Origin of the sequence: Sphingopyxis macrogoltabida (assembly GCF_001307295.1) — a bacterium.
Lineage (GTDB): Bacteria > Pseudomonadota > Alphaproteobacteria > Sphingomonadales > Sphingomonadaceae > Sphingopyxis > Sphingopyxis macrogoltabida_B.
This window is the reverse complement of sequence record NZ_CP012700.1, coordinates 176,951-288,239: the sequence shown is the minus strand read 5'-3', so window position 1 is coordinate 288,239 and position 111,289 is coordinate 176,951. Positions and strand designations below refer to the sequence as shown.

117 protein-coding genes and 1 pseudogene (2 of these 118 cut by a window edge) are annotated in these 111,289 nt (G+C 66.5%); 51 read left to right on the top strand and 67 right to left on the bottom strand.

Annotated elements, in window-relative coordinates; all coding sequences use genetic code 11:
* Positions 1–927 carry the 3' portion of a class II 3-deoxy-7-phosphoheptulonate synthase gene (locus AN936_RS01440; protein ID WP_054586588.1) on the top strand. Its footprint begins 447 nt before the window's first position, so only the last 927 of its 1,374 coding nucleotides appear in the window; its start codon lies off the left edge, out of view; it ends in the stop codon at positions 925–927.
* 111 nt (positions 928–1,038) lie between these two features.
* Here the strand turns inward: AN936_RS01440 and AN936_RS01435 are convergent, their stop codons facing one another.
* Positions 1,039–2,541 (bottom strand): M28 family peptidase, encoded by a 1,503-nt coding sequence (locus AN936_RS01435; RefSeq protein WP_234715706.1) that lies wholly within the window; start codon positions 2,539–2,541, stop codon positions 1,039–1,041.
* A 70-nt stretch (positions 2,542–2,611) separates the two neighbouring features.
* The gene (locus tag AN936_RS01430) at positions 2,612–3,421 is read right to left on the bottom strand and encodes an HpcH/HpaI aldolase/citrate lyase family protein (RefSeq protein ID WP_054586586.1); all 810 of its coding nucleotides are present in this window, start codon (positions 3,419–3,421) and stop codon (positions 2,612–2,614) included.
* Between the two features lie 83 nt (positions 3,422–3,504).
* On the opposite strand from AN936_RS01430, the gene AN936_RS01425 reads away from it, so the two are divergent.
* Both AN936_RS01425 and AN936_RS01420 read left to right on the top strand, forming a co-directional pair.
* Positions 3,505–4,416, top strand: a complete 912-nt coding sequence (locus AN936_RS01425) for an SPFH domain-containing protein (protein WP_054586585.1) — start codon at positions 3,505–3,507, stop codon at positions 4,414–4,416.
* 1 nt (position 4,417) lies between these two features.
* Complete coding sequence (locus AN936_RS01420) at positions 4,418–4,864, top strand: NfeD family protein (RefSeq protein ID WP_054586584.1); 447 nt, start codon at positions 4,418–4,420, stop codon at positions 4,862–4,864.
* A gap of 2 nt (positions 4,865–4,866) precedes the next feature.
* Here the strand turns inward: AN936_RS01420 and AN936_RS01415 are convergent, their stop codons facing one another.
* The 3 genes from AN936_RS01415 to AN936_RS01405 are packed head-to-tail and all read right to left on the bottom strand — an operon-like array spanning position 4,867 to position 6,328.
* Complete coding sequence (locus AN936_RS01415) at positions 4,867–5,211, bottom strand: hypothetical protein (RefSeq protein ID WP_054586583.1); 345 nt, start codon at positions 5,209–5,211, stop codon at positions 4,867–4,869.
* Between the two features lie 6 nt (positions 5,212–5,217).
* Positions 5,218–5,748, bottom strand: a complete 531-nt coding sequence (locus tag AN936_RS01410; protein WP_054586582.1) for a GNAT family N-acetyltransferase — start codon at positions 5,746–5,748, stop codon at positions 5,218–5,220.
* Positions 5,749–5,779: 31 nt separating this feature from the next.
* On the bottom strand, positions 5,780–6,328 hold the full coding sequence (locus tag AN936_RS01405) for a hypothetical protein (RefSeq protein ID WP_234715705.1): 549 nt from the start codon (positions 6,326–6,328) through the stop codon (positions 5,780–5,782).
* A gap of 101 nt (positions 6,329–6,429) precedes the next feature.
* Between AN936_RS01405 and AN936_RS01400 the strand changes: the two genes are divergently transcribed.
* On the top strand, positions 6,430–6,819 hold the full coding sequence (locus AN936_RS01400; protein WP_054586580.1) for a hypothetical protein: 390 nt from the start codon (positions 6,430–6,432) through the stop codon (positions 6,817–6,819).
* Here AN936_RS01400 and AN936_RS01395 read toward each other — a convergent pair whose 3' ends face one another.
* The gene (locus tag AN936_RS01395) at positions 6,820–7,710 is read right to left on the bottom strand and encodes a metal-dependent hydrolase (RefSeq protein WP_054590027.1); all 891 of its coding nucleotides are present in this window, start codon (positions 7,708–7,710) and stop codon (positions 6,820–6,822) included.
* Between the two features lie 57 nt (positions 7,711–7,767).
* On the opposite strand from AN936_RS01395, the gene AN936_RS01390 reads away from it, so the two are divergent.
* The 6 genes from AN936_RS01390 (at position 7,768) to sppA (ending at position 14,606) form a co-directional block, all read left to right on the top strand.
* Entirely contained in the window at positions 7,768–8,376 is a 609-nt protein-coding gene (locus AN936_RS01390) for a TetR/AcrR family transcriptional regulator (RefSeq protein ID WP_054586579.1), read from the top strand.
* Positions 8,377–8,592: 216 nt separating this feature from the next.
* Positions 8,593–9,642 (top strand): GTPase ObgE, encoded by a 1,050-nt coding sequence (gene obgE, locus AN936_RS01385; protein ID WP_054586578.1) that lies wholly within the window; start codon positions 8,593–8,595, stop codon positions 9,640–9,642.
* A gap of 50 nt (positions 9,643–9,692) precedes the next feature.
* Complete coding sequence (locus AN936_RS01380) at positions 9,693–10,490, top strand: MipA/OmpV family protein (RefSeq protein WP_149037569.1); 798 nt, start codon at positions 9,693–9,695, stop codon at positions 10,488–10,490.
* A gap of 43 nt (positions 10,491–10,533) precedes the next feature.
* Complete coding sequence (gene proB, locus AN936_RS01375) at positions 10,534–11,637, top strand: glutamate 5-kinase (RefSeq protein ID WP_054586576.1); 1,104 nt, start codon at positions 10,534–10,536, stop codon at positions 11,635–11,637.
* Between the two features lie 17 nt (positions 11,638–11,654).
* A complete protein-coding gene (locus tag AN936_RS01370) occupies positions 11,655–12,551 on the top strand; it encodes an NAD(P)H-binding protein (protein WP_054590026.1) in 897 nt (298 codons plus the stop codon).
* Between the two features lie 75 nt (positions 12,552–12,626).
* Positions 12,627–14,606, top strand: a complete 1,980-nt coding sequence (sppA, locus tag AN936_RS01365) for a signal peptide peptidase SppA (RefSeq protein ID WP_084758097.1) — start codon at positions 12,627–12,629, stop codon at positions 14,604–14,606.
* Between the two features lie 123 nt (positions 14,607–14,729).
* Here sppA and AN936_RS01360 read toward each other — a convergent pair whose 3' ends face one another.
* The 10 genes and pseudogenes from AN936_RS01360 to mdh all read right to left on the bottom strand — a co-directional run bounded on the left by AN936_RS01360 (position 14,730) and on the right by mdh (position 25,386).
* Positions 14,730–15,635 (bottom strand): alpha/beta fold hydrolase, encoded by a 906-nt coding sequence (locus AN936_RS01360; RefSeq protein WP_054586575.1) that lies wholly within the window; start codon positions 15,633–15,635, stop codon positions 14,730–14,732.
* Positions 15,636–15,722: 87 nt separating this feature from the next.
* The gene (locus AN936_RS01355) at positions 15,723–16,340 is read right to left on the bottom strand and encodes a trimeric intracellular cation channel family protein (protein WP_054586574.1); all 618 of its coding nucleotides are present in this window, start codon (positions 16,338–16,340) and stop codon (positions 15,723–15,725) included.
* The gene (locus AN936_RS01350) at positions 16,337–17,224 is read right to left on the bottom strand and encodes a hypothetical protein (protein WP_054586573.1); all 888 of its coding nucleotides are present in this window, start codon (positions 17,222–17,224) and stop codon (positions 16,337–16,339) included. Before AN936_RS01350 ends, AN936_RS01355 begins: the two co-directional genes overlap by 4 nt.
* 4 nt (positions 17,225–17,228) lie before the next feature.
* The gene (gene lpdA, locus AN936_RS01345; protein ID WP_054586572.1) at positions 17,229–18,626 is read right to left on the bottom strand and encodes a dihydrolipoyl dehydrogenase; all 1,398 of its coding nucleotides are present in this window, start codon (positions 18,624–18,626) and stop codon (positions 17,229–17,231) included.
* A 47-nt stretch (positions 18,627–18,673) separates the two neighbouring features.
* Positions 18,674–18,937 (bottom strand): annotated as a pseudogene (locus AN936_RS01340) (GIY-YIG nuclease family protein).
* Between the two features lie 103 nt (positions 18,938–19,040).
* Complete coding sequence (gene odhB / locus AN936_RS01335) at positions 19,041–20,279, bottom strand: 2-oxoglutarate dehydrogenase complex dihydrolipoyllysine-residue succinyltransferase (protein WP_054586571.1); 1,239 nt, start codon at positions 20,277–20,279, stop codon at positions 19,041–19,043.
* 30 nt (positions 20,280–20,309) lie between these two features.
* Positions 20,310–23,132, bottom strand: coding sequence for a 2-oxoglutarate dehydrogenase E1 component (locus tag AN936_RS01330; RefSeq protein ID WP_054586570.1), 2,823 nt, complete (start codon positions 23,130–23,132; stop codon positions 20,310–20,312).
* Positions 23,133–23,217: 85 nt separating this feature from the next.
* Positions 23,218–24,108: a succinate--CoA ligase subunit alpha gene (gene sucD / locus AN936_RS01325; protein ID WP_054586569.1), complete on the bottom strand. Its 891-nt coding sequence runs from the start codon at positions 24,106–24,108 to the stop codon at positions 23,218–23,220.
* Entirely contained in the window at positions 24,105–24,416 is a 312-nt protein-coding gene (locus AN936_RS01320) for a hypothetical protein (RefSeq protein WP_054586568.1), read from the bottom strand. Before AN936_RS01320 ends, sucD begins: the two co-directional genes overlap by 4 nt.
* A gap of 7 nt (positions 24,417–24,423) precedes the next feature.
* Complete coding sequence (mdh, locus tag AN936_RS01315; RefSeq protein ID WP_054586567.1) at positions 24,424–25,386, bottom strand: malate dehydrogenase; 963 nt, start codon at positions 25,384–25,386, stop codon at positions 24,424–24,426.
* Positions 25,387–25,669: 283 nt separating this feature from the next.
* Between mdh and AN936_RS01310 the strand changes: the two genes are divergently transcribed.
* Together AN936_RS01310 and AN936_RS01305 are read left to right on the top strand one after the other, a co-directional pair.
* A complete protein-coding gene (locus tag AN936_RS01310; RefSeq protein ID WP_054586566.1) occupies positions 25,670–26,221 on the top strand; it encodes a phosphatase PAP2 family protein in 552 nt (183 codons plus the stop codon).
* Positions 26,222–26,292: 71 nt separating this feature from the next.
* Positions 26,293–27,336 (top strand): polysaccharide deacetylase family protein, encoded by a 1,044-nt coding sequence (locus AN936_RS01305; protein ID WP_054586565.1) that lies wholly within the window; start codon positions 26,293–26,295, stop codon positions 27,334–27,336.
* On the opposite strand, the gene zapE is transcribed toward AN936_RS01305, so the two are convergent.
* Genes zapE through AN936_RS01285 form a run of 4 tightly spaced genes read right to left on the bottom strand, consistent with a single transcriptional unit; the run spans position 27,307 to position 30,681 of the window.
* The gene (zapE, locus tag AN936_RS01300; protein WP_054586564.1) at positions 27,307–28,428 is read right to left on the bottom strand and encodes a cell division protein ZapE; all 1,122 of its coding nucleotides are present in this window, start codon (positions 28,426–28,428) and stop codon (positions 27,307–27,309) included. The genes AN936_RS01305 and zapE overlap by 30 nt on opposite strands.
* Positions 28,425–28,922 (bottom strand): PaaI family thioesterase, encoded by a 498-nt coding sequence (locus tag AN936_RS01295; protein WP_054586563.1) that lies wholly within the window; start codon positions 28,920–28,922, stop codon positions 28,425–28,427. Before AN936_RS01295 ends, zapE begins: the two co-directional genes overlap by 4 nt.
* The gene (locus tag AN936_RS01290) at positions 28,919–29,899 is read right to left on the bottom strand and encodes an MBL fold metallo-hydrolase (RefSeq protein WP_054586562.1); all 981 of its coding nucleotides are present in this window, start codon (positions 29,897–29,899) and stop codon (positions 28,919–28,921) included. Before AN936_RS01290 ends, AN936_RS01295 begins: the two co-directional genes overlap by 4 nt.
* A complete protein-coding gene (locus AN936_RS01285; protein WP_054586561.1) occupies positions 29,899–30,681 on the bottom strand; it encodes a succinate dehydrogenase iron-sulfur subunit in 783 nt (260 codons plus the stop codon). Before AN936_RS01285 ends, AN936_RS01290 begins: the two co-directional genes overlap by 1 nt.
* 125 nt (positions 30,682–30,806) lie before the next feature.
* Here AN936_RS01285 and AN936_RS01280 point away from each other — a divergent pair, with 125 nt between their 5' ends.
* The 3 genes from AN936_RS01280 (at position 30,807) to AN936_RS01270 (ending at position 33,857) form a co-directional block, all read left to right on the top strand.
* Positions 30,807–32,339, top strand: coding sequence for a lipopolysaccharide biosynthesis protein (locus tag AN936_RS01280; protein ID WP_054586560.1), 1,533 nt, complete (start codon positions 30,807–30,809; stop codon positions 32,337–32,339).
* Positions 32,340–32,422: 83 nt separating this feature from the next.
* The gene (locus AN936_RS01275) at positions 32,423–33,163 is read left to right on the top strand and encodes a methyltransferase family protein (RefSeq protein WP_054586559.1); all 741 of its coding nucleotides are present in this window, start codon (positions 32,423–32,425) and stop codon (positions 33,161–33,163) included.
* A 4-nt stretch (positions 33,164–33,167) separates the two neighbouring features.
* Positions 33,168–33,857: a hypothetical protein gene (locus AN936_RS01270; RefSeq protein WP_054586558.1), complete on the top strand. Its 690-nt coding sequence runs from the start codon at positions 33,168–33,170 to the stop codon at positions 33,855–33,857.
* 96 nt (positions 33,858–33,953) lie between these two features.
* Here AN936_RS01270 and AN936_RS01265 read toward each other — a convergent pair whose 3' ends face one another.
* Positions 33,954–34,730: a nucleotidyltransferase family protein gene (locus AN936_RS01265; RefSeq protein ID WP_054586557.1), complete on the bottom strand. Its 777-nt coding sequence runs from the start codon at positions 34,728–34,730 to the stop codon at positions 33,954–33,956.
* A complete protein-coding gene (locus AN936_RS01260) occupies positions 34,727–35,671 on the bottom strand; it encodes an alpha/beta hydrolase (protein WP_234715704.1) in 945 nt (314 codons plus the stop codon). Before AN936_RS01260 ends, AN936_RS01265 begins: the two co-directional genes overlap by 4 nt.
* Before the next feature lie 105 nt (positions 35,672–35,776).
* Between AN936_RS01260 and AN936_RS01255 the strand changes: the two genes are divergently transcribed.
* From AN936_RS01255 to AN936_RS01235, 5 genes are read left to right on the top strand one after another with little or no spacing between them, the layout of a single operon-like run.
* Positions 35,777–36,607: a diacylglycerol/lipid kinase family protein gene (locus AN936_RS01255; protein ID WP_054586556.1), complete on the top strand. Its 831-nt coding sequence runs from the start codon at positions 35,777–35,779 to the stop codon at positions 36,605–36,607.
* On the top strand, positions 36,604–37,452 hold the full coding sequence (locus tag AN936_RS01250; RefSeq protein ID WP_054586555.1) for a metallophosphoesterase family protein: 849 nt from the start codon (positions 36,604–36,606) through the stop codon (positions 37,450–37,452). Before AN936_RS01255 ends, AN936_RS01250 begins: the two co-directional genes overlap by 4 nt.
* A gap of 60 nt (positions 37,453–37,512) precedes the next feature.
* Positions 37,513–38,601 (top strand): hypothetical protein, encoded by a 1,089-nt coding sequence (locus tag AN936_RS01245; protein WP_149037568.1) that lies wholly within the window; start codon positions 37,513–37,515, stop codon positions 38,599–38,601.
* The gene (locus tag AN936_RS01240; protein ID WP_054586553.1) at positions 38,598–39,641 is read left to right on the top strand and encodes a phosphotransferase family protein; all 1,044 of its coding nucleotides are present in this window, start codon (positions 38,598–38,600) and stop codon (positions 39,639–39,641) included. The genes AN936_RS01245 and AN936_RS01240 overlap by 4 nt, the downstream gene beginning before the upstream one ends.
* Entirely contained in the window at positions 39,638–40,150 is a 513-nt protein-coding gene (locus AN936_RS01235) for a hypothetical protein (protein WP_201782954.1), read from the top strand. Before AN936_RS01240 ends, AN936_RS01235 begins: the two co-directional genes overlap by 4 nt.
* Positions 40,151–40,429: 279 nt before the next feature.
* Here the strand turns inward: AN936_RS01235 and rpsI are convergent, their stop codons facing one another.
* From rpsI to AN936_RS01215, 4 genes are all read right to left on the bottom strand, one after another.
* On the bottom strand, positions 40,430–40,927 hold the full coding sequence (gene rpsI, locus AN936_RS01230) for a 30S ribosomal protein S9 (RefSeq protein WP_054586552.1): 498 nt from the start codon (positions 40,925–40,927) through the stop codon (positions 40,430–40,432).
* Positions 40,927–41,406: a 50S ribosomal protein L13 gene (gene rplM / locus AN936_RS01225; protein ID WP_054586551.1), complete on the bottom strand. Its 480-nt coding sequence runs from the start codon at positions 41,404–41,406 to the stop codon at positions 40,927–40,929. The genes rpsI and rplM overlap by 1 nt, the downstream gene beginning before the upstream one ends.
* A gap of 172 nt (positions 41,407–41,578) precedes the next feature.
* Positions 41,579–42,382: a hypothetical protein gene (locus AN936_RS01220; protein ID WP_054586550.1), complete on the bottom strand. Its 804-nt coding sequence runs from the start codon at positions 42,380–42,382 to the stop codon at positions 41,579–41,581.
* The gene (locus AN936_RS01215) at positions 42,379–43,431 is read right to left on the bottom strand and encodes a COX15/CtaA family protein (RefSeq protein WP_054586549.1); all 1,053 of its coding nucleotides are present in this window, start codon (positions 43,429–43,431) and stop codon (positions 42,379–42,381) included. The genes AN936_RS01220 and AN936_RS01215 overlap by 4 nt, the downstream gene beginning before the upstream one ends.
* Positions 43,432–43,519: 88 nt before the next feature.
* Between AN936_RS01215 and AN936_RS01210 the strand changes: the two genes are divergently transcribed.
* The 6 genes from AN936_RS01210 (at position 43,520) to galU (ending at position 48,447) form a co-directional block, all read left to right on the top strand.
* Positions 43,520–44,509, top strand: coding sequence for a M48 family metallopeptidase (locus AN936_RS01210; RefSeq protein ID WP_054586548.1), 990 nt, complete (start codon positions 43,520–43,522; stop codon positions 44,507–44,509).
* A 55-nt stretch (positions 44,510–44,564) separates the two neighbouring features.
* The gene (msrA, locus tag AN936_RS01205) at positions 44,565–45,101 is read left to right on the top strand and encodes a peptide-methionine (S)-S-oxide reductase MsrA (protein ID WP_054586547.1); all 537 of its coding nucleotides are present in this window, start codon (positions 44,565–44,567) and stop codon (positions 45,099–45,101) included.
* 131 nt (positions 45,102–45,232) lie between these two features.
* On the top strand, positions 45,233–45,778 hold the full coding sequence (locus AN936_RS01200; protein ID WP_054586546.1) for a YfiR family protein: 546 nt from the start codon (positions 45,233–45,235) through the stop codon (positions 45,776–45,778).
* A complete protein-coding gene (locus AN936_RS01195) occupies positions 45,775–47,004 on the top strand; it encodes a diguanylate cyclase domain-containing protein (RefSeq protein ID WP_054586545.1) in 1,230 nt (409 codons plus the stop codon). Before AN936_RS01200 ends, AN936_RS01195 begins: the two co-directional genes overlap by 4 nt.
* A gap of 23 nt (positions 47,005–47,027) precedes the next feature.
* The gene (locus AN936_RS01190; RefSeq protein WP_054590022.1) at positions 47,028–47,525 is read left to right on the top strand and encodes an OmpA family protein; all 498 of its coding nucleotides are present in this window, start codon (positions 47,028–47,030) and stop codon (positions 47,523–47,525) included.
* 55 nt (positions 47,526–47,580) lie between these two features.
* Positions 47,581–48,447: a UTP--glucose-1-phosphate uridylyltransferase GalU gene (gene galU, locus AN936_RS01185; protein WP_173585636.1), complete on the top strand. Its 867-nt coding sequence runs from the start codon at positions 47,581–47,583 to the stop codon at positions 48,445–48,447.
* Between the two features lie 40 nt (positions 48,448–48,487).
* On the opposite strand, the gene aqpZ is transcribed toward galU, so the two are convergent.
* The gene (gene aqpZ, locus AN936_RS01180) at positions 48,488–49,213 is read right to left on the bottom strand and encodes an aquaporin Z (protein WP_054590020.1); all 726 of its coding nucleotides are present in this window, start codon (positions 49,211–49,213) and stop codon (positions 48,488–48,490) included.
* A gap of 126 nt (positions 49,214–49,339) precedes the next feature.
* A complete protein-coding gene (locus tag AN936_RS01175; protein ID WP_234715703.1) occupies positions 49,340–50,626 on the bottom strand; it encodes a methyl-accepting chemotaxis protein in 1,287 nt (428 codons plus the stop codon).
* Positions 50,627–50,805: 179 nt separating this feature from the next.
* On the opposite strand from AN936_RS01175, the gene AN936_RS01170 reads away from it, so the two are divergent.
* Positions 50,806–51,111 carry a hypothetical protein gene (locus tag AN936_RS01170; RefSeq protein ID WP_084758604.1) on the top strand — a complete coding sequence of 102 codons (306 nt, stop codon included), beginning with the start codon at positions 50,806–50,808 and terminating at the stop codon, positions 51,109–51,111.
* Positions 51,112–51,271: 160 nt separating this feature from the next.
* Here the strand turns inward: AN936_RS01170 and AN936_RS01165 are convergent, their stop codons facing one another.
* On the bottom strand, positions 51,272–51,913 hold the full coding sequence (locus tag AN936_RS01165; RefSeq protein ID WP_054586544.1) for a S24 family peptidase: 642 nt from the start codon (positions 51,911–51,913) through the stop codon (positions 51,272–51,274).
* Positions 51,914–52,067: 154 nt separating this feature from the next.
* On the opposite strand from AN936_RS01165, the gene AN936_RS01160 reads away from it, so the two are divergent.
* Entirely contained in the window at positions 52,068–52,331 is a 264-nt protein-coding gene (locus AN936_RS01160) for a hypothetical protein (protein ID WP_054586543.1), read from the top strand.
* A complete protein-coding gene (locus AN936_RS01155; protein WP_054586542.1) occupies positions 52,328–52,654 on the top strand; it encodes a hypothetical protein in 327 nt (108 codons plus the stop codon). Before AN936_RS01160 ends, AN936_RS01155 begins: the two co-directional genes overlap by 4 nt.
* A gap of 6 nt (positions 52,655–52,660) precedes the next feature.
* Here the strand turns inward: AN936_RS01155 and AN936_RS01150 are convergent, their stop codons facing one another.
* Both AN936_RS01150 and AN936_RS01145 read right to left on the bottom strand, forming a co-directional pair.
* The gene (locus AN936_RS01150) at positions 52,661–53,539 is read right to left on the bottom strand and encodes a hypothetical protein (protein WP_054586541.1); all 879 of its coding nucleotides are present in this window, start codon (positions 53,537–53,539) and stop codon (positions 52,661–52,663) included.
* Positions 53,540–53,583: 44 nt separating this feature from the next.
* Positions 53,584–54,807 (bottom strand): TIGR04063 family PEP-CTERM/XrtA system glycosyltransferase, encoded by a 1,224-nt coding sequence (locus AN936_RS01145; RefSeq protein ID WP_054586540.1) that lies wholly within the window; start codon positions 54,805–54,807, stop codon positions 53,584–53,586.
* A gap of 109 nt (positions 54,808–54,916) precedes the next feature.
* Here AN936_RS01145 and AN936_RS25225 point away from each other — a divergent pair, with 109 nt between their 5' ends.
* The 7 genes from AN936_RS25225 to AN936_RS01115 all read left to right on the top strand — a co-directional run bounded on the left by AN936_RS25225 (position 54,917) and on the right by AN936_RS01115 (position 60,872).
* Positions 54,917–55,078 (top strand): hypothetical protein, encoded by a 162-nt coding sequence (locus AN936_RS25225; RefSeq protein ID WP_167346263.1) that lies wholly within the window; start codon positions 54,917–54,919, stop codon positions 55,076–55,078.
* Positions 55,071–56,453, top strand: a complete 1,383-nt coding sequence (locus AN936_RS01140) for a putative O-glycosylation ligase, exosortase A system-associated (RefSeq protein WP_054586539.1) — start codon at positions 55,071–55,073, stop codon at positions 56,451–56,453. Before AN936_RS25225 ends, AN936_RS01140 begins: the two co-directional genes overlap by 8 nt.
* A 37-nt stretch (positions 56,454–56,490) precedes the next feature.
* Positions 56,491–57,501, top strand: a complete 1,011-nt coding sequence (locus tag AN936_RS01135) for a DNA topoisomerase IB (RefSeq protein WP_054586538.1) — start codon at positions 56,491–56,493, stop codon at positions 57,499–57,501.
* 21 nt (positions 57,502–57,522) lie between these two features.
* Positions 57,523–58,722 (top strand): mechanosensitive ion channel family protein, encoded by a 1,200-nt coding sequence (locus AN936_RS01130; RefSeq protein ID WP_054586537.1) that lies wholly within the window; start codon positions 57,523–57,525, stop codon positions 58,720–58,722.
* Between the two features lie 95 nt (positions 58,723–58,817).
* Positions 58,818–59,276, top strand: coding sequence for a MaoC family dehydratase (locus tag AN936_RS01125; RefSeq protein WP_054586536.1), 459 nt, complete (start codon positions 58,818–58,820; stop codon positions 59,274–59,276).
* A 60-nt stretch (positions 59,277–59,336) separates the two neighbouring features.
* A complete protein-coding gene (locus AN936_RS01120) occupies positions 59,337–60,518 on the top strand; it encodes an acetyl-CoA C-acyltransferase (protein WP_054586535.1) in 1,182 nt (393 codons plus the stop codon).
* A 63-nt stretch (positions 60,519–60,581) separates the two neighbouring features.
* Entirely contained in the window at positions 60,582–60,872 is a 291-nt protein-coding gene (locus AN936_RS01115) for a putative quinol monooxygenase (protein WP_054586534.1), read from the top strand.
* Between the two features lie 194 nt (positions 60,873–61,066).
* On the opposite strand, the gene soxR is transcribed toward AN936_RS01115, so the two are convergent.
* Positions 61,067–61,537 (bottom strand): redox-sensitive transcriptional activator SoxR, encoded by a 471-nt coding sequence (soxR, locus tag AN936_RS01110; RefSeq protein WP_054586533.1) that lies wholly within the window; start codon positions 61,535–61,537, stop codon positions 61,067–61,069.
* Positions 61,538–61,624: 87 nt separating this feature from the next.
* Between soxR and AN936_RS01105 the strand changes: the two genes are divergently transcribed.
* Both AN936_RS01105 and AN936_RS01100 read left to right on the top strand, forming a co-directional pair.
* Positions 61,625–62,020: a VOC family protein gene (locus AN936_RS01105; RefSeq protein WP_054586532.1), complete on the top strand. Its 396-nt coding sequence runs from the start codon at positions 61,625–61,627 to the stop codon at positions 62,018–62,020.
* A 64-nt stretch (positions 62,021–62,084) separates the two neighbouring features.
* Positions 62,085–62,549 (top strand): pyridoxamine 5'-phosphate oxidase family protein, encoded by a 465-nt coding sequence (locus AN936_RS01100; RefSeq protein ID WP_054586531.1) that lies wholly within the window; start codon positions 62,085–62,087, stop codon positions 62,547–62,549.
* A 31-nt stretch (positions 62,550–62,580) separates the two neighbouring features.
* On the opposite strand, the gene AN936_RS01095 is transcribed toward AN936_RS01100, so the two are convergent.
* On the bottom strand, positions 62,581–63,573 hold the full coding sequence (locus tag AN936_RS01095) for a dipeptide epimerase (RefSeq protein ID WP_054586530.1): 993 nt from the start codon (positions 63,571–63,573) through the stop codon (positions 62,581–62,583).
* 24 nt (positions 63,574–63,597) lie between these two features.
* Between AN936_RS01095 and AN936_RS01090 the strand changes: the two genes are divergently transcribed.
* Complete coding sequence (locus tag AN936_RS01090; RefSeq protein ID WP_084758095.1) at positions 63,598–63,993, top strand: YkvA family protein; 396 nt, start codon at positions 63,598–63,600, stop codon at positions 63,991–63,993.
* 185 nt (positions 63,994–64,178) lie between these two features.
* On the opposite strand, the gene AN936_RS01085 is transcribed toward AN936_RS01090, so the two are convergent.
* Positions 64,179–65,396 carry a polyhydroxyalkanoate depolymerase gene (locus tag AN936_RS01085; protein WP_054586529.1) on the bottom strand — a complete coding sequence of 406 codons (1,218 nt, stop codon included), beginning with the start codon at positions 65,394–65,396 and terminating at the stop codon, positions 64,179–64,181.
* A gap of 366 nt (positions 65,397–65,762) precedes the next feature.
* On the opposite strand from AN936_RS01085, the gene AN936_RS01080 reads away from it, so the two are divergent.
* Both AN936_RS01080 and AN936_RS01075 read left to right on the top strand, forming a co-directional pair.
* Positions 65,763–67,574, top strand: a complete 1,812-nt coding sequence (locus AN936_RS01080) for an ABC transporter transmembrane domain-containing protein (protein ID WP_420496826.1) — start codon at positions 65,763–65,765, stop codon at positions 67,572–67,574.
* A 38-nt stretch (positions 67,575–67,612) separates the two neighbouring features.
* Entirely contained in the window at positions 67,613–68,149 is a 537-nt protein-coding gene (locus AN936_RS01075) for a DUF1993 domain-containing protein (protein ID WP_054586527.1), read from the top strand.
* Positions 68,150–68,194: 45 nt separating this feature from the next.
* Here AN936_RS01075 and AN936_RS01070 read toward each other — a convergent pair whose 3' ends face one another.
* The 12 genes from AN936_RS01070 to AN936_RS01020 all read right to left on the bottom strand — a co-directional run bounded on the left by AN936_RS01070 (position 68,195) and on the right by AN936_RS01020 (position 77,932).
* A complete protein-coding gene (locus tag AN936_RS01070; protein WP_054586526.1) occupies positions 68,195–68,632 on the bottom strand; it encodes an ExbD/TolR family protein in 438 nt (145 codons plus the stop codon).
* 264 nt (positions 68,633–68,896) lie between these two features.
* A complete protein-coding gene (locus AN936_RS01065; RefSeq protein ID WP_054586525.1) occupies positions 68,897–70,006 on the bottom strand; it encodes an OmpA family protein in 1,110 nt (369 codons plus the stop codon).
* A 129-nt stretch (positions 70,007–70,135) separates the two neighbouring features.
* The gene (locus AN936_RS01060; protein WP_054586524.1) at positions 70,136–70,579 is read right to left on the bottom strand and encodes a DUF2793 domain-containing protein; all 444 of its coding nucleotides are present in this window, start codon (positions 70,577–70,579) and stop codon (positions 70,136–70,138) included.
* Between the two features lie 12 nt (positions 70,580–70,591).
* Entirely contained in the window at positions 70,592–71,278 is a 687-nt protein-coding gene (locus tag AN936_RS25355; protein ID WP_234715702.1) for a hypothetical protein, read from the bottom strand.
* Complete coding sequence (locus AN936_RS01055; protein WP_234715701.1) at positions 71,227–72,765, bottom strand: phage tail protein; 1,539 nt, start codon at positions 72,763–72,765, stop codon at positions 71,227–71,229. The genes AN936_RS25355 and AN936_RS01055 overlap by 52 nt, the downstream gene beginning before the upstream one ends.
* A gap of 115 nt (positions 72,766–72,880) precedes the next feature.
* On the bottom strand, positions 72,881–73,285 hold the full coding sequence (locus AN936_RS01050) for a hypothetical protein (RefSeq protein ID WP_054586523.1): 405 nt from the start codon (positions 73,283–73,285) through the stop codon (positions 72,881–72,883).
* Positions 73,278–74,102, bottom strand: a complete 825-nt coding sequence (locus AN936_RS01045; protein ID WP_054586522.1) for a DUF2163 domain-containing protein — start codon at positions 74,100–74,102, stop codon at positions 73,278–73,280. The genes AN936_RS01050 and AN936_RS01045 overlap by 8 nt, the downstream gene beginning before the upstream one ends.
* Entirely contained in the window at positions 74,096–76,429 is a 2,334-nt protein-coding gene (locus AN936_RS01040; protein WP_054586521.1) for a DUF2460 domain-containing protein, read from the bottom strand. Before AN936_RS01040 ends, AN936_RS01045 begins: the two co-directional genes overlap by 7 nt.
* Positions 76,429–77,004, bottom strand: a complete 576-nt coding sequence (locus AN936_RS01035; protein ID WP_054586520.1) for a hypothetical protein — start codon at positions 77,002–77,004, stop codon at positions 76,429–76,431. The genes AN936_RS01040 and AN936_RS01035 overlap by 1 nt, the downstream gene beginning before the upstream one ends.
* Positions 76,997–77,200 carry a phage tail assembly chaperone gene (locus tag AN936_RS01030; protein WP_054586519.1) on the bottom strand — a complete coding sequence of 68 codons (204 nt, stop codon included), beginning with the start codon at positions 77,198–77,200 and terminating at the stop codon, positions 76,997–76,999. The genes AN936_RS01035 and AN936_RS01030 overlap by 8 nt, the downstream gene beginning before the upstream one ends.
* Before the next feature lies 1 nt (position 77,201).
* On the bottom strand, positions 77,202–77,516 hold the full coding sequence (locus tag AN936_RS01025; RefSeq protein ID WP_054586518.1) for a gene transfer agent family protein: 315 nt from the start codon (positions 77,514–77,516) through the stop codon (positions 77,202–77,204).
* A gap of 8 nt (positions 77,517–77,524) precedes the next feature.
* Complete coding sequence (locus AN936_RS01020; protein WP_054586517.1) at positions 77,525–77,932, bottom strand: phage major tail protein, TP901-1 family; 408 nt, start codon at positions 77,930–77,932, stop codon at positions 77,525–77,527.
* Between the two features lie 47 nt (positions 77,933–77,979).
* On the opposite strand from AN936_RS01020, the gene AN936_RS01015 reads away from it, so the two are divergent.
* Positions 77,980–78,315 carry a hypothetical protein gene (locus tag AN936_RS01015; RefSeq protein WP_054586516.1) on the top strand — a complete coding sequence of 112 codons (336 nt, stop codon included), beginning with the start codon at positions 77,980–77,982 and terminating at the stop codon, positions 78,313–78,315.
* Between the two features lie 3 nt (positions 78,316–78,318).
* Here AN936_RS01015 and gp17 read toward each other — a convergent pair whose 3' ends face one another.
* From gp17 to AN936_RS00965, 11 genes are all read right to left on the bottom strand, one after another.
* Complete coding sequence (gp17, locus tag AN936_RS01010; RefSeq protein WP_054586515.1) at positions 78,319–78,711, bottom strand: tail completion protein gp17; 393 nt, start codon at positions 78,709–78,711, stop codon at positions 78,319–78,321.
* A complete protein-coding gene (locus AN936_RS01005) occupies positions 78,708–79,253 on the bottom strand; it encodes a head-tail connector protein (protein ID WP_054586514.1) in 546 nt (181 codons plus the stop codon). The genes gp17 and AN936_RS01005 overlap by 4 nt, the downstream gene beginning before the upstream one ends.
* A complete protein-coding gene (locus AN936_RS01000) occupies positions 79,253–79,534 on the bottom strand; it encodes a hypothetical protein (protein ID WP_054586513.1) in 282 nt (93 codons plus the stop codon). Before AN936_RS01000 ends, AN936_RS01005 begins: the two co-directional genes overlap by 1 nt.
* A gap of 16 nt (positions 79,535–79,550) precedes the next feature.
* Positions 79,551–79,715: a hypothetical protein gene (locus AN936_RS24960; RefSeq protein ID WP_158500029.1), complete on the bottom strand. Its 165-nt coding sequence runs from the start codon at positions 79,713–79,715 to the stop codon at positions 79,551–79,553.
* Positions 79,712–81,043 (bottom strand): tail fiber domain-containing protein, encoded by a 1,332-nt coding sequence (locus AN936_RS00995; RefSeq protein WP_149037567.1) that lies wholly within the window; start codon positions 81,041–81,043, stop codon positions 79,712–79,714. Before AN936_RS00995 ends, AN936_RS24960 begins: the two co-directional genes overlap by 4 nt.
* 278 nt (positions 81,044–81,321) lie before the next feature.
* Entirely contained in the window at positions 81,322–82,461 is a 1,140-nt protein-coding gene (locus AN936_RS00990; RefSeq protein WP_084758094.1) for a phage major capsid protein, read from the bottom strand.
* Positions 82,462–82,568: 107 nt separating this feature from the next.
* On the bottom strand, positions 82,569–83,060 hold the full coding sequence (locus AN936_RS00985; RefSeq protein ID WP_054586511.1) for an HK97 family phage prohead protease: 492 nt from the start codon (positions 83,058–83,060) through the stop codon (positions 82,569–82,571).
* A complete protein-coding gene (locus tag AN936_RS00980; protein WP_054586510.1) occupies positions 83,057–83,365 on the bottom strand; it encodes a DUF6127 family protein in 309 nt (102 codons plus the stop codon). The genes AN936_RS00985 and AN936_RS00980 overlap by 4 nt, the downstream gene beginning before the upstream one ends.
* A gap of 98 nt (positions 83,366–83,463) precedes the next feature.
* Positions 83,464–84,570, bottom strand: coding sequence for a phage portal protein (locus AN936_RS00975; RefSeq protein ID WP_054586509.1), 1,107 nt, complete (start codon positions 84,568–84,570; stop codon positions 83,464–83,466).
* Between the two features lie 615 nt (positions 84,571–85,185).
* Positions 85,186–86,520 (bottom strand): DNA-packaging protein, encoded by a 1,335-nt coding sequence (locus tag AN936_RS00970; protein WP_054586508.1) that lies wholly within the window; start codon positions 86,518–86,520, stop codon positions 85,186–85,188.
* Between the two features lie 2 nt (positions 86,521–86,522).
* The gene (locus tag AN936_RS00965; protein ID WP_054586507.1) at positions 86,523–87,032 is read right to left on the bottom strand and encodes a hypothetical protein; all 510 of its coding nucleotides are present in this window, start codon (positions 87,030–87,032) and stop codon (positions 86,523–86,525) included.
* Positions 87,033–87,445: 413 nt separating this feature from the next.
* On the opposite strand from AN936_RS00965, the gene AN936_RS00960 reads away from it, so the two are divergent.
* Entirely contained in the window at positions 87,446–89,587 is a 2,142-nt protein-coding gene (locus tag AN936_RS00960; RefSeq protein ID WP_054586506.1) for an alpha/beta hydrolase family protein, read from the top strand.
* Positions 89,588–89,599: 12 nt separating this feature from the next.
* Here the strand turns inward: AN936_RS00960 and AN936_RS00955 are convergent, their stop codons facing one another.
* Both AN936_RS00955 and pip read right to left on the bottom strand, forming a co-directional pair.
* Entirely contained in the window at positions 89,600–90,787 is a 1,188-nt protein-coding gene (locus AN936_RS00955) for an aminotransferase class I/II-fold pyridoxal phosphate-dependent enzyme (RefSeq protein WP_054586505.1), read from the bottom strand.
* A gap of 23 nt (positions 90,788–90,810) precedes the next feature.
* Positions 90,811–91,902 carry a prolyl aminopeptidase gene (gene pip / locus AN936_RS00950; RefSeq protein WP_054586504.1) on the bottom strand — a complete coding sequence of 364 codons (1,092 nt, stop codon included), beginning with the start codon at positions 91,900–91,902 and terminating at the stop codon, positions 90,811–90,813.
* Between the two features lie 232 nt (positions 91,903–92,134).
* On the opposite strand from pip, the gene AN936_RS00945 reads away from it, so the two are divergent.
* The gene (locus AN936_RS00945; RefSeq protein ID WP_054586503.1) at positions 92,135–92,980 is read left to right on the top strand and encodes a GGDEF domain-containing protein; all 846 of its coding nucleotides are present in this window, start codon (positions 92,135–92,137) and stop codon (positions 92,978–92,980) included.
* Here AN936_RS00945 and AN936_RS00940 read toward each other — a convergent pair.
* Positions 92,967–93,851: a LysR family transcriptional regulator gene (locus AN936_RS00940; protein ID WP_054586502.1), complete on the bottom strand. Its 885-nt coding sequence runs from the start codon at positions 93,849–93,851 to the stop codon at positions 92,967–92,969. The genes AN936_RS00945 and AN936_RS00940 overlap by 14 nt on opposite strands.
* 95 nt (positions 93,852–93,946) lie before the next feature.
* Between AN936_RS00940 and bla the strand changes: the two genes are divergently transcribed.
* Both bla and AN936_RS00930 read left to right on the top strand, forming a co-directional pair.
* Positions 93,947–94,825 (top strand): subclass B3 metallo-beta-lactamase, encoded by an 879-nt coding sequence (bla, locus tag AN936_RS00935; RefSeq protein ID WP_054590015.1) that lies wholly within the window; start codon positions 93,947–93,949, stop codon positions 94,823–94,825.
* Positions 94,826–94,899: 74 nt separating this feature from the next.
* Positions 94,900–96,564 carry a M28 family metallopeptidase gene (locus tag AN936_RS00930; RefSeq protein ID WP_054586501.1) on the top strand — a complete coding sequence of 555 codons (1,665 nt, stop codon included), beginning with the start codon at positions 94,900–94,902 and terminating at the stop codon, positions 96,562–96,564.
* A gap of 198 nt (positions 96,565–96,762) precedes the next feature.
* Here the strand turns inward: AN936_RS00930 and AN936_RS00925 are convergent, their stop codons facing one another.
* From AN936_RS00925 to AN936_RS00895, 7 genes are all read right to left on the bottom strand, one after another.
* Complete coding sequence (locus AN936_RS00925; protein WP_054586500.1) at positions 96,763–97,803, bottom strand: rod shape-determining protein; 1,041 nt, start codon at positions 97,801–97,803, stop codon at positions 96,763–96,765.
* A gap of 190 nt (positions 97,804–97,993) precedes the next feature.
* Complete coding sequence (locus tag AN936_RS00920) at positions 97,994–98,455, bottom strand: hypothetical protein (protein WP_084758601.1); 462 nt, start codon at positions 98,453–98,455, stop codon at positions 97,994–97,996.
* Between the two features lie 72 nt (positions 98,456–98,527).
* Positions 98,528–98,905, bottom strand: a complete 378-nt coding sequence (locus AN936_RS00915) for a reverse transcriptase-like protein (protein WP_054586498.1) — start codon at positions 98,903–98,905, stop codon at positions 98,528–98,530.
* A 17-nt stretch (positions 98,906–98,922) separates the two neighbouring features.
* A complete protein-coding gene (locus AN936_RS00910) occupies positions 98,923–101,025 on the bottom strand; it encodes a TonB-dependent receptor plug domain-containing protein (protein ID WP_234715700.1) in 2,103 nt (700 codons plus the stop codon).
* Positions 101,022–101,762, bottom strand: a complete 741-nt coding sequence (locus AN936_RS00905; protein WP_054586497.1) for a hypothetical protein — start codon at positions 101,760–101,762, stop codon at positions 101,022–101,024. The genes AN936_RS00910 and AN936_RS00905 overlap by 4 nt, the downstream gene beginning before the upstream one ends.
* A gap of 142 nt (positions 101,763–101,904) precedes the next feature.
* Positions 101,905–103,626 carry a M56 family metallopeptidase gene (locus AN936_RS00900; protein WP_054586496.1) on the bottom strand — a complete coding sequence of 574 codons (1,722 nt, stop codon included), beginning with the start codon at positions 103,624–103,626 and terminating at the stop codon, positions 101,905–101,907.
* Positions 103,626–104,003 carry a BlaI/MecI/CopY family transcriptional regulator gene (locus AN936_RS00895; protein ID WP_054586495.1) on the bottom strand — a complete coding sequence of 126 codons (378 nt, stop codon included), beginning with the start codon at positions 104,001–104,003 and terminating at the stop codon, positions 103,626–103,628. Before AN936_RS00895 ends, AN936_RS00900 begins: the two co-directional genes overlap by 1 nt.
* A 361-nt stretch (positions 104,004–104,364) precedes the next feature.
* On the opposite strand from AN936_RS00895, the gene AN936_RS00890 reads away from it, so the two are divergent.
* The 5 genes from AN936_RS00890 to AN936_RS00870 all read left to right on the top strand — a co-directional run.
* Positions 104,365–106,656 carry an EAL domain-containing protein gene (locus tag AN936_RS00890; protein ID WP_234715699.1) on the top strand — a complete coding sequence of 764 codons (2,292 nt, stop codon included), beginning with the start codon at positions 104,365–104,367 and terminating at the stop codon, positions 106,654–106,656.
* 738 nt (positions 106,657–107,394) lie between these two features.
* Positions 107,395–109,347 (top strand): ribonucleoside-diphosphate reductase subunit alpha, encoded by a 1,953-nt coding sequence (locus tag AN936_RS00885; protein ID WP_054586494.1) that lies wholly within the window; start codon positions 107,395–107,397, stop codon positions 109,345–109,347.
* A 62-nt stretch (positions 109,348–109,409) separates the two neighbouring features.
* Positions 109,410–109,847 (top strand): endonuclease domain-containing protein, encoded by a 438-nt coding sequence (locus tag AN936_RS00880; protein ID WP_054586493.1) that lies wholly within the window; start codon positions 109,410–109,412, stop codon positions 109,845–109,847.
* A 64-nt stretch (positions 109,848–109,911) separates the two neighbouring features.
* Positions 109,912–110,973 (top strand): ribonucleotide-diphosphate reductase subunit beta, encoded by a 1,062-nt coding sequence (locus AN936_RS00875; protein ID WP_054586492.1) that lies wholly within the window; start codon positions 109,912–109,914, stop codon positions 110,971–110,973.
* 137 nt (positions 110,974–111,110) lie between these two features.
* Positions 111,111–111,289, top strand: the 5' portion of a protein-coding gene (locus AN936_RS00870) for a hypothetical protein (RefSeq protein WP_054586491.1). The gene runs 52 nt beyond the window's last position; 179 of the gene's 231 nt are visible here — the first part of the coding sequence; its start codon is at positions 111,111–111,113; its stop codon lies beyond the right edge, outside the window.

Genomic DNA, 111,289 nt, shown 5'->3' with positions numbered 1-111,289 from the left:
GATCCGCAGCGCATGGTCAAGGCCTATAATCAGTCGGCGGCGACGTTGAACCTGCTGCGCGCCTTCGCGAACGGCGGCTATGCCAACCTACACCAGGTCAACGCCTGGACGCACGACTTCATGGACCGTAGCCCGTGGGCGAAGAAATATCAGGAAACCGCCGCGCGGATTTCCGAAGCGCTTGCCTTCATGGAAGCCTGCGGCGTGACCCCCGACACGGTCCCGCAGATCAAGGGCACCAGCTTCTACACCAGCCATGAGGCGTTGCTGCTCCCCTATGAGCAGGCGCTGACGCGGCAGGACAGCCTGACCGGCGGCTGGTACGACACCTCGGGCCACATGCTCTGGGTCGGCGACCGCACCCGCTTCGAAGGCTCGGCGCACATCGAATATCTGCGCGGCATCGGCAATCCGGTCGGCATGAAGTGCGGCCCCAGCCTCGAAGCCGACGTGCTGCTGCGTCTGCTCGACACGCTCAATCCGAGCCATGTCGCGGGCCGCATGACGCTGATCACCCGCTACGGCCACGACAAGATCGAGGCGCATCTGCCCAAGCTGGTGCGCGCGGTGAAGGAATCGGGCCACCCCGTCGTCTGGTCGTGCGACCCGATGCACGGCAATGTCATCAAGACGCCCAACGGCTACAAGACGCGCCCGTTCGAGCGCATCCTCGCCGAAGTGCGCGGCTTCTTCGCCGTCCACCGCGCCGAGGGCACGCATGGCGGCGGCATCCATATCGAGATGACCGGCCAGAATGTGACCGAATGCACCGGCGGCGCGATGGACGTGACCCAGATGGATCTCGCCGACCGCTATCACACGCATTGCGATCCGCGCCTCAACGCGGGGCAAAGCCTTGAGCTGGCATTCCTGCTGGCAGAAATGCTCAATCAGGAAATGGCAGAGCGGGCCAAGCAGGCGGCCTGACGCCAAACATTATTGAATGTGCCCCTGCGAAGGCGGGGGCCCATCTCCCGACGTTTGATTCCGAAAGATCCGGTGATGGATCCCCGCCTTCGCGGGGATACACGCTTTTTCTTACTTGCCGTCGCCCGGCCACCGCTTGGTATCAGCAAACGCCCGCCCCAACGCGACATGCAGATCGGCATCCTCCGCCGCGCCGCCGAGCGGGATCTTGTCGGAGAAATTGTCGCTCGCCTGATGATAGTCGCTGCCGAGGAAGGCTTCGAGCAGCGGCATGTCCGAAAAGCTGCCGCCGACCATCAGCGAGGTGACGCCCTTGGCGCCGAGCGCCCAGCCGTCCTGCCGCTGGATGAAGGCATCGGCCTCGCCATCCTCGTCGAGCTTGCGCCCGAGCTTCGTTGCGACGTCGCGCACCACCGCATCATAGGCCGGCTGGCCGCGGCCGATCGTCGCCACCGGCGTGCCACGCGGCGAGATGGCGATGGTGTCGACGTTGAGCGCGACGGTGATGTCGGCAAGCGGCAGGGCGGGATGATCGGCAAAATAATGCGCACCGAGCAGTCCCTTCTCTTCCGCCGTCGTCGCGAGGAAATAGACGTCGCGATCGGCGCGCGGTCCGGTGGCGAGGCGCTTCGCCGTCTCGATCAGCACCGCGATACCGCTCGCATTGTCGACAGCGCCGTTGCAGATGCGGTCGGTCGCATCGTCGGGGCGGCAGATACCCAGATGGTCCCAATGCCCGAGGAACAGCACCGCCTTGCCGTCGGGTTTCGCGCCCGGCAGCTTCGCGATGACATTGTGGCTGTCATAGGCGCGGATGGTCGACGTCGCCGCAAGGTCGGCAGTGACCGGCAGCGCCAGCCCGCGATAATCCTTCGACTTTGCGGCTTCGCGCAACGCTGCCCCATCCTGTCCCGCCCCGGCGAGCAGCGCATCGGCCGCCTCCGCCGACAGGAAGCCGCTGATCTGCGGCCCGGCCTTGGCGCTGGCGAGACGCGTCGACTTCTCCCCCACCGCCTCGCGGAGCTGCTCCCACGGCAGCGCATCGGTCGCGATCACCAGCACGCCGACAGCGCCGGCATCGGCCAGCATCTGCCGCCGTTCGCGATAGCGTGGCAGCTTGTCGCCAAAGGGCGCGTTATCGAACAGCATGATCGCCAGCTTGCCGGCAACGTCGGCATTGACCTTGCCCGTGCCATCGATGCCATAGCCGATGAACACCGCCGGCACGCCCGCCAGCGACACGGAAGGCTCGCGGCCGGTCAGGACGATCCCGTCGTCCGCCAGCGCGAAATCGCGACCACGCACCTTGAATTTGGCAGAGCTGCCCGTCGACTGGCTTTCGATCAGCGGCACCGGTTGCAACCAGGGTGTGGCGCTCCCCGGGACGGCCTCGAGCCCCGCCTTGGCCCATTCACCGACGATATAGGCGATGGTGCGATCCTCGCCCTCGGTTCCCGGCGCCCGCCCTTCGAACGCATCGCCCGCCAGCACCTTGATATGTTCGGCGAGCTGGGCCTCCGTAACAGGCGCATCGGCGGCCAAAACCGCAACCGGGCTGACAGAAGCAACGAGAGCGAGAGCCGTCAATCCGGCGCGGAACGTCATTTTTTGCATGACGCGGCGCATCGCATTTTCGCCTTGGGCAGGCAAGGCGCGTTCGTCGAACGACGAACGGTGCGCGAATTCAGCGCCCGGCGCGTTCGAGCAACGCGCGCGCTGCGGCGACGTGCATATCCTCGACCATCCGCCCGTCGTGGCGCTGCGCCCCTCCGGTGGCCGCCGCTACCAGCGCTTCGGCGGCCGCGATCTCGCGCGGCGACGGCGCGAAGGCCATGTTGCACGGATCGACCTGCGACGGGTGGATCAGTGTCTTGCCGTCGAACCCGAGGCGGCGCCCCTCCTCCGCTTCGGCGACGAAGCCCGCGGCATCGTCGATCGCATTGTAGACGCCGTCGAAGCACCAGCAGCCGCCCGCGCGTGCCGCGAGGACGATCGCCTGGATCGCATGGCTCATTGCGCCGCGGTCCATGCCGTCGGGCAGCCTGAGTTCGTGTGCAAGGTCGTTGAGCCCCGCGATCAATCCGCGCACATTGCGGTCGGCCGCGATATCCCGTGCGGCATAGATAGCGACCGGGGTCTCGATCATGGCAAAGACCGGCAAACCGAGCGCACGCAAAGGATCGAGATCGGCGGGCGCGTCGACCTTTGGCAGCACGACCGCATCGAGCGCCAGCCCGGCCAACGCAGCGATATCGGCGGCCTGCTCCGCGCTGCCCGTACCGTTGACGCGCACCGCGACGCGTTTTCCCGGAAAGCCCGCAGACACTGCCGCCCGCATCGCTTCGCGCGCCGCATCCTTTCGGTCGGCGGGCACCGCATCTTCGAGGTCGATGATCAGCATATCGGCCGCCAGCCCCTGCGCCTTTTCGAGCGCACGGGCATTCGAGCCGGGAACATAGAGGAGCGAGCGGGGGGCATATTCGATTGGGGTCATGCGCTTTTCTGTGGCGCAACCCCGCCATTGCCGCAATAAGGAAGCGGGTTTGCAAAGTCGCAATTTTGCAGAGGGGATGTTCGATGGAATTCGCACTCGCACTGGTGGTTCTGGCGCTGGTGTTTCTCGTTTGGGCGCTGACGCCGGTGCGGCAGGGCTATGCCTATACGATCGAACGTTTCGGCCGCTACACCCACACCGCGCAGCCCGGGCTCAACTTCATCATGCCGATCTTCGACCGCGTCGGGCGCAAGGTGAACATGATGGAACAGGTGCTCGACATTCCGGGGCAGGAGATCATCACCAAGGACAACGCGATGGTCGCGGTCGACGGCGTCGTCTTCTTCCAGGTACTCGACGCCGCGCGCGCCGCTTATGAGGTCAGCGATCTCTATCTCGCGATCATGAACCTGACGACGACCAACCTGCGCACCGTGATGGGTTCGATGGACCTCGACGAAACACTGTCGAAGCGCGACGAGATCAACACCCGCCTGCTCCACGTCGTCGACGATGCGACCACCCCGTGGGGGGTCAAGATCACCCGCGTCGAGATCAAGGACATTCGCCCGCCCGCCGACATTTCGAACGCCATGGCGCGTCAGATGAAGGCCGAGCGCGAGAAGCGCGCCAACATACTCGAAGCAGAAGGTATGCGCGCCTCCGAAATCCTGCGCGCCGAGGGCGAGAAGCAGGGCCAGATCCTGCAGGCCGAGGGTCGCCGCGAGGCCGCCTTCCGCGACGCCGAAGCACGCGAGCGCGAGGCTGAAGCCGAAGCGAAAGCGACGCAGATGGTGTCGGACGCGATCGCCGGGGGCAATGCGCAGGCAATCAACTACTTCATCGCGCAGAAATATGTCGAGGCGGTGAGCCAGTTCGCGACCAGCCCCAATGCCAAGACGATCCTGTTCCCCGTCGAGGCAACGCAGTTGATCGGTACCTTGGGCGGCATCGGCGAACTCGCAAAGGACGCGCTCGAACGCAAGGGAGCCTGACATGCCCGACTTCATCGCCGATATGGACCCGCATTGGGTTTGGCTCTCGGTCGGCGTACTGCTGGTCGCCGCCGAAATCGTCGCGCCTGGCTTCTTCCTGATCTGGATCGGTGCCGCCGCGATCGTCACCGGGGTTCTCGCTTGGGTGCTCCCGCTCAGCATACCGGTTCAGCTCGGTATCTTCGCTGTACTGGCGATCGTCGCCCTTTATGGGGGACGCCGCTGGCTCAAGGCCAACCCGATCACCACCGCGGACCCGCACCTCAACCAGCGCGGCGGGCGGCTGGTCGGCGAAGTGCTGACGGTGACCAAAGCGATCGAGGACGGCCGCGGCCGCGCCAAGGTCGGCGACGGCGAATGGCCGGTGCGTGGGCCCGACATCGCCGAAGGCGCCAAGGTCCGCGTCGTCAGCGCCGACGGCGGCGTGCTGGTGGTCGAGGCGGCCTGATATTAGCCGCCGCCCGGTTCACAGCACGGCACGTCGAACAGAAATGTCTGGCGCCCATCGAGCAGCCGCGGCGTGTTCTCTCGCCACCAGCAGGCGGCGCGGTTATCATGCGCGTCGAGGATATCCACCGCATCCTTTGCAATGACGACATAGCCTTCGAGCCGCTCGGTCCGGCCGCTAAGCATCAACCATAGCCAGCCAAAAAAGCCTTGGGAATTCTCAAGCACACTAGCTGCACGGAGATTCTGCCTGCCTGCCACCGCGAGAGGCAGCGACAAACCGATCCAGGCATCGCGGACCCATTCGGGCGCTTCCCCTGCCGGGCGGCGGACAATTTCGATATACATGACGCCTTATCCGCCCTTCGGACGGCTATAGATCGCGACGACATGGCCCAGCGCATCGCTATCGCCGATGCGCTTGAACCCCAGCTTCGCTGATACCCGTTCCGAAGCCGCGTTGCCCGGATCGATGATGCAGCGAATCTCGCGCGCGTCGAGGTTCGCGTCGGCCCAGCCCAGCGCTGCACTCATCGCCTCGGTGGCGTAGCCCGCACCCCAATGATCGGCATCGAACGCCCAGCCCGCTTCGGGCACACCTTCGAGTTCGGGAATACCGCGGCAGAAATAGCTCAGCCCGCCCATGCCGACCAGCGCGTCGCTTTCCTTGTCGGCGAACACCCAATAGCCGAAACCCATGACCGGCCAGAGACCGGCCGAGCTCAGAAACTTGCCCCAGCTAATGTCGGGCGCACGCGGTTCGCCACCAATGAAGCGGGTGACGCGCGCATCGGCCCACATCGCAATATGGACATCTTTGTCGGCCAACCGGCCTGCCCGCAGGCGCAAGCGTTCGGTTTCGATGACAGGTGGAGCTGTAATCATGACGCGGGCATGCCCAAGCCCGCCCCGCCGGTCAATCGGCGATCAGGAAATGGTCGAACAGGTCGTGGAGCAGCGCCCTGCCGTCGATCGCCGGCTTGGCGCGCAGAACGACGAGCGTATCGGCCTCCCCGACGATCTCGGCATGGCGGAGCACGACATGATAGTGCGGCCGGTTGGCAAAATCGTGAAACAACAGCGCGCAGTCTGGTTTGCAGTGGATGAGGCTCTGGAGCAGGCAGGCGACGCGAAAACGCCCGTCGACAAGGACGACATCGGGGCTTCCCGTGATGCTCCGCCAAACCCCGGCATGATAACGCGGCCAGTCGCGCAGGCGCGCCTCCTCGAGCGGATAACCCCATTCGCCGACAGCGCCGATGTCTGCGTGGACGGGTGTAAAATCGCATGCCGCCAGCGCCGGGTCCGCGGCGACCTTCGCCAGCCAGGCGGGATCGCTGTCGACGCTGACGATCCGCGGCACATGCCGCGCCGCCGTCACCGTGCTGCCGCCGCAACCGAATTCGAGCAGCGACGCCTTGCCCGCCAGTTGCGCTTCGAACAGCGCGATCTCGGACGCGGACATATGCGGCTGCATCGGCTTCCCCTCGCGCAATCGATATGGGAGGCGGCATCGCACGTCCACCCCGGATGGCGGATCGCGGCCGTTCCGGCTAAAATCCCGCCATGCCCGACACGCCTTGGCCGCAGCGCCTGCTCGCCGTTCCTTTCCTGATCCTCGGCGGCTGGTGTCTCGCCGCGCTGCACATGGTCGAGCGGCTGACGATCAATCCGGATTACCAGCATCTGAGCGCGACGAGCGAACTGTTGATCGGCTGCTTCGGTGCACAGGCGGTGCTCGGCGGATTGTTCATCGCCTTCAGCAGGTGGACGAAGCGGACTTTCGTGATCTACGGCGCTGCGCTGCTGCCCTTTTTCTGCTTCAACTATTATTTCGTGTTCGTCGTGCCGGTGATGACGCGCTGGATGGCGCTCGACCTCGTGTCGAACCTTTTCATGCTCGGCCTGTGCGTCTGGGGGTATCGTACCGCCCCCAAAGCGCTGGCTCCCGCCTGATCAGGCGGCGGCCGCGGCGAGTTCGGGCTTCGACGCCTGCGCCGGCATCACCGCGTCGGCATAATCGCTTTCATATTTGCCGATCAGCGCGCGGTCGTCGTGGTTCCACGGGTGGAAACCCGGCATGAAATAGGCAAGCCAAGGCAGGAAACTGCGGCGAAGGATGCCCGGCTTGCCGAGCAGATACCAGGTGATGCGCGCGTTGACGCGCCAGCCGGTCAGACCGTCCTGCTTCAGCAATGCCTTCATGCCGCGCACCCGCTTCGGCCAGAAACGCGTCGTGATGATCAGCATCATTAGCGACTTGGCCTTCCACCGCCGCCAGCGGCTCCAGTCCTTCGTCGCGTGCAGCCAGGTGTCATAGGCAACGCCCTTATGCTCGATTTCCTCGATCGCGTGCCATTTCCACAGCATTCCCCATTCCTCTTCGGCACCCTCGTACATCGCCGGGTCCTTGAGCATGATCGCGGCCATCATCGCGGTATAATGTTCGAGCGCGATCGTCGCCATCAGGTTGACGATCGGCGGGCGGCTCCGGATCAATTCCATGATATGGTCGACGTCGGCCTCGAGTTCGGACAGGTCGTAACCCGCCTCCGCCGCCTTGCGGTTGAAGACGACATGCTCGCGGCTGTGGATCACTTCCTGTTGGGTGAAGGCCCTGATCTCGCGGGCGAGTTTCTCGTCGACGCCGTCGCGATGCGCCTTCACCGCTTCGATGAACATCGCCTCACCCTTCGGAAAGGTCACCGACAGCGCGGTGTGGAATGCCGACGCGATCGGATCGCCGTTCAGCCACCAGCGGCCCTGCTTCTGGTCACGCCCAAAGCGGATATCGCGCGGCGTGATGGCAAGATCGGCGGGGGTGGGAGAGTGAGAAAGGCTGGACATATGGGTCATACCGTCGAAAAGGGGCGATGGGGTCGGCAATAGGGTTTACTTACATATATGTCAATAGTGAAAAAGCGCCTGAGTCCCGAGGAAAGCCGGTCCGCCGCGCTCGAAGCAGCGCGGCTGATCCTCATCGAAATGGGCCCGCAGGCGGTGACGCTGAAGGCCGTCGCATCGCGCGTCGACCGCACGCACGCTAATCTGCTCCACCATTTCGGCAGCGCCGCCGGGCTGCAAAAGGCGCTCGCCGCCTATCTCGCCGATACCGTCTGCGACACCATCGGCCGCAAGATGGCCGAATCAGCGCCGGGCGAGCGCAATGTCCGCGAAATCGTCGACCTTGCCTTCGATGCCTTCGGCAGCGGCGGCGCCGGCGCGCTCGCGACATGGATGGCAGCGACGGGCAATGAAGGCGCGCTCGATCCGGTGATCGACGCGATCCACCGGCTGATCGACGGCATGGCACCCGACGCGCACGAGAAGCGGCTGATGCACGAGGATACGCTGGCGCTTGTCCTGATGGCGATGGGCGATGCGCAACTCGGCGGGCCGATGGCCGAGGCGCTGGCGCTGCCCCGCGACACCGCGCGGGCGCTCGCCACCGAACTGATTACCGGGCGGATCGCCGCCTTCTGGGCCGAGCAGGGCGCGAAGCCGCAAGGCTGAGAGCGGCGGCAGAATACTGTTTGCGGCCGGTTGTGGACCTTTCTCTCTTCGTCACCCCGGGCTTGACCCGGGGCCTGCCTTTTCTTTGATCCGGCGTCGGAAGAAGGAAGGCGGGTCCCGGGTCAAGCCCGGGATGACGGCTTAACAAGCGGCAGCGCCCCACCCCAAAGCCGACGATCTCTGGCCAAATCGCGCTCGTCCCCCTAAAGGGCGGCGATGCATTTCCTCGACCAAGCCAAGATCTTCATCAAGTCCGGCGACGGCGGCCCCGGCGCCGTCAGCTTCCGGCGCGAGAAATATGTCGAATATGGCGGCCCCGACGGCGGCAACGGCGGCAAGGGCGGCGACGTGATCTTCGAGGCGGTGGCCGGCCTCAACACGCTGATCGATTTTCGCTATACCCAGCATTTCAAGGCGAAGCGCGGCACCCCCGGCGCCGGACGCGACCGCACCGGCGCGGGTGGCCCCGACCTGGTGATCCAGGTCCCAATCGGGACGCAAATCCTCGACGATGACGAAGAGCGCAGCCTGCTCGCCGACCTGACCAAAGAAGGCGAACGTATCGTCTTTCTGCGCGGCGGCGACGGCGGCCGCGGCAACGCCAGCTACAAGACCTCGACCAACCGCGCCCCGCGCCAGCACGGCCCCGGCTGGCCGGGCGAGGAAATGTGGGTGTGGCTGCGGCTGAAGCTGCTCGCCGACGCGGGGCTCGTCGGCCTGCCCAACGCCGGCAAGTCGACCTTCATCAATGCGGTAACCAATGCGCAGGCAAAGGTTGGTGCCTACGCCTTCACGACGCTCCGTCCGCAGCTCGGCGTCGTCAGCCACAAGGGGCACGAATTTGTCGTCGCCGACATCCCCGGCCTGATCGAGGGCGCTGCCGAAGGCGCGGGGGTCGGCGACCGCTTCCTCGGCCATATCGAACGCTGCCGCGTTCTCCTTCACCTCGTCGATGCGAACGACGAGGATGTTGCGACCAGCTATCGTATCGTCCGTGATGAGCTGGAGGCCTATGGCGCCGATCTGATCGACAAGCCGGTGATCGTCGCGCTGAACAAGGTCGACACGCTCGACGACGAATTGATCGCCGCGCTGTCCGCCGAGCTCGAAGCGGAAAGCGGTCACCCCGTGATGGCGCTGTCGGGCGCCAGCGGCGCCGGCATCGACGCGGTGCTCGACAAATTGCTCGAGGCGGTGGGCCTGCCCGAACCCGGCGCCGATGACGATGATGCGTCCGATGACGCGGGCGAGTGGTCGCCGATCTAGGAACGAAAGCCGGAAGCGGGGATTTCATTTGGAACAACAAGGATTTCCGGATGCCCGCATATCGCCTTTTCAACCGTGCGCTATTATCAGCGACGGTTTTGCTCGCCCTGGCGCTTACCGCCCATGCGCAGCAGGCCGACGCTCCGAAACGGACGCGCATCATCCTCGGTCCACAGCTCTCGCCGGCGTGGCCCGGCGCTAAGGACATGACGATCGGCCCCTATGTCGACCTGTCGCGGTCGCCCGAAGGCACGCCGTTCGAGTTCGAGGCCCCCGACGAAAGCTTCGGTTCGCCGCTCGTTCATTCGGGCAACTTCGCCTTCGGCCCCGCTTTCGGTTTCATCGGCAAGCGGACCGCCGCCGATGTCGCGGCGAACTTGCCCAAGGTCGGCTTGTCAATCGAGGCCGGCGCCTTTGCGCAATATTCCTTGGCGCCCGAATTTCGCGTCCGCATCGAAGGCCGCAAGGGTCTGAGCGGTCACAAGGGCTGGGTCGGCGAAGTCAGCGCCGACTATATCGCGCGCGACGGCGACGACTGGCTGTTTTCGATCGGCCCGCGCGTAACGCTGGGCGACGCGAAATACCGCCGCGCCTATTTCGGCGTCACCCCCGCCGCCTCCGCTGCCTCGGGCCTCGCCGCCTTCGATCCCGGCGGCGGTATCCAGTCGGTCGGCGTGACGGCGGGCTATCTCCGCCAGCTCGGCAAGCGCTGGGGGGTGGGTGTCTATGGCCGCTATGACCGGCTGGTCGGCGATGCCGCCGATTCGCCGATCGTTCGCCATTCGGGCTCGCGCAGCCAACCGTCGGCGGGGATCGCGCTCAGCTACACTTTCGGCGGCAGCCGCTAAGCTAGGCATTGGCGCGGCGCGCGGTGCGCGCTATCGGCGGCGCATGTTGTTCGCGCCCGCCTCTTGCCCCCGCCTGATCGTCAAGATCGGATCGGCCCTGCTCGTCGATCCCGACGGCGCGGTGCGGCGAGGCTGGCTCGCGGGCATCGCCGCCGACATTGCCGAACGCACCCGCGCCGGCCAACAGGTCGCCGTAGTCTCGTCGGGCGCCATCGCGCTCGGCGCGCGGCGGCTCGGTCTTGCCAAGGGCGGCCGCGCCAGCCTCGAGGATGCGCAGGCCGCTGCCGCGACCGGCCAGATCGCGCTGTCGCAGGTTTGGGCCGAGGTGCTCGGCGCCGAAGGGGTGACCGCGGCGCAGATGCTCGTCACCCTCGACGACCTCGAACATCGCCGCCGCTATCTCAACGCCTCGGCGACGCTCGACCGGCTGCTGGGTCTCGGCGTGGTGCCGATCATCAACGAGAATGACAGCGTCGCGACCGAGGAAATCCGCTTCGGCGACAACGACCGCCTCGCCGCGCGCGTCGCACAGGCGGCGGGCGCCGGCGGTGTCGTCCTGCTCAGCGATATCGACGGCCTCTACGACCGCAATCCGGCGCAGGACGGTGCCGTTCACATCGCACGTATCGACCGCATCGACGCCGCGATCGAGGCAATGGCCGACACCGGTTCGGCGTCGGGAATGGGCTCGGGCGGCATGGTGTCGAAGATCGCCGCGGCGCGCATCGCCAATGCCGCCGGCGCGCACCTCGCGATCGCATCGGGCCGCATCGACCGGCCGCTGTCGGCCGAGGCGCGGCACAGCCTGTTCGCCGCCGAGCGCGGCGCGAGCGCGCGCAAGGCGTGGCTCGCCGGCGGGCTGACCGCCAAGGGGCGGCTCGTCATCGACGCAGGCGCAGTGAAGGCGCTGCACGGCGGCGCAAGCTTGCTCGCAGCAGGCGTTACCGCGGCCAGCGGCAGCTTCGCCCGCGGCGACATCCTCGACATCGCGGGCCCCGACGGACGCATCGTCGCGCGCGGGCTCGCCGAATATCCCGCCACCGACGCTGCCGCGATCCTAGGCCTCGGCCGCGATGCGCAGGAAGCCGCGCTCGGCTATGCGCCGCGGGCGGCCATGGTGCACCGCGACCATCTGGTGCTGCTGTGAGCAAACCGACGCTGGCGATGACCGGTGCGACCGGCTTCGTCGGCGGCGCGACGTTGCGGCAGGCCGTCGCGGCAGGCTGGCACGTCCGCGCGCTCACACGCCGCCCGCAGCCTGAACAAGACGGCGTCACCTGGATCGCCGGCGCGCTCGACCGGCCGGACAGCCTCGCGGAAATGGCGGCGGGCGCCGATGTGGTGATGCACATTGCCGGCGTCGTGAGCGTCCCGACGCGCGCGGCGTTCGAGGCCGGCAATGTCGCAGCGACCGGCCATGTCATCGACGCGGCGCGCGGCGCGGGGATCAGCCGCTTCATCCATGTCTCCTCGCTCGCCGCGCGCGAGCCGGGCATCTCCGATTACGGCTGGTCGAAAGCCCGCGCCGAAACACTCGTGCGCGCGAGCGGACTCGACTGGACGATCGTCCGCCCGCCCGCGGTGTTCGGCCCCGGCGATACCGAGATGCTCGATATGTTCCGCATGGCGCGGCGCGGGATTGCGCTGGTGCCGGCCGGCCGCTTGTCGGCGATCTACGTCGATGAGCTCGCACGTCTGCTCGTCGCCCTCGCCGCCGACCGCGATATCAGCATCGGGCAGACGTACGAACCCGATGACGGCCGCGCAAACGGCTGGTCACACCGCAGCTTCGCGCGCGCCATCGGCCGCGCCGTCGGCCGCCGCCACGTCTCGACGCTCGCGACCCCGGCGCTGCTGCTCAAGGCGGGGGGGCAGCTCGACACGCTGGTTCGCCGCAGCCGCGCCAAGCTGACCCCCGACCGCGCCCGCTATATCGCGCATCCCGACTGGGTGGTCGCTGCCGGCGCCTGCCCGCCGCCTGAGCTGTGGCAGCCCCAAATCGAAACGGGTAACGCACTCACCGCGACGGTGAACTGGTATCGCCGCGAGGGGTGGCTCTGACGCCCATGGAGCCGGGTGTGCCGCCCGTCGAAGCGTGCATTGCCAAGGGCGGGCCGCCTCCCTAGATTTACCCGCATGACCGACAGCTCTCCCGATACCGCTAATCCCGCAGGCCCCTGGGCCATCCCCGTCCGCCGACCGCTGCCGGGCGAGGATAAGCCGAAAGGCACGACCAGCTTTCCGCGCAAGGTGTGGCACCTGCTCGTCGCGTTGAAGGACGGGCTCGCGCTGGTGTTCCTGCTCATGTTCTTCGCCTTGCTGTTCGGCCTGCTCGCCGGCCGCCCCAACGCCGGCCTCCCGGTCAGCCAGGGCGCGCTGGTCATCGACCTCGACGGTATCGTCACCGAACAGCCGGCCGAGATCGACCCGCTCGCGGCGCTGTCGGGCGGTAACGACCTCAAGGAAATCCGCGTCCGCGACGTCGTCCACGCGCTCGAAACCGCCGCCGACGACAAGCGCGTGACCTCGGTCGTGCTCGACCTCGACCGTTTCCTCGGCGGTGGGCAGGTGTCGCTCGCCGAAATCGGCAGCGCGATCGACAAGGTGCGCGCGAAGAACAAGCCGGTGCTCGCCTATGCCACCGCCTATACGACCGACAGCTATCAGGTCGCGGCGCACGCCAGCGAGATCTGGGCCGACGGCATAGGCGGCGTCGCCATCGCCGGCCCCGGCGGATCGCGCCTCTACTACAAGGGGCTGATGGACCGGCTAGGCGTCACCGCGCACATCTACCGCGTCGGCACCTTCAAAAGCGCAGTCGAACCCTATCTCCGCGCCGACCAGTCGCCCGAAGCGAAGGAGGCGGACCTCGCCTATGCCGGCGCCCTCTGGGAAAACTGGCTGAGCGACGTCAAGAAGGCGCGGCCCAAGGCGAAGATCGACCCCTTTATCGCCGACACTGCCGGCGCGATCCGCGCGGCGGGCAATGATCTCAGCAAGGCCTCACTCGACGCCGGGCTGATCGACAAGGTCGGCGGTCGCATGGCTTTCGACAGCCGCGTCGCCGAGATCAGCGGTGCGCCGGACGACAGCCAGCCATGGACGTTCAACGCGATCCCGCTCGAAAACTGGGTCGCCGCCAATCCGCCGCAGGAAAATGGCAGCCGCATCGCGGTCGTCCCCGTGGTCGGCGAAATCGTCGACGGCGAGGCGGCGAACGGGACGGCGGGCGGCGAGACCGTCGCGCAGCATATCCTCGATGCAACCGCCGACAGCAGTGTAAAGGCGATCGTTTTGCGCGTCGATTCGCCGGGCGGCTCGGTGCTCGCGTCCGAACAGATCCGCCAGGCGACGCTCGCCGCAAAGGCGAAAAAGCTGCCGATCGTCGTATCGATGGCCAATGTCGCGGCCTCGGGCGGCTATTGGGTCGCGACCCCCGCCGACCGCATCTTTGCCGAGCCCGAGACGATCACCGGATCGATCGGCGTGTTCGGCATCCTGCCGAGCTTCGAACAGACGCTCGCCAAGGTCGGCGTTACCACCGACGGCATCCAGACGACGCCGCTGTCGGGCCAGCCCGACATTCTCGGCGGCGTCAGCGACGAATTCAACGCGATGGCGCAGGCCAGCGTCGAGGATGTCTATGCGCGCTTCACCGGGCTCGTCGCCAAGAGCCGCAAGCAGCCGCTCGAAAAGATCCAGGCGATCGCCGAGGGCCGCGTCTGGGCGGGCGGCACGGCGCGCCAGATCGGCCTGATCGACCAGTTCGGCGGCCTGCCCGATGCGCTGGCCGCGGCGGCGAAGCTCGCCAAGATCGACGGCGAATATCACGCCAAATATTTCGAGGACGAGCCGAGCGAATTCTCGAAAATGCTGGCGAGCTGGGCGGGAGTCGAGGAGCCCGCGGCGGCGGCGCCGCGCGGCTGGTTCGGCATCGCGGCGATGAACCGCCAGCTCGCCGAACGGCGGTTGCTGCAAGACCTGTCGTTGCTGACGCAGGCCGGATCGATCCAGGCGTCGTGCCTCGATTGCCGCGCCTATCTGCCGGCCGTCCCGCTGACTGGAAAGGCCGAAGCGAAGGGCTGGCTGGGAACGCTGGCGCTCTTGCTCCGTTAACTTTTCTCCTCCCGTAAACGGGAGGGGCAGCGAGGCTTGCGAACTTGTTCGCTAGCCGCAGCGGGGTGGGCAGATTGCAACGCTGCTGGCCCCCCCCCCCCCCCGCCTGCGGGAGGGGAGATTCTACGCCGCAACGCTGGCCGTTTCCTTCGCGTGCTCCGCAACCGCGTCGGCGAGCGTATCGACCAGCGCCAGCGGCAGATCATGTCCCATTCCCGGGATCGTCAACAGCCGCGCGCCCGCGATATTCTCCGCCGTGTCGCGGCCGCCGGCGATCGGCACCAGCGGGTCGGCCTCGCCGTGGATGACCAGTGTCGGTGCCTTGACATCCTTCAGCATCGCGCGCCGGTCGCCGTCGGAGACGATCGCCGCCATCTGCCGCGCGACGCCCTGCGGGTACCAGCCGCGCTCGAAATCGCTCCGCACCCGGCGCTGCAGCCGCTCTTCGGTCGCCGGATAGCCGGGGCTGCCGATCACCCGCGCGGCGCGCACCGAATAGGCGATCAGATCCTCCTTGTCGCCGCTCATCGGCCGGTTCGCGAGGACCTGCATCGCCTCCTTGTTCGCGCGCGGCAGGCGGCGGTTGCCGGTGGTCGACATGATCGAGGTCAGCGACAGGACGCGGTCCGGATAGCGCGCGGCGATATGCTGCGAAATCATGCCCCCCATCGACGCCCCGACGACATGCGCACGCTGGACGCCGAGATGGTCGAGCAGCGCCATGCCGTCGGCCGCCATGTCGGCGAGCGTGTATGCGGGACGCACCGGCAGGCCGATCGCTGCTTTCACGAACATCCATTTGAGGTTCGGAACGCCCGCTGCGTCGAAGCGCGTCGACAGGCCGACATCGCGATTGTCGTAGCGGATGGTGCGGAAGCCATGCGCGTTCAGCGCCTCGACGAACTCGTCCGGCCACAGGGTCAACTGCCCGCCGAGCCCCATCACCAGCAGGATCACCGGCGCCTCGCGGGGCCCCTTGTCCTCATAGGTGATGCTGATGCCGTTGGCCGTCGCCTGCTCTGTCGTCATGGAATCTCCGCGATGGAAGGTGCTGACACCGATGTTCACAAGCCAAACCTGCCACAGATTCGCGATTTGGCAAGCCCGGCGCGCGGCCTAGCTTTTGGGGCCTCGATATGCGGGAAGCGCGAGCGACCAGTGAATCGCGGCGCCGCGCAGGACAAAGCCGGCGACCGCTCCCGCGACGGCGGCTACCGGCGTTCCGGTCCCCAGCCATTGCAGGAGCAGGAACAGGCCCGATGCGAGCGCCGCAGCGGTAACATACACTTCGGGGCGCATGATGATCGACGGCACGCCGGCAAGGATGTCGCGGATCGTGCCGCCGACGCAGCCGGTGATTACCCCCATCATCAGCGCCGGAAAGGGCGGCACGCCCCAGGCCAAAGCCTTCGCCGTCCCGAAAACGGCATAGGCAGCCAGCCCCACGGCATCGGCCCATTCGAGCAATTGCCCCGGCCACCAGCGTTCGGGCGTTACCCACACGATCAGCGCGATGGCGATGCACACCGCCGCGATCGCGCCGTCCTGCACCCAGAAGACCGGCGCCCCGATGAGAAGGTCACGAACGCTACCGCCGCCGACGCCGGTGACGAGCGCGAAAAAACTCGCGGTCACCAGCGTCTGGCGCAGTCGCACCGCCATCAACGCGCCCGACAGCGCGAAGACCGCGATACCGGAAAGGTCGAGCAGGCGGATGATGGTATCGCTCGTCAATCATCTTCCCCGGACCGGCCGGTGCCATTACCGTGCGGCCAATCACGCACGGGCAAGCCGCGCAGCACCGCCATCGCCAGACCATAGCCCAGAATCGCCGCCGCGCCATAACCCGCGAGCGGGGTTGGATAAGGCCCGATCAGCGACGCCGCCGCGAAGCCGGTCCAGACGCCCGCGACGCCCAGCGCGCTATCGCGATGCGATCTTCTCATCAGGGCGGGCGCGCCGATCGCGAAAAGCAACGCCGCAAGGATCAGAATACCGATGCCCGGATGCAGGGCCCAGCCATCGGCGACGGCATTTTCGACAAAGCGAACGGGCGCCAGAGGATCGGCACGAAAGGCGCTCGCGATGATGCCGGTCGCCACCACCGCGTGCCCCGCGGCAATCGACGGCGCGCGCCGGCGCTGCCAGTGCGAAGCGACGAAGCCGATGCCGAGGGCCAGTGCGGAAGCGGCGTCGGGCTGGAGCACGGCGACCGTGGCCGCCACAGCCACCGCCGCCAGCTGCCAGCGAACCGCCAGATGCGGCAAAGCGGCGATCATCGCCGGCAAAAGCAGCATCGCAGTGTGAAGCCGGACCGGGCCCAGCGGCAGCCAGCGGCGAACGCCGTCGAGATCGAAACCGCTGACCAGTGTCGCCACCATTCCGGCGAGGGACAGCGCAACGACCCACGCTGCGCCCTGACCGCCCAGGCGCCCGGCGGGGACAGCGAACATGGCAATCAACGCCAGAAGCAGCGACGCGGCATTGAGCGGCAGATAGGCGGCCGGAGCACCGCCAACGTGGAAGAAGAGAAGCCCGCTCGTGACCGCCGCGACCAGCGCCGCTGCCGCGAGCCAGACCGGCGCGCACGGCATCGTGCGATGACGCGGCGCGGGCATCGCGTCAGACGTGGATTGGCTTGCCCGTCACCGCCATCGCGGCTTCCTTGATTGCCTCGCTGTGCGTCGGATGGGCGTGGCAGGTATAGGCGATGTCCTCCGACGTCGCGCCGAATTCCATGGCCTGCGCCGCCTGCGCGATCATCGTCCCGGCCACGCTCGCGATACACCAGACGCCGAGCACACGGTCGGTCTTGGCATCGGCGATCACCTTCACGAAGCCGTCGGGCTCGTGGTTGGTCTTGGCGCGGCTGTTCGCGAGCATCGGGAATTTGCCGACCTTGACCTCACCCTTTTCCTTCGCCTGCTCTTCGGTCAGGCCGACGCCGGCGATTTCGGGCCAGGTGTAGACGACCGACGGGATGACGTCGTGGTTTACGATGCCCGTCTGGCCGGCGATATTTTCGGCACAGGCGATGCCTTCATCCTCGGCCTTGTGCGCGAGCATCGGGCCGGGAATGACGTCGCCGATCGCCCAGATGCCGGGGACCTGCGTGCTGAAATCATGATCGGTTTCGATCTGGCCACGCTGGTTGACTTGCAGCCCTGCCTTGTCGAGCGCGAGCCCGTCGGTGTTCGGCTTGCGCCCGATCGATACCAGCACGACATCGGCCTCGAGCGTTTCGGCTTCGCCGCCGGCAGCGGGTTCGAGCGTCAAGACGGCCTTCTTGCCCTTGATCGCCGCGCCGGTGACCTTGGTCTTCAGCCTGAACTCGATGCCCTGCTTCTTGAAAATCTTGTTCGCTTCCTTACGAACGTCGCCGTCCATGCCGGGCAGGATCTGGTCGAGATACTCGACGACGGTGACCTTCGCGCCAAGGCGGCGCCACACGCTGCCGAGTTCGAGCCCGATCACGCCGCCGCCGATCACGACCATATGCCCCGGCACCTTCGCCAGTTCGAGCGCGCCGGTCGAATCGACGATGATCTGCTTGTCGTTATCGACCTCGACGCCCGGAAGTGGGGTCACCGACGACCCTGTGGCGATGATAATATTCTTGGCGCGATAGGTCTTGCCCGCAACCTCGACGCTGTCTTTCGAGATGAACTGCGCATAGCCCTTCAGCCAGTCGACCTTGTTCTTCTTGAACAAAAACTCGATGCCGCCGGTCAGGCCCTTTACCGCATCCTTGCGCTGGCCGTGCATGGTGCCGAGGTCGAGTTCGGGCTTCACCTTGATGCCCATCGCCGCCATCGCGCCGCCCGCGGCGGCTTCGAAATATTCCGACGCGTGCAGCATCGCCTTCGACGGGATGCAGCCGACGTTAAGGCAGGTGCCGCCGAGCGTTTCGCGTCCTTCGGCGCACGCGGTCTTGAGGCCCAGTTGCGCCGCGCGGATCGCCGCGACATAGCCGCCGGGGCCGGCACCGATGACAAGGACGTCGTAGTCGTAATCGGACATAACTCACTCCATTTGTGTTCCTGCGCACGCAGGAACCCAGGGCTTGGTCAAACCAGCGTTTCGAACAGATCACGCCATTGCGGATTGCTACGCTCGATCAGCTCCATCTTCCATGCCCGCTTCCACTTTTTCATTTGCAGTTCGCGCAATCGCGCTTGCTGGATATCGTCGAACGCCTCGTACCAGACCAGCCGTGTACAGCCATATTTCTTGCTGAAACTATCGGTCACTTCGTTGCGGTGCTACCAAACCCGTTTCAGAAGATCGTTCGTTACACCCAGATATGTCGTCCCATTGCGGCCACTAGCCATCAACTAGAGATATCCGGGTTTGTTCATTCACTTCTCCAAAGCCGGGAACGGGATGAAGGCCCATTCCACCCTAGGCTCCTGCGTTCGCAGGAGCACACGCCTTTTATAAATCGATCAGCAGCCGCGTCGGGTCTTCGATCGCTTCCTTGATCGTCTTCAAAAAGGTCACCGCCTCGCGCCCGTCGATCAGGCGGTGGTCATAGCTCATCGCGATATACATCATCGGACGGATCACGATCTCGCCGTTCCGCACCACCGGCCGGTCCTCGATGCGGTGGAGGCCGAGCACGGCCGACTGGGGCGGGTTGATGATCGGGGTCGACATCAGGCCGCCGAACACGCCGCCGTTCGAGATGGTGAAGGTGCCGCCAGTCATGTCCTCCATCGTCAACGTGCCTTCCTTGGCGCGCTTGCCGAGGTCGGCGATCGCCTTTTCGATGTCGGCGAACGACAGGCTGTCGGCATTGCGGACGACCGGCACGACGAGCCCGTTGGGCGCACTGACCGCGACCGAGACATCGAGATAGTCGTGATAGACGATCTCGTCGCCGTCGATGCGTGCGTTGACTGCAGGAATATCGTGCGCCGCAAGCGCGACCGCCTTGGTGAAGAAGCTCATGAAGCCAAGCCGGACGCCATGCTTCTTCTCGAAGCTTTCGCGATATTTGTCGCGCGTCGCGATCACCGCCGACATGTCGACGTCGTTGAACGTCGTCAGCATCGCGGCGGTGTCCTGCGCCGACTTCAGCCGCTTGGCGATCGTCTGGCGCATGCGCGTCATCTTCACGCGCTCCTCGCGGCGACCCGGCGCGCCGCTGGCTGCGGGAGCGGCGGCGACCGTCGCAGCGGGGGCCGGTGCAGCTTCGGGGGCCGCATTGGCGGCGGCGAGCACATCTTCCTTGGTCAGGCGGCCGTCCTTGCCGCTGCCCTTGATCTTCGTCGGGTCGACGCCATGCTCCAGCACGAGGCGGCGCACCGCGGGCGACATCGTCGTGACGGTGTCGACGCCATCCTCGGCCGGGGCCGCCGTGGCTGCCGGGGCGGGCGCCGCCGCCTCTGCCTTCGCGGCGGCGGGTGCGGCGGCAGGCGCCGCGGCCTTGCCCGCGCCCGCCTCGATCGTCGCGATCACTGCGCCGACATTGACGGTATCGCCGACCGCCGCGACCTGCTGCCCCATCACGCCGGCGACCGGCGACGGCACTTCGACCGCGACCTTGTCGGTTTCAAGGCTGGCGATCGGTTCGTCGACCGCGACCGCCTCGCCCGGCTGTTTCAGCCATTCGCCGATCGTCGCTTCGGTGACACTTTCGCCCAGCGTGGGGACTTTGACTTCGGTGCTCATGAATGCAGTTCCTTAGGGCTTAAGCTTGGCTCAGGCTTTGTTCTTGGCGCGGCGGATTTCGGCACGAACCGAAAGGCCGAGCGCATCGGCGACGAGCGCCGACTGTTCGGTCTGGTGGCGGCTCATCAGGCCCGTCGCGGGCGACGCAGCGGCAGCGCGCCCGGCATAACGCGGACGCATGCCCTTGTGCCCCGCCTCGGTCAGTGCGTCCTCGATCAGTTCGTTGACGAAGAACCAGCTGCCATTGTTGCGCGGCTCTTCCTGCGCCCACACCGCCTCTTCGAGGTTCGGCATGCGCTTCAGCCGGATCGCGAGCGGCTCGCCCGGGAAGGGATAGAGTTGCTCGATGCGGATCACCGTCGTGTCGGTCAGCCCCGCGGCGTCGCGGGCTTCCATCAGGTCGTAACCGACCTTGCCCGAACAGAGCACGACCCGCTTGATCGCCTTGTCCTCGGGCGGCGTGCGGTCGGACATGATGCGACGGAAATGTGCTTCGCCGATGAAATCCGAACGCTGCGACACCGCCAGCTTGTGACGCAGCAGCGACTTCGGCGTCATGATGATCAGCGGCTTGCGGAACGGACGCAGCATCTGGCGGCGCAGGACGTGGAAATAGTTCGACGGGGTCGAAATATTGCACACCTGGATATTGTCGCCCGCGCACAGTTGCAGGAAGCGCTCGAGACGCGCCGAGCTATGTTCGGGGCCCTGCCCTTCATAACCGTGCGGCAGCAACAGCACGAGCCCGTTGGCGCGCAGCCACTTGGCTTCGCCCGACGCGATGAACTGGTCGATCATGATCTGCGCGCCGTTGGCAAAATCGCCGAACTGCGCTTCCCAGAGCACGAGGCTCTTCGGATCGGCCATCGCATAGCCATATTCGAAGCCAAGCACGCCATATTCGGAGAGCGGGCTGTCGAGCACCTCGAAACGGCCGTGCGGTACGGTGGTCAGCGGGATATATTTATGCTCGTCCTTCTGGTCGACCCAGACGGCGTGACGCTGGCTGAAGGTGCCGCGCCCCGAATCCTGACCCGACAGGCGGACCTGATAACCCTCGCTGAGCAAGGTCCCGAAGGCGAGGCTTTCGGCGGTCGCCCAGTCGAAGACTTCATCATCGCTCTTGTCGGCGAACATCGCCGCCCGCGCGTCGATGACGCGGCGCAGCGTCTTGTGCACCTCGAGGTCGCCGGGGATCGTCGTCAGCGTGCGGCCGATCGAATCGAACAATTTGTCCGACACGCCGGTCGCGATATTGCGGCGCGCATTCTCGGGATCGGCCGGCGAGTGCAGCCCCGACCAACGCCCGGCGAACCAGTCGGCCTTGTTCGGCTTGTAGCTTTTCGCCGCCTCGAAATCGCCTTCCAGCCGCGCCACAAACTCGGCGCGGTGCGCGTCGGCCCAGCCGGCGTCGATCACGCCCTCGCCTTCGAGCTTCGCTGCGCAAAGCTGCGACACCGGGGGGTGCTGGCGGATGCTGGCGTACATCAGCGGCTGGGTGAACGAAGGCTCGTCGCCCTCGTTATGGCCGAAGCGGCGATAGCACCACATGTCGATCACGACGTCGCGCTTGAAGCGCTGGCGGAAATCGATCGCCAGCTTGCAGGCGAAGGTCACCGCCTCGGGATCGTCGCCGTTGACGTGCAGGATCGGCGCCATCACGCCCTTCGCGACGTCCGACGGATAGGGCGACGAGCGCGCGAACTGCGGGCTGGTCGTGAAGCCGATCTGGTTGTTGACGATGAAGTGGATGCAGCCGCCGGTATTGTAGCCGCGGATACCCGAGAAACCGAGGCATTCCCAGACGATCCCCTGCCCCGCAAACGCCGCGTCGCCGTGGATCAGCACCGGCAGCACCTGCGCATGTTCGGTCAGGTCGCCGCGCGCCACCTGCTGCGCCCGCACCTTGCCGAGCACGACCGGATCGACCGCCTCGAGATGCGAGGGGTTCGGAACCAGCGACATATGCACCGAAATGCCGTCGAACTCGCGGTCCGTCGAGGTGCCGAGGTGATATTTGACGTCGCCCGATCCGCCGACATCGTCGGGGTTGGCGCTGCCGCCCGAAAATTCGTGGAAGATCACCTGATACGGCTTGGCGAGCACATTGGCGAGCATGTTGAGCCGCCCGCGATGCGCCATGCCATAGACGATCTCTTTGACGCCGTACTGGCCGCCATATTTGATGATCGATTCCATCGCCGGGATCATCGATTCACCGCCATCGAGGCCGAAGCGCTTGGTGCCGACATATTTGCGCGCGAGGAATTTCTCCCACTCCTCGGCCTCGATCACCTTGTTCAGGATGGCGCGTTTGCCCTCGACCGAAAATTCGATGATCTTGTCGGCGCCTTCCATCCGCTCCTGCAGGAACTGGCGCTCCTCGATATCGGCGATATGCATATATTCGAGGCCGACATTGCCGCAATAATTGGCGCGCAGGATCGCCACGATCTCCCGGATCGTCGCCTTTTCGAGGCCGAGCGTGCCGCCGATCCAGATCGGACGATCCTGATCGGCGCCGGCGAACCCATGATATTCGGGGGTGAGGTCGGCGGGCAGTTCGCGCTGGCTGAGCCCCAGCGGATCGAGGTTGGCGGCCAGATGCCCGCGCACGCGGTAGGTGCGGATCAGCATCATCGCGCGGATCGAATCGTCGGCAGCGCGTTCGACTTCGGCGTTCGACAGCGGGGCGCCCGCCTTCGCGGCCGCAGCCTTCACCGCGACCTGCATCTGCTGCGGATCGAGCGCGGCGGTCAGATCGTCGCTGTCGATGCTGGGCCAGTTCTTCGGCGCCCAGCTCGGGCCGGCCTGCGGCTCGTCGATGTCGAAGCTTTGTCGTTCGAGGTTCATCTGCTTTTCCACGGGGAGGAAAGGGTTGTCATCATATATGGGGAGCGGAGGCCCGCCGGCAAAGCCTGCCGGCGGGCCGCTTGGCTCAGACGCGTTCCTTGAGCACTTCGGCGAGCGTCGTGCCGAGTTCCGACGGGCTCGCCGACACCTTGATGCCGGCGGCTTCCATCGCTGCGATCTTGCTTTCGGCGTCGCCCTTGCCGCCCGACACGATCGCGCCGGCATGGCCCATGCGGCGGCCCGGAGGCGCGGTGCGGCCCGCGATGAAGCCCGCCATCGGCTTCTTGCGGCCGCGCTTGGCTTCGTCGATCAGGAACTGGGCAGCCTGCTCCTCGGCGTCGCCGCCGATTTCGCCGATCATGATGATCGACTTGGTCGCTTCGTCGGCCAGGAAGAGTTCGAGGACGTCGATGAAGTTGGTGCCATTGACCGGATCGCCGCCGATGCCGACCGCAGTCGTTTGGCCGAGGCCGACGTTCGAGGTCTGGAACACCGCTTCATAGGTCAGCGTGCCCGAGCGCGAGACGACGCCGACGCTGCCCTTCTTGAAGATGTTACCCGGCATGATGCCGATCTTGCATTCGTCGGGGGTCAGCACGCCGGGGCAGTTCGGGCCGATCAGGCGCGACTTCGAACCCGACAGCGCGCGCTTCACCTTGACCATGTCGAGCACCGGAATGCCTTCGGTGATCGCAACGATCAGTTCGATCTCGGCATCGATCGCCTCGAGGATCGAATCCGCGGCGAACGGCGGCGGCACATAGATGACCGACGCTGTCGCGCCCGTCGCATGCTTCGCTTCCTCGACGGTGTTGAACATCGGCAGGCCGATATGCGTCGTGCCGCCCTTGCCCGGCGTCACGCCGCCGACCATCTGCGTGCCATAGGCCAGCGCCTGTTCGGTGTGGAAGGTGCCGGTGGCACCGGTCATCCCCTGGGTGATGACCTTGGTATTCTTGTCGATGAGGATGCTCATTCGAAAGTCTCTCCGAGTTTTGACCTAGCGCGATTATCATCGAACCGAGTCTTCAAATAGCGAACGCTCCAACCGATACCGTGGGCCAAAGACATTCCTGCGATCAGCACGCCCAGGAAATAAGGGAAAATCTGGGCGCCATATTCATTCAACGATGGATCGTTCGGGTCGCCAGTCCAATGGAGGTATAAGATGTATACCAGCCACAAGCCCAGCAACCCGATGATCGCCGCCGTCACCTTCCATTTCCCGAAATACCCCAGCAGCAAAAACGGCAGGGGGAGAAGCAGGAAGAGGATGGCGACCATATCCGGCTTAAGCCAGCGACGAATCCAGACCCTTGCACGCGTCGAGCAGTTCCTTGACCGCATCGACCGAGACCTGCAGGCCGGCCTTGTCGGCATCGTCGAGTTCGATCTCGACGATCTTCTCGACGCCGCCGGCACCGATCAGCACCGGCACGCCCACATAAAGGCCGTCGAGGCCATACTGGCCGTCGACAAAAGCGGCGCAGGGCAGGATGCGCTTCTGGTCGCCCAGATAGGCTTCGGCCATCGCGATGCCCGAGGCTGCGGGGGCGTAGAAAGCCGAACCGGTGCCGAGCAGTGCGACGATCTCGCCGCCGCCGCCGCGGGTGCGCTTGACGATCGCGTCGATCTTGTCCTGCGACGACAGGCCCATCTTGACGAGGTCGGGAACGGGGATGCCGTTGACGGTCGAGTAACGCACGACGGGAACCATCGTGTCGCCATGGCCGCCGAGCACGAAGGTGTTCACATCCTTCACCGACACGTCGAATTCGTCGGCGATGAAGTGGCTGAAGCGCGCCGAGTCGAGCACGCCGGCCATGCCGACGACCTTGTTGTGCGGCAGGCCCGAGAATTCGCGCAATGCCCAGACCATGGCGTCGAGCGGGTTGGTGATGCAGATGACGAACGCGTCGGGGGCGTTGGCCTTGATGCCTTCACCGACGGCCTTCATGACCTTGAGGTTGATGCCGAGCAGATCGTCGCGGCTCATGCCCGGCTTGCGGGCGACACCGGCGGTGACGATGATGACGTCGGCGCCCGCGATATCCTTGTAATCGTTGGTGCCGGTGATCTTCGCGTCGAAGCCCGCGATCGGGCCGACCTGCGACAGGTCGAGCGCCTTGCCCTGCGGCACGCCTTCGACGACGTCGAACAGGACGACGTCGCCCAGTTCCTTCTGCGCGGCGAGCAACGCCAGCGTTCCGCCGATATTCCCGGCTCCGATCAAAGCGATCTTCTTGCGTCCCATGGCGCGCGGCACTCCCTTCCTGGCAAGCCCGGCATTTGGTTCACAGACCGGTCGGCGCACGGGCTAAAGCGCCATGCCGGTCCCAAGACTGGCGACGCCCCTACGCCGATTCCCATAAGGAAACAACTGCGAAAAGGACGAAATTCCGCCTTTTTTTGATAATAGTTCGCAATGCCATTAGAGCGGCTTCCGGATGTTATCGGCGCCGGTCGGCCGGAAGGTTTCGGGACAGCCTGACGGCTTTTCCTTGCCTTTGCATGACAGCGGCATAAGCTCGCTGCGCATGAAACAAATCTCGCCGCGCTTTGTTCCCGTCCTCGCGATCACGATGTCGCTCGCCCTCGCTGCGCCGGTCAGCGCCAGCGAGAACGGTTGGGACGACGCAGGTACGATCGCCAAAAATGCACTCGTCGTCGCCGCCTTCGCGGTACCGGCTGTCGAAGGCGACTGGGAGGGCGTGTTGCAGGCCGGCGGCAGCATCGGCGGCACGATGCTGATTACGCAGGGGATGAAGGAAGCCTTCCCTTCGCGCCGCCCCGACGGCAGCGATAACAAGAGCTTTCCCTCGGGGCACACCTCGACGAGCTTTGCCGCCGCCGCGACGCTGCACAACCGCCATGGCTGGGAAGCGGGGCTCCCCGCCTATGTCGTCGCCTCCTTCGTCGGGCTATCGCGCGTCGAGGCGCGGCGGCACCGCGTCGGCGACGTGCTCGTCGGCGCAGCGATCGGGACGGCGACCGGGCATCTCATCACCAGCAAGGCGAACGAACGGGTGCAGATCTTTCCGTGGGGCGACACCAAGGGGGCCGGGGTGGATGTCAGTTTCCGCTTCTGACCGGCGGGCCCGGCATCGCCCCAGCTTCGGATTAACCGTCCCTACACCGCCCCCGGGCTAAATTGGCCGGGATGACACGGGCCATCATCAGCTTCGACACCGAATTGTCGGCGCGCCTCTATCAACGGGGTGCCGATGCGCGTGCCAATTTCGAAAGCTCGATCCTCGGCCGCTGCCGCGACGGCGATTTCGGGATCCATTTCCAGATGGACATGCTCGATCGGCATGGCCTGACCGGGGTCTATTTCGTCGATCCGATGCCCGCGCTGGTTTACGGCCCCGAAATCATCGACGCGATCGTCCAGCCGATCGTCCGCCGCGGCCACGAGGTACAGCTTCATATCCACACCGAGTGGCTGAAATTTGCGACGTTCAACCCGGCCGGGCACCTCACCGGGCGCAATATCGGCGATTTTCCGCTGGCGGCCCAGAAAAAGCTGATCGGCTTTGCCCGCGATATATTGGTCGGCGCGGGGGCGCCGCGCCCGACCGCGTTTCGCGCCGGCAATTTCGGCGCCAACGACGACACGCTGCGCGCGCTCGCGGCGCTGGGCTTTCGTTTCGACAGCAGCTTCAACGGCGCCTATCTCGGCCACGGCTGCGCCATTTCGCTCGACGCCGGCAATCTTGGCATGCGCGAACATTTGGGCGTCGTCGAAGTCCCGGTCAGCGGGTTGATGGATCGCGCGAACAGTTTCCGTCCCGCCCAGCTTTGCGCGATGTCCGAACAGGAGATGCGCGACGCGCTTGACCATAGCGCGGCAAGCGGCGCGATCCAGTTTTCGGCGTTCAGCCACAGCTTCGAATTGCTCAGCCGCGACCGCGAGGTCGCCAACCATCTTGCTATCGCCCGCATGGAGGCGCTCTGCCGCGCTGTTGCGAACGACGCGCGGGTGGCAAGCGGCGGCTTCGCAACGCTGCCCGCCCCGCCCCCGCGGCCGAGGCAAATCGGCGTCGCGGCGCCCAAACCGCTGCGCACGCTGCGCCGGAAAATCGAACAGGGCGTCGGGCATCTCGCACATGAAGTCCGCTATGTTCGCGATGTCGTCTCCGTGACGCTCAACTCGTCGCGCTGGGGCAAGATATTAGGCGGCATCCTCTTGGCCGTGGCCTAGCGCCAGATAGTCGTCGGACTGCATCTCCGACAATCGGCTCGCCGTGCGCTCGAATTCGAATGCCCCGTCGCCCGCAACATACAGGTCGTCGGGCATCGCCGCCGCACTCGCCAGCAGCTTGACCTTGTATTCGTAAAGCGCGTCGATCAGCGTCACGAAGCGCGCCGCCTCGTTGCGATTCTCGGGCCCCATGCGCGGGATGCCGACGATAATCACGGTGTGGAAGTGCCGCGCGACCGCAAGATAATCGGACGCCCCCCGCGCCTCGCCGCACAGCCGCTTGAACGAGAAGACCGCCACCCCCTTCAGCGCTTTCGGAACGTGCAGCGTCCGTCCGCCGCCGACGTCGAGGTCGAGCGTCGGCACCTTGGAGCGATCTTCGAGCGGATAGTCGGTGAGGCGGAAGAACGCAGCCGAGAGCGCCGCACTCGCTGCGTCGTCGGCGGGTACGAACCACCGCGCCCCGTCGCCGAGCCGGTCGCGGCGATAGTCGGTCGGACCGTTGAGGCCCATCACATCCAGCCGCTCCTCGACCAGCGCGATGAACGGCAGAAAATGCTCGCGGTTCAGCCCGTCCTTGTAGAGATCCTTCGGCGGCCGGTTCGAGGTCGCGACCACGGTCACCCCGCGCTCGATCAGAGCGGTGAACAGGCGTGACAGGATCATCGCGTCGGCGCTGTTGTTCACCACCATCTCGTCGAAGGCGAGGCAGCGAGTATTTTCGACCAGCGCGTCGGCGACGAGCGGAATCGGGTCGCCGCTCTCGCTTTTGCGTACCTCGCGCATCCGGGCATGGACGTCGAGCATGAAGGCGTGGAAATGGACGCGCTTCTTGCGCTGGATATGCAGCGCTTCGTAAAACAGGTCCATCAGCATCGACTTGCCGCGCCCGACCGAGCCCCACAGATAGACCCCGCGCGGAGCCTCGGGCTTGCGGCCGGTCAGGCGCCACAGCAGACTGCCGCGCGGCGGCGACGCTTCGAGTTCGGTCTGAAGCCGGTTCAGCCGTTCCGCGGCGGCGCGCTGTTCGGGATCAGGCCTGAGTTCGCCCGCGGCGACCAGCGCGTCATATTCGGCGAGCACCGACATCAGCCGCGATCCTTGCTCGCCTTGCGAATGGTGCCCGCAAAGGTCAGCACGATATGCTCGTCCCTTGCCCCCTGCACGACAAGCCCGCGCAGGAAGATGAGCCGGCCGGTTTCGCGCACCAGCTCGACGACGGCATCGAGCGGTTCGCCCAGCCTGCCCGCGCCGACGAACTGGGTCGACAGGTCGAGCGTCACCGAATGGCCCGCATTCAACGAACCGAACTGGTGCGACGCCGCGAACAGCGCGATGTCGACGAGCGCCAGCGTTACCGCGCCATGGACATTATCGCCAAGATTGCTGTGCTTGCGTTCGGGGATCATGCGGACGCGGGCCTGCGGGCGGCCGTCGGACGTGTCGGGCTCGGCGCGCACCGACAAAGGTTCGATAAAGGCGTTGAAACGGCTCGGGTCCTTGAGGTTCCAGCTCACCCATCCGTCCGCCAGTTCCTCGGCGCTGAAATTGTCGCGGCGCTTCGGTTCCTCTATCCCGTCATTCATGCCTTGCAATATCCATCCAGTTTGCCCGAGCGCACCAGCTCGCCGTAATAATCCGCCATCGCCTTCGTTCGCGGGCGGTTGTCGTCGGCCCATCGGGCGGCGCCGGCGAGCCAGCCCGCCGAACAAGCCTCAAGCGCGCCCGTCCCTTTCGCGCAAGCGATAAAATCGACGAAGGCATGCTTCCAGCGCGCGAAATCCGCGAGCGACATGATCGGGCCGTGCCCGGGAACGATCTGCTCGGCGCCGGACGCCGCCACTTCGTCGAGCGCCTTCATCCAGCCTTCGGGGCACGCCGTGTCGAGGAAGGGCACGGGGACGGTCACGAGGTCGCCGACGATCGCGCGCTTCTCGGCGGCGTCATAGATCCAGAGGTCGCGCTCCGTCACCGCATGGTGCGCGACGCGCAGCGACAGCGGCCGGCCGGCGATCGCCACGTCGCGCGTCTCGTCGATGACGACGTCGGGCCGCAGTTCCGCACCGCGCGCGATGGTCGCAAGGTCGCCCTCGACATCCGCAACCGCGCTCGCCGGGACGGCGCCTTCTGCCAGCGCCTTGCGCGAGGATTCGGCGCTTGTCGCAAGGAAACCCGTCAACGCCCCGTCGATCGCCGACGTGCCATAGATCTTGATGCCCGGGAACGCCGCCTTCAGCGCCGGATTGCCGCTGACATGATCGAGATGCCAATGGGTGTTGACGATCGCGACGGGCGTCATGCCGATCCCGCTCAAACCCTGTTTGATCAGCGCGAGATGCTCGGCGTGGCGGCCGCTGTCGATCACGAACGCCCCCTCGGGACCATGGAGGATCAGGCTGTTGCCGTCGGGCGAGCGGCCGGGGGCGAAACTGCCGCCGATCAGGAAGGTCGCGCCGCCGATGCCATGCGCATAGGCACGCGGCGGCGGGACCGTTTCGATGGTTTGCGATGACGCGCACCCGGTGAGCGCCAGCGCGACCAGCGCTGGCAGCCCGAAACGCATCAGACCTGTCGCTCGGCTTCCAGCTTCTTGATCTCGGCGATCGCGCGCGCCGGGCTCAGCCCCTTGGGGCAGGCGTTCGAGCAGTTCATGATCGTGTGGCAGCGATAGAGGCGGAAGGGGTCTTCCAGCTCGTCGAGCCGCTCGCCGGTCATCTCGTCGCGGCTGTCGGCGAGCCAGCGATACGCCTGAAGCAGGATCGCCGGACCAAGGAACTTGTCGCTGTTCCACCAATAGCTCGGACAGCTCGTCGAGCAGCAGGCGCAGAGGATGCACTCATAGAGACCGTCGAGCTTTTCGCGCTCCTCGGGCGACTGCAGCCGCTCCTTGCCGCTCGGCGTCGTCGTCTTGGTCTTCAGCCACGGCTCGATCGAGGCATATTGCGCATAAAAATGGGTGAAGTCGGGGACGAGATCCTTGATCACGTCCATCGCCGGCAGCGGGGTGATCGTGATGTCGCCCTTCAGATCCTCGATCGCGGTGGTGCAGGCGAGGCCGTTCTTGCCGTTCATGTTCATCGAACAGCTACCGCAAATGCCTTCGCGGCACGAACGGCGGAAGGTCAGCGTGCTGTCCTGCTCGCTCTTCATCTTGATGAGCGCGTCGAGCACCATCGGGCCGCATTTTTCGGTGTCGATCTCGAAGGTGTCGAAGCGCGGATTCTGGCCACTGTCGGGATCGTAGCGATAGACTTTGAACGTCTTGACCGCGGCCGCACCTTCGGCCTTGTGGACCTTGCCACCCTTTTGCGGGCGGCTGTTCTTGGGCAGACGGAATTCGGCCATATCGCGGTTTCCCCTATGCAATCGCGGTCCGACTAGACCCGATTGAGGGAGTCGGCAAGGGGTGGATGGCGCAAAAGCGCGAAAGCCGCTGGTAGCCATGATAGCAAGCCGCTAGGGGCGCAAGGATGAGCGAAGACGCCGCCGCCCAGCCCGCCGTTACCAGCCGCAGCGTCGCGCGCGGGCTCGGCACGACGATCCTCGCGCGGCTGGGCGCGGTGGTCGAGATCGTCGCGCAGCCGCTCTATGTCCTGATGTTCGGGCTCGCGGGCTACGGCCTCTATGCGGTGCTGTGGGCGACGATCAACCTGCTCGAGAATATCTTCGACACCGGGATGACGAGCGCGATGCAGCGCACCGTCCCCCAGTCGGCGAGCGACGCCGAGGCTGCGGCGGCGTTACGCACCGCGATGATCTTCGGCGTCGGACCATGCCTGCTCGTCGCCGCGTTGATCGCGGTCTTCGCCGCCGACTTGGCCCCACTGCTCAATGTCGCCGAAAAGGACCGGGCGCTCGTCACCCCGGCGATTCAGCTCTTCGTCTGGGCGCTGCCGCTCTGGGCCTTCGTCGAAATCGCGACCTCGGCGATGCGCGCCCGCATGGTGTTCGGTGCCGAAATCCGCCTGCGCATCGTCTGGGAACAGATTATGCGGCTGGTGTTCGCCGGGCTATTCTTCGCCGGCGGGCTCGGGCTCAAGGGACTGTTCATTGCGCATCTCTGCTCGCTCGCGATCACCGCGATCCTCTGCGTCCGCCTGCTCCGCCGTTACTACAGCTTTGCCGATCTTGGACGCGGGCCGCTGGTGACCGAAACCGCGCGCAACACCTTCTGGGCCGGGCTGTCGATCCTGCCGTCGAACATCATCGCGCGGCTGTTCGGCGATGCGCCGGCGCTGATCCTCAACTTGCTGCTGCCCGGTGCCGCGGGCGCGAGCGCATCGGCGCTGTTCACGATCGCGCGCAAGCTCTCCAGCGTCGTCCAACTCGTCCGCATCGCTTTCGTCTATGTCATGGCGCCACTGGCAGCCAGCGCCGAGCGCGAGGACCGCGCGCAGGTCGCCGACATCTATGCCTATGCGACGCGGCTGATCGCGGCGATCGCGCTTCCGCTCGCGGCGGTGCTGGCGGCGGGCAGTTCGTCGCTGCTCAGCCTGTTCGGGCATCAGGCCGATGTTGCGCAGGGCGCCGTCGTCATCCTGCTGTTCGCGCGCGCGCTGGAAGCGGTGCTCGGCATCTCGATGCCCGTGCTCCAGGTCGTCGCCGCCTTCCGCCATCAGCTCACCGCCGCGATCTTCGGCGTAATCGTCGCGCTCGCTTCGGGCTGGCTGATCGTCGGCCATATGGACGAGCTCACCGGCGTCACGCTCGCCATGTCGATCGGCCTTGTCGTGATGGCCGGCATCCCGATGGTCCAGCTCGCCACGGCGGAGCGGCTCCATCCCTTCGATCATCAATTCCCGACGGTTGCGCTGCGCGGTCTGTTCATCACCCTCGCCGCGGGCGGGCTCGCGCTGGTCGTCAGCCGGCTGCCCGATCCGGTCGCGCTGCCGCTGATCGTCGTCATCGCGGCCGCCGCGATCTGGTCGTCGCTGCGTTTCGCCCTGCCCCACGCCGACCGCGCCTCGCTGGGCAAGACGGCGCGCAAGCTGCGGCTCGTGTAACTTTCGGTCTTATTTTGGCCGCAAAAACGGTTAGAGGGGACGCCACATAATTGCCGCACCTGCGGCCAACAGGCGGAATATCCATGTACCAGCAAGAACTCGCCCGCAGCGGCAAGCGGCTCTTTTTCGTTCGCGGCACCTATATCTACATCACCATCGCCATCTCGGTGCTGATCGCCTGGTGTTCGAAGGACTGGGGTCCGTTCCAAACCGCTTTCGGCGACTGCGCTTGGTTCTGGCTGTCGCTCGGCGTCGCCAGCGCCGGCGCGATCGTCCGCGTTTTCACCAGCGGTTGGGCCGCGCTCGGCACCTCGGGCCGCGCCAAGGTCGCCGCCGAAGCAAGCGAGCTCAACACGACGGGGCCGTACAGCCTGGTGCGCAACCCGCTCTATGTCGGCCGCATCCTCAATTTCACCGGCCTCGCGATGCTGTCGGGAAGCTGGGTGTTCGGCGCAATCGTCTTTCTGCTCGCAATCCTGATCTACGAACGCATCTCGATCTATGAGGAAGAGTTCCTGCGCGAAAAGTTCGGCGCCGCACATGCCGAATGGGCAAAGGACGTCCCCGCCCTCCTCCCGCGCCTCCACGGCTGGGTGAAGCCCAAATATCCCTTCTGGTGGAAGCGGATGATCTGGCGCGAACAGAACAAACTGTTCCTGCTCGCAACGACGGTCTTCCTGACCTGGTTCGCGCGGCTCGACTTCAACTTCGACGTACTGACGCCGCAGCAGTGGACGTGGGTCTATGCCTTTGGCGCGCTCGTCGTCGTGCGCTTCATCATCGGCGGATTGAAGATGGTCGGCTTCTTCAAGGAACTGAGCTGAGCAAATGGGGAGCGATCTCGCTCCCCTGATTGCAGTCGTGGGCAGCGACGGGTCGGGCAAGTCGACCCTGTCGGCGGATCTGCTCGCGCATGTGCAAGAAACGCGGAAGGCGGAGAGCGGCTATCTCGGTCTCGGCTCGGGCGAGCAGGGACGCCGCATCGGCCGCTGGCCGATCATCGGCCCGCCGCTGCACCGCTTCCTCGACGGCATCGCCGACCGGCTCCGCGAACCCGGCGAACCGATCCCCGGGCTGCTCGCGGCGCGCTATGCGCTCAACAAGTCGAAAAAGCGCCGCGCCAAGTTCGAAAGCCTGCTCGCCCGGCGCCGCGCCGGCGTGACGATCGTCACCGACCGCTATCCGCAGCTCGAGGTGCCCGGCCTCCACGATGGCCCGATCCTTGCCGGCCGTGCGACGAACGCGCGCCTGGCGGCGATGCAGGCCGAGGAGCGGGCGCTCTATGCCGACATGGCGGCCTATATCCCGACGCTGGTGATCCGCCTCCACGTCGACGTCGATACGGTGATGGCGCGCAAACCCGACCATGATCGTGCGCTGATCACACGCAAGGTCGAAACGGTGCCGCTGCTGACCTTCAATGGCGCGCCGATCGTCGATATCAATGCGACGATCCCTTATGAGGAAGAACTGGCGATCGCGGTTGCGGCGGTCGATAGGGCGCTGGCAAACACCTGACCTCTCATCCCCGTTCGCATCGAGCGAAGTCGAGATGCCCATCGCGCCAAGAATAAGGTCGGGGGGTGTCTCGACTTCGCTCGACACGAACGGAAACTAGGGGGCGTTCCGCTTCGCCATGATCTTCTCGATCAGTTCGATGTCGACCGGTTTGTCGGCGTCGATGCATGCCTCGCCCTCGGACATCGGCACAACCGTCGCCTTCAGCCCGAACCGCAGGCCGGCGCGGGCGATCCCCTGCTCGATTGTGAACAGCCGCAGCAACGCTCCGATCAGCAGCCACGGCCCGAAGGCGGCGATGATCTTCAGCCCCTTCTTGCGGTCGCGCTCGATCCGCCCCCAGAAGTCGAGCAACGGCAGCACGCGCCGCCCGCGCAGCCGGAACATGTTCGCGCCCGACCAACAGCCGCCGCGGAATTTCAGCCAAGTGCGCTTCGATTCGGGATAGCGCGCCAACAGCACATCCTTTTCGACCATCGCCACCGCGACGTCGCTGCCCTCGGCTCCCGCCACAAACTCCGCGATCATCGCCGGGGTGAGCAGCACATTGTCGGCGGTCGTCACCAGCACCGGATCGTCGCCGGGCGGCAGCGCTGCGGCGAGCGAGCTGCTGATCCCGGCGCCCGAATCGGCGAAATGCAGGTCGGCAAGCCCCGCCAGCCCCGGCTCGGCGGCAAGCTCGGCGCTGTTCTGTGCCAGCACGGTGATCGGCCCGACGCACGGCGAAGCGCGGAGCGCGCGCACGACATGGACGAGCATCGGCTGCCCCGCAACCGTCAGCAGCGCCTTGGTCGATGCGCCGCTGCCCGTCAGCAGCGGGTCGGGCCCGGGACGGCTGCCGGCCATGACGATGGCGGGGATCGGATCGATCATGAGGCAGGAGGCAAGCGGCGCGCGGTCGCCCCGCGCAGGAAGTCGGTCGCCTCGGCAAGGATCGGCCCCTTGTACGCAAGCGGTCCTGTCAGCGCCATGACAAGGTCGTTATGGCTGAGCCCCTCGTATGTGCGCAGCGTCGCTGCCCCGCCGACCTTGTGCATCGCCGCCGCCAGATTCTGGCTGTTGCGCACCCGCACCACCGTATCGGCGGTGCCATGGCCAAGCCAGAGCGGCGGCGCATCGGCGCGAACGAACTGGATCGGCTGGGTCCGCTCGGCCGGACGGATATCGCCCATCGCAACGTCGGCGCGGCCGCCCTTTTCGAACGGCAGGAAGTCATAGGGGCCCGCCAGCGCCGCGACGCCGCGGATCGCCGATGCATCGCTCCCCGCACCCGCCATCCATTGCGGGTCGAGCGTCAGCATCACCGCATTATAGGCGCCCGCCGAATGCCCCGCCAGCGCGATCCGGCCGGGGTCGCCGCCATAGGCTGCGATATGCTTTTCGGTCCATGCGACCGCGGCCGCGCTGTCCTGCAGAAAGTCGGGCCAATGACCCTCGGGCACGATCCGGTAATCGGGAATCACGACGACGAAGCCCTGCTTGGCAAAGGCGCGCCCAGCAAAACCATAATCGTCGCGCGCGCCGCTGTACCAGCCGCCGCCATACAGCCAGACGATCACCGGCAGCCGGTCGGTCTTTTGCGTTCCCGTCGGCACCCAGATGTTGAGCATGTTGCGCGGCCCTGGCCCATAGGGCTGCCCCGCGACCTGCAGGGTGGCACCGTCGCCGTCACCGAGCAGCCGGTCGCCGAGGTTGAGCGACTTGGCGCCGCCCGCAAGGATCATCCGCCCGCCGCCGCCGAACAGCAGGATCAGCAGTCCCACGACTATCAGGATTTTGATCAACCGCCGTCCTTTGGCTTCGCGCTTTGCCATAGGTTCCGCGCCCTACAGTGCCGCGCGCCCGCGAACAAGCGGGCCATGATCCGAACCCGTATCCGAACGAGGTGACCTTTCGCGTGCTCGTGCGTAGGAAGGGGTATGACCAGCCCTTTCGCCCGCCCCGCCCTCGTCTGCAACAGCCAGTCCGGCAGTCATGACGAAGCCGTGCTCGAACAGATTGTGGAAAGCTGCCGCGCCGCCGGCGCGCCGCTCGCCGCGACCTTTGCCCTGCCCAACGAAGCGATTCCCGACGCGGCCGAACTCAAGCAGCAGGGCATCGACCTTCTGCTCGTCTGGACCGGCGACGGAACGATCAACGCCGCCGCAACCGTGGCTGCCGGATGGAACGGCGCGGTTCTGCCCCTTCCGGGCGGGACGCTCAACCTGCTGTCGAAGGCGCTGCACGGCGACCGGCCGGCGCCCGATATCCTCGCCGATGCGCTGGCCGGCCAGGGTCGGCGGCAGGCGATACCGATCGTTCGCGGCGAGGCGGGCACGGCCTTCATCACCATCGTCGCGGGGCCGGCGACGCGCTGGGCCGAAGTCCGCGAGACGATGCGGCAGGACGGCCTGATCGAAGCCGCTGGCGCCGCGCCCGACGCACTCGACGAAATGAATAACGCCCCGGGCGTCCGCGTCGCGGGACAAGCGAAGGCGTATCCAGCGATTATTCTAACGCCGACCGAGCGGGGCGTCCGCGCCGACGGCATATTGACAGAGGGTGCCGCCGACGTGCTGCGCCACGGTCTCGCCTGGCTCGGCGGGGATTTCCGCGACGGGCCGAGCGAGGAAATCGCGGTCGGCGAAACGATCATCCTCGAAAGCGAGCGGCCGATCAGCCTCGAATATGATGGCGAACTCGCCGAGCTTCCCTCTCCCGCGCGCTTCGCGATCGGCGCCAGCGAAGTCGATTTCATCGCGACCCAATGACGCTGCTTTTCCATATCAGCGACCTGCATTTCGGGCTGGAGGACCGTGCCGCGCTCGACTGGTTCGAAGATATCGTGCGCCGCGATAGGCCCGACGCGATCCTGATCACCGGCGACCTGACGATGCGCGCGCGGTCGCACGAATTCGCCGCCGCCTGCGACTGGATCGGCGCGCTCGACGTGCCAGTGACGGTCGAGGTCGGCAACCATGACCTACCCTATTTCAACCCGTTCGCGCGCTTCTTTTATCCCTATCGGCGCATTCGCGGCATCGAGCGGCTCGTCGAGCGCGAACTCGACCTGCCCGGCGTCGCGATCGTGCCGCTCAAGACGACGGCGCGCGCGCAATGGCGGCTCGACTGGTCGAAGGGCTGGGTGACGAAAAAAGCACTCGCCAAGACGCTCGCTGCAATCGATGCGCTCCCTGCCGGGACTGGTGCGCTGGTCACGGCGCATCATCCGCTCGTCGAAGCCGGAACGCGCGGCCGGGCGCTCACCCGTGGCGGCGCCCGCGCGCTGCGCGAGCTCGCCGCGCGCGGCGTCGCGGCGGTGCTCACCGGGCATGTCCACGATGCCTTCGACCTCGTCCAGCAGACCCCGGCCGGCCCGATTCGCATGATCGGCGCGGGCACCCTGTCGCAGCGCATCCGCTCGACCCCGCCAAGCTTCAACGAGCTGCGCCTCGCCGACGGCATGCTTGCGGTGCGCGTCCGCAATGTCGAAAAGATCGCCACCCCCGACATGCAGATTCCCGATGTGCCGCCCGACGCCCTGCCGCCCCGCGAACCGGGCGAGCCCGTCGCGCCGGTGCGCGCGATACCGCCGGTCGATCCCCCCGTACATTGAAGCTGCATTGACGCCGACGCGCTTCCCGTTAGGTTGCAACAAAAAACGGGATGAGGAATGATGCTGACCAAGGGTGACGATTACCCGCTGCACCAGAGTGCGGAGCCGATTGCCTTCGCCGGCACCGATCGCAATTTCTACGATCGCTATTTCTTCAACGGCTATTCGCCCGACGGGTCGGTCTTCTTCGCCGCCGCGATGGGTTTCTATCCGCAGCTCGGCATCGTCGATGCCGCCTTCTGCGTCATCGTCGACGGCGTGCAGCATAACCTCCGCGCCAGCCGCCGCTCGGCAGGCGAGCGGCTCGATCTGGCGGTCGGCCCGATCGCAATCGCCATCGACGCACCGCTCGAACGACTGACCTTGCGCATCGCGGCGAACGACGGCCCGCTCGCCGCCGAACTTCATTTCACCGCGCGCCATTTCCCGATCGAGGAGCCGCGCTTCACGCGCCGCAACGGGACGCGATTGTTCATGGACTATACGCGGATGACGCAGAACGGCCATTGGTCGGGCTGGCTTTCGGTCGACGGCGCGCGTGTCGAGGTCGATACCGGTTGGACCGGAACGCGCGACCGGAGCTGGGGCATCCGCCCCGTCGGCGCCGCCGAACCGCAGCCGCCGCCCGAGGGCAATTTCAGCCAGTTCTTCTGGCTGTGGACGCCGTGCAATTTCGCCGATCGCTCGCTCTTCTTCCACAGCAACGACGATGGCGCGGGCAGCCCATGGAACCGCCGGGCGGTGATCGTCGGCGCGAACGGCGGCGAACGCCATTATGCCGACCCCGGCTTCGCCGCCGAATGGCAGCCGGGGACGCGCCGCCTCGGCAAATTGACCGCCGATTTCGACGCCTCGACCCGGCTGACCTTGACGCCGACCGGGCCGATGTTTGCGATGAGCGGGCTCGGCTACACCCATCCCGTCTGGGGCCATGGCTTCGACCATGGCGAATTGGAGATCGGGCACGACAGCCTGTCGGAAGCGGACCGCACCTGGGGTAATCCGCTCGCGATGCATGTCCAGGCGCTGGTGCGTGCCGAATTGACCGACGGCGACCGCAGCGACACCGGCGTCGGCGTGCTCGAACAATTGTTCGTCGGCCCGCACGCGTCCACCGGCCTCGTCGGCCTGATGGACCCGGCGCCTTGAGCTTTCCGACCGAGCCAAGCGCCATGAGCCCGGCGTGGCTCGCGGTGACGCTGGGGCAGGAACCGGGCGCGCTGCGCGGCTTTACGGCAACCCCCGTCGGCACCGGCCAGATGTGCGACAGCTTCCGGCTGGCGCTCGATTGGGCGGACGGCGTCGATGCTCCCGCAAGCGTCGTCGCCAAATGCCCGAGCCATGACGAGGCCAGCCGCAACATCGCCAAGCTGACCGGCACCTATGTCAAGGAAGTGAGCTGGTACCGCGAACTCGCCGAGGGGAGCGGTGTTGCGGCGCCGCATTGCTATCATGCCGAAATTGCCGACGACGACGTCGACTTCATCCTGATCCTCGCCGACCTTGCCCCGGCGCGGCAGGGCGACCAGCTTGCCGGCACCGGTCTTGCGGGATTGCGGCCCTGTATCGACGCCGCGGCGGGGCTCCACGCACTGCTCTGGAACGACCCGCGGCTCGAAACCTTGCCCTGGCTCTCCCGCGACAATGGCGACCTGATCCGTAGCCTGTTCCCGCAATTCTATCTCGGCTTTCGCGAGCGCTATGCCGCGCGGCTCGCCCCCGAGTTGCTCGACCTCGGCGCCGGGATCGTCGAACGGCTGGGCGCCTATCTCGCGCGGACGCCGGCGGCGCGGACGATCGTCCACGGCGACCTTCGCATCGACAATATCCTCTTCGCCCCCGACGGGATGCGCTGCTGGCTGGTCGACTGGCAGACGCTCGGGCGCGGCAGCGGCGCCAGCGACCTCGCCTATCTGGTCGGCACCAGCATCGCCGATCCGGCCGAACGCGCGGCGGCCGATCGCCCGGCCTTCGATCACTGGATCGCTGCGCTGGACGCGCGGGGCATCGAAACCGATGGCGAAGCGTTATGGACCGACTATCGCGTCGGTGCGCTCAGCGGCTATTTCATGGCGGTGTTCGCATCGATGAGCGTCGAGCGCACGTCGCGCGGCGATGAAATGTTTGCGGTCATGGCCGAGCGCCCGGCGCGGCAGGCTTTGGCCCTCGGAAGTCTGGAGTTGCTGTGAGCGAGAAGAAGGGCCGGCTGGTCCATGTGCATGACAAGATGCAGTCGGATTACAGCTATCGCCTGACCGCCCGCCCCGGGCAGGATTTCGATCCCGATTTCACGCCGCATCTCACCCCGCAGGAAATGCTGGAGATGGGCGTTTTCGAAGGCAAATATTGCAACGACTGCACCGCGGAATTTCCGAAATCGTGGTTCGGCAAGGCAAAGACGGCCGACGTCGCCGACGAAAGCCTCAATTATTTCGGGGTCAAAAGCCGGCAACCGCTGTCGGTCTGGCGCGACAAGGGGTGGATTTACGGTCCCGACCCGCGCGGCTGGTTCCAATGGTATTGCCGCTATTATATGGGCCGCCGCCTGCCCGACATCGACGCAATCCAGATCAAGCGCTGGCGCGGCTTTGCCCGCCATGCCGGGCAAATTCGCGCCAATTGCGAACCCGGCAACATCTTTTGCCGTCCGCGCCAGCGGCAGGCGCTGCTGCAATGGGCCTACGACCCGTTTATCTGACCTGCTGGCCTCGTGACAGAGCGTCCGGAATCGGCCGGGAGCGGACGTAAGTCGTTTGGAATTCCTCACTGTGTCATTCCCGCGAAAGCGGGAACCTAGGGCGGGTTTACGCTACTCTGGGTCCCCGCTTTCGCGGGGATGACAAAAGTAGGAAATGGCAGTTCCCCACCCCAAAACCGCCATCTCTCCCTTGATAGGCGATCGTTGGATGGCCAACGAAAAAGGGCGGCCCGTTGCCGGACCGCCCTTCTCTTTTCCACCCGTCGGCGGAAAAAGCTGTTAGCGCTTCGAGAACTGGAAGCTGCGGCGGGCCTTCGCCTTGCCGTACTTCTTACGCTCGACGGCGCGGCTGTCGCGGGTCAGGAAGCCGGCCGCCTTGACCGGGCTGCGCAACGCCGGTTCGAAGCGGGTCAGCGCCTGCGCGATGCCGTGCAGCACGGCGCCCGCCTGGCCCGACAGGCCGCCGCCCTTGACGGTCGCGACGACGTCATACTGGCCGACGCGCTCGGTCAGACCGAACGGCTGGTTGATGACGAGGCGCAGCGTCGGACGTGCGAAATAGACTTCCTGATCGCGGCCGTTGACGGTGATCTTCCCCGTGCCGGGCTTGACCCACACGCGGGCAACGGCGTCCTTGCGGCGGCCGGTCGCATAGGCGCGGCCCTGCTTGTCGACGATCTTTTCGCGCAGCGGCGCGTTCGAAACGGGAGCCGCAACAGTGCCTTCGACGGCGCCGGCGAGGTCCTTGAGATCGGTCATGGTCTGCTCGTCAGCCATTATGCACCCACCTTGTTCTTGCGGTTCATCGACGCGACGTCGATCACTTCGGGGTTCTGCCCTTCATGCGGATGTTCGGTGCCGGCGAAGATGCGCAGGTTGCGCATCTGCTGGCGACCGAGCGGACCGCGCGGGATCATGCGTTCGACGGCCTTTTCGAGCACGCGCTCGGGGAAACGCCCTTCGAGGATCTTCGCCGGGCTGGTTTCCTTGATGCCGCCGGCATAGCCGGTGTGCTTGTAGTAACGCTTGTCCTGCAGCTTGTTGCCGGTGAACGCCACCTTCTCCGCGTTGATGACGATGACATTGTCACCGCAATCGACGTGCGGGGTGAACGACGGCTTGTGCTTGCCGCGCAGGATGTTGGCGATGATCGAAGCAACGCGGCCCACAACAAGACCTTCGGCGTCGATCAGCACCCATTTCTTTTCGACCGTGGCAGCGTTTGCCGAAACAGTCGTCTTGGTCAGCGCCTTCATGGCACGCTCCTTGACAGAGATGGACTAGGACGAACGGCGATGCCGCCGCCCGAAACAAACCGCGCCGCCTGATCCGGGAAGGGACTCAGCGGCGCTTCGGAGCGGGCCAATGACCTTTCCGGGGCGCAAAGTCAAGCATATCGCGGCTTTGCTGACGGGTATTATGATACCTTCATTCTTTTGCCGCGGGCTCCAGCGCGCGAACCCGCTCCTCGACGAGCGTCCGCGCAGCGCTGCCGGGCTCGACGATCCAGCTCTGCCTTTGGTCGCGAACGACAAGGCCGGTCGCGGTATCGATCGTCCACAGATTGTCGGTTTCGAGCGGTTGCTCCGCACCGCTCGCGGCAAGCGAGTCGCGCTCGACCTGCGCCACCATCTGCATCGCGCCGTCGTGCCGGATCGAAACGCTCGCCCCACCCGACGCCGGGATCGCGGCATTCGCCGGCGCGACCAGCGCGCGGATATCGGCGCTCGCCATCTCGCTGCGCTGTTCGGCGGGCAGCGCGGCGATCAGCTCCGCCATGTACCGTGCTTCGGCTTGCCCCGCCGCCGCCCCGAGCGCCTGTGTCCGCGCCATCGCGCGTTCCCACAGCGCGTCGGCGTCGATCAGTTCGACCCGGCTGCCGTCAGGCGCGACCAGATAGGTCATCGGCTCGCCGACGAGCGGCTGGAGGACCGAGGTCAGCGCGCGTGCCACTTCGGGCCGCGCGTCGGAATCGATCCGCTGCAGCGTCGCGACGAGCTGATAGCCCCGCCCCGCGCGCTGCCATTGCAACGCATAGGTCAGCGAAAAGCTGATCAGCGTGCCGTCGCGGCCCAGCCGCCGCGTCGTGACCCGATAGGTCATCGGCTGACCCAGCGGCGGCGCGAATTGCGAGGCTGGCGCAGCAGCGGACGGCGGGACAGGCGAAGGCGCAACGGCAGGCTGCACTGCCAGCAGCAACAGCGCGCCGCCGAGCCCCGCCGCCGCGATCATGCGCCCGAGCGGCCCAGCCGGTGGAGCGAAGCCGCCGTGACCGCGACCAGCACCGCGCCGGTCACCTGATGCAGCACCGCGATCCACATCGACATACCGGTGACGACGGTCAGGATTCCGAGCGTCATCTGCGCCGCGACGACGGCGACGAGCAGCGTCGGCTCGGTCCGCGCGCCGCGCCGCGACAGGCTGCGCGCGAGCAGCAGCAGGGCGAGCGCCGCGACCCACGACCACCAGCGGTGGATGAAGTGGATCAGGAACGGATCGTTGGTGAAGGCGAACCACGCACCATGCGACCAGTCAATCCCCTCGGGAACGAAATGCCCGTTCATCGACGGCCAGCTGCTCGCGACATAGCCCGCGTTGAGCCCCGCGACCCATGCGCCGAGCAAGAGCTGGAAGAAAAGGACCGCGATCACCACCCCCGCCATCCGGGTCAGCGGCGGCCTGGTCGCGGCGCGATCATGCGCCATCAGCGCGAAATCGCGCGCGGTCCAGACGAGCGCCGCCAGCAGGAACAGCGCCGTCAGCAAATGGAGCGCCAGCCGGAAGTGGCTGACATCGGTCCGGTCGACGAGGCCGGAGGCGACCATCCACCAGCCGATCGCGCCCTGCAGCCCCACCAGCGCAGCGAGGCCGAACAGTCGCCAGCCATATCCGGCAGGGATCGCGCGGCGCCAGGCGAAGAACGCCAGCGGGACAAGCAGCGCCATGCCGACGAGCCGGCCGAGGATGCGGTGCAGCCACTCCCAGAAAAAAATGCCCTTGAACGCCGCGAGCGACATTCCGGCATTGATCTCCTTATATTCGGGGATCTGCTTATATTTCTCGAACTCGGCGATCCAGCCCGCCTCGGTCAGCGGCGGCAGCACACCCGACACGGGTTTCCATTCAGTGATCGACAGTCCTGACTCGGTGAGGCGCGTGATGCCGCCGACCGCAACGACCGCGATCACCAGCAGCGCAACCGCCCAGAGCCAGCGCGCAAGGGCGGCGGGGCGCGGCACGGAAGGATGAACGGAGGGCGAGAGAGTCGAGGCGTCGGTCATCGCCCCGCCCTATCGGCGCTTGCCCGGTGATAGGCAAGAGCCCGAAAATTCATGGCCGCGACAGGTCCGCCTTGATAAGGGCGCCGCAATGCCCCGTTTCGCACGATCGTTCCTCGCCGCCATGGCGGCGCTGCTCGCGGCACCGGCAACCGCGGCGGCCCCGGCCGACGCATCGCCTTACGCCGTGCTGGCGGCGCTCGAAGCACGCGTCGCCGCGGTCGGCTTTCGGCTGACCACCGCCAATGCGAGCCATTGCGACAAGCTGCAACCGCAGTTCGGGTGGATCTGGGGCGACCCCCGCCTCTATGACGCATCGAACCGCACCGAAGCCCGCGCCGCCTATAGCGCGAGCGATAGCGATGTACCCTATATCGCCGCGATCGCGCCCGGCTCGCCTGCAGCCATCGCGGGGGTGCACGTCGGCATGGCGGTCCATGCAATCGACGGCTTTGTCCCGGCCGCCGCAGGCAGCGATGCCTTTGCCCGAATCGCGGCGCTCGAAACACGGCTCGGGGCGCAGGATACAGCCAGGACCATCGAGGTGGACCCGGGCGATGGTCGCTCCATCGCAGTGCGCCCCGTCCCCGGCTGCGCCAGCGACTTTCGCGTCGAGGCCCGCGACCGGGCAGCAGGACAGGCCGACGGACGGCTGGTGCTGATCAGCGCCGGGCTCGCGCGCTTCGCCAGCGACGACGACGAACTTGCGGCAGCGGTCGCCCACGAATTGGCGCACAACATCCTCCGCCACCGCGCCCGGCTCGACGCCGCCGGGGTCGATCGCGGCCTTGGCAAGCAATTCGGGCGCAGCGCCGGCCTGTTCCGCCAGACCGAGGTCGAAGCCGACCGGCTGTCGGTATGGCTGATGCGCGCCTCTGGCTATGACCCCGATGCCGCGGTGCGCTTCTGGCAGCGCTTCGGCAAGCGCAACGGACCGGTGCTGTTCCAGGCGGGCACCCACCCGCGCTGGCAGGACCGCGTCCGCGCACTCGAAACCGAGATCGCGGCGATCCACACCGCCGAGGCATCGGGCAAACCGCTCGATCCGCCGTTGATCACCGCGCCGCCACCCTTGGAATAGGGCGGCGCCATCCTATTTTGGAGGCATCTTCCTCCTTCCGAAAGGGATCGACACCATGACCCGTGAGACCGCCATTTTCGCCGGAGGCTGCTTCTGGTGCACCGAGGCCGTGTTCCAGTCGCTTTCCGGCGTCGAGAGCGTCGAGAGCGGCTATATCGGCGGTTCGGTCCCCAACCCGACCTACAAGCAGGTATGCGGCGGCGACACCGGGCACGCCGAGGCGATCCGTATCGTCTTCGACCCTTCGTTCATTTCCTATGACGACCTGCTCGACGTCCATTTCGCCACGCACGATCCGACGACGCTCAACCGTCAGGGCAACGACATCGGCACCCAGTATCGCAGCGCGCTCTTCCCGCTCGACGCCGCACAGGGCGACGCCGCACGCGCCGGCATAGAACGGGCGCAGGCCGACTGGCCGGCGCCGATCGTCACGACGATCGAGGCGGCCAGCGACTGGTATCCGGCCGAGGACTACCACCAGTCCTATTGGGACGGCGAAGGGCAGCGCAATCCCTATTGCATGGCCGTCATTCCGCCGAAGCTCGCCAAGCTCCGCAAGGGCTTCGGCGACCGTCTGCGCACCGGCTGACGCCTCGCCGCAGGTGTTGCAATAAGGTTGCATGCCGCTACTTTTCCTTGACTTTCATACTCTTTTAACTAGCGGACGCCCCCTCGCTGGGGCAGGATGGCCCCGAACACGCAGTTGGGGGTCACTGCAAGGTGCTGGCATCGCTGTTTCTGATCGGCTCGTTGTTCACGACGCCGCAGATGTCGGTCCAGGCCGCCAGCCAGACGATTGTCGAGGACAGCGCCGGGGGGACGGCGCGCGCGGCCAATCGCATGCTCGGCGGCATCATCGGCTATGCCCGCTGGCCCGACGGCCAGCGCGGCGCGGTCAGGACAATGTGCCTTGTCGGAACGCCGCGCCTGACCGACCGCATGGCGCCGGTCGTGCCGGGCGGCCCCGCCGTGACCGTCCGCCGGATGACGGTCGATAGCGTGACGAGCGGCGCCGACTGCGACATCGTCTTCCTGGGGCGCATGCCGGTCGCCGATCGCCAGCGGCTGATCGGCTGGGTGCGCGGCCGCCCCGCGCTGACGATCACCGACGACGACGCCGCCTGTGTTTATGGCGCCATGTTCTGCCTCGCCAACCGGCAGGCAGGGCTCAGCTTTTCGGTCAACCTCGACGCGATCGGCCGCGGGCCGCTGCGCATCGATCCACGCGTGCTCAAGATCGGCCGCGACGGGGAGGGCGCGCCATGACCGGCCGCACGCCCGGGCGAACCGGCGAACGCATCGGCGCGCGCACGACGCTGCAGAAATTGCTGTCGCGCTTCCACTTCGGCATCACGCTGTTCGCCGTCGCGCTGTCGGGGCTCACCATCTTGCTCGCCGGGGTCACGGCGCTGCGCGGTTATGCCGACCGCAATATCGAACTGGCCGCACAACTCGGCGCCTATGGCGTCGAGCCGGCGCTGATCTTCAACGATCCGCAAGCCGCGCGCGAAGGGATCGAGCCGCTGACGCAAATTCCCGGCATCGCCCGGCTGCGCGTGCTCGACGATCGCGGCAAGCCGCTGATCGAATGGACCTCGCCCGCCGACGATCCGGCGCCGCTGCTGACGCGCATCTTCTTCCCCGAACCCTATGCCGTCGCGGTCCGGCGCAATGGTTCGGCGGTCGGCAAGGTCGAGGTCTGGGGCGACAGTTCGACGCTCACCGATTATGTCCGGATCGGGCTGCTCGCCGGGCTGATCTGCCTGCTCATCACCGCCTTCGGGACGATCGCGCTGGCCCGCCGGTTCGAATATGAGCTGGTGAAGCCGCTCAACGAAATCGCCACCGTCGCGCACGACGTCCGCCTCCATCGCCGGTTCGACAAGCGCGTCCAGCCGCTCGGCATCGCCGAACTCGACCGGCTCGGCGGCGACATCAATGCGCTGCTCGACGAATTACAGGGGTGGCAGGGTCATATGGAAAGCGAGCATGCGATTCTCGCGCACCGTGCCTCGCACGATCCGCTGACCGAAATGCCCAACCGCGCGGCCTTCGACGAACAGCTCGCGCGGCGGATCGAAGCCGCCGAACGCCGCGGCGGCCGTTTCGCGCTGCTCTTCATCGACGCCGACAATTTCAAGGCCGCGAACGACAATTTCGGCCATGCCGCGGGCGACGCCGTGCTCGTCGCACTGTCGGCCTGCATCAAGGACACGCTGCGCAAGGGCGATTTCGCGGCCCGCATCGGTGGCGACGAGTTCGTCGTCATCATCGACCCGCTCGACAGCGAAACCGTTCCAGGCGACCTCGCGATGCGTATCCGCGCCTGCGTCGCCCAACCCGTCGAACTGCCGGGCGGCGAAAAGTATCGCGCCTCGGTCAGCGTCGGCGTCGCCGTCTATCCCGACAACGGAGCCGATGCGACTGCCCTGCTCACCGCCGCCGACGCCGCCATGTATGCCGACAAGCTGACCAATCGTTCGATCCGATGACAGCGACCAAACGGAGTATAATCGTGACTTACCCCTTTGCGTACAACGTCCGCCTCTTCTTCATTGCTTGTTTCGCGTTGCTGCTGGCGGCCTGCCAAAGCACGCCGCCACAGACCGGCTTCAGCCCGGCCCAGATTGCCGTACTCCAGTCCGAGGGCTTCGTCGAAACCGGCCTCGACTGGCAGTTGAACATGCCCGAACGCCTGCTTTTCGCGACGAACGAAAGCGGCATTTCTGACGACCAGCAACGGCGGATCGGCGAGATGGCGGCGCGGCTCGTTTCGGTCGGCATCACCACCGCGCGGGTCGAAGGCCACACCGATTCGACCGGCACCGCTTCCTATAATCTGACGCTGTCGCAGGCGCGGGCACAGGCAGTGGCGGCACCGATGCAGGCCAACGGCATGCAGTTGACCGCCGACCAGATCGTCGGCCGCGGCGAAACGCTGCCGTTGTCGAGCAACGCCACCGCCGAGGGACGCCAGGACAATCGGCGCGTCGTCGTGATCGTCACGCCCTAACGGCGTTTCGGCACCGGCCTTTTCTTGCCCGGCGATCGCGGCTAAGCCGCTGTCGATGCTGAAGCCGATCCGCAAAGCCGTCTTTCCCGTCGCCGGTCTCGGCACGCGATTCCTGCCCGCGACCAAGGCGATCCCGAAGGAAATGCTGCCCGTCGTCGACCGGCCGCTGATCCAATATGCGGTCGACGAAGCGCGCGAGGCGGGGATCGAGCAGATGATCTTCGTCACCGGACGCGGCAAGAGCGCGATCGAGGATCATTTCGATATCGCCTTCGAACTCGAAAAGACGATGTCCGAACGCGGCAAGGATCTGTCGGTGCTCGAACCGACGCGGCTCGGCCCCGGCAATTGCGCCTATGTCCGGCAGCAGGAGCCGATGGGGCTTGGCCATGCCATCTGGTGCGCGCGCGACATCGTCGGCGACGAACCCTTTGCGATCTTCCTGCCCGACGAATTCATGCACGGCTCGCCCGGCTGCATGAAACAGATGGTCGACGCATACCATCGCGTCGGCGGCAACCTGATCTCGGTGCTCGAAGTTCCGCGCGCGCAGGTCTCCAGCTACGGTGTCATTGCTCCCGGCAAGGCCGACGGCGCGCTGACCGAAGTCACCGGGCTCGTCGAAAAGCCCGCGGTCGCCGACGCACCGTCGAATCTCATCATCTCGGGCCGCTACATCCTCCAGCCCGAAGTGATGCGCGTACTCGAACGGCAGGAAAAGGGCGCCGGCGGCGAAATCCAGCTCACCGACGCGATGGCGACGATGATCGGCAAACAGCCTTTCCACGCCGTGACCTTCGACGGCACGCGCTATGACTGCGGGTCGAAGGCGGGCTATATTCAGGCCAATCTGGCCGTCGCCCTCGCGCGGCCCGACATGGCGGCCGACGTTCGCGCCTTCGCCATCGACCTGCTCAAATAAGCGGCGCCGGCCGGAAACGGCCCGGCCGGCGCTCCGCCTTTTACTCGCCTTCGATATTCGGCTTGGGGAAACGATCCGCCCCGACGGTGCGATACAGCCAGCCCCCGGCGAGACCGCCGATCGCCGGTGCGACCCAGAACAGCCAGAGCTGGTGCAGCGCCAGACCGCCGACGACCAGCGCCGGCCCCGTGCTGCGCGCCGGGTTGACCGAGGTGTTGGTCACCGGGATCGAAATCAGGTGGATCAGCGTCAGCGCAAGCCCGATCGCAATCGGGGCAAAGCCCGCCGGCGCGCGGCCGTCGGTCGACCCCATGATGATCCACAGGAAGAAGGCGGTGAGCAAAATCTCGATGAGCAGACCGGACCAGAGGTCATAACCGCCGGGCGACCCTTCGCCGAACCCGTTGGCGGCAAGGCCATTGGTCGCGAGATCATAGCCCGGCGTACCGCTGGCGATATAGAAGAGCAGGAAGGCCGCGACGATCGCGCCGAGCACCTGTGCGACCACATAAAGCGGGATGTCGCGCGCGTCGAAACGCCCGCCGGCCCATAAGCCCACGGTCACCGCGGGGTTGAGATGGCAGCCCGAAATATGGCCGATCGCATATGCCATCGTCACCACTGTCAAACCGAAAGCCAGCGAGACACCGAGATATCCGATGCCGACGTCGGGCACCCCCGCCGCCAGCACCGCGCTGCCGCAGCCACCGAAGACAAGCCAGAAGGTGCCGATGAACTCGGCGAGCCCTTTTTGCATATTCGTCATATGACCCTCCTCCCCGCCGGCGGCCATGAGCGCCCCCGGCGCGCGGGGCAGTCTAGCAGCAGGAAACGGGGCGGCAAGCCTTTGTAACGACAGGCCTTCGGGCCCGGCCGCGGCCGGGCGCAGCGATCACGCCGCGGCCACCGTGTCGATGAAGCGGTGCGTGCGCTGGTGCAGCGACTGCACCGCATGCGTCAGACGCGAGGAGAGTTGCCCGAGCGTTTCGGCGCCGCCTTCCACGGCGAGTGCACCGCGGCTGATATCGAGCGCCCGGACGTCGATTTCGCGGCCAGCCGACAGCGCTTGCTCGACATAGCTTGCGATCGTCAGCGTCGTCGCGCTCTGGCCGTCGACGGCGCGATCGATCGCGTCGGAAAAGCCGTTGTTGGCGCTGATCGCCCTTTCGACCTCGTCGAAACCGTCGTTCACCTCGTCGATGACGGCGCGGATGCGATCGACATATCGGGTTATGTCGCCCGCCGCCGACCGCGTCTGGCGCGCCAGCGTCTTCACTTCGGTCGCGACCACGGCAAAGCCCCGGCCCGCATCGCCCGCCCTTGCCGCCTCGATGCCGGCGTTGAGCGCCAGCATGTTGGTTCGGCTCGCCATATCGACGATCAGCGCCAGCATCTGTTCGATCGATTGGCTCGCCGCTCTGAGCGCTGCTGCGCGCTCGCCGGCCTGTGCGATGGTAACGCGCGCCTCTTGCCGCGCCCCCCGCGCGCGGCGGCCGTCGTCGACGATCTGCGCCATCGCCGCCGCGAGCGCATGGCCGCGCTCGCCGAGCGATTTGAGTCCCGCCAATGTCTGCGCGGTGGCGCCCGCGACCGAAACCGCATCGCGGCCGGTCCGCTGCGCGCGCTCGGACAGGTGCAGCGCCACCGTCTCGGCCTCGCGCGCCATATCGGAAAGCGCATCGGTGAGCGTCGCGATTTCCTGCTGGAATTGCCGTCCGGCATCGCCGACCCGGCCCGCGCGGGCGGTGCGTTCCTGCGCCAGTTCGATTTCGCGGAGCATCGCCAGCCGGGCAATCTGGCCGCTGTCGAGCGTCTCGACAAAACGGCCGTCGTCGACGAGCACCAGCCCTTCATGTCCGGGCGATGCCGACGAAATACGCAGCAGGCTGGCCGTCGATTCGGTGACGCTCGCGGTCAGACAGGGCTCGATCATCGTCGCAATCGAACCGCCGATCGTCGGATTCTGCATCAACGAGAACCAATAGGGACAGAACAGCAATTCGCGCACCCGCTGCTCGCGAACGATACCGACCGGCCGATCTGCCTTGTCGAGCACGGCCAGAATGCGGAGCTGCGAATTGCCGCGAAAAATGTCGATGACCTCGGACAGATGCGCATCGACGCCGACCGCCGCCCTGTGACTGGGAAATGAAACAAGGTCGGGGAGCGCGCGGGTCATCATATCTCTTCGGTCTGCGGCAACAGGTTCGCCGCATCGCCTAGCCTCTGCTGGTAAACAGAAATTTAATCAATTGTTTCAGTGATATGACAGATGCCGGCGCGACGGACCGCTCATCGCAATATCCTGTTCACATCGGCGCTGCTATGCGATGGCCGACCGACACCGAGGAGGACGAAATGCGCACCCTGATTATCGCAGTGCTGATGGCGCCGCTGCTCGGCGGCTGCGTCGGGGCGGTCAAATCGGTCGTCACCGCACCGGTCAAGGCGGTCGGCCAGGTCGCCGACTGGTCGACGACCAGCCAGGACGAATCCGACCGCAACCGCGGCCGCGAGCTGCGCAAGCGCGAGGAGCGCGTCGGCAAGCTGTCACGCGAACGCGACAAGGCGACCCGGAAATGCCGGAACGGCGATCAGGCGCAATGCCAGCGCGCCGAAGTGCTCGATCACGAGATCGAAGCGGAGATGGCAGCGCCGTATTAAATCCTCCTTGTTGCGAAATGGCTTTGGGAACGGCGAGTGGACGTTGCGCCACCCATTTTCGTCATCCCGGACTTGATCCGGGATCCACTGCGGCATCGGGGCCATGGACCCCGGATCAAGTCCGGGGTGACGATGAAGCCAAGTCTGTCTCGGCTAACACTCAGCGCACCCGCCGCCCTGTCCATACGACGCGCCCGACCAGTTGCACCGCCGCCATCGGCAGGTCGTCCCAGCTGCGATAATGCGGATTATCGCTGATCACCGAAATCCGCCCCTGCCCCGGCGCGCGTGACACGCGCTTCACCATCAGCACATCGTCCATGCGCAGCACATAGATGCCGTCGCGCAGCCGTCCCGCCGCATCGCCGCCGTCGACCAATATGTCGTCGCCGTCGTTCAGCGTCGGCGCCATCGAATCGCCTTCGACGCGGATGATGCTGAGCGCACGCGGATCGGCGCCGAGCCCGCGCAGCCATTTGGGGTCGAACGCCACCTCGCCCTCGACCGGCTCGCCGTCGACGCTGGCCCCGGCGCCCGCCGAGGCACCGATCGCAAGCTTCGGCACCAGCACCATATCGGCGCCCCGCGCCCGCGACGGCGCCGCGACACGCTGCACCGCGCCGCCGAGCAACGCTTCCGAAACCCCCAGATAGGCGGCAATGCGCGCGCGGTCCTGTTCGGCCAGCCGCCGCGGCGACCCGCGTTTGATGAATTGCTGGATATAGGCGGGGTTGCGCCCGATGCGCGCCGAAAGCTGGGCATAATCGACGCCCTTTTCCTGCAAGAGCCGGTCGAGTGCCATGCGTGGATCGTCGGATAAATCGGCCACTGGTTGGTCCTTCCTATTTCGTCTTTAGCAATAGGATTTTTCCTAGACAAGTAGGAAAAATCTGCTCAGATAGGAAATATCCTATTTGACGAGTCGCCCTTTGGACGGGCGGAACAGGGAGGAAATTATGGAGCGCAGCCTGCTGCAACGGATCGAGGCTTTCCTGCACGAATCGGCGATGCCGCCGAGCGTCTTCGGACGTGCGGCAGTGCATGATCCTCGGTTGGTCAGCGACCTGCGCGGCGGACGCGAAGCCGGGCTCGATATCCGGTGCCGTGTGGAACATTTCATGAACAAATGGCGCGCCGAGCGCCGCGCGGGCCGAGTCCGGCCGCAAGGGGACCGCCGCACCCGCGCCGCACGCGCCCTCAATCCAGGAGCGCAGGCATGATCCGCTGGTCGCCTGCCGCACCCGCCCGCCCCGGCTGCCCGCACCGCCGGCTGTCCCGCCTGCTGGCGCGCGAACTGCCGCACGGCCTGACGCTCGGCGCTTCGACGCTGCGGCCATGGGCAAGCGCCAACTTCGTCGGGGCGCGGCACCTGTTTCCGTGCGTCGCCGCGGTGGGCGACATTCCGCTGCTTTGCCGGGCCCTGCGCCAGCGACTGTCGGCGATCGAATGGGCACTCGCCGGGCATATCGTCGCCGATATCGCGGTCGAGCCGGCGGGCGCGGCCGATGCCTTGCGGATCGAAATATTGACGGTGGAGGACTGACGTACGTCAGCGGACAGCGCTGCGGTTCATTCTTTGCAGGGTGCCGAGCGCCGCCTCGAGCGCGAAATCGACCTCGGGCTCTTCGTCGGCTGTGGCTGCGCCGGTCACGGTAGCACCGGGGGCCGCAACAGGCTCTGCAAACGGCTGGCGACGGCGCGCCAGTCCGGCCTCGAAACGCGCGACCATCGCACCGAGACTCTTGTCGGCGGGGTCGGGCATGATCGGCGGCGCAAGCTCGGCGGGCTGCAACCACGGCTCGTCGCCCGTCGCTTCGTAAGCTGCGGGTTCGGGTGCGCGTTCGGCAAGGACGAGTTCATCGCCGTCGCCGGCCGGGAAATCATCGGCCGCTTCTTCCACCGCCCGTTCGGCGAACGACAGGTCGAACGCCGCTTCATCGTCCGGAGCAGTCGCGGCATCATGGACACCAACGGGCCCCAGCCCCGCGGCGGGGAGGTCGCGCCCGGCGCGGATCGGCGGCCGCGGCGGATCGTCGGGGTGCAGGTCGACGCGGCGGCGGCGCAACACCTCGTCCGTATCCTCATCGACTTCGGAACGGCGGCGTATCCGGCGGCGCAGCGACGCGACCCCGGTCGCTTCGGGCTCGGCAATCATCAGCGCGATGATGCCCGCGACCACGGCGGCGATCGCCGCCATGCCGAGCGCCATCGCCAGCCGTCCGCCATTGCCGATCGGCGGCAGAAACAGGTCGGAGAGGCGATCGAGATAGAGGTTCCAGCTGATCCCGGCGACCCAAGCGAGCGGCATCACAGCCGCGAACAGGAAAGTCAGCGCCGCGGCGCCGATCACCGCCGGCACGGCGGGGCGCAGCCCGCGCAGCAGCGCGGTCCATAAGGCCTTTCCGGTCTTTTCGCTGGCGTCGTCCATATCGCTTCCAAATCCGCCGCTCGGCGCGGCGTCCTTCCGTCTCGCTATGCTGCGCGCAGGCTTCCGCCCCGTTGCAGCAATCGCTGGTAAACAGGCTCGTAACGTAAAATGTTTGATGACCAGTTACGATGGGTTTCGACAAAAATACGTGCCGTCCGCCGCCGCTCGTCCCAAATGTCCCGATTTTCGAGCAGCGCGGCCAGATTTGCGGCGATCGCAGCCGGGTCGTCGGGCGTGAACAGGCTGCCGGTGACGCCGTCGTCGATCAGTTCGCGGTGCCCGCCAACGTCGGATGCCGCGACTAGCTTGCCCTGCGCCATCGCTTCCAAGGGTTTGAGCGGCGTGACGAGGTCGGTGAGTCGCATCTTCTTGCGCGGATAGGCCAGGATATCGATCAGCGAATAATAACGCTCGACCTGGTCATGCGGAACGCGGCCGGCGAAGTGGATATGGCCGGCCACCGGCGATGCTGCGGCTTGCGCTTTCAGCGCACTTTCCATCGGACCGCCCCCGACGAGCAGCAGCCGCGCGTTCGGCTGCGCCGCGACCAGCGCCGGCATCGCCGCGATCAGGTCGTCGATGCCTTCGTAATCGTAGAAGCTGCCGATAAAACCGATCACCGCATCGTCGGGCGCCAGACCGAGCGTCGCCGCCAAACCCGCGTCGCGCGGCGGCGGGTCGCCGAACAGGTCGAGGTCGACGCCGTTCGGCGAGACGATAATCTTGTCGGCAGCGATGCCGCGCGCGATCAGGTCGCCGCGCAGCCCGTCGCAGATCACCGCGACCGCATCGGCCGACCTCGCGGCCCAGGTCTCGAGCTGCCGGGTCAGCCGGTACCGGGCGCTGCCTTCGCGCCCCGTTCCGTTGCCGACCGCCGCATCTTCCCAAAAAGCCCGGATTTCATAGATTACGGGGATTCCCAGACGCTTGCCGACGCGCAGCGCCGCAAGCCCGTCGAGCACGGGCGAATGGGCGTGGAGCAGGTCGGGTTTCCAGTCATGTGCCAGCGCCTCGACCCGTTTCGCCAGCGCGCCGATCTCGCGCCATTCGCGGATCGGCGAACGCCCCGGCGCGATCGCCGGGGTGCGATAAAAGGTGAGCCCGTCGACCGTCTCGCCGTCCGGACCGGGTTCCGGATGGCGGACGCCGGTCACGCCCGCGACCTCCCATCCGTTCCGGACCTGTGCCTTCATCAACGCGCGCGTGCGAAAGGTGTAGCCGCTGTGCGCGGGCAGGCTATGATCGAGGACGTGCAATATCCGGGTCATGATGCGGCCTATTGGCAGACAAGGCTTAACGCGGCGTCAACCCCAATATCGTAACGCGCCTGTGACAAGGCCCTCTTTCCGGGCCGGAAAAGGACAAGGTCGGGCCCGAATGGTCGACAATTTTTCGATTGGCCTCACCCATGTGCTGATGGCGATCGCGCTGTGGCGCCTGCTGCATCGCGACGACCTCGACCGCGAAGTCAGCCCGCGCGTGCTGTGGCAACAGCGCAAGGACGCCGAAGCCAGACGGGAGGCCGACGGCGATGCGTGACATTGCCTTCGTCGCCTTTCTCTTCGCCTTCATCGGGATCGGCTTTCGCAAGCCGTTCCTGTTCGTGCTGTGCTTTTGCTACATCGATATCGTTGCGCCGCAGCGTCTCAGCTATTTCCTGATCAACTCGATTCCGATCTCGCTGATCGTCTTCGGACTGGCGATCTTCGGCTGGCTCGCGATCGACGACAAGCGCGATACAAGGTGGTCGGGGCGGCAGTTCCTGCTACTCGCGATCCTCATCTATTGCTGGATTACGACGATCCAGGCCGATTTCCCTGTCGAGGCAGCGGACAAATGGAGCTGGGTGTGGAAAGCGCTCGTCTGGGCGATCTTCCTGCCGCTGACCTTGCGCACCAAGCTGCGTATCGAGGCGCTGATCGTGATCATGCTGCTTTCCGCCGCATCGATCGCGATCGCGGGCGGGATCAAGACCGCCGCGGGCGGCGGCGGCTACGGGACGTTGCAACTGCTGCTCAACGAGAATTTCGGGCTCTACGAAGGGTCGATCATGTCGACCGTCGGCATCGCGATCATTCCGCTCATCCTCTGGTACCGGCGTCACGGCACCATCTTTCCGCCCGACTGGCGCGTCTCGCTCTTCTGTTTCGCGCTGGTCTTTGCCTGCGCGCTGCTCCCGATCGGGACGCAGGCGCGCACCGGGCTCGTATGCCTCGTCGTGCTCGCGGTGCTGTCACTTCGGTCGGTCAAGCACCGCTTCCTCTATATCGCCGGCGCCGGCCTGCTCGCCACGGCGGCGATTCCCTTCCTGCCGCAAAGCTATACGCAGCGCATGGAAACGATCCGCGATCACAAATCCGACCAGTCGGCCTCGACGCGTGTCGCGGTGTGGATGTGGACGTGGGAATATGCCAAGGAGAACCCGTTCGGCGGCGGTTTCAACGCCTATATCCAGAACCGCGTCCGCGTCGAAAAGGCGGCGACCGCCTATGACCCCAACGCTCCACAAAATGCCGAAGCCTCGGTCTATGAGGAGCATTCGCGTGCCTATCATTCGAGCTATTTCGAAATGCTCGGCGAACAGGGCTATCCCGGCCTTGCGATGTGGCTCCTCCTCCACCTGACCGGCCTGATCCAGATGGAGCGGCTCCGCCATCGCTACCTCAAGACGCGGCGCGCCGAGGAGCAATGGATCGCGCCACTCGCGACCGCGCTGCAAAACGGCCATGTCACCTATCTGATCGGATCGCTGTTCGTCGGCATCGCCTTCCAGCCGTTCATCTATATGATGCTTGCGCTACAGATGGGGCTTTCGACCTATTGCCGCCGCCGCGAGCGCGAGGCCGGCTGGCGGCCGCTGACCGCGCGGCCGGCGCAGGTGCCGGCCCGCCACCCCACACCCAACCCCGGCTGACGCGGAACCTTCCTTGCGGCCGGGGCGCTATAGCGCCATGTCCGCCGTCCGCCTGATCCATGTCGACGACAGCCTGCCCGGCATCGGCCGCGAACGTGCCGGCGATGGCTGGCGCTATCGCGACGCGAAGGGCAGGCTCATCCGCGACCGGCACGAGATCGCGCGGCTGAACGCGATCGCCCTGCCCCCCGCCTATGAAGATGCGTGGTTCTGCCCAGCACCGAACGGCCATATCCTCGCGACCGGTTACGACGCGCGCGGGCGCAAGCAATATCGCTATCATCCCGAATTCCGGCTGGCGCGCGAAGCCGATAAATATGACCGCTGCGCCGCCTTCGGCCATGCGCTTCCGCTGCTGCGCGCGCGCCTCGCCGACGACCTCGCGCGTCGCACCCTGTGCCAGGGACGCGTTGTCGGTGCTGTCGTGCGACTGCTCGATCTGGCCGCCTTGCGCGTCGGCAACGAGGAATATGTCACCGCGAACAAGAGCTTCGGCGCGACGACATTGCGCCAGCACCACGCCAGCCTGACCGGCCGCACGCTCCGCCTCAATTACCGCGCCAAGGGCGGCACCGAGCGGGTGGTGACGATCAGCGACCGCAGCCTGATTACGTTGGTGCGCCGCCTTCAGGACCTGCCCGGTCAGAAGCTGTTCCAATATGACGACGAGGGCGAGTTTTGCGCGGTCGGCTCCGACGACGTCAACGCCTATATCCGCGATGCGATGGGGGAAGAGTTCAGCGCCAAGCATTTCCGCACCTGGTCGGCGAGCGTCGCAGCCTTTGCCTTCCTGTACGACGCCAATGAACCGCCAACGCTCAAGATGCTACTTGCGCATGTGTCGGACTGGCTCGGCAATACCCCCGCGATCGCGCGCAAGGCCTATATCCACCCGGCGATGATCGCCGCGGCGCAGGAACGCGGCGATTTCGCAGCCGTCACCGGACCGCTGCCGCGCGCGACCAAATATCTTTCGCGTTACGAGCGCGGATTTTTGACCTATCTCGAACGCGCGCCCAATGCCGCGGCGCTACTGCGTTCCGCCTGACCCGAGGACCCAAAGGCCCCCATGACTTTCTCGATCCTTGCCGCCGCCAAAGCCGCCGCGCCGAAGACGGCCACCAGGCCCGCGACCGATCCGCTCGCCGACCTCCGCTATTGGTGGGACGCGAGCGTCGCCTGGATCAACAGCCACTGGCTGCAGATCGGCATCGCGATCGGCGCGGGCCTTGCCATCTATTTCATCCTGTCGATGATCCGCCGTTTTGCACTGAAGCGCGCGCAGTCGGCGCCGGGCGAATTCACCCTGACCGACATCGTCGGGCGCGTCATCCACAAGACCAAGTCCGCCGTGCTCGCGATCATCGCGATCCGCGCGGTCGCGGGCTATGCGCAGCCGCCGGCCGTGATCATGCAGCTCATCCAGACGATCTTCACCATCGCAGTGGTGTTGCAGGTCGCAATCTGGGTGCGCGAGATCATCCTCGGGCTCATCCAGCGCCGCGCGTCCGACGGGCATAACGAGACGCTCGTCAATGCGATGGGCATCATCCGCCTGCTGATCAGCGTCGCGCTGTTCGCGATCGCGACGATTGTCATCCTCGACAATATGGGGGTCAATGTCACCGGCCTCGTCGCCGGTCTCGGCATCGGCGGCATTGCGATCGGCCTCGCCGCGCAGGGCATCTTCTCCGACCTGTTCGCGGCGCTGTCGATCATCTTCGACCGGCCGTTCCGCAACGGCGAGACGATCAAATGGGACACCACCACCGCCACGGTCGAACGTGTCGGGCTCAAGAGTACGCGGCTGCGCTCGATCAACGGCGAACTCTTGATCGTGTCGAACACCAACCTCCTGAGCAAGGAGATCTCGAACTTCGCGCATCTACACCGCCGCCGGATCACCTTTGCGATCGGCGTCATCTACCAGACGACGCCTGCCATGCTCCGCGACCTGCCCGCGCTGCTCGAGGAACAGGTGAAGGCGTCGGGCCACGAGTTCATCCGTTCAAGCTTCGTCACCTTTGGGCCGTCCAGCCTCGACTTCGAACTGCTGTTCGACGTCTATAGCGAGGATTATCAGGTCGTGACCGCGGCGCGCACCGACGTCGCGATCCGCCTGTTCGAGGCGATGGCCGCGGCGGGATATGAATTTGCCTATCCGACCCAGACCACCTTCACCTCCGCCCCCGACGGCACGATGATCATGCCCTATCCCGAGTCCCCGGAGCCCAAGGCTCGCACCGCAAAAGCCGCGAAGCCCGCCTGACGCTACGGCGCCGCCGCATGGTGGCTATGGTCTTGTGCCGCGCGGCAAGACAGGCCTAAAACGCGCCCCGAACCAGCGATTACAGGGGATGAGATATGGCCACGATCACGCCGCAGGACCTGCAAGCCAAGGTCGGTGAGCATCTCGGCACATCCGAATGGGTGCTTGTCGATCAGGAGATGATCAACAAGTTCGCCGACGCGACCGGCGACCATCAGTTCATTCATATCGATGAGGAAAAGGCAAAGCTGACGCCCTTCGGCGGGACGATTGCCCACGGCTTCCTGACGCTGTCGCTGATCCCGATGCTCGGCGCGAAGACCGACGCGCCGAAGATCGAAGGCATCAAGATGGGCGTCAACTACGGCGGCAACAAGGTCCGCTTCCTCGCCCCCGTCCGCTCGGGCAAGCGCGTGCGCAGTCATGTCAAACTGCTCGAACTGGACGAAAAACGTCCCGGCCAGTGGCAGCAGACTAACGAGATCACCGTCGAGATCGAAGGCGAGGAAAAGCCCGCCCTGATCGCCGAGTGGATCACGCAGTTTTTCATCTAGACGATTACCGGCCGACCTCCCTCGAAAAGATAACCGGAACCAAGCAGAAGGACCCTTATCATGCGTGACGCCGTCATCGTTTCCACCGCCCGCACCCCGCTGACCAAGGCGGCACGCGGCTCGTTCAACAACACCCTCGCCCCGACGCTCGGCTCCTTCTCGGTGAAGGCCGCGGTCGAACGCGCCGGCCTCGAAGGCGGAGAGATCGACGACGTCGTTTTCGGCGCCGCGATGCAGCAGGGTTCGCAGACGATGAACGTCGCGCGCCTGATCGCGCTGCGCTCGGGCCTGCCTGTCACCGTCCCCGGCATGTCGATCGACCGCCAGTGCTCGTCGGGCCTGATGACGATCGCGACCGCTGCGAAGCAGATCATCGTCGACCGTCAGGACATCTGCGTCGCCGGCGGCATCGAAAGCATCTCGAAAGTCAGCGGCAGCGGCAAGGTTTTCATCGAAACCGACGCCGAGCTGATCGCGATGCACGAGGCCACCTATATGCCGATGATCGGTACCGCCGAGGTCGTCGCCAAGCGCTACAACATCAGCCGCGAATATCAGGACGAATATTCGCTCCAGTCGCAGCAGCGCACGGCTGCTGCGCAGGCCGCGGGCAAATATGACGACGAGATCGTCGCCTGCCCTGCCACCATGGCAGTGGTGAACAAGGAGACCAAGGAAGTCACCTTCAAGGACGTCGTCGCCGACAAGGACGAGTGCAACCGCGCCGACACCACGCTCGAAGGGCTCGCGAGCCTGAAGCCGGTGATGGGCGAAGGCCACACGATCACCGCGGGCAACGCCAGCCAGCTCGCCGACGGTTCGTCGGCCTGCGTCGTGATGGAAGCCAAGGTCGCCGAGAAGCGCGGGCTCCAGCCGCTCGGCCGTTATGTCGGCATGGCGGTCGCGGGCACCGAGCCCGACGAAATGGGCATCGGCCCCGTCTTCGCGATCCCCAAGCTGCTCGAACGCTTCGAGCTCAAGATGGACGACATCGGCCTCTGGGAACTCAACGAAGCGTTCGCCGTGCAGGTCCTCTATTGCCGCGACAAGCTCGGCATCCCGAACGAACTGCTCAACGTCAACGGCGGCTCGATCTCGATCGGCCACCCCTTCGGGATGACCGGCGCGCGCTGCGTCGGCCACGCACTGATCGAGGGCAAGCGCCGCGGCGTCAAATATGCCGTCGTCACCATGTGCATCGGCGGCGGTCAGGGCGCGGCCGGACTGTTCGAGGTTTTCTGACGCATGCGCCGGGGCGGGCCGTCGCGGCCCGCCCCGGCCATCTGCAACCGGAGGATTTGTGTCATGAGTGCAATCGGCATCATCGCGACCATTCGCGTCCAGCCCGGCAAGGAAGCGGAATTCGAAGGCGTCTTCGCCGAACTCGCCCCCGCGGTCGCCGCGAACGAGCCCGGCAACAGCTATTACCGCCTGTTCCGCACCGAAGAGACCGGCGTGTACAAGGTGATGGAATGCTACGATGACGATGCGGCGGTCGATGCGCACCGCGCGTCGGACCATTTCCGTACCATCGGCGCCCGCCTCGGCCCGTGCCTCGCCGGCGCGCCCGAGATCGAAAAGCTCGCCGCCGTCTGATCGGCCGGTTTCGGCCGGTTGCGGACTTTCTCCCCTCCCGCTTGCGGGAGGGGTCGGGGGAGGGTCTGCGCGGCGCAACACGCCCTCCCCACTGCGGCTAGCCAGCAAGCTGGCAAGCCTCGCTACCCCTCCCGCAAGCGGGAGGGGAATATAGACGTACCCTCAAACGTCCGCTTCCCACCCCAAAACCGCCGTCAGCCCACCTCCGCAATCTCCCCCGCCCGGTCGCCGAGCAGGTACCTCGGCCCCGCGCCGCGCAGCGCCGCCTTGTCCTCGCGGTTGTACAATCCGCACTTCTTGAGCGACAGGCAACCGCAGCCGATGCAATTGTCGAGCAGCTCGCGCGTCCGCGCCAGCGCGACGATCTGCGCGTCGATCCGCGCGCGCAGGCCGGTGCTGATCCGCGTCCAGTCCGCCGCGTTCGGCGTCCGCCCGGCGGGCAGGCGCGCCAGCTCCCCGGCGATTTCCTCGAGGCTCAGCCCCAGTTGCTGCGCGATCAGGATGAACGACACGCGGCGAATGTCGGCGCGCAGGAAACGCCGCTGCCCGCCGCTCGTCCGCAGCGCCTCGATCAGCCCCTTCGCCTCATAGAAACGGATCGCCGACACCGCGACGCCGGTTCGCGCCGCAAGTTCCCCAATGGCAATCAGGTCGCGCCGGTGCATGCTCGCGCCGCCTTTCGAATAGGCCTTGATCTAAAGCTGACTTGAGCTTCTAAAAGTCCTGCGTCAACCCGAATCAGGAGCAAGCACGTGGCGCACCCTTTCATCGAGCATGTGAATCTGACCGTCAGCGACCCGGCGCGCACCGCCTCGTTGATGATCGCCGTCTTCGGCTGGCACGAACGCTGGCGCGGTCCGGCGCAGAGCGGCGGCCACACGATCCACGTCGGCAGCGACCGCGCCTATATCGCGCTCTACGCACCGCCGAACGGCATCGAGGCCGGGCTGCCCTATCCGAAGGGAGAGCCGCTCAACCATGTCGGCATCCAGGTCGACGACCTCGAAGAGGTCGAAACGCGCGTCAAGGCCGTCGGCCTCCTGCCCTTCAACCACGGCGTTTACGAGCCGGGCCGCCGCTTCTACTTCTTCGACCCCGACGGCATCGAATATGAAGTCGTCAGCTATGCGGAGCCCGCGCCGCGCTAAGCCGGGCAACAACCGGCCGCCTGCCGCGTTGATCGTCCATCGGGGGATATGAAGGAGCCTTTCGATGAGCGACGATATCAAGCAGACTTTCTGGAAGGCGCTGGCCGACAGCCCCTATGTCATGGTCGGCATGACCGGCGAGCGCGCGCATCACATTCCGATGAATGCGCAGCTCGACAAGGATGCGAACAGCGCCTTCTGGTTCTTCACTGCAACCGACAACCGGCTTGCCGGCGGCGGCCCGGCGATGGCGCAGTTCGCTTCGAAGGGCCATGATCTTTTCGCCTGCATTTCGGGGACGCTGCGCCACGAAACCGATCGCGCCGTGCTCGACCGGCTGTGGAACAACGGCATCGCGGCCTGGTACGAAGGCGGCAAGAACGATCCCAAGCTTGTCCTCTTGCGCTTCGACCTCGAAGACGCGGAAATCTGGACCGCCGACCCCGGGATCAAGGGCATGTTCAAGCTCGCGACCGGGATGACAATGAAGGAAGGCGATCTTGGCGAGCACGCCGAGGTGGCGCTGTAAAATATCTCGCCCCCGCCTCGCGCGGGGGCGGTTACAGCACCGGCGGCCCGATCAGCCCTTCACGAAACTCGAAACCGCCCTCGCGATCGCGTGCCAGCAGCGCCGGCCCGTCGAGATCGACCCAGCGCGCGCGCTGCGCCAGCACAAAGGCGGGGGCGATCGCAAGGCTGGTGCACAACATGCACCCGACCATAATCGACAGGCCGGCAGCATCCGCCGCATCGGCAAGCCGCAGCCCTTCGGTCAGCCCGCCCGCCTTGTCGAGCTTGATGTTCACCCCGTCGTAAAAGGTGCCGATCCGCGCCACGTCGGCTATGGTCTGACAGCTTTCGTCGGCGACGAACGGCACCGGCGCATAAATCGGATCGAGCAATGCATCGGCGCCGACCGGCACCGGTTGCTCGATCATCTCGACCCCCATGTCGGCAAGCGCTTCGGCCTCGCTCAATATGTCGATCCCACCCCAGCTTTCATTGGCGTCAACGATCAGCCGCGCCCCGGGCGCGCCCTTGCGCACCGCCGTGACGCGCAAACGGTCGTCCTCGCCGGTCAGCTTGATCTTCAGCAGGCGATAACCGTCAGCCTCGGCCGTCGCGGCCTGCTCGGCCATCGCGCCGGGCGTGCCGAGCGAGACGGTATAAGCAGTGACGCGCGCGGTCGGCGCACCGTCGCACCCGGCCAATTGCCAGAGCCGCAGGCCGCGCTGGCGCGCTTCGAGATCCCAGAGCGCGCAGTCGAGCGCGTTACGCGCCGCCCCCGGCCCCATGATTTCCTGTATCGCCGCCCGCGCTTCTGCGGCGCCCAGGTCGGCGATGTGCGGCGCGGCGCGCAGCAACTGGTCGCGGCATAGCGCGGCGTCCTCTCCGAGATAATAGACCGGAGTGCCCTCGCCGCGCCCGGCAGCACCGTCACCTTCGACCTCGGCAACGATGACATCGACATGCGTCTTCGCGCCACGGCTGATGACGAAGGAGCCCGCGACGGGCCAGCGTTCGACACGCGCGCTTTTCAGTTGGATAGCCATGCAGGAAGGCTAGTGTAGATCGCGATGACCGGCAAATCCCTTTCCGAACGCATCGGCGAATTGGGCCACCGGCTCGCGGTCGAAGCGCATGCTGCCTGGCTTGCCGCGCGCGATCCGCGCGTGCCATGGTCGGCGCGCCTCCTCGCGGTCGCGGTCGCGGCCTATGCGCTCTCGCCGATCGACCTGATTCCCGATTTCATTCCGGTGCTCGGGTGGCTCGATGACCTCATCATCGTCCCGCTCGGGCTCTGGCTCGTCCGCCGCCTGATTCCCGACCCGCTATGGGCCGAACTGCACGCCGCCGCCGAGGTCGCGAGAGAGCGCCCGTCGAGCCGCGCGGGCATGGCCTTCATCCTGCTGCTGTGGGCTGCACTTCTTTACATAGTCTACTGGAGCGTGCGGACCTCGCCCTGGCATTAGCGGCCCAGTTGTAATGCGGAAACGTCGACTTTGGGGTGGATTCCTGACCGTCCGTTATTTCCGTTCGTGTCGAGCGAAGTCGAGACACCCGTCGGCCTTACGCCCAGCCTGAGGGGCATCTCGACTTCGCTCGATGCGAACGGGTAAGGTTGGCCCAAACGGCAAAAACCGGCCGGAAACCGACGTCACCCGTTGCTGCGAATCCACTGCTCGACCACCGGCGCAATCTCCTCGCGCCATTTGCGGCCGTTGAAGATGCCATAATGGCCGACCGCCTTCGCCATCAGATATTTCTTCTTGTCGGCCGGCAACGCCTTGGCGAGGGTCAGCGCCGCCTTGGTCTGGCCGATCCCCGAAATATCGTCGCGCTCGCCCTCGATCGCGAGGATCGCAATATCCTCGATCGCACCGATATCGACCGGCTGGCCGCGATGCAGCATCTCGCCCTTCGGCAGCAGGTGACGCTGGAACACGACATCGACGGTCTGCAGGTAGAATTCGGCGGTCATGTCGCACACCGACCGATATTCGTCGTAAAATTCCTTGGTTTTGTCGGCACTTTCGCCATCGCCGTCGACCAGATGTTTGAACATCTCCCAATGGCTCATCATATGATTGCCGAGGTTCATCGACATGAAGCCCGCCAGTTGCAGGAAGCCCGGATAGACGCGGCGCCCGGCCCCCGGATAATAAGCGGGGACGGTCGCGATGACATTTTCCTGGAACCACGCATAGGGCCGCGTCGTCGCATGTTCGTTGACCGCGGTCGGTGCCTTGCGCGTGTCGATCGGCCCGCCCATCATCGTCAGCGTTTTCGGCCGGCACTTGTGCTTGTTCGCCGCCATGACGGCCGCTGCCGCAAGGCTGGGCACCGACGGCTGGCACACCGCCAGCATATGCGCGCCCGGCCCGATATGCTCGAGCCACGAGATCAGATAATCGATATAATCGTCGAGGTCGAACTTGCCCGCTTCCAGCGGCGCATTGCGTGCGTCGCGCCAGTCGGTGATCCACACGTCATGGCCGGGCAGCATGCGCTCGACAGTGCCGCGCAGCAGCGTCGCATAATGGCCCGACATCGGCGCGACGATCAGCAGCTTGGGCGCGTCCTTGGCGCCCTTGTGCTTGAAATGCTTGAGCTGGCCGAAGGGCTTGCGCGCCTCGACGACTTCGGTGACGCGCACCGGTTCGCCCTCGACCGTCGTTTCGTAAAGGTCGAACCCCGGCTTGCCGCGCGGCGCGGCGGCGTGGGCAAAGACTTCGAGCGCGGACGCAAACATCGGACTGCCGCTGAAATAGCCAAGCGGATTCGCGGGGTGTTGCATGACCTGCGCGCCAGCGGTCGCCAGTGCGCTTGCCCCGGCAAGCCAGCTCTTCTGCATTTCAAACGCGTGATACAGCATAGATGTTCGTTCCTTGCGCAGCCCCGGCGCTCTCTGGCGGGCGCCGTTTGTTAGGCCAGTCTAGGCTATCCATTTCATTGTGCAATGCATCAAAATCATTTGCAGGCGAGGATTGCTCCTATCATGCCCACGGCGCGTCCTGCGCCTTCGGTGCGATTCTGTCCCGCATTGCGAGCAACCGGCGGATCCTTGCGACTTCAGGATTTGCGTCCCTGCCGACCCCGGCGGTCGGTGGTGCCGGCTCAGCCGGACAACCGCTGATGGGCGGGGGAGCGGGCGATCATCGCGCTCCCCTTCAAAGCGCTTGAAGCGGCGCATCATTCTGCGGCGTTGAGCGCGGCCGCCACCGCTGCTAGGGCGTGCGCAATGGCGACATCATCAGACCAGCCCGCCCCGCCCGTTCCGGGCGAAATGCAGGACAAGCGCCCGCGCAAGCTCGGCAGCCTGCGCATGGTCTGGCACTATGCCAGCCGTTACCCGTTACAGCTCCTGATCGCGGTGATCGCGCTCGGCGTCGCCGCCATCGCGACGCTGGCGATCCCGTATCAGTTCAAGGAAATGATCGACAGCGGCTTCGTCGCCGGCGGCGGCGATGTCAGCCCGCATTTCCGCTTCTTCTATGTCATCGTGCTGCTGCTCGCGATCGCCACCGCGCTGCGCTTCTATTTCGTCAGCTGGCTCGGTGAACGCACCGTCGCCGACATCCGCCGGGGAGTACAGCAGAATCTGCTCCGCCTAGCACCGGGCTTTTTCGAGGAAAACCGTCCGTCGGAAATCGCCTCGCGCATGACGTCGGACACCTCGATCATCGAACAGACCGTCGGCACCACCGTCTCGGTTGCGCTCCGCAACGTCGTGATGGGGATCGGCGGCATCGCCTATCTCTTCTCGCTCTCGCCAAAGCTGACCGGCGGCATCTTGCTCGGCATCCCGGTGATCATCATGCCGATCGTACTGCTCGGGCGAAAGCTCCAGAATGTCTCGCGGTCGAGCCAGGATCGCGTCGCCGACATCGGCGCGACCACCGCCGAACAGCTCGGCGCGATGAAGATCGTCCAGGCGTTCGGCCAGCAGGACCGCGAGGCGACGCGCTTCGCCACCGCGGTCGAGGCGAATTTCGCGACCGCCAAGCGCCGCATCCGCCTGCGCGCGACGATGACCGCGATCGTCATCGGACTGCTGTTCGGCGCGATCACCACCCTGCTCTGGTACGGCGCCGTGGGCGTTGCCGAAGGCACGATCACCGGCGGCACGATCGCCGCCTTCGTCCTCACCGGCGGCCTTGTTGCCGGCGCGTTCGGCGCGCTGACCGAAGTCTATGGCGACCTGCTCCGCGCCGCGGGCGCCGCCGAGCGGCTCAGCGAATTGTTGAATGCCGAACCCAGCATCGCCGCGCCCGCGAAGCCGCAGCGCTTTCCCGATCCGATGATCGGCACGCTCGAATATAGGAATGTCGAATTCCATTATCCGACGCGCCCCGACGCCCCGGCGCTGCATGGTTTCAGCCTCGCGATCCATCCGCGCGAGACGGTAGCGATCGTCGGTCCGTCCGGCGCCGGCAAGTCGACGCTCTTCCAGCTGGCCGAGCGCTTCTACGATCCGCAGGGGGGCGAGGTGCTGCTCGACGGTGTGCCGCTGGTCGATGCCGACCCCGCCGACATCCGCGCCCGCATCGCGATGGTCCCGCAGGAAACGGTGATCTTCGCTGCGTCGGCGCGCGACAATCTGCGCTACGGCAATTGGGCCGCGACCGACGAGGAACTGTGGGATGCCGCGCGCGCCGCCAATGCCGAGGAGTTCCTCCGCAAGCTGCCGCAGGGTCTCGATACCTTCATGGGCGAAGGCGGCGCGCGGCTGTCGGGCGGCCAGCGCCAGCGGGTGGCGATCGCCCGCGCGCTGCTCCGCCGTGCGCCGCTCCTGCTGCTCGACGAAGCGACCTCGGCACTCGACGCCGAATCCGAAAAGCTCGTGCAGGATGCGCTCGAAACGCTGATGCACGACCGCACGACAATCGTCATCGCGCACCGGCTCGCGACCGTTCGCGCCGCCGATCGTATCGTCGTGATGGACGACGGGCGCATCGTCGAGGAAGGCCGCCACGACGATCTCGTCGCCGCCGACGGCCTCTATGCCCGCCTTGCCCGGCTGCAGTTCCAGGACAATCTGGCCGCCGCCTAGAACCGACCTGCCGCCACCCTTCAAAGGACCGCCTTGCCATGCTCTACGACCTTACCGTCCCCGCCTATATCAACGGATTGAAGGCTCTGTCGGGCCAGCTCGGCAAGGCGCTGGCATGGGGCCGCGACAATGATATCGGCGAGCTGCAATTCATCGCCGCACGCCTCGCGCCCGACATGTTCCCGCTCGCCTCGCAAGTGCGCTTTTCGTGCGGACAGGCGATCCAGGCGGCGACGCGGCTCGGCGCGGGCGGCGCTCCCCTACTCGACGAGGACGCCACCGACTTCGCGGGCTTGCAGGCACAGATCGCTGCGACGCTGGCATGGCTCGAAACCATCGACCGCGCGGCGCTCGATGGCGATCCCGACCGTGCAGTCGGCTTCGATCTGCCGAACGGCATGGCGTTCGACATGACCGCCGCCACTTACGTGCGCGACTGGGCCCAGCCGCAATATTACTTCCACCTTGTCGCCGCCTACGGCATCCTTCGCCACATGGGCGTGCCGCTCGGCAAGGCCGACTATGTCAGTTATATGATGGCCTATCTGCGCCCCGGAACTGCCCCCGCCGGCTGACGGATCGGCTTCCCGCCGCCGCGGCGGCGGCGGGGTAATATCGGATCAGATCAGCTCACGATATTGGTCGATCCCCGGAAAGGCGATCTTGCTGCCGCCATTGCGACGGATCGCCCCGATCGCCTCATCGACGCGAAGATAGCGGGCTCGTGCATCGGGCGCGAACAGGATCGTCGCCGGCTCGGGGCGCTCGGCCGCCTGCTTCACCAACGCGCTCAGCTCCGCCAGGTCGACAGCCTCGTCGTTCCAGCGAATGACGTCGGCGGTATCGATCGTCACGCTATTCTTGTCCCCGACCGGAATTCCGCGCCCGTCGGTGGGCAGCATCACATCGACGCTGTGCGTCGGCGGCGGGATGGTGATGATGAACATCACGAGCATTACCAGCATCACGTCGATCAGCGGCGTCGTGTTGATATCGGGATCGCCATTGGGATCGGCGCGAAAGATACTGCGATGAAAAGCACTGCGACGTCGGCGCATCGTCTCTCTCCCTCTCGGGCGCGAGGCGGCTCGGCAAGATCGACGCGCGCCAGCCCCGCGCTGCGGATCGGTTCCCTGCATCCATTGCAGGTAATCGGCGACCCGCTTTGTAATGGTATAACATTTTATCGACAGCGCAAATAAAAAGCGCGGCGCCCTCGGTCCTCCACCATACCAAACCGGCGGCGCGCATAAAGAAAGGGCGGCACCTTCCGGTACCGCCCCTCTTTGTCTTCCAGTCCCTGTCGGGAGCGGAAACCGGTCTTACATGCCCGAGTTCGGACCGTAAGTGATTTCCACGCGACGGTTCTGGTCGTTGCGGACGCCGTCGGCGGTCGCAACGGCCGGACGGGTTTCGCCGAACGCCTGAGCGCTGATCGAGCTGTCCGAGATACCGCGTGCGGTCAGGTAGCTGCGAACCGCCGTGTTGCGGCGTTCCGACAGACCGACGTTGTACTTGGCCGAACCCGAACGGTCGGCGTGACCGGCGAGCATGACCTGCGTACCCGTGCAGCCCTGGTTGTAGGCGCTGATCGCGTTGTCGAGCGTCGAAGCCGCTTCCGGCGTGATGTTCGACTGATCCCAGTCGAAGTACACGATGTACGGTCCGGGCGCACACACCACCGGCGGCGGCGGGGGCGGCGGGGGCGGCGGGGGAGGCGGCGGCGGCGGCGGCGGCGGGGGTGCCGGCTCCGGAGCCGGTTCAGCGCCACCGAAGTTGAAGGTCAGCGTGCCGAGCAGCGAGTGCGAACGGAAACGCGTCGAAACGTCGCGGCCAAGCTGGTCGACCAGGTCGACACCGTTGACGTTGAAGAAACGATACTTCAGGCCGGCGTCGATGTTGCGGGTCAGCGGCGCGCGAACGCCGGCGATTGCCTGCCATGCGAAGCCGGTGTCCGAATCGTCGAGGAAGTTACCGGCGAAAACCGGCTCGACCGAAACGCGAGCCACACCGGCACCACCGCCGATGAAGCCCTGGATGCCGTCATCGTCGCCGAAGTCGAGCATACCATTGACCATGAAGCTCAGGGCATTCGAGTCACCGTTCAGCGGAGTGCTGCCGGTGAAGGAGCCACCGGGCACCCCGTTGGGGATCCCGACGGTGAAGGTACCGGCCTTGATATCGGCTTCGCGATAGCCGACTTCGACTTCCGCGCGGAAACCGCCGAAGTCATAACCGACAGTGCCTTCGAAGTCGTACCCGGTCCGGTGATCGAGCGTGCCAGCATTTTCGACAGCGCCGATGTCAAGGTCCATGTCCTCGACGATCATAGCACCACCACCGACACCCACATACCAGGAGTTGTCGCGCGCCAGAGCAGGCGACGCCAGGGCAGTGGAGGCCAACGCCACAGCGACGGCAAGCTTCCTCATAGTAATTCCCCTTTCAATTGAGATATACGTCTCGCCAGACGTCCTACCCGCGCCTTTGGTTCCACGCAAGCGAACAAATCACCATTCTGTTGTAAAAAAGTCGCACTTTTGATGCGAGTAAAGGCAAATTCAGCCTGAAATCAGAAGACCATGCGCCTCAAGCAGCAGAATCAGTGCGGCGAGCACGCTACGGGCTTCTGAGTCGATTGTCGACCCGCCCGCCGCGCCCGCGATCGACGGCGGCTCGATCCAGCTTTCGCCGTCGAACCGCAGCGATGCTCCATCGGCAAGACGCGACACCTGCATCGCCGCGCGGGGCAGCACGAATCGCCAGCCGCCCGACGTCCAGATCGCGACCGCATCCTCCTTCCCCGCCCACGCGGCCGTAGCGTCCGGTCCGACCAGCCAGCAGCAACCCTCGACCGGCGTAGCCGGCGGGTCGGCCTGCGGCCCGGCTTCGATCACCGCATGGACCAGCGCGTCGAGCAAGGTCAGCGCCTCATTGTGAGTAACTTCCTTTTGCGCCTGCGCCATCGCCAGCAGGGGCAAGGAAAAGCGAGGGGTTGCGGGCATGGTTTTTTCCTTTCAGGTCAGGGGCAGGATGAGCGGATCCGACACCGCGAAGTCGCCGATCTGGCGAAGTTCGATGTGGCATCCCGAGGGCAGCGCTCCGATAATCGCGGCTTCGAGATGAAGGCTGGCCGACGGCCGCTCCCACGGCCCGAACCCCGGCACCGCGGGAACCAGTTCGGCCCGCCAAGCTTCGCGGCTTTCGCCCGGCGGAATATCGACATGGTCGCGCCAGCCTGGGTCGGCGCGGCTGCGGCGAATCCAGTCGATGTCGACACCGCCCGAACCGTCGGGCCGGATACGCGCATGCACCGGGGCCAGCGGCCGCAACGCCTGCGCCGTGCCGGGCATCTCGATATCTTCGATACCGGTGCCGTTGCGCGGCGCCCACTGGACGATGGCCGCGCCGCTTTCGGCCCAGGCCGCCAGTTCGTCGGGGAGCAGCAGCAAAGCCGGATCGTCGATCATCGCGAAGGGCGCGCCCTCGGCATGCGCATCCGCATGGCTCCCCGCTCGTCCGCGCAGCAGCCGCGACAGGCGCCAGACGCCGGGCGTTACGGCTTCGGCAACGCCGAATTGCAGCAACTCGCCGCCGATCATCGCCCGGTTTGCTCCGCCTAGCAGCCGCGCATCGTCGACCGTCTCGAGCGTCATCGCCGCATTGGCCAGCGTGACGAAGATGGCGTTCGCAAGATCGAACAACTCTGCGCTTCCCGCGGCCAGCGGTTCGGCGAGCGCGCCGAGCGCCGCCGCCGGACGCAGCGCGCCGGCGGGCACCGGCTCGGCCCCGGGTATCGGCACGACCCAGCAGTCGGCGCCGCGCCGCCGTCGTTGCTGCCCGCTCCCGCGACCACAAGCCGCGGCGCCTGCGCGGCAGCTATGCTAAGGCTGGGCAAGTCGAACACATGCACGGTGCCGGTCGCATCGGCCCAGTCGGGCTGGACCACCGGCGCACCCGGATCGGCCGCCACGGAACCGCCGGTCAGCGGCTGGTATCGCCGGAGCTCTATTCGCACCTCGTTCGAACGCACCGACCGGCTCGCCACGCGCCAGCCGCTTTCATCGATCAGGGTGACGACGCCGCCGACCGGCAGCGCCAGCGCGCCAAGGTCGGCCTGCCAGACGACCGTTTCGCGGCCATCGGTCGCCGCCGCCGCAAGCTGCTGCGCAAGCGCGCGCGCCGATCCGGCGGCGAGCACGGCGGGCAGATCGATCCGCTCCTCGCGAACCCCGCCGCCGGCAACCGCGCTCGCCTGCTGGCCGAGCTGGTAGTCGCGCTCGGGCTCGTAATGGCGCAGCCGTATCGTGCCGGGCAGCGACGACAGCGCCGCGCGGTTTTGCTCGACCCGGTCGCCCGGCGTCTCGGCGCGCCGCGTTTCGCGGAAACCGGCGAGCGCGACCGGGGCTGCGCCGATGCCTGCGGGGGCGAGATGCCATCCGCCCGGATCGCTTACCAGCCGCATGGCGTCGGCTTCGAACAGCGGCGCCAGCGCATCGCGCGCCCGGTCACCCGACGCAGCATAGCCCGCGAACGCCCAGCCACCGCTGCAAAGCCCCGCCTCGCCGAGTAGGATGTCGCCGACCATACCCGCGTCGATCGGCCCGGCATCGGCCTCGACCTCAAAGGTCAGCGACGGGATGCGATTGCCGAAGCTCGCCAGTTCCAGTTCCGCGAACACCGCATAGGCGGTGCCGCGAAACGCGCTCGCCGACGCCATTCCCACCGCCGACGCGATCAGCGGGTCGGCCGCCTGATCCTCGCTTCCAGAATACCAGCGAAAGGTGCAGCGTTCCTTGAACGTCCCGCTCGATCCGCGCAGCAGATTGCCGTCGGCCCAGATCCGCCGGATCGCGCGGATCGGCCGCGACGACAGCGCCACCGCGAGCGAGACCGAATAGCTATATTCGGTCACCGACGGCCGCCCCTTGCCGCCGCCGCTCTTCGTCCGCCGCTCGATCAGGTCGGTCGCCCAGATCACGCTGCCCGCGACGCGCATCGTCCCGAACAGTTGCGGGATTTGCTGGCCATAGGTCGACGCTTGCACCTTGAGGTCGGCCAGCCGCGGGCCTTCGCGCCCCTTCGGTTTGAAGATCGCGGCATCGACCTGCTGGCCGATCGTCGCGCCGATCGCCGCCCCCACCGGCCCGCCAACGAGTCCGCCGACCACGGTCAGCACCAAAGTCGCCATGATATGCTCCCATAATCAGAGCTGTGTCCCCGCGCAGGCGGGGCCCCATCTCCGGCCGGCTCCAGATAGCGCCGACCGGAGATGGGCTCCCGCCTTCGCGGCAGCACAGAATTTTTCAATCGGGGCGCAGCCGCCAGCGGTCTACGTCTCCCCATCCACCTACCGGCGTTTCCACCACCCGCCGCAGCCCCGCATGCGCATGCACCAGCCGATCGGCGCCGATCAGCCCCAGGTGGAATTGCCCCGCATCGAGCGCGATCAGCGCCACATCGCCATCGCAGACCGCGCCGCCGACCGGCGCGAAACCCGCTGCGGCCAACCCCGCCTCGACCTGCGCCCGCGACCAGCCGCGCAGCGGATAATCGCACGGCCGGACAAGCAGCCGCCCCGCCGCGGCATAGGCCGTCCACACCAGTCCGACGCAATCCAGCCCCATCCGCGCGTCGCAACCTTGCGGCCGGAACCGCACGCCCACCATCGTCCGCGCCGCGGCGAAGGCGCGTCGCCCCGGATCATCCACCGGGATATCGCGTCAGCAGGTCATTACCGGGAAGGTGCGCTTCGCCGCGAAAATTAACCGAATTGGCAAAGCGGGTCCGGCACGTCGAAAGCTGCTTGTCGCACCCTTCGGTCAGCCGCACCCGGGCCGGGAGCGCCACGGCCAAAGGCGGCGCCTCGGCGAGATGCAGCACCGCGCCCTCGGCACCGATCACCGGGCTCGCCAGTCCGCAATTCGCCCCCTCGAGCCACAGCAATTCGCCGAACGCCATCACGCCCGCCACCGCGCTGTCGAGCGTTACCGTCCGCCCCGCGACCGCGATCACTCTCTGCCTGTGCGTCAGCGGCGCCAGATCGACGCGGCACGCCCGGTCGCCCAGGTTCGCGCGGCAACTCGGCGAGGTTGCCGGGCACACCGGCCGGTCGAGCATCCGCGTCACGCCTTGCAATTCGGCGCCAAAGGCCGCGCCGCGCCGCTCGATCGCGCCCAGCGATCCCCGCGCAACCGTGATCGGCGCCGCATCGGGCGCAGTCCAGTCGGTCACGAACAGCACGAGCGCGGCGCCGTCCCAGCGCCCCGCATCGAGATCGCGCGCCGCGATCGCCTCGCTCGCGATGGCGCCTTCGAGATCCATCGTCGTGGCATCGAGGCTGTCGCTCGACTCGATCGCCGACGGCTTCATCCCCGGCGCCGCGCGATAGACGATCCCGTCGATCACCAGGTCGCGGTCGTGCGAGGTCAGCCCGATCACCACCCCGTCGCGGCGCGCCAGCCGCCAGCACCACGCCAGCGTCACCAGCTCTGCGCGCAGCCAGTCGGGCGCCGCCGCGATCACCATGGCGCCCGCACCTCGACCAGCGGCACATTCGCGATCTCGCCCGCAAGGAACGTCGCGCGGCTCACCTCCAGCCGGTCCTCGGCAAAGCGCACCGGCACGTCGAACAGGAAACCCGCACGCACCGCAACGCCGTCCGCCGGTGCGGCATCGAGCAGCACTTCGCCGCTGCCGGTCACGGCAAAGGCCGCGGTCTCGATCCCGTCGACCGACACCCGCACGCTCCCCGCGACCGGCAGGCGGATCGCGCGCGTCTGTACCGCATCGTCGCTGCCATAATATTTGACCAGCGCGAACTGCCGCCGGCTGCCGTCGCCGGTCCCCAGCCACTGGTCGATCGCCGTCGGCATGCCGCCGTTCGCCGCCGAGCTGCCATCGAACGGGTCGCGAAAGCGGAACGCGCGCGCCGCGCCGCGCCGGGCGCGGAAGAAATCGGTCAGGGTCCGCACATCGGCTTCCGAGCGCACCCCCGGCCCTGCGTCGTAGCGCATCCGCGCCTCGGCCCATTCGCTCGCACGCTGCTCGTGCCCCGACGGCGAACTCACGATCTGCGTCGAAAATTCGGTCACCACCAGCGCCTCGCGCCCGATCGCCAGCGGGAAATCCACCGCATCAAAAGCCTGCACCTCGCCCTCCCCGTCGCCTTGTCCGTCGAATGTCACGAAACCGTCGCGCGCCACCTGCGGCAGCGCCCAGACGAAGGTCTGCGCCACCCCGGCACGCCGCGCCGCATCGGCGGCGTCCGCAATCGGTCCCCACTGCGCCCGCTGCTCGGGCAGCAGGACAAAGCCTGAAAAATAATGCTGTTCCTCAATCGGATAGCCGAGTCGCGCGACCATCACCGCGCGCGCGCCTGCCGTCTCGCCCCCGCGCCCGGCGGTGACCCAGTCATAATCCTCGAGCTGCAGCACATCGAACGCCGGCGCCGCCCAGTCCGTCGGCACATTGGCGCGTCGCACCTCGGGCGCCTCGCCATCGAGCACCGTCGGCAGGAAGACGAGCAAATGGCTCACCAGCCCCGCCGCGCCCGCCTCGTCGCGCGCCGCCGCAACGAGCGCGCCGGTCGACGCCGCCAGCAGAACGCCCAGCGCGTCGAGCATCGCGAATTGCCCCGCATCGAGGGCTCCGCGCACATCGGGGATCGCGACGCTCGCGCTGCCCAGCGCTGCCGTCGTCGCGGCGTCATAGGCGCAAAGCCGCCCTTCGCTCGCGGTCCACCACCAGGGTTCGCCGACCTGGAATTTCAGCGGCAACTCCGCCGCCGCGCCGATCGCAACGAACGCCCGTGCGACGAGTTGCAGATAGCCCATCGCGGCGGCATTGGCGGGCGACAGCAAGGTCGACGGCGGCTCCCAGCCGGTCAGCGCCGGCGATCCGTCGGCCGTCCGCTGCTTCCAGTCCTCCCGGCAATAGGCATCGAAATATTCGTACGACAGCGACCAGATGAGCCCCAGCCCCGCCGCCTTGCATGCGCTCGCATAACCCGCGTGCCACGCCGCGCACGGTCCGTTGAGCACCCCGCCCGCCAGGCTTGCGTAAAAACCGCCGCTCGCCGCCTCGAGCCGCATATAATGGCTCATCCCGACATAATGGACGACGTCGCCGCGATAGCCGAGCCCGACGATCTGCCGCACCACCCGCGCCGGGGTCAGGTTATAGCTGTCGTCATAGCCGCCCGCGATGCCGAGGGCGTGTTCGGGCATCACGACATCGCCGATCGCCAGCACCGATCCCGACCCCGCACAGGCGATCTCGCTCATCTCGGCCCAGCCCTCGACCGGCGCCGCGAGCACGCCGTCGCTCGCGTCGTAATCCGGCGGCACCAGCGAGATGAACATCCGGTCGATGTCGCCCGCCCACACCGGGTCCGCCTCGGCCGGTAACAGGAACCCGCCGTCGAGATCGTCGAAATCGAGGCTGACCAGCGCATCCTCGGCTGTCCCCGTCGCATAGTTCCACAGCCGCACATACCAGGCGCGCGGGCTCCCCGCCGCGTCGCGCCCCTCGATGGTCAGCGTCGGCCCGTGCAGCGCGTCGAGCGGCTTGATCCCGCCCGACCGCCAACGAAACTTCAACTGCGTGTGCCGGAAGTCGCGCTTCGTCTCATAGGCAAGCAGCGGATGGTTCCAGCGGTCCTCGGCCTCCCAGATCAGCCCGGCCAGATCCTGCTTGCGATAAAACACCGTCTCGACGCGCAGCGCCCGCGGCGCATCGCTCGTCACGCTCGCCATCATCGGCCGCGCGAAATCGACCGTCCAAAAGCGCGGGTCGAAGCGCTTGAGCCAGCCCTTCCTGTGATGCGGCTCGGCCGCCACCAGCGCCCAGCCCATCAGTCGTCGCCCTGCGCGACCGCGCGCCGCACCGCGCGCGCCAGTTGCCGCCCGGTCTGCGCCAGCCGCTGCGGCTCGCTCCCCGCATCGCCGCGCACATTCACCGTGATCGCGATATTGCGCACCCCGCCCGTGCCCGGCGCCTCGATCCGCCCGCTCGCGGTCGGCACGAACAGCTCGGGCCCGCGCTCGCCGACCATATAGGCGCGCCCCGCGCTCACCGGTCCGCCCGTCGCGCGTCCCGGCGCCCCGAACAGCGCCATCGCGATCGAGGTTCCGAGCGACAGCAATCCGCCGCCGCCGCCCGACCCGCCGCCCATCGCCGCACCGATGCCGTTCGAAATCGCGACCCGCGCAACGTCGGCCATCACCGACAGCACCAGCCGTTTCAGATCCTCGAACCCCAACTTGCCGGTGCGGATCGCGCGCGACAGCGCGCCTTCGATCGCGCGCCCGGCCTGATCCGCCCCGGCGACAAGCGGCCCGTCGAGTTCGGCGCGCATCGCCGCGATGTCGCGGCGGAAAAGACCGGTGTCGGCGCGCACCGCGACCACCAGTTCGTCGATCTCATCCATCGGGAAATGCCTCCATCATCGCCGCCAGCGCGGCACGGCCCAGCCCCGGTACCGCATCCTCGTCGGCCCACCCCGCCAGCACCGCGCGGACATCGGCGGGCGTCGCCGCCCAGAACTCGTCCGGCCGCCAGCCGCCGACCCGCGCCATCACCCCCGCGAGCGCCAGCGCGGCGGAGCCCAGCCATTCGTCCTGCACCTCACCGCCCCTGCAATATCTGCCCCAGCAGCACGCGCAGCGCCGGGGTCACCGCCGCCAGCCCCTGCGCGACGACCGCCTCGCCGACCCGCTCGCGCGTCAGCGCCTCGGGCCGGTCGCGCACGCAATGCCAGAACAGCGACGCCAGCTCAGCCAATGCGAGCTTGCCGTCGGCGGCCCGCTCGACCAGCGCGAACAGCGGTCCGAGCTCGTCTTCGGCCGCCACCAGCGCGGCAAAGCTCGGGCGCAGCACATGCACCGTGTCGCCGACCCGCAGTTCGGCCTCGCCGCGCAACGGGTTCGCCCCTTGCGACATTGGGGCGCTCACAGGCTCACCACCGGCCCGCTCGATTCCAGGCTCAGCGTATAATTGCGCTCGCCGTTGTAATCGCCGGCATAGTCGAGCCGCGTGACGAGAAAGCGGCCCTGCATCCGTTCGCCGCTTTCAAAGCTCAGCTCATAATCGTCGATTGCGCCCGACAGCGCATGGCCGCGCAGCCGTACCTCGGCCGCCGACCCGGTAAAGATTCCCGCCGCGCTCACCGAAACCGATCGCACCCCGGCGCCCGCCAGCAGCTCGCGCCAGCCGCCTGAATCCTTGGTCGTGACGTTCACCGCCTCGCCGTTCACCGAAAGCTGCGTCGTGCGCAGACCCGCGACGGTGCCATAGGCGGGCGGCACCCCGCCATCGCCGATCTTGAGCAGAAAAGCGCTCCCATTTTCAATTGCCATCGTCTAATCTCCTCACAGAAAAATCACTGCAAACGGGGAGTCGCAGGATGCTTTTCACGACATTGCTTCTGGCCGCCATGGCGCCGTCGCCGACCGCCGCGGTCGACACGACGCGCGTCGCTTTCACCAAATGTCTGAACACGGCGATGAAGAAGGGGCTCGACGACAAGATCACCGCCGCCGAGTTCGAAATGGCGGTCAAGTCGGTGTGCGAAACCGAACGCGCCGCCTTTCGCACCGCGGTGATCGCGCTCAACCGTTCGGGCGGCGATTCGGAGGCCGATGCCGCCGAAAATGCCGACATGCAGGTCGACGATTACCACGCGAACTTCGTCGACAAGTTCAAGGACTATTCGGAAAACAACTCGCGCCCCGGCGACTGATGCTCACGCCGCGAGGCAGCGGCAACGCACCACCACTTCGTGCCGCCAGCCGCCGTCGCGGGCAAAGCTGAAGCGCGTCCGGATCGCGCGCGCGCCGACGACGGCCCAATCGCCGGCCGCCCCGCGCAACGATGCGACGACCGCCTCGATCCGCCCTGCCGCGCGATCGTCGAGCGCGCTGCCCGCACCGGCGAGCAGCAGCGTCAGCCGCACCTCGCGCCCGGCGCGATCCTTGGTGCCCCAGTCGCTCCCCTCGGCCGCTGCGACCGACACATAGGGCGCGCTCGCGCGCGGCGGTGTCCCGTCGAAGATGCCGTGCACCAATCCCGCGAGTTCCGCGTCGGCGGACAGCAAGTCCAGCGCCCGCGCCCGAACCGCCTGCTCGGCGCCGCTCATCGGCCGCTCCCCAGCCCGACCCGCCGCCACGGCTGCCACAGCGCCGCGATCATCGCCGGCGGCGCGCCGGTTTCGCCGTCGCGCGCCGCGTGGAGATGCTGCATCATGCGCAATATGCCATGGCGGATCGCCTCGGGAACGGCGTTGACGTCGGCCGCCATACCCGCGCGATAACGGACACGCACCCGGTCGCCGTCGCGCGTCCCCGCGATCGACAGCCAGCCGGTCCCATCGGGTGACAGGCTGAGGCTCCGGCCCGCTTCGGCGACCTCGCTTTCGCCGCCCGCCGCGAGGAGCAAGGTCACGGCCTCGACCGCGACCACCGGCCGCACCGACAGGCGGATCTTGCCGCCGGCGACGGCGATGACCTCCTCGGCTTCGCGGATCACCAGCCACTGGCCGACAAAGCTTTCGCAGATGTTCGCTGCGGCGCGGATCAGTCCCGCGACCACCGCATCGTCGGTGCTCGCGCCCAGCCGCAGCCAGCCGCGTGCTTCGTCGAGGCTCACCGGGGCCTCGCCCGGTACCAGGCTCGTCGTCATCACCGTTCCTCCACCCGCACGGTCAGCGACCGCTCGTCGATCTGCCCGTCGCTCATCGTCACCCGGTTGCTCACGCGATAGACGTGGCCGGCAATTCCGCCGGTCAGCGTCGCAACCGATTTCAGCAGATCGTGGCTCGCCGCGGCGACCGCGACCCCGTCAGGCTCGTCGGGCACGCAGGTCCATGCGCTCGCCAGCACCGCCTGCCCGTCGGGATAGGCGGCACCCCATTCGAACTCGAAATCGATCCGCGCCCCCGGATCCTTCACCACCATCGTCATGTCCGCTCCTTTCTCGTCAGGGTTTGCGAACCACCACCACCCGCCGCGCCACGCCGCAGGGCTGAAGGTGGCGGGCGGGCGGGCGCGCTGCGTCGGGCGCGGCGCCGCCCCATTCGCCCGGCAGATCGCGCCGCCCGGCATCGCCGATCGCCTGCGCCGACGGCGGCTTTCCCGCCGTCACGCCGCTGCCTCCAGCGCCGCGATCCGCGCCTCCTGCCCGGCGATCAGGAACAGCGCGAGCTGGTCGGGGCGGATGCCGAAGCGCATCTGCGTCCCGCCATCCGCATCCCATTCGTCCCAGCAAAGAAAGGCATAGGGGGTCGCGCCCGGCCGGCCGTCGGCGCCGATCGGATCGACCAGTCCTTCGTCGGCCATGATCGCCCAGACCGCCTGCGCGCGCAGTCCGAAATGATGGCGCGCACCGGCCGCCCCCTTCTCGGCAATCGCGTCGTTCCACTGGAAGAACCCCAGTTCGGCCGCGATCCGCCGCGCCGCGTGCAATTCGGCCGCGGTAGCGCCGCCGCGCCATGTCTTGTCGCGCATATCCGATGTGTTGATCGTCCCCGTCCCGGCATAAACGACCGACCAGCGGAACGATGCCGACCCCAGCGTCTGGCCGTTGTCGGCGCCCGGTTGCAATGTACCCGCCGCCAGCAGCCGCAAGCGCTCGGTCGATCCCGCCACAAACGTAAAACCGCCCGCACTCGTGCCGGTCGATGCGAGCTGGACCAGATTGGCCGTCGGGTCGGCGGCAATCGTCAAATAATGGGAATCATTGCCGGCGACGTTCGTCGTCTGGAACCGCGCGATCACCTGCATCGCATCTGAATCCGATGAACGCACCAGCAGACGCGTGTTGGCCGCGGCGGTCGATCCGATGCCGAAATCGCCGTTCGCGGCGACCCGGACGCGCTCGACCCCGCCGGTCGCCACCCCCAATATGTCGGTGCCCGCGCGGAACAGGCCGGTCGCCGGGCTCGACCCGAAACTGATCGCGGGCGCTGCCGCCGTGCCGCTGGAACAGGAGAGCACCCCACCGACGACATAGGCCCCGACGGCATTTTTATATGTCAGCGCGGCGAGCGGAAGATTGACCCAGCCGCCGCTCCGCCGCACCGTCACCAGATCGTCCGCCAGTCCGGACGCAACGGCATCGTGCCCCGTCGACAGCGGCTGTTTAGCGGCGACCGATACGCCGAGCGCCGCGCCTGCCGCATCGGTCGCGGCGAACCACCCCGCCCCGACGGTCAGCGCCAGCGTTTTCAGCCCGGGCGCAAAGTCGACGAGCGCGCCGCCGTTCGACGACGCCGCGACCGTATCGCGGACCAGCCGACCGCTCGTGTCGATCCGGCCGAGCCCGGCCTCCCACTGGCCTTCGTGGACGACCCCCGCGATGGCATAGTGAAACGGCGTGTCGATCGGTACGTTGCCGGCAAAGCGGCGATGCCCGGGCACCGCGCCGGTCGGCGTCAGCGGCCCGGTCCCGCCCTCCTGGCACAGCTCGCGCACCAGATCGGCGAAAAAAAAGGGTCGGCATGGCAGCGCCATCCTTTCCGATATAATTTCAGGAGAAGCCTGCGCCGGGCTTTCGTTCAGGGTGAGCCGAAAATGACGGATTTTCGGAAGCCGGAGCGCAGCGTGCTTCTGCACGTGAGCACCGGAAGTGCGAAAAGTCGTTATTTGCAGGCCGCCCTGGACGGAAGATCAGTGCAGGCTGGTTGACGCCCGGCCCTGACCCGAAAGGGAAGGGAACCCAAGGCCGGGCGCCCATCGCGCACCAGCGCTGCTTAGCTGGCGGCGAACTTCAGCAATTTGATGGCCTGCGAATCGATGATCGCACCGCCCACCCTTTTGGTTGCATAGAAATGCACAAAAGGCTTGTTGCTGAATGGGTCGCGCAGGATGCGCGTCTCGCCGCGGTCGGCGATCAGATATCCGGCGGCGAAGTTGCCGAAGGCGACCGACAGGCTGTTCGCACCGACATCGGGCATGTCCTCGGCCTCGACCACCGGATAGCCGAGCAGCGTCGCCGCCTGCCCCTCGACCATCCCCGGCTGCCACACGAAAGCGCCGTCGCTGGTCTTGAACTTGCGGATACGCGACAGCGTGTCCGAATTCATCACCCAGCACGCCCCTTGCCGGTACGGCGCCTTCAGCGAATGGACCAGCTCGACGAGCTTGTCCTGCGGGTTCGATGCCGGAAAGGCGCCCGCCGTCCCCGTCGCGAGATACTGCAGCGACCCGAAAGCGCGCACGCTGTCGATCTCGTTCGTCGCCGTATAGGTCAGGAAGCCCTTCGGCCGGTTCGTGCCGTTGCCGTTCACGAACGCGCTACCCTCGGCCACCGCGAACTCGCGGCCGAGCTCGTCGGCCAGCCAGTCCTCGACGTCGAACATCGCATCGTCGAGCATTGCCTGGCTCGCCGCCGGATTGGCGTAAAGCTCGCCCGACGGCGGCGCGATCTCGGCAAAGCTGCGCGTCGCGGTCTCGGGCCGCGCCGCGGTCTCGCCGACCCAGCCGGCGCCCATCGATCCCGTCGCGACCAGCTTGCGATAGCCGCTCGTCCCCGTCTGCACGACCGTCGCGATCGACCGGATCGGCGACAGCGCCTTCAGCGTCGCGGCGATCGAGCCGTCGATCTCGCGCGGCACCGCATAGCCGCCCTCGCCGCCGCTCGCCCCCGACAGGCTTTTCATCTCGACGCCCGCATCGATACCGCGGCGTAGATAGCGCTCGACGAACGCGTCACGCGCCGGATCGGCCGCCTTGGCGCCGTCGAGCGGCAACCGCGACGCCGCCACCGCCTGGGCATCGACCTGTGCTTTCAGCGCCGCGACCGACGCTTTCAGATCATCGACCGCCTCGGCCGCCAGCACCGCATCGAACGCCCCCTCGAGCGCGTCTGCCTTCACTTCCATATCGTCCATGCTTGTCACTCCTTCCAAAAGATCCTCCCTGTGGCGCAGCCATGGGGAGGGGGACCGCCGCGAAGCGGTGGTGGAGGGGCCGCGATCTCGCGCCATCCGCCCCTCCGTCAGCCCTTCGGGCTGCCACCTCCCCACGCCTTCGGCGCAGGGAGGATCGATCCGCCCTCCACCGCAATCACTCGCGCCAGCGGCTGCATCGGCGCCGCCACCAGGCTCACCTCCGCAAGGTCGAGCGCCAGCAGCTCGCGCGGGCCCTCCCCGCGCGCCGCGCGCACCCGATAGCCAAAGCTGAGCCCGGTCAACGCACCGCGTTCGACGAGCTTCGCCGCCGTCGGATGCGTCACCCGCGCCACGACGCGTAAGCCCCGCGCATCCTCCGCCAACGTCTCGATCGTGCCGACCACCGCCCCCGGCCGGTGCTGCCAGAGCAGCGGCACCGGGCGCCCCTCGCGCAAACTCGCCGCAAAGGCCCCGGCGCGCACAATGTCTCCGCCGCGATCGACGCGGTCGAACACCGACGCATAGCCCGCGAACCGTATCTCCCCCTCCCGCTTGCGGGAGGGGGCCGGGGGGAGGGCCTGTTCCGCTCCCGAACTCACTTCAGCAGCCCCGGCAGTCCCAGCTTCATCGCCAGCCCGACGACCAGCAGCGCCAGCATCCCGCGCACCGCCCAGTCGACCGCCGCCGCCCAGGCGCTCTTCTTCGCGTCGCGCCACGCGCCGAGCAGTTGCCTGAGGTCGCTCACATCGTCGCGCGCCGCCTCGTCGGCGAGGCCAAGCCTTGCCAATGCCCGCCGCGCCCCCAGCTCGCTCGCTTCCTCGACCACCGCACGCAACAGCGCCGCATCGGGCGCACTCGTCCCCGCCAGCGCGATCAACCGCGCCAGCGCCTCTTCCTCATCCATGCCGATGTCCTCAAATCGTCGTCCCAGCGAAAGCTGGGACCGCTATCGTTGTGGCACGCCGCCAGCGATCCCAGCTTTCGCTGGGATGACGAGGGTGGCTAACCCACCCCGAGCAGCGCCTTCTTCTCGTCTGCGGTCAGCCAGTCCGCCGCCGACACCTCGCGCCACAGCGCCATCCGGTCCTCGACGAGCGCCGGCACCCGGTCGAGGTCGACGCGCAGCCCGGCGCCGTCGAACCACTCCGCCAGCCCCTGCGAAATCGCCCCCAATATCTTCGTGCAGAGCGGCAGGACGGTCAGCCGCCACAGCGCGCGGCTGGCCTCGCGATAATTGGCATAGGTCGCATCGCCGGGCAGCCCGAGCAGCATCGGCGGCACCCCGAACGCCATCGCAATCTCGCGCGCGCTCGAATCCTTCAGCGCCAGGAAATCCATCTCTGCCGGCGACAGCGACAGCGCCTGCCACTTCAGCCCGCCCTCGAGCAGCAGCGGCCGCCCCGCATTCGCCCCGCCCGCGAAGCTCTCGGCCAGCTCCTCGCGCAGCCGGTCGACCTGCTCGGCCGACAACGGCATGCCCTTGTCGCCCGGATCGTGCACCAGCGCCCCCGACGGCCGCGCCGCATTCTCGAGCAGCGCCGCATTCCACTTCGCCGCGGCATTATGCGCCGCTATCGCGCCAGATGCTGCACCGAGGCACCCCGCGCCATAATGATCGTCGAGCGGATGCAGCGCCTTCACATGCACCACCGCGGTCCGCCCCGCGCCGTCCTCGGCGGGCAGCACCGCGGCGCTGCCGCCCGCCTTGTAACGATAGGCGACCGGCCATCCGCGCGCGTCGGCCTCGACCGTCACCCGCTCGGGCCGGAGCGCGAACAGCTCGGCCGGCGCCCCCGCGCCGTCGGTCAAAATCTGCACATAGCCATTGCCGTGCAGCAGCAGTTGCGACGCCAACGTCTCGACAAGCCCCTGCCCGCCCGACGTCGCGGAAACGAGCGCCAGCAGCGCCGGATCGTCCGCCTCGACCGGCGCCGACCCCGCCGCCTCGGCGACCAGCCGCACCGCGCGCTGGACGATCGCGTTGGACAAATAACCCTCCCACACCTGCGCCTCCCACGTCAGCGGCGCCGGCGCACTCCAGCTCCCATACACCCGCGACAAAGCAGGCCGCGCAGGCCCCTGCGCGGCCTTGCGGCCAAACCAGTTCATGATGTTCTCCTAAATGCACCCCGGCGAAAGCCGGGGCCCAGTGCGTCAAGACGCCGCCCTATTCTCCGTTCGTGTCGAGCGAAGTCGAGACACCGCGAAGGCAAACGCTATGCCGATGGGCATCTCGACTTCGCTCGATGCGAACGGATTGGTTATTCACGCACAATTCACAGCCAGCGAGACCAACGGGTGGAAATGGCCCATGTTCATGGTTGGCTATTTGTTCCTGCTCGCTTATCCAGATTGTCGGTAGTCGTCCTACCAACCTTTTTGACCGGAACCGCGGCCTCTGAACGGCGCGGAGGCACGAGGCCTTCCGGAGCGTGGGCTCAATCCCATCTTCAAAAAGGAGACAGCTTATGAAGCGCGTATTCGTACGAGCATATAAGCGCTGGCGCCTTGGCCGGGTCGAGCAGGTGACTGCTCATACCCGGCGTTGGCCTAACCAGTATTCGTTCGACTTCTAGGCGGAGCAGAACGGGTAGGACGGCTACCACCCTTGCGAGTTTCGCCGTGCGAAACTTTCGCACAGGCGGACCACAGCTCGCAAGAAAATTATCCCGTCAGGATAATCTGTTCTCGAAGCATCCGACCTTGTAGTTGCCAACCCACCGTTCAAACCCGCCGCACCCCCGGCCCCCGCCCCTTCTTCAACCCCTCGAGCAAAGCCGCCAGCGCCCACACGCACGCATCGGCCCTGTCGGGCGACCGCCCCGGCCCGGCATAGCCGCCGCCCACCTGCAACCCGCAAAGCTCGTCTTCCAGCGCCGCGAACGCCCCCGCATGCACCACCCGCCCGCGCTCATAAGCGATCGCGACCGGCTCGGCGCGGCGCGCCTTGCCGACGCTCGCATGCACCGGCACCACCGGCAGCGTGCAGTCGGCCTGGCGCAATGTGCTCTCGACCATCTCGCCCCCCATATTGCTTTCGGCGACGATCCGGTCGGCGCCCCAGCGCGCCGCCGCAGCCGTCACCGCCTGCGCCCACACGCCCGGCGGCGGCGTCGCGACGCTCGCATCCTCGACGACCGCGAGCCGCCCGTCGCGGAGCTCAACCGCCACCACGATCCCGCACGCATCGCCGTTCGCCGTCGCCGGCGGATCGACGCCGATCACGACGCGTACCGGCTTGCCGACGTCCCCGGCGCCGATCCGGCACCGCTCGATTAGCGCGCGCGTCCACAGCGCCCCCTCGACATCCTCCAGCAACTCACCGTCGAGTTCCTGCCGCCCCAGCCGCGTCCCGCCATAGCTCGCCAGCATCGCCTCGACGAAGTTCGAGGGCAGATAGGGATTGTCATTCGTACCGCCGCGCGTCTCCTCATAGCCCGGTAAATCCATGATCCGCCGCATCAGTGAGGTCGGCTTCGGCGTCGTCGTGATCAGCACGCGCGGGCGGTCTCCCAGCCGCAAGCCCATTATCAGATTGTCCCACGCCGCGTCGCCATGCGGCCATTTCGCAAGCTCGTCACACCATGCGACATGATGCTCCGGCCCGCGCAAATTTTCTGCCGCCGCCGCCGAATAGAGCGTCGCCACCGCCCCGCTGCTGAAATGCAGTTCACGCAATCCCTCGCGCCAGCGCGGCTCCTCATCCGAGCGGGCCACCGCGAGCAAACCGCTCGGCCCCTCGACCATCACCCGCCGCCCGTCGGCGTCATTCGCCGCCACCAGCGCGATCCGGGCGTCGGGCAGCATCCGCGCCCATTCGCTGACCCATTCGGCCCCGGCGCGCGTCTTGCCGAATCCCCGCCCGGCGCGGATCATCCAGATCCGCCAGTCGCCCGGCGGCTCGCATTGTCCCGCCTGCGCCCAGCCCTGCCAGCGTTCGATCAGCTCGCGCCGGTATTTGAGCGGCAGATCGCGCATCAAACGCCGTAATTGTCCCGGCGTCAGTGTGCATAGCAGGTCCAGGATGTCGCCGACGACGTCGCGCGTTGCCTGCGCCATTGCTACAACTGATCCCAGCCGCGCTGACGGCGCAGGATCGCAATCCGTTTCATAACCTCTTCGTCGGTTTCCTCGGCCGTCGGCATCTTTCCCTTGCCGGGGCGAAGACTGCGCAGCTTTCCGCCGCGAACGCTTCCCTCGTGCCGCCCCAGGACGCGAAGCGCCTGATCCATCGACATCGGCGCGATGACCCTATCTTCTCCGCCGTCTTCGCCCGCATCCGGACGCCGGCCTTCGACAACCGCCAGGGCCGCATTGAGCAACCCCATCTCCAGCCGCTGATACCCGTCATCGAGTGCGCCTTGCCACGCCGCTGCGAACACCGGGTCGCGTTGGCGGATCTTGTAGAAGGTCGAGAACGCAACCCCGACACGCTTGGCCGACAGGGTTACGTTGCAGGTCTCGCTCAGATGCCGAATGAATGCGTCCCGCTTGCGCTCGGAAATCTCGCGGCGCGACCGCTGCTTTTTCTTCAGCAGGCTATCCCTGCCGCGGCCCACCACCTCGTCCATCGCCCTACCTCCAGACGCGATCGGGCCGGAACAACCTCCCGCATCGGAAGGCCGCCGGCCCGACTCGCAATTCTTCATGATGTGATCCTTGTGCCATAACAGCGTGACGATGTCAATATAAAATAACCTATCTGGTTATAACATAGCAAAAGACGGATATCCGTCCGCCATGTGGCGGAACCAAATGCCGGCCCCCCAGCAAGCCAATGGCGGGAGCATGCACAGCATTAGAGCCCGGGAAGCGCCGTTCGTCCCGGCGCATCCTCTAGCCGGGCCCGCAAGGCATCGGGCGCTTTCTCCATCGCAAGAAGATCGCTTCGGTCGCAAAATCCGTCCGCCGCCCCACGTGGTTGACGCCCACCACGGGATAGTTACACCTAAAACCACCGACCGGAAAAAGGGGCATTCACCGCATGCGTAAACTCGCCTTCCTCGGCGCGAGCCTTCTGGCCCTCGCCGCCCAGCCCGTCCTCGCGCAGGAAGTTTCTGTTCGGGAACCCGCGGCGGCGGCGCCCGAAGCTGCTCCCACTTCGGCCGCGGCGATGGGCAGCGCCCGCACCGCCCCCGAACGACGTCTGACCGGCGCCGACCTCTTCGACCTCGCGATTGCGTCCGATCCGCAAATCAGTCCCGACGGCCAGCACATTGCCTATGTCCGCCGCCAGAACGACATCATGACCGATCGTGCCGTCAGCTCTATCTGGCTGATCGATACCGCAACCGGGGAGCAAACCCCGCTTGGCACGAGCGACGACAGCACCTCCTCGCCCCGCTGGTCGCCGGACGGGAAGCGTCTCGCCTATGTTTCGACCGTCGGCGGCAGTGCCCAGCTTTGGGTGCACTGGCTAAACGGCGGCGCCGCCGTGCGCCTCACCGGCCTTCCGACGTCGCCCTCTTCGCTCGCCTGGTCGCCCGACGGCCGCAGCATCGCCTATACGATGCTCGTCAAGGATGAGGGGACCAGCTTCGGCAACGCGCCAAAGAACAAGCCCGAAGGCGCGAAATGGGCAGAGTCGCTCGAAGTGCACGACCTGCTTGCCTATCGCGCCGACGGCGAAGGCTATCTCAAACCCGGATTCGAAAAAATCTTCACGGTTCCTGCAACCGGCGGCGCGCCGCGGCAGCTGACGTTCGGCCCCTACCACGACACCGGACCTTTAAGCTGGTCGCGCGACGGCCGGACGATCTTTTTCGCGGCGAACCGCAAGCCCGAATGGGAACGCGACCCCGTCGAAAGCGAAATTCATGCGCTCGACATCGCAAGCGGCGCGGTCGCCACGCTGACCGATCGCAATGGACCCGACGCCAATCCGCTCGTCTCGCCCGACGGCAGCAAAATCGCCTATCTCGGTTTCGACGACCGGATGAGCGCCTATGAGAATAACCAGCTTTATGTAATGAACCGCGACGGCTCCGGCCAGCGCAGCCTGACCGCTAACTGGGATTACAGCGTCGACGCCATTCGCTGGGCCGCCGACGGCAAATCGCTCTATGCGCAATATGACGATCATGGCGAAACCTACGTCGCGCGCATCGGCCTTGACGGGGCGGTCCGCACCGTCGCCTCTGGCCTCTCTGGCGGGGGCATGGACCGGCCCTATACCGGCGGCAGCTTCACCGTGTCGGAGGGCGGTGCGATCGCCTTCACCGGCGGCACCGCGGTACGCCCTGCCGAGGTTCAGATCAGCAGGGGCGGATCGGCGCGCATCCTGACCGACCTCAATCGCAGCTTGCGCGAGGTGAAATCGCTTGGCGAAGTGCGCAAGATCACCACCGCTTCCAGCCACGACGGCAAGACGATCGAGGGCTGGCTGACGCTGCCACCCGGGTATCGCGAGGGTCAGCGGGTGCCGCTGATTCTCGAAATTCACGGCGGCCCCTTTACCGCCTACGGCCCTCATTTCTCGACCGATAACCAGTTGTACGCCGCCGCCGGCTACGCTGTCCTCTCGCCCAACCCGCGCGGTTCGACCAGCTATGGCGCGGCCTTCGCGAAGGAAATCGACAAAGCCTATCCGGGGAATGATTATTTCGACCTGATCAGCATCGTCGATCGTGCGATAGCGCTCGGTATCGCCGATCCTGACGCACTGTTCGTCACCGGCGGCTCGGGCGGCGGGGTCCTGACCAGCTGGATCGTCGGCAAGACCGACCGGTTCAAGGCGGCGGTCACGCAAAAGCCGGTCATCAACTGGACGACGCAGGCGCTGACCGCCGATGGCCCGGGCTTCTTCGGTCCCTATTGGCTCGGCGCCGAACCGTGGGAGAAACCGGACCTCTTCTGGGCCCGCTCGCCGCTTTCGCTCGTCGGCAATGTCAAAACGCCGACATTGGTGATCGTTGGGGCAGAGGATTATCGTACCCCGGTCAGCGAATCCGAACAATATTACACCGCGCTCCGCCTCCGGGGGGTACCGACCGCGCTGATCAAGGTGCCCGGCGCCAGCCACGGCAGTATTGCCGCGCGCCCCTCGCAAGCGGCAGCAAAGGCTTCCGCGATCCTCGCGTGGTTCGAAAAATACCGGAAAGGCTGGACGCCGCCGCCACAGCCATGACGCTGCCGCGCTTCACGCCGGTCGCAGGCTCGCCGTCTCCGCCAAGGCCAGCGACGGGCCCGCGGCGGCGTTCGTCCGCGCTGCGAACCATGGCGCCATCCGCGCGATCGCTTCCTCGACCAGCGGGGTCGACACCGCAAAGCTGAAGCGGATGAATCTGGCGCCGTCGACCGGGTCGAAATCGATCCCCGGCGCCGCGGCGACGCCGGTATCGGCCAGCAATTGCTTGCAAAACGCCATGCTGTCGTCGGTCAGATGCGCGACATTCGCATAGATATAGAAAGCGCCATCGGGCGGCGCGATCTCGCGCAGGCCCATTGCGGGCAGGGCGCGCAGCATGATCGCGCGGTTCCGCGCATAGGTCTCGACATGCCCTTCCAGTTCGCCGGCGCAATCGAATGCCGCGAGTCCGGCGTGCTGGGCCAGCGAGGGCGGGGTCAGGAACAGGCTGCCCATCCGGGCGCGCACCGTGTCGATGAGGTCCACCGGCGCGACGATCCAGCCGAGGCGCCAGCCCGCCATGCTGAAATATTTGGAGAAGCTGTTGATGACGACCGCCTCGCTGTCCCATTCGAGCACCGAAGCGGCCGGCTCGGCGTAGCTCAGCCCATGATATATCTCGTCGGAAACGATGCGGATGCCGCGCTGTCGGCAGACGTCGACGATGGCCGCCAGCTCGTCGCGGGCGATGATCGTGCCGGTGGGGTTGGCGGGGCTGGCGACGATGATCCCGGCGGGCGCGGGGTCGAGCGCCGCGATCGCCGCCGCGCTGAGCTGGAAGCGTTCGTCCGGGCCGCACTCGATTTCCTGCGCGTCGAGATACAGCGCCTTCGCGGTGTTGCGATACGCGACATAGCCGGGCCGCGCGAAGGCAAGGCGGTCGCCGGGCTCGAACAGCGCGGTCAGCGCCAGCACCAGCGCCGGCGAGGCGCCGCAGGTCAGGATGATCTGTTCGCGCGCGACGCTGACGCCATATGTTTCGGCATAGTGGCGCGCGATGCGGTCCTTCAGCGGGATGCTCTCCCAATATCCCATCGCATCCGAATCGAGCACCGCATGCGCGCGCGCGATCGCCGCTGCCGGGGCGCCGGTCGAGGGCTGGCCGAACTCCATATGGATGATCGAGCGACCCTCGGCGGCGAGCTCGTGCGCCATCCGGCTGATCGCTATCGCGTGAAACGGTTCGATCGCTGCAACCACCTTGTCTTCCCCTTACGTTCGGCTCAAGCCGCCAACGCCGGCAGCGCGTCCATCACCGCGGTCAACGCCAGCGCATTTTCGCGCTCCATCGCGCTGTGCCCGGCGTTCGTCATCACGAAGGACGCCGGCTCGGTGCCGGCTTCGCGCAGCGCCGCCGCCAGCCGCGATGCCTGCGTCAGCGGGCAGACCTCGTCGAAGCGGCCGTGGACGATATGCACCGGGATCGACGCGAGGGTGGCGATATGGTCGAAGAAATGCCCCGCCGGCAGGAACAGCTGGTTCGCGAAATAATGCGCCTCAATCTGCGCAAAACACAGCGCGAAATCGGCCTCGCCGAATTTTCCGGTGTCGGTTTCCTCGGGAATCATGTTCGAAATCTGGCCTTCCCACAGCGACCAGGCCAGCGCCGCCGCGAGCTGCTTTTCCTTCTCGGCCGCGGTCGCAGGCACCATGTCGAAAATCGCCTTGTACGATGCCATCACGTCGCGCCGCTCGCCGGGCGTCAGGATTTCAAGCAGCGCGCGCCACTCATCGGGATATTTGATATAGGCGCCGGGCGCGGTCATCGCGAACGGATCGCGCTCCCACGTCGCGGCATTGCCTTGATAAAGATACGCCAGATCCTCCGCCGCCCCCAGGAAAATACCGCGCAGCACCAGGCTCGCGCAATGTTCGGGATGCGCGATGCCATAGGCCATCGCCAGCGTACTCCCCCAACTCCCCCCGAAAACGTGCATGCGCCCGCTGATTTCCAAATGGTCGCGCAGCTTCTCGATGTCGCCGATCAGGTCGGCGGTGGTGTTCTTCGCCAGCGCGATCGCCGGCCCCGCCGACGCGACATTCGGCTCGCTCTTGCCGCACCCGCGCTGGTCGAACAGGATGACGCGATAGCGTTTCGGATCGAAGAAGCGCGCCATCGCGGGCGCACACGCTCCGCCGGGACCGCCGTGGAGGAACATCACCGGCTCGCCCGCCGGATTGCCATATTCCTCCCAATAGATGCGATGCGCGGGATCGATATCGACCTCGAGCCAGCCGAAGTTCAGGCACGGCGGTTGCGGATAGACCCAGTCGTCGCCGATCTTGCTCGATGCCTGCGACCGCGAAAAATCCATGGAATGACTCCCTTGCCCGGCGTCGTCGCCCGTCCGGCAGGGCTTAGCTTCCCTTCCCCACTTGTCCAGCCCGCACCCCATCCATGACAGTTATTTCGGAATCAATGGCCTGTTCTCAACGGCTTGTCGGCAGTGGCGTCACGGCTCGCCGCAGATGCTTAGCCCCTTAACCTTCGGGAAACGTTGTTCGGCTGGCGTCGCCTCGCGAGGGGGGCCGGTGCATGGAGACATTATGCGATTCTACGAAGCCACGCGGTTCCTCTTTCCCCGCCATTATGAACGCCGCATCCTCGCGATCTGCTTCGTCGCGGTCCATTTGCCGCTCGTCGGGTGCATCGTCGTGCTGAGCTGGCGCAGCGAATGGGACGGGTCGCTGTTCGGCGTCCTCCTCGCTGCGACCTTGCTCGGCACGATGGGCGCGATTTTTGCGGTGTCGGAGCTGCTGATGCCGATCCGCCGCGCAACCGTGATGCTCCAGACGGTGCAGCGCGGCGGCCGCGTCGGCCCGGTTCCCGTCGGCGGCGAGGATCTCGTCGGGCAATTGCTGCACGGCGTCGCGCAGGCGGCGAACGAGACGGCGCGGCGGATCGAGCAGCTCAAGGATGCGGCCGAACGCGACGTGCTGACCGGCCTGCGCAACCGGCGCGGTTTCCTCGACACGGTCGCACCGATCCTCGCCGACGACAGCTATTCGATGATCGCGATGCTCGACCTCGATCACTTCAAGGCGGTGAACGACGATCATGGCCATGATCGCGGCGACCAGTTCCTGACCGACTTCGCCGATTATCTCTCCGCCTCGCTCCGCCGCTCCGACATCGCGGCGCGCTGGGGCGGCGAAGAGTTCATTGCCCTCTTTCCCGGCACCTCGCCGCGGCAGGCGCGCGAGATATTGGGCCGGTTGCAGTCGGAGATGCGCGGCAATGCTGCCTTCACTATCGGAGGACGAAGGGTCACCTTTTCGTGCGGCCTCGCGCAGGTCCGCGGTTATGCCAACCTTGCAGAAGCAACGCGCCGCGCCGACCAAGCGCTCTACGCGGCCAAGGAAGGCGGCCGGGACCTCATCATGACCGCCTAGGGTCGCGCGCGAGCTCCGCCGCCAGCCAGCCGCGAAAACTCCGCATCGCCTCACTCTCGGGGCGCGACAGCAGCCGCGTCAGCCAGTAACGGCCGACATCGACGGTGACCGCGAACGGCTGGACCAGCGTTTCATTGGCCAGTTCGCGCGCAAACATCGAAACGGGGACCAGCGCGGCGCCGATCCCGGCCGCCGCCGCCGCCGCCATCAGCGCCGAACTGTCGAACACCGCGCCGCGCGGCGGCGGTGCCTCGACGCCGGCGGCCGCGAACCAGCGTGCCCACTCGTCGGCGCGGTACGATCGCAGCAGCGGCGCGCGCGCCAGGTCGGCCGGCGCCTTCAGCCGCGCCGCCATCGCAGGCGCGCAAACGGGCGCCATCGCTGCCTCGACCAAAGGCTCGGCCCAGGTCGCGTGCCAGGCGCCGTCGCCGAAGCGGATCGCATAGTCGAGCGCCTCGCCCGCCAGGTCGACGCGGTTGTTGTTCGTCGACAGCTTGAGGTCGATGTGCGGGTGCGCGCGCGCAAAGGCGTCCATGCGCGGCAGCAGCCAGCCGATCGCAAAGGTGCCGACCACCCCGACCTTCAGCGCCTCGCGAAACCGTCCGCCGGCATATTGCTCCAGCGTCGCCGCGACGCGGTCGAACGCCTCGCCAAGCACCGGCACCAGCGCCTGCCCGTCGTCGGTCAGTGCCAGCCCGCGCGGTAGACGGTGGAACAGCCGCGTGCCGAGCCGCTGTTCGAGTTGCGCGACCTGATGGCTCACCGCCCCCTGCGTCACGCACAATTCGATCGCGGCGCGCGTAAAGTTCAAGTGCCGCGCTGCCGCCTCGAAGGCGCGCAGCGCGTTGAGCGGTAGCTGGGCGCGGTCCATGATCTATCATGAGATGAATTCATGGCTTTGTCGAGAATTGATGCTTTGTCCGACCGCCGCCCCTCGGGCATCCCGATGGCGAAGGGAGAGTGAAGATGATCGCAACCATCGGTATTTTGACTTGGCTCGTCGCGGCGGCAGGCGGCAGTTTCGAGCCCGAAAACGATCCGCTGACCCGGCCGATCATAACGTCCAACAGCGCCGAATGGATCGAACCGCGGCCGCCCGAAAAGCTGTTCGGCAACAGCTATCTTGTCGGCTTCGGCGGACTCAGCGTTGCGCTGATCGACACCGGCGACGGCCTGATCCTCGTCGACGGCGCCCTCCCCCAGTCGGCCTCCGCGATCCTCGCCAATGTCCGCACGCTCGGCTTCCGGCCCGAAGACATCAAATATATTCTGAGCACCGAACCTCATGCCGATCATGCTGGCGGCATCGCCGCACTCGCTCGCGATACCGGGGCGACCGTCGTCGCGAGCGTGCGCGGCGCCGAAGCGCTGCGGTCGGGCGGTCCCGCTGCCGACGATCCCCAGCGTGCCTATGACATGCGCTTTCCACCCGTCGCGCGGGTGCGGACGATGTCCGACGGCGAAACCCTGCGTCTCGGCAAGACCGTCGTCACCGCGCATGCCACCCCCGGCCACACGATGGGCAGCATGAGCTGGAGTTGGTCAGCCTGCGAAGCGAAACGCTGCCGGACAATCGTCTTCGCTTCCAGCCTCAACCCCGTGTCGGCCGACGGCTATCGCTATACGGCGCCGGCCAGCGCGCCGATCGTCGCCGGCTTCGCACAAAGCTACCGGACGATGGACGCCCTCGCCTGCGACATCCTCATCGCCGCGCACCCCAGCAACGCCGGCGGCGAGGGCGCGCGGTTCAACGCCCGGCCGGGCGCCTGCCGCGCCTATGCCGACCGCTCGCGCCGCGCCCTCGCCGAACGGCTGGCAAAGGAGGGCGCCTCGACGCCGCCCTGATCAGACTTGGCGGTGGCGCCGCCAATCGTCGTCATGCTAGGCTCGCGGCTCCCCCAGCCGGAGCCAGTCCCTTGATGCCCCTTCGCCTTTTCGTCGCACTCTCTCTTGCCGCCATCGCCGTACCGGCCCTCGCGGAAACTTCCCCCGCCCCGGTCATCAGCGCCGACAATCTCGCCCAGACCGTCCGCACCCTCGCCGCCGACCAGTTTCAGGGCCGCGCGCCGGGCACGGTGGGCGAGGAGCGAACGATCGGTTACCTGATCGGGCGGCTGCAGGCGCTCGGGCTCGAACCCGCGGGACTGGACGGCGGCTGGACCCAGCCGGTGCCGCTGCTCCACACCCGCCTCGGCAAGGCGGCAACGCTGCAATTCGACCGCAACGGAACCCAAACCCCGCTCGCCGCGGGGACCGACATCTACCTCTCCTCGCTCCAGCCAAACGACCGCGTCGCGGTCGCGAATGCTCCGCTCGTCTTCGTCGGCTACGGGGTCAGCGCCCCCGAACGCGGCTGGGACGACTTTAAGGGACAGGATCTGAAGGGCAAGGTCGCGGTCTTCCTCGTCAACGATCCCGATTTCGTCGCGACCAAGGGCGAGGATGCCTTCGGCAAGTTCGGCGGCCGGACGATGACCTATTACGGCCGCTGGACCTACAAGTTCGAGGAGGCGGCGCGCCGCGGCGCGATCGCGGCGCTGATCGTCCACGACACCGACGGCGCCGGCTACGGCTGGAACGTCGTCGCCAGCCCCGGCGGCGAAAATTACGACATCGTTCGCGCCCCCGACAAGCTGACCAGCCTCGCGCTGCAAGGCTGGATCTCGGGCGAGACCGCGACGAAGCTGTTCGCCGGCGCCGGACAGGATCTGGCCAAGCTGCGCGCCGCCGCGCGCCGCAAGGACTTCCGGCCCGTCGATCTCGGCACCGGCTTCACCGCTACGATCCCGGTGACCCACGAAGTCGTGCAGAGCCAGAATGTCCTCGCGAAGATTCCCGGTACCAAACGCCCCGACGAGGTAGTGATCTATGGCGCCCACTGGGACGCCTATGGCGAAGGCGCGCCCGACGCGCAGGGCCGTATCTATCGCGCCGGCGCCAACGACGACGCGCTCGGCGTTGCCGGGCTGTTCGAAATCGCCCGGCTGTTCAAGGCCGCGCCGCCGCCCGACCGCACCGTCGCCTTCGCTTTCTGGACCGCCGAGGAACGCGGGCTGCTCGGCTCCGAAGCCTATGCGCAGGCCCCGCTCTTCCCCGCCGAAAAGACGGTCGCGAACTTCGGTCTCGATATTCTCCAGACCGCGGGACGCGCGAAGGACGTCGTCCTCGTCGGCAAGGGACAGGGCACGCTCGAGGACGATCTCGCGCGTTTCGCCGCGGCGCAGGGCCGCACGGTGACGCCCGAAAGCCTACCCGAACGCGGCCTCTTCTACCGCGCCGACCATTTCAGCCTTGCCAAGCGCGGCGTCCCCGTCCTCCTGATGATGGGCATCGCGGGCGCCTCGGACCTCGTCGATGGCGGCAAGCCGGCCGGCCAGAAGTGGGTCGATGACTATACGGGCAAATGCTATCATCAGGCGTGCGACGCCTGGGGCAGCGACTGGAACCTCGATGGCGCGGTGCAGGATATCGAACTGTTTTACGAAATGGGCAACGAACTCGCCCGTTCGGCACGCTGGCCCGAATGGAAGCCCGGCAGCGAGTTCAAGGCGATCCGCGACGCGAGCGCAGCTTCGCGGAAATAGCGACAGCGAGCAACGGCGGGAAATGGCCGGTTTTTGCCGTTTGGGCCAACCTTACCCGTTCGCATCGAGCGAAGTCGAGATGCCCCTCAGGCTGGGCGCAAGGCCGACGGGTGTCTCGACTTCGCTCGACACGAGCGGAAATAGAGGACGGTCAGGAATCCACCCCAAAAGCTCACCTCGACCCCGTGGCCAGCCAGATCAGGCGGCCAGCAACACCCCGTGATAGGCGCGATCCTCGAACGCCAGCCCCGCCCCCATCGCGACGCAGATCAGCGCATCTTCGGCGACCTGCACATGCAGCCCGGTGGCGCGCGCAATCGCCTGATCCATCCGCCCGAGCAGCGCGCCGCCGCCGGTCAGCGTGATGCCGTAATCGATAATGTCGGCCGACAATTCGGGCGGCGTCTGTTCGAGCGCCGCGCGCACCGCGGCGACGATTTGCCCGACGGGTTCGGCCAGCGCCTCGGCGACCTCGGCTTCGGAAACCCGGACCTCTGACGGCCGGCCGGTCACCAGATCGCGGCCCTTGACCCCCATCACGATGCCGTCGCCCTCGGGCGGGGTCGCACAGCCGATCGCCAACTTGACGCGCTCGGCGGTCATTTCGCCGATCATCAGATTATGCTTGCGGCGGATGTAGGAGGAAATCATGTCGTCCATCTTGTCGCCGCCGACGCGCACCGAATTGCTGTAGGCGATGCCGCCGAGCGACAGGATCGCGACCTCGGTCGTGCCGCCGCCGATATCGACGACCATCGCGCCCGTCGGCTGCGTCACCTGCAACCCGGCGCCGATCGCGGCGGCCAGCGATTCCTCGATCAACTGGACCGTCACCGCGCCGGCGTTGGTCGCGGCATCGCGGATCGCGCGGCGCTCGACCATCGTCGATCCCGACGGCACGCAGATCACGACATTGCTGCGCTGGCGCAGCGGCCCCGATCCGCCCTTCGCCTTGTCGATGAAATGCTTGATCATCTGTTCGGCGACATCGATGTCGGCGATCACCCCGTCGCGCAGCGGCCGGATCGCCTGGATATTGCTCGGCGTCTTGCCCATCATCAGCTTGGCTTCGTTGCCGACCACCTTGACGCGCCGTACGCCATCGCGCGTCTCCAGCGCGACGACCGACGGCTCGTTCAGGACAATCCCCTTGTCACGCGCATAAACCACGGTGTTCACGGTTCCCAGGTCGATGGCCATGTCGTGGGCGGCCGATGCGAACCGATTGAAGAATTTCATATGGGGCGGGGGCCTTTGGCTATGAGGGGTGCAGAATCGGGCGCACGCGCATATGCCCGCAACGACCGCAATTTTCGAATTGTGACGATGGCCCGAAGGCGTCAACGCCAGTGGCCCAGACCGGTGTTTTCTCAGGTCCGGTCGAGCGCAGCGCGCGGCCCGGCGCTACTCCGGCACGCTTTGCCGCGATCTAGCGGAGGACGAATTTCAGTCCCTGCAACTTTACCACCCGTTCGTCGATGCACACCGGCGCCGCGATCAATCGCATCCACCGCGGCCCGGCCTGTGCCGGCCTGATCTCGACATCGATGGTAAAGCCGCGCCGGTACCGGATCGCATAGGCGCGGAGCTTTTCCATCGCCGCGCGCGATCCTTCGCCGTAAAGCGCGACCGCCTCCTCGCGCGTCACCGCCGCGCGGCGCCTTATACCGAAGATGTCATAGACTTCGTCCGACCAGTCGAGCCGGTTGTTGTCGATCAGGTCGCATTCCCACCGGCCGAGCCGTGCGGGCCGCACGGGCACCACGATATCGACGAGGTCGGGAACGGGGTCCAGGGTGTCGACCCCGTGCAGCTGGCCAAGCTCGAAAAAGCGGTCGCGCTCATAGAGCGGCCAGCTGTGATGAACGGGCAAGGGGTGGGTCTGCTTCAACGTGCCGGCTTCCATTTGGTCGCTGCGGGGATAGCGGACCGGCGCTTAACAACTGGTGTGCGGACCCTGCCGCTAACGACCTCGCGCAAGCGCGATGCCTGCCAGATTCTGGGCCCGTTTGATGTGCCGCACACGCGGCGCCGGGCCTTCGCCGGCCAGCGCGCGGAAGGCGGACAGATGCGCTGCCATCGCGCCGGGTGCCCGCACCGCCCCGTTCGCCTGTGCAACCACCGCCGCCGCGTCGCCGAGCAGCACGAAGTCGACAAGCCCTTGCCTCCGTGCCAGCCGCAGCGCCGCGAGCAGCGCCAGCCACTCGGCCTCCATGCTACTGCCCTGCCCGGCGTCGCGATCGACCTCGGCGACGCCACCGGTGACGACGGCGATCTCCATCGTCCCCGGATTGGGGCGACAACCGCCGTCGAAATAGATTTTGGTGCGGCGGCCCGTCATCGAACCGCCATAGCGCCCTAGAACTTGCCGCGCACCGAAAAGGCGAAGATCGGCCCGATAAGCCGGTTGCGCTTTTCGACGAAGTCGATCGGGCTGTCGCCGCGCACGCCGGTATAGACCGTGCGATCGCGCTTCGACCGGGCATTCAGCGCATTGGCGATCGTCGCGCGGACGGTCAGCCCCATCACATTCTTGTGCTCGACGAACACATTGGCGAAGACCGGGCCTTCCCAGACCTTGTCGGACTGGTTGCGGCGATAATTGGGCTGGTAATGCCCATATTCGCCCCCCGCGCCCCACGCCCAGTCGGTCCCCGCGATGTCGTGGCGCAGGTTGATTTCGGCAATCGTGTCGGTCCACCCCGAATAGGATCGCTTCTCGCCCGTGAAGGGATCGCGCACCGACGACTTCTGGTACAACAGGCGCGTGTCGATCTTGACCCCCTTCAGCCCGGCGGGGTCGAGGTTGATCGTCGATGTCCAGTCGATCGCCCAGGCGCGCGACTTGTCGATATTGCCGACCGCCTCGCCGTCGGTGCCGACCGGGATCACATCGACCCGGTCCTCGACGTCGCGATAGATGAAGTTGAGCTTGGTCGACCCCCAGGCCCCCAGCTTCTTGTTCGCCTCGGCTTCGAAGGTCCAGTCCTGCTGGGGGCGGAGGTCGTTGTTGACCTCGTTCTGGTTGTCGTCATTGAGGAAGGCGCGCGCGAGGAAGTCATAGAAGGACAGTTGCAGCACGCGCCGCCGCAGCTTCACCGACAGGTCGAAATCCGCCGACGGTGCCCAGGCGAGCGTCACCGATCCCTTCGGCCGGAAAAAACTGCGCGTCTGGCCATCGACGCCCGTTTGGGTGATCGTCGAATGTTCGGCGCCCGCGACCAGCTGGAACGACAATGTGTCGGTCAGCTTGCGCCCGAAGCTCAAAAGCCCCTCATACCGGTCCTCGCTGACCCCGCCGATGCCGCCCGGGAAGGGCTGGTCGACAAAGACACCCGACGGATTAAGCACCGCAATCGACGCGACATTGTCGAGCGTGTTGAACGCCGCCTCGCCCGACAATTGCCAGTCGCCGCCGAACATCTTCCACTGATATTCGGCGCGCGCGATCGTTTCGCCAAGGTCGCCGACCTGCGCGAAGCGGTCGCCGGTCGGCGTCGATCCGTCGACGGGCGTGGTGATGATCTCCTGGGCATAGGGCTCGTGGCTGAAGCGCCGGAGCCCGATCAGCTTGAGCTTCCCCGGCCCGAAGCCGAACTGATAATCCCCCGACAGCTCGTAATTCCAGCTATCGGCCTTGTCGCGTACGGTGCGCAGCCGGTCGGGCTGCCCCGGCGAGACGCGGATTCCGTCCTCATAATAGCGGTCGTACTTGCGCTGGTAATGGCCGCCAAGGTTGGCGACGCTGTCGCCCGGCCCGTCCCAAGTCACGCGCGCCGACAGCTTCGGCGTATCATAATGGGTGTTCCAGATATCCGAGCGTTCCTCGATGATATTGCCCGCGCCGTCATAGATCAGCGTCGGCCCGCCGGCGCCGCTGCGCGCGCTGTCGTCATTGTTGAGCGCCACCTCATATTCGATCGCGCCCGTCCGCCCGCGCACCGAAATATCGCCGCGCGTGAACAGCGGGTCGGTATAATGGGCGCGAAATTCGGGCTTCCACGAAAACTGCCCCGAAAAGCTGTCGGCGCGATAGACGATGTTGGCGACCTGCCCCGACAATCCGGGAATATCGAGCGTCGCGCCGTCGACGATCTCGATCCGCTCGACATTGCCGCCGGGGATGCGCGACAATTGGGTGTACATGTCGTCGCCCTTGTTCGACGGCCGCTTGCCGTTGAACAGCACATTGCCCGTCGCGATGCCCAGCCCGCGCAAATCCTCATTGTCGCGGATCGCAAAACCCGGAACCTGCTTTAGCATGTCATAGGCGTTCTTCGGGGCGTAGCGCGCGAAGTCGGCCGGCGTGTAAATCTGCCGCGCCGCGCGGCTGACCCCGCCGGCGGGCGCCTCGACCGGCGCCGGCGGCGGCGTATCGCCGGTAGCGGGAGCCTCCTGCGCGGTTGCGGGCATACCGCAAAGCGCTGCGCCGATCGCGGCCAGGCTGACCATCCGCATCATTTGCCGCTCCCGCTCGCCGCACGGTTCATCGCCCGCGCATATTCGGGCGAGACGCCGAGCGCCTTCATCCCGACGACATCATGGGCGCTGAGCTTCCGGTACCCAGCCGCCGCGAGCCCGCGCACATAGGCGCCGTCGACATCGAGCGCCTTGCACGCGATGGCATCCTCGATGGTGGTGAGCGTCATCGCCTCCGATTGCAGGTCACGGACATAGGCCGGCGTGACGTCGAGCGCCGCGGCGGCGATCAGGTCGCCGTCGTCCTTCGGCTGCACGCCCGCGGCGGTCAGTCCGTCGGCCAGTTCGATCGTCGCATCGACGAGTAGCATGGCGAGCAGGTCGTCGCGATCCTCGGGCGCGAGGCCGCGCGACGCGAGGTCGCGCTCGAACCCCGGATCGGCGGCGAAGCGACAACGGCCGGCGCCATCATGGGCCGCCTTCAGCACCCCCGTGCAGGCGAGCGTGCCCGCCGCATGGACGATGGTGAAGGACACCGGCCCGGCCGCGCCGCGCAGCACCGCCTTGGTGCCCGCGAGTTCGCGGCGCGATCCGTCGATTGACACGCTGCTGTTCGATTTCCGGCGGCTGACCTGCAGGTGCGGCTCGCCCTTGCCCTTTGCCGGCGCCGCTTTCCATTCGATGTCGTTCAGGACGAGCGGGTCGGCGGCGGTGCTCGGAACCGAGCAGGCGAGAACCGACAGCAGCGCGGCGCCGACGGCAAGATATGGGACTTTCATGGGTGCACTCCTCCCTCCGTGCGCCGCGCGAGCGTCATCGCTCGCCGCCGCAGCGGCTTTTCAAAACAGGGCTTCGATCAACGGATGTCGGGTTTGGACGAATGTCCGAGCGTCAGGTGCCCGGGCGTCAGGTGCCCGGGCGTCAGGTGCCCGGCGGCGCGGGCGGTACCGGCGGACGCGTCGCGGCCGGTGCTTCGGGGACTTCGATCCGCGCGACGCGGCCGTCGGCGCTGCGCGCTTCGATTACCGGGCCGGGGCCGAAGCGGACGGTGGCGCCGTCCTTCGACACGATGCTCCGTTTCGCGCCCCTGCCCCGCGGATGCATGCCCGTCGCGCGCAGTTCGATCGCGTCGTCGGGATCGCGCAGCCGGACGCCGGCCTTGCGCATGTCGGTCACAAAGTCGCAATCGACCCCCATCGCCTTGAGCGCGATCAGGTCGTCGAGATCGACCCCGGGGAAATGCTCCTTCATGTCGCGGGCAAAGGCCGCGTCGATGCCCACCTGTTTCGCCCCGACCAGATCGCCGAAGTCGGCGCCCGGCAGGACCGCGCGCATCGACCCGATATAGGCGGGGTCGACCCCCGTTGCCTTCGCCGCGATGATGTCGTCGGGGTCCATCGACCCGCCATGCTCGCGCAGCTTCTCGACATATTGGGGGGTAACGCCGACTGCCTTCATGCCGACCAGCTCGTCGGCGCCCAGCTGCTGCACTGCGGCGGCGGTTTTGGTTTCCACCTCGGCGAAGTCCTTCGCCGTCATTGCCGACTGCATCGACCGTATCGCCGACTGCTGCGCAACAAAGGCGATGCTATGGGTACCGCCGGCCACTTTGGATTCTGCCGTCGCGGAAAAGGCGGCGAGCGGCGCGGTGATCCCGGCCAGCACCACCAAGCTCATCAAGATCCAGCCCGCGCTTGCCGGACCGCGTTTCAGGCTGCCGTCGAGCACCCGCGTGATCCGGCGCTTCAGGCTGCCCTTGGCCGGGGCGACGCCGTGCGCCGCGATCAGCGTCGCCTTGTTGTCGTGCCGCGCCGCGCCGACCAGCAGCGTCGCATAGTCGGGACCGTCGATGTCGGCCATCAGCACGGCGTCGTCGGCGGCTTCCTCTCGGAGCTGATGGCTTTCGCGCGCCAGCATCCACACCAGCGGGTTGAACCAGAACAGCGCGCAGGCCAGCCGCGCGGCGAGCAGCTTTGCCCAGTCGAGCCGGGCCACATGCGCAAGTTCGTGCGCGATGATCGCCTCGGCCTCGCCGACCGCCGCCACCGCCTTCGGGCTCAGCACGATCGTCGGGCGCAGCACGCCCCAACTGATCGGCGAACGCAGCTCATCGCTCACCAGCAATGCGGTACCATGTTTGAAACCCATCCGCCGCTGCGCCTCGGCAAGCGCCGAGAGCCACGACGATTCGACGAGCACGTCGGCGCGGCCGCGCATCGCGAACAGGCGCAGCACCGCGATTCCCATCAGCCCGGCCAGCAGCGCTAGCGGCAGGACATAAACCCAGGGCGCGAGATCGGCGAATGAGGGCAATGTGATCGACGGCGATCCGGACGAATCCGCCACGACAGGGACTGAAGCCGTGGCGGAAGAGGCCGGATCGACCGCCGATCCCCCCGTTATCTTTGTGGCTGCGGCGGCAGGCGCCGGATCTGCGATCGCCCAGTCCGCGGGAAGCGGCTGCCACTGCGGCAGCAGCAACGTCGCCAGCGGCAGCGCGAGCAACGCGGCAAGCCCGGCGTGCGCGATCAGCGAACGCTCGCCCGCCGACCGCGACCGCACGAGGCGCAGCAGAAGCAGCGTCAATCCGGCGACGAGCGCCGATTTCCAGGCGAGTCCGATCAGGGTTGCTGCGGTGATCATCACTTTGCCCTCCCTTCGCGCGCGCCGGCGATCAGCTTTTCCAGTTCGTCGAGTTCGGATGCGCTCATCTCGTCCTGCATGCCGAGCAGCGCCGCCGCGGCGCTGGTCGCCGATCCGTTGAAAAAGACCCGCACCACCTGGCTCAGCGCCGATTTGCGCGCCGTCTTGTCCGATACGCTCGGCGCATAGACGAAACCGCGTTCCGACTGTTCGCGCGCCACGAAGCCTTTGGCCTCGAGCCGTTTCAGCATCGCGCGGATCGCCGAACCCGACAGCGCGTCGGACAGCGCCTCGCCGATCTCGATCACCGTCGAGGCACCACGCTCGTACAGGACATCGACAATCTCGCGTTCCCGCGGCGGCAAACTGGACAACATGCGAATCACCTCATGCGCTACATTTGTAGCGTGCTACATTTGTAGCGCATGCTTGGCAAGGGGTTTTATCAAGATAATACACCAATGCGGATGGACGGTCGTTTTTGGGGTGGAGAGCGGCCGTTGCCCCATCCACCCTCGTCATCCCGGACTTGATCCGGGATCCACGGCGGCGCGGAAGTCATGGACCCCCGATCAAGTCCGGGGTGACGAAAATAGGCAGGACATAAAGCGGCCGAAAACCGCTATTCCGGCATATATTCACACCCGCCCCGCCCCGCTCACCGCAATGTTTCGTTCATGATTAACGCAATGATAACCATCACCGACTAGGCACGTCCGGTAATCGCTGGAGACGTGCGTGTTCAAGCTGGGCAACAAGATGATCGTCAGCTGGCGAACCTTCGGGCTGTCGTTGCTGCTCAGCGTCATCGTCGGTGTTACCGGCGTGGCGCTACCGATCGATCGCGTCGTCGAAAGCGCACTCGGCAGCATCGCCTGGCGGCCGGTTTCCGGCGAAACCGTCGTGGTCGCGGTCGACGACAAGACGCTCGCGGCGGTCGACGATCAGGATTTCACCGCCGCCAACCACGCCCAGTTGATCCGCGCCATCGACAAGGCGGGCGTCCACCGCCTGTTCGTCGACTTTTCCTACGAGCGCCGGGTCAGGGACCCGGCCTTCGGCGAAATGGCGGCCGCGGTGAAGGCGATGGACGACCGCATCATACTCGCGGTTCCGTCGGCGAATTTCGGCGGCACCGAAGCCGAGGGCGCCGTGTGGCCCGACGCCCGCCTCGGCAACCGCGCACAGAAAGCGTTCATCGGCTGGGAGTACGGGTTCTGGCAGGTCTGGAAGGTCCCGATGGCTGTGCGTGCCGACGGCCGGGTGCTGCCCAGCTTCGCCGCCGTCATGGCAGGCCACCCCCGCGAACAGCCCCGGCAATTCGCCATCGATTATTCCTACGACACCGAAACGGTGACCCGCTACAGCGCGATCGACGTCATCTCGGGCAAGGTCGGGGCCGCGCAATTGCACGGCAAGGATGTCATTTTCGCGCCCGCCTCGACGGCGTCGCCCGACCAGCATTATCTGCCGGGTCACAACAAGATTCCCGGCGCCTATATCCACCTGATCGCGGGCGAGACGCTCAAGCGCGGGATGCCCGTCGATATCGGCTGGCTCCCGCCGCTGCTCGCGGCCGCCATCATCCTGCTCGCCGCCCTGATGTTCGATCGCGGCCGCTGGTACAGCCGCGCCGCGCTCGGCGTGGTCGGCGTGACCGCGGCCGCGAAAATCTTCCTGACCGTGTCGCTGGTCTCGGTCGAGATCGGCGCTGCGGCCTTTTTCATCGCCGCGCTCGGCGCCAACGTCTCGCGCAAGCGCCGCCATTTCTCGGCCCAGCGCGAAAACCCCGTATCGGGCCTGCCCAATTTCGAGGCGCTGCGCACCCAACAGCCGTTCGGCAGCGCAACGATCATCGCCGCGAAGCTCGTCAATTTCGAGGATCTCGCCGCCTTCCTCCCCGGCGAGGGCAGCCAGCAGATGGTCGACCAGGTCGCACGCCGCCTGACGCTGGCCTGCCACGGCACGCAGCTCCATCACGATCTCGACGGCACCTTCGCCTGGCTGGTTCCCTATTATCAGCACAGCCAGATCGAGGGACATCTCGCCGGCCTCGCCGCATTGTTCAACGCGCCGCTGACGATTGGCGAACTGCGCGTCGACGTCGCGATCGCCTTCGGGGTCAATGACGAGTTCGAGGGCTCGAACGCGCAGCGGCTCGCCGCCGCGCTCGTCGCCGCCGAAAAATCGGTGCGCAGCCGCGCGCTGTGGACCAAATATTCGCCGCGTCAGAAGGAAGACGCCGGCTGGCAGCTCAGCTTTCACTCGCAGCTCGAGGACGCGCTCACCGGCGGCGACATCTGGGTCGCCTTCCAGCCGCAATATGAAATCGCCTCGGGCAAGCTCGTCGGGGTCGAGGCACTGGCGCGCTGGACGCACCCGACGCGCGGACCGATCCCGCCCGACGAGTTCATCGTCCAGGCCGAAAAGAGCCAGGACATCTACCGCCTCACCCTGTTCGTCATGGATCAGGCGATCCGCTCGACCGCGCAGCTCCATGCGCGCGGCTTCAAGATCCATATGTCGGTCAACCTCTCGGCGACGCTGCTCGACCACAGCGACCTCGTCGGCACGATCCGCGTCATGCTGACCGCGCACCATCTGTCGCCCGAATGGCTGACGATCGAGATCACCGAGACCGCGCAGATCGAAAACAGCCGCCAGGCGCGCCAGACGCTCGCCCAGCTTCGCCGCTCGGGCATCCGTCTGTCGATCGACGATTATGGCACCGGCCAGTCGAACCTCGAATATCTGACCGAGATCGAGGCCGACGAGATCAAGATCGACAAGCGCTTCGTGATGACAATGCGCGATTCGCAGCGCAACTTCGAAGTCGTCAAATCGACGATCGATCTCGCGCACCGTCTTGGTGCCATCGCCGTCGCCGAAGGCATCGAGGATCGCGAAACCATGACCCTGCTCGAAGGGCTCGGATGCGACGTTGGCCAAGGGTATCATCTTGGAAAGCCGCAGCTATTTTCCGAGCTTTCGGCCAATCTCTCGACCGCTCCCCACAGCCGCTCGGCATAACTGCCATTTTGGCACCATTTGTTAAGGTTAAGACTCGCTTTACCTTGTTTTTTAAGGTATACGTCGCGTTAACTGCCGTGGAATTGGCAGTGCCTACAGGAGATTTCAAATGGGTTGGTTTTGGAAATTTCTGGGCGGCGCCGGCTCCGGTAACGGTGGCGGTCAGGCCTAAAGGCCCCCAGGGTTAGACAAAGGGCTCCGGCATCGCCGGGGCCCTTTTTCTTTGCCCGCCAGCCCCTTTTTGCCCGCGGCTTGGTTAACCGCTCTTGCGTCCGCCGCCGGGCTTGCCCCAATATATGGTGTGTCGGCCAAGAGGTGCCGGCGAAGGGTCTGTATCGACCCGAAAAAATTCAGCCGCAGCGCGCTCCGGACACCGATCGGGCGCGGGGCCGCAGAAAGGCTGATCTTTTGCCTGCGGCCGGCCCGTCCCGCGCGACGAACTGAATCAAAATATCGACGAACCGAGTCCCTAATCTGTCATTTACCGTCTTGCATCGCCGCGCCGACGTGGCACTATAGGTGGTGGGTAACCAGCGGGGGCACCCCAAGAAATTGTATCAGGCTGTAAGTGGCGGATTTCCGTCGCCCATCCCATATGGGCACGGGAAAACCCTTCTTGCGCCCAAAAATATGTGCCCCGCGGGGCGGTTTAGATGCTAGGATCGGGGCTTCGTCCCGAGTCGAACAAGACAGGAACAAAGCGCCGCGCGGCGCTGGTCAAAAATGGGGGCGAACCAGATGGATTTTCGGGAAAGCGAACGGGTGGAGACGAGCGACGTGGCGACGGTGGAACTGACAAAGAATGACGCTCCGGCGGCACCCGAATCGAAGGGCGAATCGGCTCCCGAATCGCCTCCCGCCGCCAAGCTCAACGACAGCAGCGAGCCCAAGGTTCACGCGCGCCGGTTCGAAGTGACCACCGACAGCAGCCGCGACGCGCTGCTCACCGATTTCGGCAAGGAAACGCTGCAGGACCGCTACCTCCTGCCCGGCGAATCATACCAGGATCTCTTCGCGCGCGTCGCGTCGGCCTATGCCGACGATCAGGATCATGCCCAGCGCCTCTACGACTATATCTCGAAGCTGTGGTTCATGCCCGCCACCCCCGTTCTCTCGAACGGCGGCACCGGCCGCGGCCTGCCGATCAGCTGTTACCTGAATTCGGTCGACGACAGCCTCGAGGGCATCGTCGGCACCTGGAACGAGAATGTCTGGCTCGCCAGCCGCGGCGGCGGCATCGGCACCTACTGGGGCGCGGTGCGCGGCATCGGCGAACCCGTCGGCCTCAACGGCAAGACCAGCGGCATCATCCCCTTCGTCCGCGTCATGGACAGCCTGACCCTCGCGATCTCGCAGGGCTCGCTCCGCCGCGGTTCGGCCGCCTGCTACCTCGACATCTCGCACCCCGAGATCGAGGAGTTTCTCGAGGTTCGCAAGCCGTCGGGCGACTTCAACCGCAAGGCGCTCAATCTCCACCACGGCGTGCTGATCACCGACGAATTCATGGAGGCCGTCCGCGACGGCGCCGAATTCAACCTCCGCAGCCCCAAGGACCAGAGCGTCCGCGGCACCGTCGATGCGCGCTCGCTGTTCCAGAAGCTCGTCGAAACGCGCCTCGCGACCGGCGAGCCCTACATCATCTTCATCGATCAGGTGAACCGCATGATGCCCAAGCATCATCGCGACTTGGGACTCAAGGTCACCACCTCGAACCTCTGCTCGGAAATCACCCTGCCGACCGGCCGCGACCATCTCGGCAACGATCGCACCGCGGTCTGCTGCCTCTCGTCCTTGAACCTCGAAACCTGGGACGAATGGAACGGCGACAAGCGCTTTATCGAGGATGTCATGCGCATGCTCGACAATGTCCTCCAGGACTATATCGACCGCGCCCCGCCCGAAATGGCGCGCGCCAAATATAGCGCCAGCCGCGAACGTTCGGTCGGCCTCGGCGTCATGGGCTTCCACAGCTTCCTCCAGGCGCGCGGCCTGCCGTTCGAGGGCGCGATGGCGAAATCGTCGAACCTCCGCGTCTTCAAGCATATCCGCGCGCAAGTCGATCAGGCGTCGATGCTGCTCGCCAACGAGCGCGGCCCCTGCCCCGACGCCGCCGATCAGGGCGTGATGGAGCGTTTCAGCTGCAAGATGGCGATCGCGCCGACCGCGTCGATCAGCATCATCTGCGGCGGCACCAGCGCGTGCATCGAGCCGATCCCGGCGAACATCTACACGCACAAGACGCTGTCGGGCAGCTTCTCGATCCGCAACCCGCATTTGGAAGCCCTCCTCGTCGACAAGGCGAAGAACAGCGACAATGTGTGGAACTCGATCCTCGAAAAGGGCGGCAGCGTCCAGCACCTCGACTTCCTGACGCAGGACGAGAAGGACTGCTACAAGACCAGCTTCGAGATCGACCAGCGCTGGCTGCTCGAACTCGCCGCCGACCGCACGCCCTACATCGATCAGGCCGCCTCGCTGAACCTGTTCATCCCGGCGGACGTCGAGAAATGGGACCTGCTCATGCTCCACTATCGCGCGTGGGAGCTCGGCATCAAATCGCTCTATTACCTGCGGTCGAAATCGGTGCAGCGCGCCGGCTTCGCGGGCGGCGTCGAGGCCGACAACACGTCGGAGGCCCCGAAATACGAGCTGCAGACCACCGACTACGACGAGTGCCTCGCGTGCCAATGATTCCCTCTCCCGCCGGGAGAGGGAGGGAGGCGCAAAGCGCCGGAAGGGTGAGGGCGATCCCGATGCGGACCTATCAGGGCCAACCCGCCGGCACCGTCGCCCGCGCCCGCACCCTGCGCAGGGACGCCACCGAAGCCGAAAAGCGGATGTGGCAGGCGCTGCGCAAGACCTTCCCCGCCACGAAATGGCGGCGGCAGGTTCCGATCGCCCCCTATTTCGCCGATTTCTTCAGCTTCGCCGCGAAGCTGGTGATCGAGGTCGACGGCGGCCAGCATGCGGGGGCGGCGTCCTATGACGCCCGCCGCACCGAATATCTCGAGCAGCAGGGCCTCACCGTCCTCCGCTTCTGGAACAACGACGTCCTCGCGAACACGAGCGGCGTCATGGAAACAATCTCCCTCTCCCTCCGGGAGAAGGAAGCAGCCGCGCAGCGGCGGAAGGGTGAGGGCGACCAACCGCCGGCACCAGGCCGCCAACCACCCTCACCTTCCCAAGGCTGACGCCTTGGGCCCCTTCCTCTCCCGGTGGGAGAGGAGTAAAGATACGCCAGTCCGGAGATCGCCGATGCCCCTTCTAGAAGCCCGCAAGACCTACAAGCCCTTCGAATATCCCTGGGCGTTCGATTTCTGGAAGCGCCAGCAGCAGATCCACTGGGTGCCCGAGGAAGTGCCGCTGGGCGAGGATTGCCGCGACTGGGCGCAGAAGATCAGCGACCACGAACGCAACCTGCTCACCCAGATTTTCCGCTTCTTCACCCAGGCCGATATCGAGGTGCAGGATTGCTACCACGAAAAATACGGCAGCGTGTTCAAGCCGACCGAGATCAAGATGATGCTGACCGCGTTCAGCAACATGGAGACGGTGCATATCGCGGCGTACAGCCATCTGCTCGACACCATCGGCATGCCCGAGAGCGAGTACGGCATGTTCCTCGAATATGACGAGATGCGCGCCAAGCACGACTATATGCAGCAGTTCGGGGTCGAAAATGACGAGGATATCGCGCGCACCCTCGCGATGTTCGGCGGCTTCACCGAGGGCCTCCAGCTTTTCGCCAGCTTCGCGATGCTGATGAACTTCCCGCGCTTCAACAAGATGAAGGGCATGGGCCAGATCGTCAGCTGGTCGATCCGCGACGAGAGCCTGCACTGCGAAGGCATTATCAAGCTGTTCCACACCTTCACCAAGGAACGCGGTTGCCTGACCAAGGCGGTGAAGGAAGACATCATCGACACCTGCCAGAAGACGGTGCGGCTCGAGGATGCGTTCATCGACCTCGCCTTCGAACAGGGCCCCGTCCCCGGCATGACGCCGAAGGAGATCAAGCGCTACATCCGCTACATCGCCGACTGGCGCTTGGGGCAACTCGGTTTCCAGCCGATCTACATGATCGACGAGCACCCGCTCCCCTGGCTCGCCCCGCTGCTCAACGGCGTCGAGCACGCCAACTTCTTCGAAACGCGCGCTACCGAATATTCGAAGGGCGCGACGCGCGGCGACTGGAACACCGTGTGGACCAGCTTCGACAACCGCAAGAAGGCCAAGACCAGCGACGACGCCCCGGCGGCCGACGCCGAAAACGACGGCGAAGACATGTTCAAGCAGGCCGGCATCGCCGCCGAGTAAGCGACCCTATAAACCCCTCCCCTTCAGGGGAGGGGCAGCGAAACTTGCCAGCTTGCTGGCCTAGTGAAGCGGGGTGGGGTTTCGCGAGACAGCACCACGCTCCCGACGAACGAACAACAAGACGTCAGAGGCCAAAAATGACCGACAAGAAAAAACTCAAACTCCTCGTCCTCAGCCAGCCCCAGCGCGCGACCCTCGAAGGCCTCTCGAACCGCCGCCCCCAACTCCCCACCGACCCGATCCGCGACGAACTCGTCGAACTGGGACTGGTGGTGCAGCAGGGCGCAAAGTGGGCGCTGACCCCGACGGGCAAGAA

Coding starts and splice junctions, on each gene's coding strand:
- soxR (WP_054586533.1), bottom strand. CDS start 61,537: ATGCACCGGCGCGACCTGATTGCCATTGGGGAACTTGCGGCGCGAACC.
- AN936_RS01275 (WP_054586559.1), top strand. CDS start 32,423: ATGTACCAGCAAGAACTCGCCCGCAGCGGCAAGCGGCTCTTTTTCGTT.
- AN936_RS01150 (WP_054586541.1), bottom strand. CDS start 53,539: ATGGACGACGCCAGCGAAAAGACCGGAAAGGCCTTATGGACCGCGCTG.
- AN936_RS01080 (WP_420496826.1), top strand. CDS start 65,763: ATGGCGACATCATCAGACCAGCCCGCCCCGCCCGTTCCGGGCGAAATG.
- AN936_RS01130 (WP_054586537.1), top strand. CDS start 57,523: ATGACTTTCTCGATCCTTGCCGCCGCCAAAGCCGCCGCGCCGAAGACG.
- rplM (WP_054586551.1), bottom strand. CDS start 41,406: ATGAAGGCGCTGACCAAGACGACTGTTTCGGCAAACGCTGCCACGGTC.
- AN936_RS01415 (WP_054586583.1), bottom strand. CDS start 5,211: ATGTATATCGAAATTGTCCGCCGCCCGGCAGGGGAAGCGCCCGAATGG.
- AN936_RS00875 (WP_054586492.1), top strand. CDS start 109,912: ATGCCCCTTCTAGAAGCCCGCAAGACCTACAAGCCCTTCGAATATCCC.
- AN936_RS01280 (WP_054586560.1), top strand. CDS start 30,807: ATGAGCGAAGACGCCGCCGCCCAGCCCGCCGTTACCAGCCGCAGCGTC.
- AN936_RS01435 (WP_234715706.1), bottom strand. CDS start 2,541: ATGCAAAAAATGACGTTCCGCGCCGGATTGACGGCTCTCGCTCTCGTT.
- gp17 (WP_054586515.1), bottom strand. CDS start 78,711: ATGAGCGGCGCCGAGCAGGCGGTTCGGGCGCGGGCGCTGGACTTGCTG.
- AN936_RS25225 (WP_167346263.1), top strand. CDS start 54,917: ATGGTCGACAATTTTTCGATTGGCCTCACCCATGTGCTGATGGCGATC.
- AN936_RS01250 (WP_054586555.1), top strand. CDS start 36,604: ATGACGCTGCTTTTCCATATCAGCGACCTGCATTTCGGGCTGGAGGAC.
- AN936_RS01350 (WP_054586573.1), bottom strand. CDS start 17,224: ATGCCCGCGCCGCGTCATCGCACGATGCCGTGCGCGCCGGTCTGGCTC.
- AN936_RS01395 (WP_054590027.1), bottom strand. CDS start 7,710: ATGTCCAGCCTTTCTCACTCTCCCACCCCCGCCGATCTTGCCATCACG.
- AN936_RS01390 (WP_054586579.1), top strand. CDS start 7,768: ATGTCAATAGTGAAAAAGCGCCTGAGTCCCGAGGAAAGCCGGTCCGCC.
- proB (WP_054586576.1), top strand. CDS start 10,534: ATGTTGTTCGCGCCCGCCTCTTGCCCCCGCCTGATCGTCAAGATCGGA.
- obgE (WP_054586578.1), top strand. CDS start 8,593: ATGCATTTCCTCGACCAAGCCAAGATCTTCATCAAGTCCGGCGACGGC.
- AN936_RS01070 (WP_054586526.1), bottom strand. CDS start 68,632: ATGCGCCGACGTCGCAGTGCTTTTCATCGCAGTATCTTTCGCGCCGAT.
- AN936_RS01025 (WP_054586518.1), bottom strand. CDS start 77,516: ATGTCGCAAGGGGCGAACCCGTTGCGCGGCGAGGCCGAACTGCGGGTC.
- AN936_RS01020 (WP_054586517.1), bottom strand. CDS start 77,932: ATGGCAATTGAAAATGGGAGCGCTTTTCTGCTCAAGATCGGCGATGGC.
- AN936_RS00910 (WP_234715700.1), bottom strand. CDS start 101,025: ATGATGCGGATGGTCAGCCTGGCCGCGATCGGCGCAGCGCTTTGCGGT.
- bla (WP_054590015.1), top strand. CDS start 93,947: ATGATCGCAACCATCGGTATTTTGACTTGGCTCGTCGCGGCGGCAGGC.
- AN936_RS01170 (WP_084758604.1), top strand. CDS start 50,806: ATGCGCACCCTGATTATCGCAGTGCTGATGGCGCCGCTGCTCGGCGGC.
- AN936_RS00905 (WP_054586497.1), bottom strand. CDS start 101,762: ATGAAAGTCCCATATCTTGCCGTCGGCGCCGCGCTGCTGTCGGTTCTC.
- AN936_RS01400 (WP_054586580.1), top strand. CDS start 6,430: ATGCCCGACACGCCTTGGCCGCAGCGCCTGCTCGCCGTTCCTTTCCTG.
- AN936_RS01145 (WP_054586540.1), bottom strand. CDS start 54,807: ATGACCCGGATATTGCACGTCCTCGATCATAGCCTGCCCGCGCACAGC.
- AN936_RS01425 (WP_054586585.1), top strand. CDS start 3,505: ATGGAATTCGCACTCGCACTGGTGGTTCTGGCGCTGGTGTTTCTCGTT.
- AN936_RS01270 (WP_054586558.1), top strand. CDS start 33,168: ATGGGGAGCGATCTCGCTCCCCTGATTGCAGTCGTGGGCAGCGACGGG.
- AN936_RS01330 (WP_054586570.1), bottom strand. CDS start 23,132: ATGAACCTCGAACGACAAAGCTTCGACATCGACGAGCCGCAGGCCGGC.
- AN936_RS01210 (WP_054586548.1), top strand. CDS start 43,520: ATGCCCCGTTTCGCACGATCGTTCCTCGCCGCCATGGCGGCGCTGCTC.
- AN936_RS00895 (WP_054586495.1), bottom strand. CDS start 104,003: ATGTTGTCCAGTTTGCCGCCGCGGGAACGCGAGATTGTCGATGTCCTG.
- AN936_RS00965 (WP_054586507.1), bottom strand. CDS start 87,032: ATGGACGAGGTGGTGGGCCGCGGCAGGGATAGCCTGCTGAAGAAAAAG.
- AN936_RS01405 (WP_234715705.1), bottom strand. CDS start 6,328: ATGTCCGCGTCCGAGATCGCGCTGTTCGAAGCGCAACTGGCGGGCAAG.
- AN936_RS01140 (WP_054586539.1), top strand. CDS start 55,071: ATGCGTGACATTGCCTTCGTCGCCTTTCTCTTCGCCTTCATCGGGATC.
- AN936_RS01100 (WP_054586531.1), top strand. CDS start 62,085: ATGAGCGACGATATCAAGCAGACTTTCTGGAAGGCGCTGGCCGACAGC.
- AN936_RS01115 (WP_054586534.1), top strand. CDS start 60,582: ATGAGTGCAATCGGCATCATCGCGACCATTCGCGTCCAGCCCGGCAAG.
- pip (WP_054586504.1), bottom strand. CDS start 91,902: ATGGATTTTTCGCGGTCGCAGGCATCGAGCAAGATCGGCGACGACTGG.
- sucD (WP_054586569.1), bottom strand. CDS start 24,108: ATGAGCATCCTCATCGACAAGAATACCAAGGTCATCACCCAGGGGATG.
- AN936_RS00885 (WP_054586494.1), top strand. CDS start 107,395: ATGGATTTTCGGGAAAGCGAACGGGTGGAGACGAGCGACGTGGCGACG.
- AN936_RS01285 (WP_054586561.1), bottom strand. CDS start 30,681: ATGGCCGAATTCCGTCTGCCCAAGAACAGCCGCCCGCAAAAGGGTGGC.
- lpdA (WP_054586572.1), bottom strand. CDS start 18,626: ATGTCCGATTACGACTACGACGTCCTTGTCATCGGTGCCGGCCCCGGC.
- AN936_RS01195 (WP_054586545.1), top strand. CDS start 45,775: ATGACCGGCCGCACGCCCGGGCGAACCGGCGAACGCATCGGCGCGCGC.
- AN936_RS00975 (WP_054586509.1), bottom strand. CDS start 84,570: ATGAACTGGTTTGGCCGCAAGGCCGCGCAGGGGCCTGCGCGGCCTGCT.
- AN936_RS01175 (WP_234715703.1), bottom strand. CDS start 50,626: ATGACCCGCGCGCTCCCCGACCTTGTTTCATTTCCCAGTCACAGGGCG.
- sppA (WP_084758097.1), top strand. CDS start 12,627: ATGACCGACAGCTCTCCCGATACCGCTAATCCCGCAGGCCCCTGGGCC.
- AN936_RS01095 (WP_054586530.1), bottom strand. CDS start 63,573: ATGGCTATCCAACTGAAAAGCGCGCGTGTCGAACGCTGGCCCGTCGCG.
- AN936_RS01045 (WP_054586522.1), bottom strand. CDS start 74,102: ATGGTGATCGCGGCGGCGCCCGACTGGCTGCGCGCAGAGCTGGTGACG.
- AN936_RS01305 (WP_054586565.1), top strand. CDS start 26,293: ATGACACGGGCCATCATCAGCTTCGACACCGAATTGTCGGCGCGCCTC.
- AN936_RS01320 (WP_054586568.1), bottom strand. CDS start 24,416: ATGGTCGCCATCCTCTTCCTGCTTCTCCCCCTGCCGTTTTTGCTGCTG.
- AN936_RS01040 (WP_054586521.1), bottom strand. CDS start 76,429: ATGGGCTGGGCGCTGGTGGCGGCCGAGCCGCATCACAGGAAGGGCTGG.
- AN936_RS01120 (WP_054586535.1), top strand. CDS start 59,337: ATGCGTGACGCCGTCATCGTTTCCACCGCCCGCACCCCGCTGACCAAG.
- AN936_RS01215 (WP_054586549.1), bottom strand. CDS start 43,431: ATGACCGACGCCTCGACTCTCTCGCCCTCCGTTCATCCTTCCGTGCCG.
- AN936_RS00970 (WP_054586508.1), bottom strand. CDS start 86,520: ATGGCGCAGGCAACGCGCGACGTCGTCGGCGACATCCTGGACCTGCTA.
- AN936_RS00925 (WP_054586500.1), bottom strand. CDS start 97,803: ATGAAATTCTTCAATCGGTTCGCATCGGCCGCCCACGACATGGCCATC.
- AN936_RS01065 (WP_054586525.1), bottom strand. CDS start 70,006: ATGAGGAAGCTTGCCGTCGCTGTGGCGTTGGCCTCCACTGCCCTGGCG.
- AN936_RS01015 (WP_054586516.1), top strand. CDS start 77,980: ATGCTTTTCACGACATTGCTTCTGGCCGCCATGGCGCCGTCGCCGACC.
- AN936_RS01360 (WP_054586575.1), bottom strand. CDS start 15,635: ATGACGACAGAGCAGGCGACGGCCAACGGCATCAGCATCACCTATGAG.
- AN936_RS01090 (WP_084758095.1), top strand. CDS start 63,598: ATGACCGGCAAATCCCTTTCCGAACGCATCGGCGAATTGGGCCACCGG.
- AN936_RS00930 (WP_054586501.1), top strand. CDS start 94,900: ATGCCCCTTCGCCTTTTCGTCGCACTCTCTCTTGCCGCCATCGCCGTA.
- AN936_RS01420 (WP_054586584.1), top strand. CDS start 4,418: ATGCCCGACTTCATCGCCGATATGGACCCGCATTGGGTTTGGCTCTCG.
- galU (WP_173585636.1), top strand. CDS start 47,581: ATGCTGAAGCCGATCCGCAAAGCCGTCTTTCCCGTCGCCGGTCTCGGC.
- msrA (WP_054586547.1), top strand. CDS start 44,565: ATGACCCGTGAGACCGCCATTTTCGCCGGAGGCTGCTTCTGGTGCACC.
- AN936_RS00940 (WP_054586502.1), bottom strand. CDS start 93,851: ATGGACCGCGCCCAGCTACCGCTCAACGCGCTGCGCGCCTTCGAGGCG.
- AN936_RS01000 (WP_054586513.1), bottom strand. CDS start 79,534: ATGACGATGGTGGTGAAGGATCCGGGGGCGCGGATCGATTTCGAGTTC.
- aqpZ (WP_054590020.1), bottom strand. CDS start 49,213: ATGACGAATATGCAAAAAGGGCTCGCCGAGTTCATCGGCACCTTCTGG.
- AN936_RS01265 (WP_054586557.1), bottom strand. CDS start 34,730: ATGATCGATCCGATCCCCGCCATCGTCATGGCCGGCAGCCGTCCCGGG.
- AN936_RS00960 (WP_054586506.1), top strand. CDS start 87,446: ATGCGTAAACTCGCCTTCCTCGGCGCGAGCCTTCTGGCCCTCGCCGCC.
- AN936_RS01135 (WP_054586538.1), top strand. CDS start 56,491: ATGTCCGCCGTCCGCCTGATCCATGTCGACGACAGCCTGCCCGGCATC.
- mdh (WP_054586567.1), bottom strand. CDS start 25,386: ATGGGACGCAAGAAGATCGCTTTGATCGGAGCCGGGAATATCGGCGGA.
- AN936_RS00900 (WP_054586496.1), bottom strand. CDS start 103,626: ATGATCACCGCAGCAACCCTGATCGGACTCGCCTGGAAATCGGCGCTC.
- AN936_RS01220 (WP_054586550.1), bottom strand. CDS start 42,382: ATGATCGCGGCGGCGGGGCTCGGCGGCGCGCTGTTGCTGCTGGCAGTG.
- AN936_RS01430 (WP_054586586.1), bottom strand. CDS start 3,421: ATGACCCCAATCGAATATGCCCCCCGCTCGCTCCTCTATGTTCCCGGC.
- AN936_RS00915 (WP_054586498.1), bottom strand. CDS start 98,905: ATGACGGGCCGCCGCACCAAAATCTATTTCGACGGCGGTTGTCGCCCC.
- AN936_RS01295 (WP_054586563.1), bottom strand. CDS start 28,922: ATGAATGACGGGATAGAGGAACCGAAGCGCCGCGACAATTTCAGCGCC.
- AN936_RS01370 (WP_054590026.1), top strand. CDS start 11,655: ATGACCGGTGCGACCGGCTTCGTCGGCGGCGCGACGTTGCGGCAGGCC.
- AN936_RS00990 (WP_084758094.1), bottom strand. CDS start 82,461: ATGGACGATATGGAAGTGAAGGCAGACGCGCTCGAGGGGGCGTTCGAT.
- odhB (WP_054586571.1), bottom strand. CDS start 20,279: ATGAGCACCGAAGTCAAAGTCCCCACGCTGGGCGAAAGTGTCACCGAA.
- AN936_RS01380 (WP_149037569.1), top strand. CDS start 9,693: ATGCCCGCATATCGCCTTTTCAACCGTGCGCTATTATCAGCGACGGTT.
- rpsI (WP_054586552.1), bottom strand. CDS start 40,927: ATGGCTGACGAGCAGACCATGACCGATCTCAAGGACCTCGCCGGCGCC.
- AN936_RS01410 (WP_054586582.1), bottom strand. CDS start 5,748: ATGATTACAGCTCCACCTGTCATCGAAACCGAACGCTTGCGCCTGCGG.
- AN936_RS01155 (WP_054586542.1), top strand. CDS start 52,328: ATGATCCGCTGGTCGCCTGCCGCACCCGCCCGCCCCGGCTGCCCGCAC.
- AN936_RS00980 (WP_054586510.1), bottom strand. CDS start 83,365: ATGGATGAGGAAGAGGCGCTGGCGCGGTTGATCGCGCTGGCGGGGACG.
- AN936_RS01035 (WP_054586520.1), bottom strand. CDS start 77,004: ATGGATGAGATCGACGAACTGGTGGTCGCGGTGCGCGCCGACACCGGT.
- AN936_RS01310 (WP_054586566.1), top strand. CDS start 25,670: ATGAAACAAATCTCGCCGCGCTTTGTTCCCGTCCTCGCGATCACGATG.
- AN936_RS01075 (WP_054586527.1), top strand. CDS start 67,613: ATGCTCTACGACCTTACCGTCCCCGCCTATATCAACGGATTGAAGGCT.
- AN936_RS01085 (WP_054586529.1), bottom strand. CDS start 65,396: ATGCTGTATCACGCGTTTGAAATGCAGAAGAGCTGGCTTGCCGGGGCA.
- AN936_RS01290 (WP_054586562.1), bottom strand. CDS start 29,899: ATGCGTTTCGGGCTGCCAGCGCTGGTCGCGCTGGCGCTCACCGGGTGC.
- AN936_RS01260 (WP_234715704.1), bottom strand. CDS start 35,671: ATGGCAAAGCGCGAAGCCAAAGGACGGCGGTTGATCAAAATCCTGATA.
- AN936_RS01125 (WP_054586536.1), top strand. CDS start 58,818: ATGGCCACGATCACGCCGCAGGACCTGCAAGCCAAGGTCGGTGAGCAT.
- AN936_RS00880 (WP_054586493.1), top strand. CDS start 109,410: ATGCGGACCTATCAGGGCCAACCCGCCGGCACCGTCGCCCGCGCCCGC.
- AN936_RS00945 (WP_054586503.1), top strand. CDS start 92,135: ATGCGATTCTACGAAGCCACGCGGTTCCTCTTTCCCCGCCATTATGAA.
- AN936_RS01055 (WP_234715701.1), bottom strand. CDS start 72,765: ATGGCGACTTTGGTGCTGACCGTGGTCGGCGGACTCGTTGGCGGGCCG.
- AN936_RS01160 (WP_054586543.1), top strand. CDS start 52,068: ATGGAGCGCAGCCTGCTGCAACGGATCGAGGCTTTCCTGCACGAATCG.
- AN936_RS01245 (WP_149037568.1), top strand. CDS start 37,513: ATGCTGACCAAGGGTGACGATTACCCGCTGCACCAGAGTGCGGAGCCG.
- AN936_RS01060 (WP_054586524.1), bottom strand. CDS start 70,579: ATGCCCGCAACCCCTCGCTTTTCCTTGCCCCTGCTGGCGATGGCGCAG.
- AN936_RS01255 (WP_054586556.1), top strand. CDS start 35,777: ATGACCAGCCCTTTCGCCCGCCCCGCCCTCGTCTGCAACAGCCAGTCC.
- AN936_RS01005 (WP_054586514.1), bottom strand. CDS start 79,253: ATGACGACGAGCCTGGTACCGGGCGAGGCCCCGGTGAGCCTCGACGAA.
- AN936_RS01165 (WP_054586544.1), bottom strand. CDS start 51,913: ATGGCACTCGACCGGCTCTTGCAGGAAAAGGGCGTCGATTATGCCCAG.